Source organism: Methylobacterium segetis (assembly GCF_004348265.1).
Taxonomy (GTDB): Bacteria; Pseudomonadota; Alphaproteobacteria; order Rhizobiales; family Beijerinckiaceae; genus Methylobacterium; species Methylobacterium segetis.
The window spans coordinates 1-98,918 of record NZ_SMNT01000004.1 but is presented as its reverse complement, the minus strand read 5'-3'; the positions used below and the strand labels follow the sequence as shown (position 1 = coordinate 98,918).

The window sequence follows — 98,918 nt, the reverse complement described above, 5'->3', positions numbered from 1 at the left end:
CGGAAGGTCCGCAGGGCGCGCGGGGCGAGGTGGGGCCGGCCGGCCCCGCAGGCGCCACCGGTCCGGCGGGTCCCGCCGGGCCCGCGGGTCCGCCCGGTCCCCAGGGCGAGGCAGGCCCCGCCGGACCGCCCGGACCGGCAGGGCCCCCCGGCACCGACGGCCGTGCCGGCGCCACCGTCGCGGCCTTGCGGGTGCAGACGACGAACTGCGCCGACGGCGGACGCTGCGTCGCCAGCTGCGGCGGGGACGAGTTCGCGGTGAACGGCACCTGCAGTGCGGGCGATCGGCCCGGCATGGACGAGAGCAGCATCTACTGCCTCTCGATGGGCACGATGCCCGGCCCGATCACGGCCCGCGCCATCTGCGCCAAGAAGCAGATCCTCAGCGAGGCCGAGGCGCAGCCGACGCCCTTCGCGCAGACGGCGCGGGATAAGACCCGCCGGCCCTGACCGCTCCCTTAACCGGAGCCCATCGTCGGGTCGATCGAGGCTGGGCTTTTCCTGTCGGACGGGTTCCGGGGCGCCCGACACCTTGCAGTAACACAGCGCAAGGACGGACCGTCGGCTTGCAACTAGGTGATGATGGATCGCCACGCGGGGCGTTATGCCGCCGCGTCCTGGCGGTGCGCTCCCATCACCTCGCAAGCCGGCGGGCAGGATTCATGGCCTCAGCTTCCAACGCCGAGTTGGCTCCGCTCATCCGCAAGCTGGAGAGCATCGCCACGCTCTCGGACGAGGCGCGGCAGGCCGTCCATGCGCTGCCGATGGCCGTCCGCGTGGTGGAGCCGCGCCAGGACCTCGCCCGCGACAAGGACAAGCCCGCCCATTGCTGCGTCCTCCTGACGGGCTGGGCCTATCGCTACAAGCTCCTCGACGAGGGGCGGCGGCAGATCCTGTCCTTCCATGTTCCGGGCGACATCCCGGATCTGCAGAGCCTGCACCTGCACGTGATGGATCACAGTCTCGCCACCGTGACCCAGTGCCGGGTCGGCCTCATCCCGCACGAGGGCCTGCGCGCGCTGTGCCTCCGCTTTCCGGACGCGGCTTTCGCGCTCTGGCGCGACACGCTGATCGATGCCGCCATCTTCCGCGAGTGGATGATCGGGATCGGCCGCCGCAACGCCCACAGCCGGATCGCGCACATCTTCTGCGAAATGTACGTCAAGCTCCAGGCCGTGGGCCTCGCCGAGAACCATCGCTGCGCGTGGCCAGTCACGCAGACCGATCTCGGGGACGCGCTCGGCCTGTCGAACGTCCACGTGAACCGCGTGCTGCAGGATCTGCGCGCCCAGGGCCTGATCGGCCCGCAGGACAGGGACCTCGTCATTCTGGATTGGGACGCGCTCAGCGCCCTGGGCGAGTTCGACGAGACCTACCTCCACCTGGAGCGAAGGGCCGCTGCGTGAGCCTGCACCTCGAACCGATCCGCGTCGCGACGGGCAGCGGAGACGAGGAGGGCCGGCTCGTCCTGATGCAGGATCGTCTCGTCGCGGTGCTGGTGCGCCTCTCGGAGCAGCACGGTCCGGATGCGGGCCGATGGTTCCTGGAAGCGGGTCTCGGGCCGCTGGCAGGCCCGGACCAGCCGAGCTTCGCCGGCCTGGACGAGGCGCAAGACTGGATCCTGCGCCGCCTCGACGGGCTCCACCCCTGACCCGCCGCGGCGTCACTCCCGCATCACGTAGGTGTGGAAGCGGATGCGCCCGTCCGGGTCGACCTCACGGTAGACGCCCTGGATCTCGGCCTCGAAGCCCGGGAACAGGTTCGCCGCGCGCTCGAACATCTTGAAATAGTCGAGCATGGGCTTGGCCCGCGCGTCGAGCCGCTCGCCGGGCAGCACGGTGCCGATGCCGGGCGGGTAGACGAGCAGCAATGTCGTGGCGATCCGCCCCTCGGCCTCGCCGATCGGCACGTAGTCGACCTGGTTGCGGGTCAGCATCTGGGCGGCGGCCTTCGGGGGCAGCACCATCTCGGGTAGGTGCTCGGGCGCGAATTGCTTGCGCTGGAGGGCCGAGGTGCCCGCATCCCGGTGGAAGGCGTGGAACTCCGCGCAGAGGTCGCGCAGGCGCACGCCGCGGTAGCGCTGCGGCCGGCGGCGCACGAATTCGGGCATGGCCTCCTCGAGCGCCACGTTGTCGTCGTGCAGGCGCTTGAAGGCGACGAGCCCCGAGATCAGCGTGCCCGCCTTCGAGGATTCGACGCCGGGCGTCAGCAGGAAGAGGAGCGAGTTGAGGTCGTTCTTCTCCGGCACGATCCGGTTCTCGCGCAGGTATTGCGCGACGATCGGGGCCGGCACGCCGTGCTCGGCATAGGCGCCGGTCCGGCGGTCGAAGCCGGGGGTCAGCACCGTGAGCTTGTTCGGGTCCGTCATCGCGTAGCCGGGGCTCACGTGGCCGAAGCCGTGCCAGGCGGCGCCGGGGGCGAGTTCCCAGTGGCGCGGGTCGGCCGCTAGCTCGTCCGTCGAGAGGCTCTCCCAGGCGACCTCGCCCCCGTCCTGCCCCCGCACCACGTCCGGCACGAAGGGGTCGAAGAACCAGCGCTCGCGCGGGTCGCCGTCCCGCTTCTCCTCGAATTCGCGGCGGATGGCGCGCACCTTCTTGCGCCACTCGATGCCGAGGCGGATCGTGTCGTCCCAGAGCACCACACCCGAGCGGCCCTTCATCATCTGGGCGCCGACGTCGAGGGAGGCGAAGAGAGGGTAGAAGGGCGAGGTCGAGGCGTGGACGAGGAAGCTCTCGTTCATCCGCCGGTGCTCGACGCGGCGGGTCTGGCCGCGGATGTGGCTGTCCCGGGTGTGGATCTGCGAGGCTTGGCTGAAGCTCGCCAGCTGCTTGTGGGTCGATTGCGTGGCGATGATGCCGGGGGAATCCGGCCCGAGACCCTTGAGCCCCATCGCGAAGCGGCCCGCGAAGAGCGGGTGGAACTTCATGAAGCCCGCCCAGGCCTCGTCGAACAGGATGTAGTCGCAGAGGTGGCCGATCCGCTCCAGGATCGCCTGCGCATCGTAGATCGTGCCGTCATAGGTGCATTGCTCGATCACGGCGACGCGGAAGGGTCGCTCGCGCCGCCACGCCTCGCGGTCGGTGACAAGCGGGTTCGTGCGGATCTTCTCCCGGATCGCCCGCTCGTCGAGGGCTTCCGCGTAGATCGGGCCGATCAGCCCGTAGGCGTTGCGGTCGGTCTCGAGGAAGATCGGGATGCCGCCGCCGAGGAAGAGCGCACCGTGATGCGCCGCCTTGTGGTTGTTGCGGTCGAACAGGACGAGGTCGCCCTCGGCGACGAGGGCCGAGAGCACGATCTTGTTCGAGGCGGAGGTGCCGTTGAGGACGAAGTAGGTCTTCTCCGCCCCGAAGATCTGCGCCGCCTCCTTCTGCGCCTTGAGGGCCGGCCCCTCGTGGGTCAGGAGGTCGCCGAGGTCGAGGACGGAATTGTCGAGATCGTCCCGGAAGATCGCCTCGCCGAGATGCTCGACGAAGATCCGCCCGATCGGCGAGCGGTTGTAGAAGATGCCGCCGTTGTGGCCGGGGCAGGTCCAGAGCTGGTTGCCCTTCTCGGCATAGTCGACGAGCGCGCCGAAGAAGGGCGTCTTCAGGGTCTCCGCATATTGCTTCACCCGGGAGACGAGGCCGCGGGCGATGAATTCGGGGGTCTCTTCCGCGAGGAAGATGTAGCCGTCGATGAAGTCGAGGAGCTCGACGGGGATGTCCTCGAGCCGCTTGCGGCGGACCATGATGACGATCGGCATCTCCAGGCCGCGCTTGCGCATCATGTTGATGAGCGCGGCGGCCTTGCCGTCGAGGCCGCGCTTGCCCCAGTCGACCACCATGCAGCCGATGGCGGCATCCGTCTGCACGGCGATGGCCGCGTCCTCGACCCGGCGGGCGCGCACCACCTCGAAGCCGCGGCCCTCCACCGCCGCCACGATCTGCTGCACGCGCACGCCCTCGAGATCGTCCGGATCGAAGGCCGGCGCGCACATGAGCACGGTGAAGCGGCGGTGGAAGTCCATGCGGAGGCGGGTCCCTCAAACGAGGCGCGCAGCCTCAGTGGCGTCCATGACGGGCGGATGACGCCGCGGGCCGGGGCTCAGACCTTCTCGGCCTCCTGCGCGAGCCGCATCGCCCGCAGCCGCTGCGTCCGCTCCTCGATCGCGCGCTGCTCGGCCTCATGGTCCTGCCACGCGGCGGCGCCCGCGATCTCGCGCTCCCGCTGCTTGGCAGCACGGGTCTCGGCGCGGTCCCGGGAGCCACTGTCGTTCGCCATCACGATTCCTTTCGGTTCGGTTGCGGGAGAGGAGAGATAGGGCGGAAACCCGGAAAGGCTCGGCCGAAGCGTCACGGTTCATGGCCGCGCACCCTGTCGGAACCCTTGTCCGGCGTGACGCCTTCACTCAATCGATGGTTGCAACGGAGACAGTCATGCAGAGGCAGGACGACGGCAGGCCGGCCCCGGATCCGCGCGTGGAGCGCGCGAAGGCGCAGGTCGCGCGGGACGGCGAGGCCGGGCCGCATTCTCCGCCGCCGGCAGGCGGGAGCGGCCGCGAGAGCCGCCCGAGCGGCGGCTACGAGAGTGGCCAGCGCGACGACGCACCGGCCAACCGGAAGGGCGGCTACGGGGCAGGCTGAGCCCGACGACGCGGGGGCCGCGCGGGTCCCCGCTCCCGCATCGGGAGAGGGGGCGCGTCGCACTGCCCGCGCGACGACCCTACCGCGCCGACGCATCCTCCCAGGCGCTGCCGTTCCACAGGCGCACCGTGACGGTCGCGAGGCCGTTCTCGATCGCGATGCGGTTGTAGGCGTTCGGCTCGTTGCCGCGCAGGCGCGTCGAGGTGGCGGAGCCGGCCTGCACGGCGAGAAGCCGGCCGTTCCCGCCCCGCATCCGGGTCCGGTCGACTTCCTCGTGGCCGCCCTCGCTGCCGTCGGCCACAGCGAAGCGGGCGTAGTGCCGGTGCAGGTGGCCGGCGAGCGTCAGCCCGACGCCGCAGCGCCGGAAGGCATCGAGCGCCTTGTCGGCGCGCCCGACGAGTCGGGCCTCCTCGTCCCAGGGCGGCGGCATGAAGGGGTGGTGGCCGACGACGATCTTGAACAGGTGCGCGGGCATGCGCCGCAGCCGCGCCTCGGCGGCGAGGATCTGCCAGCGGCGGATCTTGCCCTGCGACCAGTCGCGCTCGGGCGCCCAGGTCCGCACCGTGTTGAGGCAGACGATGCCGATCTCGTCGTCCTGAAAGACCGGCTCCGTCTCCGGCGCGATGAAGCGCTTGTAGCGCGAGAAGGGCCGGACGAAGCGTTGCACGAGGTGGTAGGGCGAGATGTCGTGGTTGCCGGGCACCGCGACCCAGGGCTCGGGCAGCCGGGCGAGGAAGGCCTGTGCCTCGGCGTATTCCCGGCGGCGCCCCGCCATCGTGAAGTCGCCGGAGATGATGGTGAGGTCGGGCCGGTCCGCGTTCAGCTCGGCGACGAGACCCTCGACCACGGCCGGGTCGGTGCGGCCGAAATGAAGGTCCGAGATCTGGCTGATGCGTCTCATGGATGCTCCCGCTCGCCGGCCTCCGCGCGATCCGGCGGGACCATAACGAGGGAGCGCGCCGGAGGATGCGAGCGCGAGGCGCCCCCGCCTCGAGGCGCCTCGCCGCCATTCGTCCCGCGCAGGGTCGCCCGGGCGTCGAGGGCGGCTCACCCGGTCGGGAAGCGGCGCCGGAACCAGTCCCGCAGCAAGTCCCGCTCGTAAGCGAGCGGGCCGCCGGAGAAACGGGCATTGCCGGTCAGCAGGAAGTTGATGTCGGTGAGGGTCTCCTCGCCCTGCGCCAGGGGGCGGCCGCCGCGCCGCAGGGTGTAGGCGAGGCGGATGCGGGGCGGCGAGGAATCGCGCACCACCCGCAGGGCCTGCGCGGTGCCGAAGCCCGGCTGCTCGATGCCGGCGAGGTCGATGTCGAGGATCGCGAGGTCGAGGGTCTCGCCCGGCCGGAGATGGCGCCGCCCGAGATCCTGCAGGATGCGGGTCATCTCCGCGAGGGTGAGCCGCAGCGGCAGGCCGGAGCCGATCCGGTTCTCCGCGTCGGTGAAGCGCTCGGGCGCCACGTAGCGGACGCTCACCTGCGCGGCGGCCGGCCCGGTCAGTCCCGCAAGAAGGGCGAGGACGAGGGCGGCACGCCTCACTGCTTGCTGCGGTTGATCACGGCGAGCAGCGCGTGGGCGACGGGCTCGGTGACGTTGCGGCGGTACTTGCGATGGACGAGCTGCCCGTTGTGGTAGACGTCGTGCTCCACGTAGAGCCGCTCACCGTCCCAGCGGACGATGTTGTCCGTCTCTGTCGTCTCCTGCACGCCGAGATCGTCGCGCAGGATCGTGCTGCCGGTCGGGGTGAACATGCGGGTGTCCTCGGCCTGTCGACGGGTGTGATCACGCCCGCCGCACCATAGGCATCCGCGACATCCCGCGCCAGAGCGCAGGCGGGCAGAACTACTGGACCGTCACCTGATCCTTGATCCGGTCGTAGGTCGCACGGCTCAGCACCCGCTTCGAGAGGAGCTGGTCGACCGAGGCGTAGGGCCGCTTCTGGATGATGGCCCGGCCGATCGCGCCGCCGCCGCGCAGGTGGTTCAGCTCCGCCAGCGAGCCGGTGTTGAGGTCGACGAGGTTCACGGCGCGCGGGGCAGCCTCCTCCGGAGCCGGGTCGGTGGCCTGCGGCTCTTCCACGGGGGCCGGGACCGGGAGTGCGGGGGGCGCCTCGGGCGCGAGGGGGCTTCCTGGAGCGGGTGGGCTCGCCGGTGCGGGCAATTGCGGCGCCGGGTCGAGGCCGGCCATCGGGCGGGGTGCGGGCGCCGGTGCCGGGGGCGCCTCGGGCTGCGCCGCCGGAGGGGCAGCTTGGGAGGGCGCGGCCTGTTGGGGCGCCGCTTGGCTCGGCGCAGGCGCGGGACGCGTCTCGACGCGCCGCGCCGGCTTCGCGGGTGCGGTGACGGAGGCCTGCGGCGCCTCGGCCGGCTCCGTCCCGCGATAGGGCCAGACGTGCTGCACGAAGGCCGCGAGGGCGCCGGCGACGATGAGAAGCAACGAGACCCGCAGGACTGCCGATCCGCTGAGCATCGCTCCTCCTTGGGCCGTGCGGAATTCTCTTTTTATTAACATAGACCTATTCCCAGCCTGGGCAAATTGCGCAGGGCGTTGGCTCGTCCGCTGTCCGTGGACCCGGGATCGACGGGCGGCAGGGGCGGCCCCATATGGTCGGCGCCGATGGACCTCCCCCTCCGCTCCTGGCTCGACCGGCGCCTCGGCGCCCTGCGCTACCTCCCGGCCCTGTTCCGCCAGGTGCGCGCCACGAGCCCGCGCCTGTTCGCCCTCGGCCTCGGCGTGCGCCTCGTCCGTGCCTGCCTGCCCGTCTGCCTCCTCTACGTCGCCAAGCTCATCCTCGACGCGATCGTGGCCGAGCACGCCCGGCCCCGGCCGGTCCCGCTCGCCCTCGATGCGTGGCTCGCCGACCCGCACCTCGCGCGGCTCGCCGGGCTCGTCGCGCTGGAACTCGCCCTCGCGGTCGCGTCCGACCTGCTCGGCCGCACGGCCACGCTGCTCGACGGGCTGATCGCAGACCTTTACGGCAACGCTGCGACCGTCCGCCTGATGCGCCACGCGGCCGAACTCGACCTCGCGCAATTCGAGGACAGCGCGCAGCAGGACCAACTGGAGCGCGCCCGGCGGCAGGTGACGGGCCGGGCGAGCCTGATCGGGCAGGTGCTCGGCCAGGGGCAGGATCTCATCACCCTGGCCGCCTTCGCCGCGGGGCTCGCGGCCTTCACGCCCTGGCTGATCCTGCTCCTGGCCGCCGCCCTCGTGCCCGCCTTCCTCAACGAGATGCACTTCAACCGGCAGGGCTACCGGCTCGCCTGGACGCGCACGCCCGAGCGGCGGCAGCTCGACTACCTGCGCTACCTCGGGGCGAGCGTCGAGACCGCCAAGGAGGTGAAGCTGTTCGGCCTGAGCGGCTACCTCGTGGAGCGCCTCGAAGCGGTCTCGCGTCGCCTGATCGCCGACAATCGCGCCCTTCTGGTCCGCCGGACGCTCTGGGGCGGCGCCTTCGCGGCCATGAGCGCGATCATCTATTACGGGGTCTATTTCGTGATCGTTTGGCGCACCGTCGCGGGCACGTTCTCGATCGGCGACCTCGCCTTCCTGGCGGGCTCCTTCCAGCGCCTGCGCGGCCTGATCGAGGGCCTGCTCCTCGGCTTCTCGCAGATCGCCGCGCAGGCCCAGTACCTCGAGGACCTGTTCTCCTTCTTCGAGATCCGCCCGGCGATCCGCTCGCCCGAGCACCCTCGGCCGGTGCCCGTGCCCATCAGCCAGGGCCTCGTCTTCGAGGAGGTGGGCTTCCGCTATCCGGGCAGCCCGACCTGGGCGGTGCGCCACCTCAGCTTCCGCCTCGGCGCCGGCGAGGTGATCGCCCTCGTCGGCGAGAACGGTGCCGGAAAGACCACGATCGTCAAGCTGATGACCCGCCTGTACGATCCGAGCGAGGGCCGCATCCTGCTCGACGGACAGCCGCTCTCGGCCTACGCCCTCGACGACCTGCGCGCCCGGATCGGCGTCATCTTCCAGGATTTCGTCCGCTTCGATTTCACCGCCGGGGAGAACGTGGCGGTCGGGCGGGTCGTCGACCGAGCTGACGAGGCCCGGATCCGTCGCGCCGCCGGGCGGAGCCTCGCCGATACCGTCATCGCCCGGCTGCCGCTCGGCTACGCGCAGCCCCTCGGCAAGCGCATTGCGGAGGGCGTCGACCTGTCCGGCGGCGAGTGGCAGAAGATCGCGATCGCCCGGGCCTACATGCGGGAGGCCGAGATCCTGATCCTCGACGAGCCGACGGCCGCCCTCGACGCCCGGGCCGAGTTCGCCGTGTTCGAGCGTTTCCGGGAACTGACGCAGGGGCGAACCGCGGTGCTGATCTCGCACCGTTTCTCGACCGTGCGGATGGCCGACCGCATCCTCGTGCTCGAGGCGGGGCAGGTCCTCGAATCCGGCACCCACGCCGCGCTCCTGAGGCTCGGGGGCCGGTACGCCGAATTGTTCGAGCTGCAGGCGGCCGGCTACCGCTGAGGGGCGCGGCCGGCCCGAAGTTTGCCCCGATCGGGGAACAACCTATCTGAGACGCGCACCCGATTCCGGCCCGCGCCAGTTCAGGAGTTCGCATGACGCCGCGCCTCGCCTCCGCCTGCCTCGTCCTTCTCTCGACCGGCACTACCTGGGCCGCCCCGGCCGCGCCCGCCGCTCAGGAGCCGCCGGCCAAGGCCGCGCCCGTCACGCTCGCGAGCCACCGCGCCGTCTACGACCTCACGCTCGCCTCCAGCGGCGGCACCCGCGCCGTCGAGAGCGCCCGCGGCCGCATCGTGATCGACTTCAAGGGCGACGCCTGTCGCGGCTACACGATGCAGACAAGGCAGGTGACGATGCTGGAGAGCGGCGAATCCGGCAGCCGGACCTCGGACCTGCGCAACACCACCTTCGAGAGCGGCGACGGCCACGATTTCCGCTTCAAGACGACGACCGTCCTGAACGGAGCCCCCGGAGCCTCCGTCGACGGCACGGCCGACGTGAAGGACGGGCTCAAGGTGCGGCTGAAGGAGCCCAAGCGCGACCAATTCCAGGATCGCGACACGGTGCTGTTCCCGAGCCTGCACATGCGCCGGCTGATCGAGGCGGCGCGCGCCGGCCAGACCACGCTGTCCACCAAGGTGTTCGACGGCTCGGACGACGGCCGCAAGGTCTACGACACGCTGGCCGTGATCGGGCGGCAGGTGACCGCGCCGACGAACGCATCGGGCACCGAGCGCGACAAGCCTCTGCGGGAGGGCCCGATCTCCGCGGTGGCCCACTGGCCCGTGACGTTGAGCTACTTCACGCAAGGGGAGGGCGAGCGCAGGCCGATCTACACGCTCACCTTCGATCTCTACGAGAACGGCGTCAGCGGCGCGCTCAAGCTCGATTACGGCGATTTCGCCATCAACGGCGACCTGACCCGCCTCGACATCGACAAGGTGCAGCCCGCCCCCTGCACCCCCTGATCGCGGCCCGGCGGGAGCCGGTGCGGGATCAGCCCTAGCCGGCGCGGTCGCCGTGCCCGCCCGGGGGCTCCCCGGTGCGACCAGCGGAGGCGGACGCGACCCGCTCGGGTCGCGGCGCTGCGGTGAAGGCGAGGCCGCGCTGAATGGCAGCCGCCCCGAATTTCTCGCGCACCCGGTCGAGAGCCGCCTCGCGGCGTGCGGTCTCGCGGACCGTCGCGTCGACGAGATCCCCCCGGTCGGCGTGGGCCGCGTTGCAGAGGTCGCCCGCGCCGATGCCGATGAGGCGGAAGGGCGTACCGTCGCAGGATTCCCGCAGCATCGCCTCGCCCGCAGCGAAGAGCCGCGCGGCGAGCTGGGTCGGCGCGAGGCCGCCCCGGGTTCGGGTGCGCAGGGCGAAGCTCCGGTCCTTCAGCTTCAGGGTCACGCTCGCTCCGGCGAGGCCCGAGCGCTTCAGGCGCCCCGACACCTTCTCGCAGAGACGCCACAGGATCGGGCGCAGCTCCGCGAAGGCGGCGATGTCGGCCGAGAAGGTCGTCTCCGCCGAGACGCTCTTCGCCTCCCGCTGACTGCGCACGGGCCGCGCATCCTCGCCGCAGGCAAGCGCCAGGAGGCGCTCCGCGTCCCGGCCGATCGCGCCGTAGAGGCGGCGCGGATCTGTTCGAGCGAGGTCCCCGACGCGCGTGACGCCGAGATCGGCGAGGCGCGCGGCGGCCGAGCGGCCGATGCCGGGCAGGATCGTCACCGGCTTCTCGGCGAGGAACGCCTTCGCCTCGGTCCGGCCCAGGACCGAGAAGCCCCGCGGCTTGTCGAGGTCGGAGGCGATCTTGGCGAGGAACTTGGCGTCGGACAGGCCGATCGAGACCGTGATCCCGATCTCGCGCTCGACGCGTGCGGCGAACCGGGCGAGCGTCACGGCGGGGCTCGCCCCGTGCAGGCGCTCGGTGCCCGCGAGGTCGAGGAAGGCCTCGTCGATCGAGACCGGCTCCACGGCGGGCGTCAGCGCCAGCATCATCGCCCGCACCTCGCGGCCGACCCGGGCGTATTTCTCCATGTTCGGCCGCAGCACCACCGCGTCGGGACAGGCCTTCAGGGCCTGGAACATGGGCATGGCCGAGCGCACCCCGGAGATGCGCGCGATGTAGCAGGCCGTCGACACCACGCCGCGCCGGCCGCCGCCGATGATGAGCGGCCGGTCGCGCAGGCTCGGGTCGTCCCGCTTTTCCACAGCGGCGTAGAAGGCGTCGCAATCGACGTGAGCGATGGTGAGCCGGTCCCGCTCCGGGTGCACCAGGAGCCGCGGCGAGCCGCAGGATCCGCAGCGGCGGGTTCCCGCCTCCTGCGTAGCCAGGCAGTCGCGGCAGATCGGCCGCATCAGAACGCGTCGGGGGCCTGCGGCGACAGGCGCTGCCAGGCGGCCGCGATCGTCTCGGGCTTCCGGTCGAGGTCGCGCGCGCAGGCGAGAAGGAGAGCCTCGTCGCCCATCACATGATCGAGAACGCCCGCGAGGAATCCCGGGTCGCGGGCGCTTGCCCGGAGGTTGTCCGCGCTCAGTCCGCTCGCGTTCAGGAAGGGATAGAGGCGCTCCTCGTCACCGGCGAGCCAGCCGAGAACCGCAACGGCCACCGCCTCGGCGGAATCATCCTCTTGAACGGATTTGCGTTTCATCAACATGTGTCACTTACAAAGCCATGAGACGGACGAAGAGTCCGTAAACTAATGAGCCGCCAGCGCACCGGGAACAATGGGCCATGACGAAGACGGTGCTCATCGTTGAGGACAACGAGCTCAACATGAAGCTCTTCAACGATCTCCTGGAGGCGCATGGCTACGCGACGCTCAAGACCGCCAACGGGATCGAGGCGATCGAGCTCGCGCGCAAGCACCATCCCGACCTGATCCTGATGGACATCCAGCTCCCCGAGGTCTCGGGCCTGGAGGTGACCAAGTGGCTCAAGGAGGACGACGACCTCAAGGATATCCCCGTCATCGCCATCACGGCCTTCGCCATGAAAGGAGACGAGGAGCGCATTCGCGAGGGCGGATGCGAGGCTTATCTGTCGAAGCCCATCTCCGTCGCGAAGTTTTTGGCAACGGTTCGGACGTATCTTGGTGAGGGCCGCTGAGTCTCGGCGGAACATCTGTACTCGCTAAGCGTGTCAGAAATCCAGTTGCACAACTTCAGCGAGAGGGTCGATGTCGGCTCGGGTCCTGATCGTCGATGACCTGTTCCCGAACGTGAAGCTTCTCGAAACGAAGCTCGCGCTGGAATATTTCGACGTGCTGGCCGCGATGAACGGTCCGGACGCGATCGCGATCTGCGAGCAGGGGCTGTGCGACATCGTCCTCCTCGACGTGATGATGCCGGGAATGGACGGCTTCGAGGTCTGCCGGCACCTGAAGAACAATCCGGTCACCGCCCACCTGCCGGTCGTCATGGTCACGGCTCTCGACCAGCCCTCCGACCGTCTGCGCGGCCTCGATGCGGGGGCCGACGATTTCCTGACGAAGCCGATCGACGACACCGCCCTGTTCACCCGTGTCCGCAGCCTCGTGCGCCTGAAGGCCGTGACGGACGAGTTGCGCAGCCGCGCCATGGCCTCGCGCGATTTCGGCATGGGCGATCCGCTCGCGCTCGCGACTGCCGAGACCGGACTGAACGCGAATGTCCTCCTCGTGGAGGATCGTCCGGGCGCGGCCGAACGCATGGCCTCGGCGATCGGCCAGCACCACGCCGTGATGGTCGAGGCGGACCCGCACCGCGCCCTGCTGCTGGCCACCGAGGGCGCCTACGATGCGATCCTCGTCAGCCTCGATCTCGACGGCTCGGACGGGCTGCGCCTGTGCAGCCAGTTGCGCTCCCTCGACCGCACCCGCAACGTGCCGCTGATCATGCTGGCCGAGCCGCACGAGCGGGCGCGCATCGTGCGCGGGCTCGATTTCGGCGTGCACGATTACCTGCTGCGGCCGATCGACCGGAACGAGCTGCTCGCGCGGGTGCGCACGCAGGTCCGCCGCAAGCGCTTCTCCGAGGTCCTGCGGGGCGCGGTCCACGCCTCGATGGAGCTCGCGATCACCGATGGGCTGACGGGCCTGCACAATCGCCGGTACCTCGACAGCCATCTGGGCGCCCTGTTCGGCGACGCGGCGTTCCGCCAGCGGCCGATGGCGGCCCTGATCCTCGACATCGACCGCTTCAAGGCGATCAACGACACCTACGGCCACGAAGCGGGCGACGAGGTCCTGCGCACCTTCGCGGAGCGCCTGCGGACGCACACGCGCAACATCGATATCGTCGCCCGCTACGGCGGCGAGGAAGTGGTGATCGTGCTGCCGGATGCGGGTCTCGCCGAGGCGCAGGCCATTGCGGAGCGCATCCGGGAGCGGGTGGAGGCGCTGCCTTTCGCGATCCAGCGCGCCACCCGCAGCGTCTCCGTGACGGTCTCGATCGGCGTCGCCGTGCGCGAGCCCGCGGACGCGACGCCGGGCGACATGCTGAAGCGGGCCGATCTCGCCCTCTACCGCGCCAAGGCGGCCGGGCGGAACCGCGTCGAGGCGCAGGCGGCCTGAGGCCGCCAGCGCCCCGTCCTCGGCGGGATGGCGGCCTCAGGTATATTCGTAGGCCCGCTCGCCGTGGCTCGCGATGTCGAGCCCTTCGTATTCCGCCTCCGCGTCGACTCGCAGCGGCGTCACCGCGCCGAGCAGCCGGGTCAGTCCGAAGGTGACGACGAGGGACCACAGGGCCGTCACCCCGATCGCCAGAGCCTGCACCCCGAGCTGGCGCAGGACCGTGCCGCCCTCGCCGAGGCCGGCCCCGCCCAGTTCCGGCAGGGCGAAGACCGCGAGCAGCAGCGAGCCCAGCATGCCGCCGACCCCGTGCACGGCGAAGACGTCGAGGGAATCGTCGATGGCGAGCCGCTGCTTCACGAACAGCGTCGCGTAGAAGCAGACGAGGCCACCCGCGGTCCCGATGACCATCGCCGCACCGGGCGAGACGAAGCCCGCCGCCGGCGTGATCGTGGCGAGGCCCGCGATGCAGCCGGTGACGATGCCGATCGAGGTCGGCTTGCGGATCTTCACCCACTCCGCCGCCGTCCAGGCCAGAGCCCCGGCTGCCGCCGAGAGGTGCGTGGCCAGGATCGCGTTCGCCGCGCTGCCGTCCGCGGAGAGGGCGCTGCCGCCGTTGAAGCCGAACCAGCCGACCCAGAGCATGCCCGCTCCCGTCATGGTCATGCCGGGGCTGTGCGGCGGCAGCAGCGTCGCGGGGAAGCCCCGGCGTTTGCCCACCATCACCGCGAGCAGAAGTGCCGAGACGCCCGCCGTCGTGTGGACGACGATGCCGCCGGCGAAATCCAGGGTGCCGAGGCCCGCGAGCCAGCCGCCGCCCCAGATCCAGTGGGCGACGGGCACGTAGACGAGCATCAGCCAGAGCGCCGAGAACAGCGCCACGAACGGAAAGGCGACCCGCTCGGGGAAAGCGCCGATGATGAGCGCGGGCGTGATCACCGCGAAGGTCATCTGGTAGAGCGCGAACACGCTCTCCGGCAGGAGGGTAGGCGCCCGCACCGCGTCGAGATGGGCGAGGAAGGCCTTGTTGAGGGTGCCGATCAGCGGTCCCCCGCCGTCGAAGGCGAGGCTGTAGCCGCAGATCGCCCACAGCAGCGAGGCGATGCAGCAGATCGCGAAGCACTGCATCAGCACGGAGAGGACGTTCCGTGCTTGGACGAGGCCTCCGTAGAACAGGGCGAGGCCGGGCAGGGTCATGAACAGGACGAGGGCGGAGGCGGTGAGGATCCAGGCGACCTGACCGCTGTCGATCGAGCCTGCGGCGGCGAAGCTCGGGCTCGTGAATAAAAGGGGCAGCGCGAGGCCGGGAAGCCCGCGTCGGACGAGGAAGTGCATGAAGGGCCTCTCGGTCGGCAACCCTGCCGCTCGATGCGGCGTGGTGCCTTTCTGGTGTGCAATCAGTGCCGGTTGGACAGGCAGGATTCGTTGGTGTTCAGGCGATGTAGCGATCGGAGGGAGGGCCGGGTGTCACAGAGCCGTCTGACCGAGTCTGTGAGCGCGACGGCATCTGCACAGGAAGCAATCATCTTGCCGAATCCTGTGGCAGTATTGCATCGCAGGATGCCAATCTGCCCGGATCGCCGGCATCTACCTGCCCGGCCATGAGTTCTCGCCAGCACCTTCGCGGGCCGGGGAAGGCGTGTGTGGCAGATTGTCGATCCGCATCGAACCCTGGTCCGGCGGCGCTACCTCGTGCTCGTTCTTCTTGCGAGCACCAGCCCCTTGCCGAAGCCCATCAGCGACTACGCCATCGTCGGCGACACCCACGCGAACGCTCTGATCGCGCGCGACGGCTCCGTCGACTGGCTATGCTGGCCACGCCACGACTCACCGGCCTTGTTCCTGCGCCTGCTCGACGACGTGAAGGGGGGTGCCTGCACCCTGGACCTCGACGGCCGCTCCGAAATCGGGCGCCGCTACCTGCCGGGCACCAACGTCCTGGAGACGAGCTTCGCGACAGTGACCGGTAGCGCCCGCCTGACCGATCTGATGCCGGTGAACCCGCCTGCGGCCGAGCCCGACGAGGGTCCCGACGGCGAGGGACAGAGTCGGCTGATCCGCCTCCTGACCTGTGACGAGGGCAGGGTCAGTGGCCGCTTCACCGTGCGCCCGACCTTCGACTACGCTCGCCGCTCCTGCACGCCGCGGCCGGAGGCCGGCACCGTCCTGTTCGAGGCCGGTGACCAGCGCCTGCGGGCGAGCGCGTCGCACCCGCTCGCCGTGCGCGGCGAGGCGGCGGATTGCACCTTCGCGCTCTCGGCGGGCGAGACGCTCTACCTCATCCTCACGCACGGCGAGGACGGGCAGGCAGCCGCGATCGAGGATCTCGAGGGCGCGCGCGGCTGCCTCGACCGGACGGTCGATTACTGGACCCGGTGGAGCGACCGCTGCACCTACCGCGGCCCCTATCGGGAGGCGGTGCTGCGCTCGGCGCTGTGCCTCAAGCTCCTCACCTACGCGCCGAGCGGGGCCATCGTCGCCGCCGCGACCGCAGGCCTGCCGGAAGCGGTGCCGGGCAACCGCAATTACGATTACCGCTTCACCTGGATGCGGGACGCGAGCTTCACCGTCACCGCCTTCGTGATGCTCGGCTACGTGCGCGAGGCCGCCGAGTTCCTGCGCTTCCTGCGCGAGGCCGACGGGAGCTTCGGGCGCCACACCCGCCTCCTCTACGGCATCGCCGGCAAGCCGCCGCCGGAGGAGCCGTTGCACCATCTCTCGGGCTGGCGGAACGTCGGTCCGGTGCTGATCGGCAACGCCGCGATCCTTCAGCAACAGCACGACATCTACGGCGAGCTGATGCGTGCCCTGTGCGGATTCCTGGAGGCCGTGAACTACGATCCGCCCGAGAAGGTGAACGACCGCCTGCCCGAGGTGCTCGACAACCTCACGGCCCGGGCGCTCGCCTGTCGCGACGAACCGGACCACGGCATCTGGGAGTTGCGGACGGAGCAGCGCCACCAGACACACACCAAGGCGATGATCTGGGTGGCGCTCGACAACGCGGCACGGATCGGGCGCAACATCGAGGGCGTCCCGGCGGAGAAGATCGCCGCCTGGGAGGCGGCTGCCGCGGAGATCCGGGCGGATTACCTCGACCGTGCCTGGAACGAGGAGAAGCAGGCCTTCGTCGGTACCTACGAGACGGGCGACCTCGACGCAGCCGTGATGCGGGTCGTCCTGTTCGGAGCGATCGACGCCGACGATCCGCGCATGCTCTCGACGCTCGCCGCGATCGAGCGCGAACTCGGAGAGGGGGACCTGATCTACCGCTACCGGATGCCCGATGGGTTGGAGGGGCGCGAGGCGACCTTCACGCCCTGCGCCTTCTGGCGCGTCAGCTGCCTCGCGCTCGCGGGCCGCACCGACAGGGCGAAGGCGATCTTCGAGCGCCTGATCGCGCGCGGCAACGATGTCGGGCTGTTCGCGGAGGAGATTGACGCGGCGAGCGGCGAGCAGCGCGGGAACACGCCTCAGGGCTTCACGCACATGGCGCTGATCAACGCCGCGATCCGCCTCGAGACCTGCATCGCGCGCTTCGGCCTGCGCGAGACGCCTGACGGCGTGTAGCCTCGCCGTCAGGCCAGCCCTGCGCCCGCCGGGCGGTCGCGCATCAGCCCGACGATGTCGTCCCAGCGGGACAGGAAGGCGTCGACGCAGGCCGGATCGAAATGGCTGCCCCGATGCTCCACGAGGTAGGCCCGCGCCTTCTCCAACGGCCAGGCCGCCTTGTAGACCCGCTCGGAGATGAGCGCATCGAACACGTCCGCTACGGCGATGATGCGTCCGCAAAGCGGGATATCGGCGCTGCACAGCCCTCTCGGATAGCCGGTGCCGTCCCAGCGCTCGTGGTGGGTCAGGGCGATCTCCGAAGCGAGCTGGAGAAGTCGCGAGGGGGAATCGTGCAGCATGCGGTATCCGCGCTCGGCATGCCGCTTCATCTCCTCCCGCTCCCCGTCGGTCAGCGGTCCTGCCTTGAGCAGGATGCTGTCGGGAATGCCGATCTTGCCGATGTCGTGCATCGTGGAGGCGAGGGCGATGTCGTTCGCGGCCGCCTCCGACAGACCGAGGCCTTCCGCGATGGCGATGGCGCAGCCTGCGACGCGCGTCAGGTGATCGCCCGCCTGATCGTCGCGGAACTCGGCCGCGAGCATCAACCGCTGGATGATCTCCCTCTCGCGAGACTCGGATTCGGCGCGGATTCCCGCGACGTGCCGGTCCATCAGGCTGGCCGTCTTGTCCGCCGCGAGGCGCGCGCGGGTGAGATCGATCAGCGTCCGGGCCCGGATCTGGAGATCGAGGGGATCGACGGGCCGCACCAAGACGTCGGTCGCGCCGGCCTCGACGGCGACGCGGCGAAGCGCGCGCGCCTCGCCCGAGGCGACGAGCAGGACCGGGATGTGCCCATGGGCCGGATGGGCGCGGATCGCGCGCAGAAGTGCGGCCCCGTCGAGGCCGTCACCATCCACGATCAGGAGATCGGCCGCGCGGGCCGGCAGGTCGGGCCATTGCGCGGCCGGGAGGACCGGCGTGTCGCAGCCGAGGGGGCGCAGGGCCAGCACGAGCTGCAGCGGCATCCCCGAGGCCAGAATCGGGACGAAGGGCGGTCCCGCCTCTGGGACGCCGCGACCGGCCGCCTCCGCGCTGCCTGGCGCATGCCGGAATCTGTGAAACTCAGCGCCCATGCCGTCATCCGCTCGATCGGCAGGATGATGCCAGTCTGCACGTTAAGCGAGCTTGAAGACGGGATCGTCTCAACCAGTACGGGCAACACCGTCAGCAGGCAAAAACTGCCATCGATACCGTGCCCCGCACGCAGCCTTGATCGGGAGCCCGTCAGAGCTGAGGCTGCGAAACGCGCTACAGGTTCGGTGTCGCGCCGCGACGGCCGACCGCGATGATCTCGGCGACAGGCTTGCCAGCCTCGTCCGGCGCCACGAACGCCGTCACCGCCGCGCCGCCGGTGAGGAGAGCCTTCTCGCCCCGCGTGATCTGCGTGGCCGTCGCGTCGGGGGGGAGCGCCAGGGTCGTCGTGCCGCCCTCGTAGCTCAGCACGACCCGGCGCGGATCCGCGTCCGAGAGATCCGCGATCCAGCCGCCGGTCAGCACCGCGCTCGCCACCGTGTCCCAGGGGCGGCTGCCGGCGAACCAGCCGCGCAGGTCCGGCGCGTAGATGGTCACGGTCTCGGCCCTGCGTGCGGAGCCGCATTCAGGGGTCGAGATCGCGCTCAGGTAGCTCTCCGGCTTGATGTCGCGGATGTTGGCCGGCGTCGCGGTGAGGAGGCGCGTCGTATCGTTCATGCGGAGGGTCAGGGACTCCCCCGAGTGCAGCCGCAGGGTGAGGAGGTCGCCGTCCCGCTTCTCGACGGTGCCGCGATAGCGCGTGCCGACATTCTCGGTCGCATCGGCCAGAGCGGCGGCGGTGAGGCCGAGGAGGAATACGGCGGAGAGAATCGTGCGCATCGGGTTCGGGCCAAGCTTGCGGCGCGGCCAGGTTAGCTTGGCCAGGGTCACCGGCAACGGGGGCGGCGGGCCTCGGTTCCGCACCGTACGTTCACGGATTCGCGCACAGACCGCTCAATGGGCCAGTAGCACCGGCAGGTCGGCATGGGCGAGGACGTGACTCGTCGGGCCGCCGAAGATCATCTGCCTCAAGCGGCTCTGCGTGTAGGCGCCTTTGATGAGGAGGTCCGCGCCGAACTCCTTCGCTTCGGTGAGGACGGTTTCGCCCGGCGTCCGGCGCCCGGCCGGCAGAGCGCGATGGCTGGCGGCGATGCCTTCGCAGGCCAGCGACTGTGCGAGGTCTTCCGCGCTCGGCCCCGGCACGGTGCCGCCCTCGACGCTGAGGACGAGGATGCGTTTGGCTTGGAGAAGGAACGGCATCGCGAAGGCGACCGCTCGGGCCGTCTCGGTCGACCCGTTCCACGCGATCAGCACGGCCTCGCCGAGGCTTGCGGGTGCCAAAGGCGGGGCCAGCAGGATCGGCCGCCCGCCCTCGAACAAGGCGGTCTCGAAGGTCGCCATGCGGGGCGAGGAATCCTCCGATCCCGGGCGTCCGACGACGGTGGCAGAGAACAGCCGGGCATACTGGCCGAGGAAGGCGTCGCCTGCCGGCACGTCCTGCCGCCAGCGGTAGCGCGGGCCGCAGCCTGCGACGTTCTCGGGGACGCAGAGGCCATCGCGCGGGTGGCGCGGGATCGCGGCCGCCTCCATCGCCGCGATGAAGTGCTCACCCGCCTCTTCGGCCTCGGCGCGGTCGGCCTCCTCGTCGCGCAGCCACGTCATGCCGCCGACCATGTCGACGGGCACGTACTCTGCCAGCGCGGGGCGCAGGGACACCCCCTCGATCAGGCTGCCGAAACGGCGCGCGACAAGCGTCGCGGTGGCGAACACGGAGGGTAGGGTGTCGTGCAGGGCGACGGGTACGAGAAGCGTCTTCATCACCGTGAACTCCATACCGGCGCGGGCGGCGGGGCGCAGCCGCCCGGGAGTTCGGCCGCATCGTGCGCTCGCGCGCCGATGCTAGAGCGCTTCCTCCCGTCGTGGAACTCGTGGACCAAGGGCACGCACACGGATTTTCACAAGGGTGAGGGCGCTCCATGAGCAAGTGCTCAGGCAATCGCCAAGCTCAGCACCGAGGCGGGATGACAACGGCCAAGTCTTGCCCACGATTCTGTGAAAATCGACCCACCGTGTCCAGGAACAAAGCTGAGAAGTCCTCGTTGACGGCGTGAAGTGCAGGCGACAGCCTCGATTGGTCACCGACCATCGTGGCTGAACGCTCACGTCGAATATCTGAGATCGAGGTCGCTTATGTTGAAGAAGTACGTTGCCATGTCCGCCCTGATGACAGCTCTCGCCACTCCGGCGATGGCCCAGGGTGTCGGCGACTTCCGCCTCCAGGCCATGCAGGCCAATGCCTTCGAGATCCAGTCGAGCCAGATCGCGCTGTCCAAGTCGCGCAACCCGGCTGTCCGCACCTTCGCGCAGCACGCGATCAGCGATCACCGCGCCGCCAACGTTGCGCTGGCGGGCGGCGAGCGGAACTACGTCGCGGGCGGCGGCCCGGTCGGCGGTCTGATCGAGGCGCCCCTGGCGGTGGCCGGCGGTGCGGTCGGTGCGGCCACGGGCGCTGCAGCCGGCGCGGTCGGCGGCACCCTTGCGGGTGGTCCGGTCGGCGGTGTCGAGGGCATCGGCGCCGGTGCGGCACGCGGCGCGGCGGTCGGCAGCCGCGTGGCGACGGGCGACGTCGACGCCACGGCCGGCACCACGATCGTGCCGCCGAACCCGGAGCAGCAGGCGATGCTCGCCGAACTCTCCTCGACCCCGCCCGGCCCGCGCTTCGACCGCCTCTACGGCCGTCAGCAGGTGATGGCTCACCAGCAGACGATCGCCGTGACTCAGGCTTACGCAGCCTCAGGTCCGAACCCGGCGCTCCGCAACTATGCCCAGCAGGCCCTGCCGGTGCTCGAGCAACACTACGCGATGGCGCAGCGCCTTCCCGGCGCCCGCTGATCCGCGAATGATCGATAGGCCGGTGGCGGGTCTCCGCTGCTCAATCGGGGAGAACGGCGGGCGAGAGCCCGCCGTTCTCGTATGTGGCGCCTGCCTCAGGTGCAGTTGATCAGGGCTGACGGGCGCAGGCTCTGGCCGTCCCGGTCGGTGATCGGCGCGAAATCGCCCGTGCCCGGGTCGCGCACGAGGAGCTCGCCGGTCGCAACGCCGAAATGTGCACCGTGCAACTGCAAGGTCCCGGCCTCGACGCGCTCGCGCACGAAGGGGAAGGTCATGAGGTTCTCGATGCTCTGGCTCACCATCGCGTGCTCCATGCGGGTGAGGTAGTCGGGCGCGGATGAATCGCCCGCCTTCTTCTCGGCCGGCTCGACCAGGGAGACCCACTTGCCGATGAAGTTGCCGGGCGAGAGGGGCTTGGCCTTGTTGGCGAATGCCTTGATGCCGCCGCAGGTGGCGTGGCCGAGCACGACGATGTGCTTCACCTCCAGCGCCTGCACGGCGAACTCGATCGCCGCCGAGGTGCCGTGATACTCGCCGCCCGTCTCGCAGGGCGGCACGATGTTGGCGACGTTGCGGATCACGAACAGCTCGCCCGGACCCACATCGAAGATCACCTCCGGCGACACGCGGCTGTCGCAGCAGCCGATGACCAGCACGTCGGGCTCCTGCGTCTTGGCGAGCTGGGCATAGCGCCGGCTCTCGTTCGGGAAGCGGTTCTCGAGGAAGGAGCGATAGCCCGTGGTCAAGGATTCGGGGAACATCATGCGTCTCTCCGGCCGTTGCGACGTGTCAGAATGGCGGCGATGTAACTGCCATGTCTCGACGGCGTTGCCGACTCAAGCATCCCGCCACGACAACGTGACCGGAACGGCAGGGATATCCCCGGCGAGAATGCGCCGGACGAGGGCCGCCAGTCCCGCCGGCTCGATGCGTTCCTCGGTCGCCTCCAGGTCGGAGAGGCTCCACCAGCGGGTGCCGAGGACCGGATTGTCCTCCGTTTCCGCGAGCCGGACCGTGTCGATGCGGTCCGAGGGCAGGCGCACGAGGAAGTAGCGCTCGCGCGCATCGCGTGGCTTCCGGAACAGGTGGAAGGGCCCGTCGCAGGTGGCGACCAGCGGGCCGATCGGCGCGTCGGCGACGCCGATCTCCTCCTCGAGCTCCCGCCGGCAGGCCTGCTCGTGCGTCTCGCCGGTTTCGAGGCCTCCGCCCGGCATGAACCAGAAGGACCGATCCTCCGGCCTCGTCGGATCGATCAGCCGCACCGACTCGTAGGCGATGAGGAGCAGGCGGTCGGCCGGGTCGAAGACCAGGGCGCGGGCAATATGGCGCAGCGGCGGCGCGTCGTCGGTCGGTTCGCTCATGCCTCCCGCATAGCAGCTTCGCGCGCGGCCTGTCGCGGCGACAAGCCCCGCGGCGCCCAGATCACGACCGGCAGCCCGTAGGCGTCGCGCCCCGGCGGGTCGGGCAGCGGGACAGCGCGGCCCTCGAGGATGTCGCGGGCGACGACGAGGCCCGCCATCGCGTCGAGGTGGTCGTCGGCGCCGACCCCGCGTGGCCGCGGCGAGTGGACCAGGGCCGCAGGCAGGCCCGCCGCCAGCAGGAGCTCGCGCCGCTCTTCGAGCCCCCTTTGCCGCGCCGGCCCCTTCTTGGCGCCGGCGAGAGGCTGCCCTGCGTTGAGACAGCGGAAGGCCACTTCAGGGTGGACCTCGCGCAGGCGGGCGGCGACGCCCGGCCGCGACCGCAGCAGCCCGTCCGCCTCCCGCACGTAGCGGAGGATGTTCCAGCACTGGATCGAGGGTGCGAAGGGCGGCTCGCTCGCGGCGCGCGAGAGCGCCTTCGCCTCCTCGTAGGTCTCCGCATAGACGGCCGCACGCGGCGGCACCGGAAAGACGCTGGACCGTCCGCCGGGACCGAGCAGGGCTCGCGCCGCGCGGTCGGCGACGCGCCCGCCCCCTTCGACCCGGTCCGGAAGGCCGATCGGCACGTCGATGCCGACGATGCGGGGCGCCTCCGCCCCGTCGAGGAGCGCGGCGATGCTCGGAAAGAGCGCGACGCGCCAAGCCCCCGGATCGTCGAGGTCGAGGAGCGCGCCCGCCCAGGCGCCGCGGCAGCCGTCGAGACCCGCGATCCAGCGCGCCATGCTCTCCCCCGCAACCCCGGCCGATCCTTGAATCGGGTTGCGCGGGACGGTATCGGCGAAGCGGCCGGCGGGCTACCCGGCGAGGAGGAGGCGCCCCCCATGACCGAGATCCGCCCCCGTCGCAGCGTCCTGTCCCTGCCGGGGTCGAGCGCGCGCATGCTGGAGAAGGCTGCAGGGCTTCCCGCCGACGTCGTGATGCTCGACCTCGAGGACGCCGTGGCGCCCGAGGCGAAGGATCAGGCGCGCGGTCTCGTGGCCGAGGCCGTCGCCGGCCGCCGCTTCGGGCGGCGCGAGGTGGTGGTACGGGTGAACGCCCTCGAGACGCCCTGGGGCGAGGCGGATCTCGCCGCGGTCGCACCTGCCGCTCCGGACGCGATCGTGGTGCCGAAGGTCAATCGTCCTGACGACCTCGTCGCGGTGGGCTCCCGCCTGCGCCGGCTCGGGGCCCCCGGCCCCCTGCGGGTCTGGGCGATGATCGAGAGTCCGCTCGCCATCCTGGAGATCGGCGCAATCGCCAGCGCCGCCCGCGATGTCGATACGCGGCTCGCGTGCCTCGTTCTCGGGCCCAACGACCTCGCCCAGGCGAGCCGGGTCCGCCTCGGGGTGCCGGGACGGCCGGCGCTGATGCCCTGGCTGATGAGCGCTGTCGCGGCGGCGCGCGCCTACGAGATCGACATCATCGACGGCATCTACAACGCCTTCCGGGACGAGGCCGGTCTCCGCGCCGAGTGCGAGCAGGGCCGGGATTGCGGCTTCGACGGCAAGATGCTGATTCATCCGAGCCAGATCGAGACGGCGAACACCGTGTTCGGGCCGGACGAGGCCGCCATCGGCGAAGCCCGCGCGATCCTCGGCGCGTTCGCCGAGCCGGAGAACCAGGGGCGCGGCGCGATCCCCTTCCAGGGCCGGATGATCGAGCGCCTGCACGCCGACGAGGCGCGCCGCACCCTTGCGATGGCCGAGGCCATCGACGCGCGCCGGGCATGAGCAGCCCGGCTCTGGAGGTCGCGATCCGCCTCCTCGACCCGCGGCTCGCGGGATGGGGTTTCCCGCGCTGGGGCTCGCCCGCGGCCGCAGGCCTCGATCTCCACGCGTGCCTCGAGGCGCCCATGATCCTCGAGCCGCAGGCCGCGCCCGCCCTGATCCCGGCGGGAATCGTCGTCGCGATCCGCGATCCCGATTGGTGCGGGCTGGTGCTGCCCCGCTCCGGATTCGGCCACCGCGAGGGTCTGGTCCTGGGCAACGGCACCGGCGTCATCGACGCGGATTACGAAGGCCCGCTCCTCGTTTCCGCCTGGAACCGCAACCCGGCTCCCGGCCCCGGCATCCGGATCGAGCCGGGCGACCGCATCGCCCAGCTCGTGTTCACCCGGGTGACGCGCCCACGCCTCTTCGTTTCGGAGAGTGGCGGCGAGCCGCCCCAGGGTTCCGCCCGTGGCAGCGGCGGCTTCGGATCGAGCGGACGGCGTTGAGGGCCGAGGGCGCATTCTCCGGCGGAGGAGGGGACACCTGAGCACCATGCGCTCCGATCCGCCCCCCGCGCCGGCCGGCCAAACAGCCGTTCGGCTCCGTCTCGCCACGGCGGCCGTGATCGACATCGCCCTCCACGCGCGGCCGCAGCCCGTCAACGCCCGGGTTCTGGCCGCCCGTCATGGCTTGCCGCCGCGCCACCTCGAGACTGTGCTCCAGGCCCTCGTCCGGCACGGCCTCCTGAAGGGCGTGCGCGGCCCGCGCGGCGGCTACGAACTCGCCAGGGAGCGGCGGCGGATCAGCGTCGGCGACATCGCGCGCGCCGCGGGTTGCGTCGAGGAGGACGAAGCGCCGTCCGCTCCCATGGCTGCCCTCATCGAGCCGACGATCCGGGCGGCGCAAATGGCCTTCCTGTCGGCTCTCGACGCCGTGACGGTCGAAGATCTCTGCCGGCAGGCCGAAGCGCTCGACGCAGGCCGCCGCGAGCGGCCGATCCCGCATTTCGACATTTGATCTCGCGGCTGCGCGGGGTGGCGCTTGGGCTCGCACCTTCGGGCCCGCTGCCCTAGATGCCGGCGCGATGAACGCCGAATTCGATCTCGATCCGCGCCTCGCCGCCGACACCGTCGCGGTCGGGGACCTCGCCCTGTCGACCGTCCTGCTGATGGACGATGCGCGCTTCCCCTGGTTCATCCTCGTGCCGCGCCGTACGGGCGCCAGCGAGATCACCGATCTCGGGGAGGCCGACTCGGCGCTTCTCTGGGACGAGATCCGTCTCGCGACGGGGGTGATGCAGGCGTTGTCGCGGCCCGACAAGGTCAACGTCGCCGCCCTGGGCAACGTGGTGGCGCAGCTCCACGTCCACGTCGTCGGCCGCTTCCGCTCCGATCCGGCCTGGCCCGGCCCGGTCTGGGGCCAGGGTGAGCGCAAGCCCTATCCGCCGCATGCGCGTGCTCAGCTCGTCGAGCGCGCCGGCGCGCTCTTCGCCGCGGCGTGAGCCCCATGCTAGAAGGCTCGCTCGCCCGGCTCGGCTATGCGCAGAGCCGACTCAGCCGCCACTCGGCCGAGGCCGGGGAGGGCGCCGTGCCGCCCCTCGACACGCCGGACGCTGCGTGGGTGCTCTTCGCCGGCGACCGAGTGGTCCTGCGGCGCGAGCCCGCCACGGCCCTGCTGACGCCGGAGATGGTGGCGCGCGCGCCTGCCCTCGCCGCGCCCCTCGTCCTCGGCCGCTTCGACGGGCGGCCGGTCTTCGCTGCGGCGATCGAGCCGGCGGCCGACGAACTTGCGGACGGGGAAAGCCACCGCAGCCTCGACCTGCGCAGCCTTGCCGCCGAGGGCGCCGTGGAGGCGGATGAGCTGGGCCTCCTCGCCACCGCCAAATCCCTGCTCGTCTGGCACGCCCGCAACGGGTTCTGCGCGAATTGCGGCACGCCGAGCCACCCCGCGGCGGGCGGCTTCCGGCGCGATTGCCAAGCTTGCGGCACGCATCATTTCCCGCGCACCGACCCGGTGGTCATCATGCTGGTGCGGCGGGGCGAGACCTGCCTGCTCGGCCGCGCGCCCCGTTTCAAGGAGGGGATGTACTCGTGCCTCGCCGGCTTCCTGGAGCCCGGCGAGACGGTCGAGGACGCGGTGCGGCGGGAAACGCGGGAGGAGGCCGGCATTCGGGTCGGCGGCGTGCGCTACCTCGCTTCCCAGCCCTGGCCCTTCCCGGCCTCACTGATGCTCGGCTGCGTCGCCGAAGGGCTCGACGAGACGATCACGATCGATCCGGCCGAACTGGCCGACGCCCGCTGGTTCCACCGAGCGGAGGTCGCCCGGATGATCGCGGGCACGCATCCGGAGGGCCTGAGCGTGCCCCCGCCGATGGCGATCGCGCACCTCCTGATGCGCGCCTTCGTCGACGGAGCGGCGTGATCGCGATCAGATCTCGAGCGTGCGCCGCCCGATGCCGACGCCGGCCGGATCGAGGGCCACGCTCTTCACGATGGCGTAGACGGCGAGGCCCGGCACGAGGCCGAGATCCTGCGCCGATGCGCGCGTGAGGCGCGCGGCGATCGCGGTGGTGCCGCACGCGATCTCGACCATCACGGCGTCTCCCATCGGCGTCAGCGCGGCGATGCGCCCGGCCAGCATGTTGCGGGCGCTCAGCCCCACCGGCCTCTGCGTCGCCACGAGCACGTCTCGGGCGGGCAGGCGGACGCGTACAGGGGTTCCGACCGGCCGCCCGAAATGCGGCACGGCGAGTTGGCCGGCCGCGCCCGAGAGGCGCGTGACGCCACCCGCCAGATCGTGCGCCTCCACCACCATGTCGAGGAGGGCGCCAGCCTCCGCCTCGTGGGCGGGCAGGAGCTCGGCCCGGCGCAGGATCGTGTCGGCCGGCCCGGTGGCGGCGACGCGCCCGCCCTCCAGAACGACCACGGTGTTGGCGAGCCGCGCCACCTCGGCCACCGCGTGGCTCACGTAAACGATGGGGATGCCGGCCTCGTCCCGCAGCCGCTCGATATAGGGTAGGATCTCGGCCTTGCGGGCCTCGTCGAGGGCCGCGAGCGGCTCGTCCATCAGGAGGAGGCGGGGCTTCGCCAGGAGCGCACGGCCGATCGCGACCCGCTGCGTCTCGCCGCCCGACAGGCCTGCCGGGCGCCGGTCGAGCAGATGGCCGATGCCGAGCATCTCGACGACCGAGGCGAGATCCGCGCCCAAGCCCGCCCGCCGGCTCGCGAAGAAGCGCCCGTAGCCGAGATTGCCGCGCACGCTCAGGTGCGGCAGCAGCCGCGCCTCCTGGAACACGCACGCGATCCGGCGGCGGTGCACCGGCACGCTGAGCCGCCTGTCCGTGTCGAGGAGGGGCTCCCCGCCGACCACGATCCGCCCCCGGTCCGGACGGGCGAGCCCCGCGATCAGGTGGATCAGGGTGCTCTTGCCCGACCCCGAGCGGCCGAACAGGGCGGTGAGCCCCGGCCCGCTCGTGAAGGCGGCCTCGAGCGAGAAGGTGCCGCGCCGGAGCGCCACGTCGACCGCGAGGGTCATGGGCTCAGGCCGCTCCGAGCCGGCGGCTGACGCGCCGGGCCAGCATGTCGGAGGCGAGGAGCGCGCCCATCGAGACGAGGATCGAGACGAGGGTCAGCCGCAGCGCGCCGCCCTCGCCGCCGGGGACCTGGGTCAGGGTGTAGATCGCGGAGGGAAGGGTCTGGGTCTCGCCGGGAATGTTCGAGACGAAGGTGATGGTGGCGCCGAACTCGCCCATCGCCTTGGCGAAGGCGAGCACCGCCCCGGCCAGGATGCCGGGCAGGCTGAGCGGCAGCGTCACCGTGAGGAAGACGGCGAGGGGGTTGGCGCCGAGCGTCGAGGCCGCCTGTTCCAGGCGCCGGTCGACCGCTTCCAGGGACAGGCGCATCGCCCGTACCATCAAGGGGAACCCCATCACCGCGCAGGCCAGCGCCGCCCCCGTCCAGCGGAAGGCGAAGACGAGGCCGAACTCGGCGAGGAAGGCGCCCGCCGGACCCTTCCGCCCGAAGGCCAGGAGCAGCAGGTAGCCCGTCACCACAGGCGGCAGGATCAGGGGCAGGTGGACGAGCCCGTCGAGGAGGGTGCGTCCGTAGAAGTCGCGGCGGGCGAGGAGCCAGGCGACCGCGAGCCCAGGGACGAGGCTCGCCAGCGTCGCCACGCTCGCCACCTTGAGGCTGAGGGAGAGCGCGACCCATTCCTCGGGCGTCAGGCCGAGCATGGCGGGTTCCCGGCCGGGTCAGTAGCGCTCGCCCGCCTGCCCCAGCACCGTGAAGCCCTGGCGCTCGAAGAAGGGGTGGGCGGCAGGGCTCTTGAGGTAGGCGAGGAAGGAGGCCGCATCCGGATTGGCGGACTCCTTCACGATGGCGAGGGGGTAGACGACCGGCGGGTGGCTGTCCGCCGGGAAGGTCGCCACGACGCGCACGGACGGGTCGGAGGCTGCGTCGGTGGCGTAGACGATCCCGAGCGGCGCCTCGCCGCGGGAGACGAGAAGGAGGGCCGCGCGCACGTTCTCGGCCTGGGCAAGCCGGTCCTTCACCCCGTCCCAGGCGCCGAGCGCCTTCAGGGCCGCCCGGCCGTACTTGCCGGCCGGCACCGACTCGACGTTGCCCACAGCGAGTCTGTCGTCACCGAGAACCTTAGCCAGGTCGAGGCCGGGCTTCAGGTCGAGGGCGATGGGCGAGTCCTTCGGCGCCACCAGCACGATGCTGTTGCGCAGGAAGTTCGCGCGGGTGCCGGGCCGGATGGAGCCCGCCTTCTCGGCGTAGTCCATCCAGGCGAGGTCGGCGGAGATGAAGAGGTCGGCCGGCGCCCCGGCCTCGATCTGCTTGGCCAGCGCGTTCGAGGCGGCGTAGGACGCCTTCGCGGACTTGCCGCTCTCCGTCCGCCAGGCCGAGATCGCGTCGTCGACGGCGTTCTTCAGGCTCGCCGCGGCAAAGACGAGGACCGGCTGCTCCGCCCGCGCGGGGACGGTGCCCAGGGCGAGGGCAAGCGCGCCCGCGAGCCAGATCCGCCGCGTCGATGTCATGGGTGCCCCTTCATCCCTGCGTTTCCGCGACCGGACGGCGGCGGATCGGCGAGGATGATAGGGGCGGGGACGGAGCGCACAAGCGCCATCGCGCTCGCCCACGCCATGTCCGCGGCGAGGATCAGCCCAGCGCTTCGTCGTCCCCCTGCATGCGGGCCGATTCCGAGCGGTGGAGCCGGCTCAGCAGGACGAGCAACTGGCCCGGCATCGGCGCGTCGAGACCGTCGCTCCCGGGCGGGCCGCTGCGGCGTCGCCCACGACGGGGCGGGGGTTCCGTGGTGAGGATAACCGGCTCACGGTGGCCGGACCGTTTCTTCTTCATACGCGAACGCAGCCTCAGAAGCCTCCGCGGCTCGGCGGAAAGCCAGCGAGAACGCCCGTCCGCGCTCTCCGTTCCGGCCGAGCTTACGCCCACAGGATGAACAAACTGCCGCATCCTTGGGCGGTTCCCGGCCGGCCGCGAGGCGAACCACCGAGGTTCGCGACTCACCCCTCGGGGATGTGGCGGACCGCCCCCTTCGCCGCGCTCGTCGCCAGCATCGCGTAGGCGCGAAGCGCCGTGCTGACCTTGCGCTTGCGGGGAGCGGCCGGGCGCCAGCCCGCCGCGTCGCGCTCGGCTCGGCGGCGGCCGAGTTCGGGCTCGTCCACGGCGAGGTGGATGCGCCGGTTCGGGATGTCGATCTCGATCCGGTCGCCCTGCTCCACGAGGCCGATCAGCCCGCCCTCGGCCGCCTCCGGCGAGACGTGGCCGATGGAGAGGCCCGAGGAGCCGCCCGAGAAGCGCCCGTCCGTCACGAGGGCGCAGGCTTTGCCGAGGCCCTTCGATTTCAGGTAGCTCGTCGGGTAGAGCATCTCCTGCATGCCGGGGCCGCCGCGCGGACCCTCGTAGCGGATCAGCACCACCTCGCCGGCCTTGACCCGGCCGTTGAGGATGCCGTCCACCGCCGCGTCCTGGCTCTCGAAGACGTGAGCGGTGCCCGCGAAGGTGAGGATCGAGGCATCGACGCCGGCCGTCTTCACGATGCAGCCGTCCGCGGCGAGGTTGCCGTAGAGAACTGCGAGGCCACCGTCCTGCGAGTAGGCGTGATCCGCGTCCCGGATGACGCCCGCCTCCCGGTCGAGGTCGAGTTCGTCGAAGCGGGATTCCTGGCTGAAGGCGACCTGGGTCGGCACCCCGCCCGGCGCCGCCCGGTAGAAGGTCTGGACCGAGGCGCTGCCCGAGCGGCGCACGTCCCAGCGGTCGAGGGCGGCGCTCAAGGTCCCGGCGCTGACGTTGCCGACGCTCGTGTCGAGGAGGCCCGCGCGGTCGAGTTCGCCGAGGATGCCCATGATGCCGCCGGCCCGGTGCACGTCCTCCATGTGGATGTCGGCGACCGCAGGGGCGACCTTGCAGAGCACCGGCACGCGCCGGGACAGTCGGTCGATGTCGGCCATGGTGAAGGGCACCTGGCCCTCATGCGCGGCGGCGAGGAGATGCAGCACCGTGTTCGTCGAGCCGCCCATGGCGATGTCGAGCGTCATCGCGTTCTCGAAGGCCGAGAAGCTCGCGACCGCGCGCGGCAGCACGCTGGCGTCGTCCTGCTCGTAGTGGCGGCGGGCGAGGTCGACGATCAGGTGGCCGGCCTCCACGAACAGGCGGCGCCGGTCGGCGTGGGTGGCGAGCACGGAGCCGTTGCCGGGCAGCGCCAGCCCCAGCGCCTCGGTGAGGCAGTTCATCGAGTTGGCCGTGAACATGCCCGAGCACGAGCCGCAGGTCGGGCAGGCCGAGCGCTCGATCACCGCGACGTCCTCGTCCGAGACCCGATCGTCGGCCGCCGCGACCATCGCGTCGACGAGGTCGAATTTGCGGGTCACGCCCTTCATCACGACCTTGCCGGCCTCCATCGGCCCACCGGAGACGAACACGACCGGGATGTTGAGGCGCAGCGCCGCCATCAGCATGCCGGGTGTGATCTTGTCGCAATTGGAGATGCAGACCATGGCGTCGGCGCAATGCGCGTTGACCATGTACTCGACGGAATCGGCGATGAGCTCCCGCGATGGCAGGGAGTAAAGCATCCCGTCGTGGCCCATCGCGATCCCGTCATCGACCGCGATCGTGTTGAACTCCTTGGCGACGCCGCCGGCCTGCTCGATCTCGCGGGCGACGAGCTGGCCGAGGTCCTTCAGATGGACGTGGCCGGGCACGAATTGCGTGAAGGAGTTCACCACCGCGATGATCGGCTTTCCGAAATCGGAATCCTTCATGCCGGTGGCGCGCCAGAGGCCGCGGGCGCCGGCCATGTTGCGTCCGTGGGTGGTGGTGCGGGAGCGATAGGCGGGCATGTTGGTGCGCGGGATCCGGTGCCGTTCGAGCCTTGCGGCCGTCTTCCGCACCCTCTCTCACGAATGGGTCCGAAAATTCAACGCAGGCGCGTCCGGCCCCGCTTCCGGCCAGCCCTGCTCCTTCGGCGTGAGCGCATCGGCGAGCCGGATCAGGTGCGCGGCGAGCCATATCTCGGTGCGAAATCCATGTGACAGGCGAGCCTTTGGCGCTTAGAGCCGGGCCCATGCTCGAAGGCCTGCCGCCCCACCGCCCGACCCATGTCCTGCGCCTCCTCACGGACGAAAGGTCGGCCCGCGCCATGACCGACATCCTCGGCGAGATGTTCGACCCGACGGAGACGGCGGTGGCCGCCTTCGAGGCGGAGGACGGAGTGACGTGGCGGCTCGAAGCCTACTTCGCCGAGGCGCCGGACGAGGAGATGGTGCGCGAGCTGATCCGCCCCATCGTCGGCGATCAGGCGGACGTCGCGGATTTCCAGACCATCGACCAGCAGGATTGGGTCCGCGCCTCGCTGGAGGGCCTGAAGCCGGTGCGCGCCGGCCGCATCCTCGTGCACGGCGCGCACGACCGGGCGCATGTTCGCGCCAACGATCTGCCGATCGAGATCGAAGCGGCACTCGCCTTCGGCACGGGGCATCACGGGACCACGCTCGGCTGCCTGCTCGCCCTCGTCGCCGCGATGAAGCGCGGCCGCCCGGCCCGCGTGCTCGATGTCGGCACCGGCACCGGCATCCTCGCCTTCGCGGCAGCGCGGGTGCTGCGATCCACCGTGGTGGCGGGTGACCTCGACCCGGAAGCGGTTCTCACGGCGCGCGCCAACGCGCGGCTCAACGGGCTGACGCCCTGGCTCCGCCTCTACCAGGGCCCCGGCGTGCAGCACGCGCTGGCGAATCGCCCGCGCCGGTTTGACGTCGTGTTCGCCAACATCCTGGCCCGGCCGCTGAAGCGCCTCGCCCCTTCCCTGACCTCCGTCGTGGCGGATGGCGGCGTGCTGATCCTGTCGGGGCTGATCGAGCGCGATGTGCCGGGGGTGCTCTCGACCTACGGGCACCAGGGCTTCCACCTCGCGCAGAAGGGCGTGATCGAGGGCTGGGCGACGCTCGTCCTCCGCCGCGGCGGGGCGGCCGCGCGCCCGCTCTGAACCCGGTTGCCGGGCGCAGGCCGCCGACGTAACCCTTCGCGCATGAATCCTTCGCGCATGACCACCGCCCAGCCGCGACACCGCTTCCAGACCTTCGATGACCCGAGCCATCGCAAGGGGCCGGAACGGATCGCTGCCCTGCGGGCGGCGATGCGCGAGGCGCGGGTCGACGGGTTCGTGGTGCCGCGCGCCGACGAGCACCAGTCCGAGTACGTGCCGGCCCATGCCGAGCGCCTTGCCTGGCTCACCGGTTTCACGGGCTCGGCCGGCACCGCCGTGGTCCTTGCCGATGCGGCGGCGCTCTTCGTCGACGGGCGCTACACGCTGCAGGCGCCGGAGCAGGTCGATACGGGCGTGATCACCCCGGTGCCGCTCGCCGAGAAGACGGCCGAGGCGTGGCTCGCCGAGGCCCTGAAGCAGGGGGCGATCCTCGGCTACGATCCCTGGCTGCACACGCCGGACGGTGTCGCCCGGCTGGAGCGGGCCGTGGCCAAGGCCGGCGCCTCCTTGCGCCCGGTCGCGGAAAACCTCGTCGACGCCGTCTGGGCGGGCCGCCCGCGCCCGCCCGCCGGCGCGGTCGTTCTCCAGCCCGAGGCGCTGGCGGGGGAGGGGGCGTCGGACAAGCTCGCGCGGATCCGGGAGGGACTTTCCGGTTCGGGCTGCGACGCCCTCGTGATCTCCGATCCGCACAACCTCGCCTGGGCCTTCAACCTGCGCGGCAGCGACGTGACGCATACGCCGCTGGCCCTGGGCTACGCGCTGGTGCCGCGCCAGGGGCGGGCACGCCTCTTCCTCGTCTCCTCCGAGATCGCGCCCGAGGTGAGGAGCGCCCTCGAAGGGCTCGCCGACATCGCACCCCGTGGCGCCTTCGCCGACGCGCTCGCGGGACTCGGGAACGGGCGCATCCGCCTCGACGCGGCGACGGGGGCGGCCGCCCTCAAAAATCTGGTGGAGGCAGCCGGCGGCGTCGCCGATGTCGGGCCGGATCCGATCACCGCCCTGAAGGCGGTGAAGAACGAGGCCGAGATCGCGGGCGCGCGCGCCGCCCATATCCGTGACGGGCTCGCGGTGACCCGCTTCCTCGCCTGGCTCGATGCCCGCGCGGCCGCGGGCGCGCTCGGTGAGATTGAGGCCGTCGAGGCATTGGAGGATTTTCGCGCGGCCGGCGGCGAGTTGCGCGATGTCTCCTTCCCGACGATCTCGGGCTCGGGCCCGAACGGGGCCATCGTCCACTACCGGGTGACTCGCGCCACCGACCGGCGCGTCCAGCCCGGCGAACTCTTCCTCGTCGATTCCGGCGCGCAATACCGGGACGGCACCACCGACGTCACCCGCACCGTAGCCGTGGGCGAGCCGAGCGCCGAGATGCGGGACCGCTTCACCCGCGTCCTCAAGGGCCATGTCGCGATCTCGCGCGCGGTTTTCCCGAAGGGAACGACGGGGGCGCAGATCGACGCGCTCGCCCGCCTGAGCCTCTGGGAGGCGGGCCTCGACTTCGACCACGGCACCGGCCACGGCGTCGGCAGCTTCCTCTCGGTGCACGAGGGGCCGCAGCGCATCGCCAAGACCGGGACCGTGGTGCTCCAGCCCGGCATGATCCTCTCGAACGAGCCGGGCTATTACCGGGCCGGCGCCTACGGCATCCGCACGGAGAACCTCGTCCTCGTGCGGGACATCGAGATCGCGGGGGCCGAGCGCCCGATGCTCGGCTTCGAGACCCTGACGCTCGCACCCTACGACTGGCGCCTGATCGAGATCGCGCTCCTGTCGCCGGCCGAGATCGCCTGGATCGACGCCTATCACGGCCGGGTCCGCGAGACCCTGTCGGCCGATCTCGCCTCGGAGACCGCCCTCTGGCTGGAGCGGGCGACGGCGCCTCTCGTCCCAGGCGTCTGAACCGCCTGCGACGGCGTCCCGCGCGCGCCCTCGGTTCCGGCCGGGCCGGAAAGGCCCTATGCTCGGCCGGTCAGACACCGTGCCCGCGGCGGCACGCAAGGGCGCGATGATCCGGCTTCTCTCTCTCTTCGTCCTGCTCGTCGGCCTGAACGCCGCCGCGGCGCAGGGCCTCAAGGCGCCCGTCGACCTCGTTCGGGCGAGCCTCGTCGCGGAGACGGCTTCCGTGCGCGCGGGCGAGCCGTTCACCGTCGCCCTGCGCCTGGTGATGAAGCCCGGCTGGCACGTCTACTGGCGCAACCCGGGTGATTCCGGTCTGCCGCCGGAGATGGTGTGGACGCTGCCCGCAGGTGTTTCGGCTGGCCCGATCCAGTGGCCGGCGCCCGAGCGCATCCCCGTCGCGCACCTGATGAATTACGGCTACGAGGGGGATATCGCTCTCCTCGTCACGATCACGCCCCCGGCGAGCCTCGATCCGGCGAGCCCGGTGAAGGTCGCGGGCAAGCTCAGCTACCTCGTCTGCGAGGTCGAGTGCGTGCCGGGCTCCGCGAACCTGAGCTTGACGCTGCCAGTGGCTTCCGCGCCACCCGCGATCGATCCCGGAAGCGCGGCTCTCTTCCGCCGCGCCCGCGCCGCGCTGCCCGAGCCGGCCCCGGCGCCTGCACACCTTTCCGTCGAGGGAGAGCGCCTCGTCCTTGCCCTGGGGGGCCTCGGCCTCGACCCGACCAGCCTGCGATCGGCCGCCTTCTTCCCCTATTCCGAGACGGCGATCGACAACGCCGCCGCGCAGGAGTTCAAGGCCGACGCGGCGGGGATCCGGCTCACCCTGGCGCGCGCCACGCCTTCCGAGCCGCCGCCTGCGACGTTGCCGGGCGTGCTCGTCGTCGAGACGGCGGCCGGCGATCCCGGGCGCCGGGCCTTCGCGATCGGCGAGGAGCCGGGCAGCGCCCCTGCGGCGGGGCAGATCCCGGACGTCGCCGTTCCTGCGCCGAAGGCGGCTTCCGGCCCGGCGCCCGACGAGGCGCTCACTCTTCTCGGGGCGGCCGGCCTCGCCTTCCTCGGTGGCCTCATCCTCAACCTGATGCCGTGCGTTTTCCCGGTGCTCTCGATCAAGGTGCTGAGCCTCGTGCGCCATTCTGGCGAGTCTCAGTCCCGGGTGCGGCTGCACGGCCTCGCCTACACCCTGGGCGTGCTCGCGTCCTTCCTCGCGCTTGCCGGTCTGCTGATCGCGTTGAAGAGCGGGGGCGCGACGATCGGCTGGGGCTTCCAGCTGCAATCGCCGCTCGTCGTGGCAGGTCTCGCCTATCTCCTCTTCGCCATGGGCTTGAGCCTGTCCGGCGTGATGCATCTCGGCGGCGCGCTCGCCGGTCTCGGCGACGGGCTGTCACGGCGCGGCGGGCTGGAGGGCTCCTTCCTCACCGGCATCCTCGCCACCGTCGTGGCGACGCCCTGCACGGCCCCCTTCATGGGCGCCGCGATCGGCTTTGCGCTCACCCAGTCGGCGCTCACCGGCCTCGCGGTCTTCGCGAGCCTCGGCCTCGGCCTCGCGCTGCCGTTCCTGCTGCTGACGGCGTGGCCCGGCGCGCTGGCGCGGCTTCCGCGGCCCGGCGCCTGGATGGAGACGCTGAAGGGAGCCCTCGCCTTTCCCGTCTACGCGACCGCCGCTTGGCTCGTCTGGGTCCTGGCGCAGCAGGTCGGGCCGGAGGGGCTTCTCGCGGCGCTGGTCGGCCTCGTACTCGTCGCCTTCTCGGCATGGACCTGGGAGCGGGCCCGCACCGCCAGCAGTTTGCCCGCGCGCCTCGCCCGCGTGCTCTCCCTCGCGGCCCTCCTCGGGGCGGGCGCTCTCGCCCTCGGACTCGAGCGCGGCGGGGGCGCCGTGAGTCTCGCCGGGGAGGGGGCGGAGCCTTTCACCCAGGCGCGGCTCGACGGGCTTCTGCGGGAGGGGCGCCCCGTTCTCGTCAACATGACCGCCGCGTGGTGCATCACCTGTCAGGTCAACGAGCGCACCGCTCTCTCGACCGAGGCCGTACGGACCGTTCTCCGGGAGCGCGGCATTGCTTATCTCAAGGGAGATTGGACGAACCAGAACCCGGAGATCACGAAACTGCTGGAGCTGCACGGGCGCAGCGGCGTGCCGCTCTACCTGCTCTACGCGGGGCCGGGCGAGCCGATGGTCCTGCCGCAGATCCTCACGAAGGGAACGGTGCTCGCGGCTCTGGAGAGCGTGAAGCCGGTCGGTGGCGGTCAGAGCGCGGCGTTGGGCGGCACCCGCCCCTGAACGCACGATCGTCCCCACACTTCGGCCCGCGCGTCGCATTTCGTATTCCGATCCGGCTCCCCTTCCGCGAGAATTGGTCTAAACAGCCCTCGACCGCAGGCATCCGCACGGCGGACCAGCATCGAGAACAGGCGATGACCGGCTTCGACACCCTGCCCCTGACACGGCCCACCTCGCAGCTCGTGACCATTTTCGGCGGGTCCGGCTTTCTCGGCCGGCACGTGGTGCGCGCGCTGGCCAAGCGCGGCTACCGGATCCGCGTCGCGGTGCGCCGGCCCGACCTCGCCCTGTTCCTGCAACCTCTCGGCAAGGTCGGGCAGATCGTGGCCGTGCAGGCGAACCTGCGCTACCCGGACTCGGTCGCCCGCGCCGTCGAGGGTTCGAACGTGGTGATCAACCTCGTCGGCATCCTGCAGGAGGCCGGTCCTCAGAGCTTCTCCCGCCTTCAGGCGGAGGGTGCGGGTGAGATCGCGCGGCAGGCTGCCAAGGTTGGCGCGGCGATGATCCAGGTCTCGGCGATCGGCGCCGATCCGAACTCCGCCTCCGCCTATGCCCGCACCAAGGCCGAGGGCGAGGCGCGGGTCTTTGCCGCCTGCCCGGACGCGATCGTGTTCCGCCCGTCCCTGGTGTTCGGTCCCGGCGACAGCTTCTTCAATCGCTTCGCGAGCCTCGCCCGGGCGCTCCCGGTGCTGCCGCTCGCGGGAGCGGATACGCGCTTTCAGCCCGTCTTCGTCGGCGACGTCGCCGAGGCGATCGCCCGGGCGGTCGAGGGACGAGCGCCGGCGGGCAAGGTCTACGAGCTCGGCGGCCCCGAGGTCGCGACGCTGGAACATCTCGTCCGCTACATGCTGGAGACGACTCAGCGCCGCCGCCCGATCGTCGCCCTGCCGCTGCCGGTCGCACGGATCCAGGCCCGCGCCCTGGAGATCGCCAACACGCTGACCCTCGGCCTGCTGCCGGACGAGCTGAAGCTCACCCGCGACCAAGTGATCCTGCTGCAGACGGACAACGTCGTCTCCGATGCCGCGAAGGCGGAAGGGCGGACGCTGGAGGCGTTGGGCATCATCCCGACCGCAGCCGAGGCCGTCGTGCCGGGCTATCTCTGGCGCTTCCGCAAGGCGGGGCAATTCGCCACCGGCCGCGGCTCGGAATCCGAGGCCGAAGTCCCGGACACGCTGAGCCCGGAGCCGATGGACGAGGGCTCGCAGCACCGCCCCAAGCGGGCGAGCGGCCCAGCGATCGGTCCGAACGCCGCCAATCCCAGCCGCATGGGAACCCGCTGGGGCTCGCGCCGGTAGGAAGGCGGCCTCAGCGGAGCCGCTCGGCCTGGGCGGGCGCCGTGAGGGCTGGTCCGCGCCGGCTCAGCGCCTTGTGCACATGGACCATGAGCGCGATGCCGAAGAGGGGCGTCAGCAGGTTCACCACCGGCACCACCATCATCCCCGCCAGGAGGCAGCCCGCCGCCAGGGTCGTTCCGCCGTAGTGCCGGCGCATGGCCGCCGCCTCGTCCAGGGGCCGGAACCGGGCAGCGGCGGTCTCGAAGTACTCACGGCTGAGAAGGTAGGCATTCGCGGCGAAGAAGGCCACGAGCCCGACCACGGGCACGAAGAACAGGATGAGGGCCGCGAGATTCACGAGGAGCGCGAGTCCGGCGAAGCGCAGGGCGTAGAGCAGCGCGCTGCCGGCCGGCAGCGCTTGGCCCGGTGGTTCGCCTGGAAAATCCGTTCGCTCGACGATCTCGGCCGCGTCGTCGAGGAAGAATCCCGCCACGAGGATCGACACGGCCGGCATGATGTAGGCGAGGGCCACGAAGAGCCCGGCGCCGGCGAGGAAGTAGGCGAGCGTGTCGAGAAAGGGATAGTCGGCGGAGATGTGATGGCTCGCCTGGAACCACTGGATCAGCCGCGTCAGCCCGAACCAGATCAGGAGCAGGAGCCCGACGGTCATCGCCAGCGATTTCCAGAGGATCGCGCGCAGCGGCGGCGAGAAGACCTGCCGCAGGGCGGCGAAGGCGGCTTGGACGAGCATGCCGGGGATCCTCTCCAATGTCGGCCGAGCGCTTAAAGAGGAGCCGGGGCCCGGAGCGCAAGCCCGCACTTTTGCGATCCTGCCGCGTTCACGTGCCGTCCGCTCCTCACCGAAGGATCGCCCCATGCGCCTGTCGGCTCCGCTCGCCCTTCTCATCGCCCTCGCCGTGCCCTCATCCGCCCACGAAGTCGGTGCCTGGGCCGGCGGCCATGCGGCACCCGCCGAACGCTCGGAGGTCGCCGTCGCCGCGATCGACGGCAAGGCCTACGTCATCGGCGACTACAACGGGGCCACGGAACTCCTGATCTTCGACCTTGCCGGCGGCACATGGAGCAAGGGCGCGCCCTTCCCCTATCCCGTTCACCACACGATGGCGGCCGGCTTCGAGGGCAAGATCTACGTCTTCGGCGGCTACACGAACGGCTGGAACGCGGTCGGCAACAGCTTCGCCTACGACCCGAAGACCGATACATGGTCCCCCCGGGCCAGTCTGCCGACGCCGCGTGCCGCGGGCGGTGCCACCCTCGTTGGCGGGAGGATCCACGTCGTCGGCGGTAGCGTCACGGGCCGGGGCAACACGCCGGCCCATGAGGTCTATGATCCGGCGACCGACAGCTGGACGGCGGCCCCGCCCTTGCCGACGCCCCGCGACCATCTCGCGGTGCAGGCGATCGAGGGCAAGATCGTCGCGGCCGGCGGGCGCGTCGATGGCGATCCGGGCCGGAACCTCGACGCCACGCAGGTCTACGACCCGACCACCGGCGCCTGGAGCGAGGCCGCACCTCTCCCCACGGCCCGCAGCGGCTCGGCCTCCGCCGTGCTGGGGCGCGAGGTCTACGTGATCGGCGGCGAATCACGCGAGAAGACCTTCGGCGCGGTCGAGGCCTTCGACCTGCCGCGCAACCTGTGGCGAGCCCTCGCCGCGCTGCCCACGCCACGACACGGCTTCGGCGCCGTGAGCTACAACGGCCGCATCTACACCCTGGTCGGCAGCCCGCGCCCCGGCGGCGACAAGTCCGGCACGGTCGAGGTGTTCAAGCCGTGAGCGCGCGTCGGGTGCCCTGACCCGCTCCGACAGGATCGAAGGATCACAGGATGAGAGGACGAGAGGTCGCACACGCGCACTTCCGGCCGAGCGTTGCGCCTCGGCTCGCGAGGCTTCCCCAGGCGCCGGACGTCATCGTGATCGGCTCGGGGGCGGCGGGGATCGCGGCAGCGCGGCGCCTGTCGGAGCGGAGCCTCTCCGTGGCCGTCCTGGAGGCCCGCGACCGTGTCGGCGGGCGGGCCATCACCACGATGCTGCGCGGCCACGCGATCGATCTCGGCGCGCACTGGCTGCATGCGGGTCCGATCAACCCGTTGGTCAGGCTGGGGCACGCGCGGGGCGAACCGCTGCGGCGAGCTCCGCAGGAGAGCCACCTCTGGGTCGGGCGCCGTCCCGGTCGGCCCGGGGAGGCGGCGGCCTCCGCCCGGGCCTTCGCCCTCGCCGACCGCGCCATGACGGCAGGATCCTCCGAGAGCAACCCCGACCGACCCGCGTCCACGGCCCTGCCGCCCGGTCTCGGCCCCTGGGGTGAGCGGGTGGCGCGCGTCCACGGCCTCGTCTCGGGCCGTCCGCTGTCCGAGGTCTCGCTCCACGACTTCCCGAGCCTGGAATACGGCGACAATTATTTCCTCGCCGGCGGCTATGGCGCCTACCTTGCGCGGCTCGCGCAGGGGTTGCCGATCGCGCTTCGGAGCCCCGTCACCCGCATCGAGTGGGGCGGACCCGGCATCCGGGTCGCGACGGCGGACGGGCGCAGCCTCTCGGCGCGGGCCGTCGTCATCACGGTGCCCGTGATGGTGCTGCGCGACAGCATCACCTTCGTGCCGGCACTGCCGGCGGCCCCGCGCGGAGCGATCGACGGCTTTCTGTCCGGTCTCTACGAGCATGCGGTGCTGCACTGGCCATCGAGTCCCTTCCGCGGGGCGGACCGGCTCGCGAGCATCGTCGGCGGTCGCCACAAGCCGCCCGGCCTGCTCGCGCGCATCGACGGCACGCCCTTCCACTACTTCGAACTCGATGCCCCCGCGGCGGAGGCGATCGACGCGCGGCGCGGGGGGGCGGACGGCGTGCGGCATCTCGTGCGCGCGGTGCTGGCAGAGCATTTCGGGCATGCCCGCCTGCGCGATCTCACGATCCCGGCGGTCAGCGCGTGGCGGCACGATCCGTGGTCGCGCGGTTCCTGGGCCGTGGTGCCGCCGGGCCATGCCGGAGCGCGGGCGCTCCTCCGCGAGTCGGTCGGCGGCCGTCTCTGGTTCGCGGGCGAGGCCCTGTCTCGCCTGCAATGGGGAACGGTGGGCGGCGCCTACGAGGAAGGGTTGCGAGCAGCCGATGCCATCGCGGACGGAATCCGGGCTGAGGCGGCGTGAGGCGCGCGAATTCGGCGGCGCGCGCATTGCCATGCGCGGCCGGGACGGAGACAAACCCAACTCCGTCGCCGCGAGGGAGAGCGCCGCATGAACTGGGTCGACGCGATCGGCTATCTCGGCACGATCCTCACGATCGCGGCGTCGGCGATGAGCACGATGATCCCGCTGCGCATCGTGGCGCTGCTGGCGAGCTGCGCCGTCATCACCTACGGGTTTCTGATCGGCAGCATGCCCGTGGTGCTGACCGAGTTGATCCAGATTCCGTTCAACGCTTTCCGCCTCTACCAGATGGTCCGCCTCGTCCGCGACGTGGAGCGTGCTGCCGAGGGCGATCTCTCCTTCGACTGGCTGAAGCCGTTCGGCCAGGCGCGGCGGTTCCCCGCGGGCGCGGTCGTGTTCCGCAAGGGCGAGCCGGCGACCGAGATGCTCTACGTGGAGAGCGGCCTTTTCCGGATCCCGGAACAGGCGATCGACGTCCGGCCCGGCGCCATCGTCGGCGAGCTTGGCATGCTTTCGCCGGGCAACCGGCGCACCGGCTCCCTCGTCTGCGTCGAAGCGGGTCAAGCCCGCTGCATCGCCTATTCCGAGGTGAAGCAGCTCTACTACCAGAACCCGGAATTCGGCTTCTATCTCCTGAAGCTCACGAGCGAGCGGCTGTTCCAGGCAACGCGCGACGCGGATCGGCGCGAATCGGTGCCGGCCGGATCCGAGGTGATGTGACGAGGGTCAATCCGTCTGCCGCATGAAGGTGTCCGGCGTGCCCGTCCCCGCCGTCACGAAGCGGATGTCGCGCGGCTCGCGGCGGGGGGTGTCGACGGAGAGGAAGACCATGGGTTCCTCCAGGATCTCCGGCACCGAATGCACGACGCCGCGCTTGAACACGACGAGCTTGCCCGGACCGACTTCGACGGGCGCCTCGTCGCCGAACTTCATCCGGCAGCGGCCGGTGAGCACGTAGAGGTACTCGTCGCAACTCGCGTGGGTGTGCGGTGGGGTCGGCTTGTAGACGCGGAAGACCCGAACGCTCGCCGCCGCGTCCTCGGTGAAGCGATGATCCGCGACCATGGTGGCGGAGGTCTCGGGCAGGGCCGCCGCGGCGGCGGCCACGTCGAAGACCGCGTGCGAGAGCCTGTCGCCTGGGGAGGGTTCTGTCGCGCTCACGGGTCTGCTCTCCTCTGCCGAAGCCGCGCCGACGCGTCTCAGAGCATGCTCGGCAGGATGCGGTCCGGCGGCCGGTGCCCGTCCATGAAGGTCTTGATGTTGATGATGACCTTCTCGCCCATGTCGACGCGGCTCTCGAAGGTCGCCGAGCCCATGTGCGGCAGCAGCACCACCTTGCCGGCCCGCGCGAGCTTGACGAGGCGAGGGCTCACGGCGGGCTCCTGCTCGAACACGTCGAGACCGGCCCCAGAAATCTCGCCGGCCTCGATCAGGCGCGCCAGCGCGTTCTCGTCGATCACCTCGCCGCGGGCGGTGTTCACGACGATCGCCTCGGGCTTCAGGAGCTTCAGGCGCCGGGCCGACAGCAGGTGGTAGGTGGCCGGGGTGTGCGGGCAGTTGATCGAGACGATGTCGACGCGCGCTAGCATCTGATCGAGGGATTCCCAGTAGGTCGCGTCGAGGTTCGTCTCGATCGGCGAGGGCACCCTGCGGCGGTTGTGATAGTGGATCTGCAGGCCGAAGGCGCGGGCGCGACGGGCCAGCGCCTGGCCGATTCGGCCCATGCCGACGATGCCGAGCCGCTTGCCGGTGATGCGGCGGCCCAGCATCCAGGTCGGCGACCAGCCCGCGTCCCAGGAATCGTCCGGGATGATGCGCGCGCCCTCGGTGACGCGGCGCGCCACGGCGAGGATCAGGCCCATCGTCATGTCCGCCGTGTCCTCGGTCAGCACGCCCGGCGTGTTCGTGACCGTGATGCCGCGCTCCAGCGCCACGCCGACGTCGATGTGGTCGACGCCGTTGCCGAAATTCGCGATGAGCCGCAGGTTCGGTCCCGCCTGGGCGAGGAGGCCGGAATCGATCTCGTCGGTGACGGTCGGAACGAGCACGTCCGCCTCACGCATCGCCGCGGCCAGCGCCTCCTGCGAGAGCGGCTTGTCCTCGTGGTTGAGGCGGGTGTCGAACAACTCGCGCATGCGCGTCTCGACCACGTCCGGCAGGCGCCGCGTCACCACGACGAGCGGCTTGCGCTTCAACGACGACATGTCTCCTCCCCAGCCGATGGGCGTCCCGGCTCCCGCATCGACGCGTCTCGGGCTTGGCCGGTTCCGCCGACCGTCCCGGCGGGCGGCGATGCGGCTTCAAGCTCCGTTAACCAGTTTCCCGCCAGACAGGACCCGACGGCGCCCGGGGCCGCCCTGGACCGACCCTCCGGCCTCTCTACCAGAGAGGGTGCGGAACACAATGCGGGACGGTGGCCCGGCGCGGCCCGGGCACGGATTTCGGAAGTCTTCCGAGCGCCGAACGGCCCGGAACAGGAGACGGACGATGCGCTCCCTTGCCCTTCTCGCCGCCGGCCTCGCGCTGCTCGCATGCCCGGCCCTGGCGGCGCCTTCGGGCGCCCCCGAGCCCGGCATCGGCCCCGTGACGAAGCTGCCGCTTCCGCGCTACGCCAGCCTCAAGACGGACCGGGTCAACCTGCGCGAAGGGCCATCGAAGGACCACCGCACCCTCTGGGTGTTCCAGCGCGCGGGTCTGCCCGTCGAGATCGTGGCGGAGTTCGAGACGTGGCGCCGGATCCGCGATTCGGAAGGCACTGAGGGCTGGGTCCTGCACTCCCTCCTGTCGGGGCGCCGCACCGCCATCGTCACCGCGCCGAAGGGCGGCGACCGCAGCGCGCCGGTACCGCTGCGCGCCCGGGCCGACGAGGGGGCCGCGGACGAGGCCCGGCTCCAGGCCGGCGTGATCGGGAGCGTGAAGACCTGCACGGGCACGTGGTGCCGCCTGATCGTGGCGCTCCCCGAGAAGCGCGGCGATGTCGACGGCTACATCCGGCAGGACAGGCTCTGGGGCGTCTACCCCAACGAGAAGGTGGAATGAGAAAGGCCCGGTCGCTTGGCGACCGGGCCTTCTCGAAGAACCGTAACGGTTGAGACCGGCGTCTCAGCCCTGGCGGCTGCCGGTGCGGCGGCGCAGCCGCACGATCACCTCGACGCCGGCGATCTCCATGCCTTCCGGCGCGTCGGGCAGCGAATCGACGGTGATGCCGCAATCGGGCATGTCCAGCACCTGTCCCTCGTCCTCGAGGTAGAAGTGATGGTGCTCGCTCGGGTTCGTGTCGAAATAGGCCTTCGACCCGTCCAGCGCGAGTTGCCGCAGCAGGCCCGCTTCCGTGAACTGATGCAGGGTGTTGTAGACCGTGGCGAGCGAGACCGGCACCTTGGCGCGCATGGCCTCGTCGTACAGCATCTCCGCCGTGAGGTGACGGTCGCCGCGGCCGAAGAGCAGCCAGCCGAGGGAGAGACGCTGCCGGGTCGGGCGCAGACCCGCGCGGCGCAGCCGGTCCCGCAGGTCCGAGAGTGGGCAACCACGACGGCCCGCACCGGCGGCCTCGCCCGGGACGGAGGAGGTCCGGGCGTTGAGCACGGCCTGAAGGGGCACCAGATCGGACATCGGCGGGACTGATCGCTCGCGAACGGATGGAATTTTGCCGCAGAGTATACGGGAGGGGCCTCGCCCCCGCAACCCGAGCGGTTCGCGGGGAGGGCCCGCGCCGAGCGGAATACGGCGCGGTCCCCCATCCAGTGAGACCCGCACCGGTTCGACCGAAGCGGTGCCGTCAGCCCCGGCCGACCACCGGGATGAGGATGGCGATCACCAGGATCGGCAGAGCGAGGCAGGCGAAGGAGAGATGCGCGACGCCGAAGGCGCCCGCGATCGCCCCGATCGCGAAGGCGAGGATCGCGGGCAGCATCCGGCCGATCCGCCCGCGCGCCGCGCCAGCCCCCGTCGTGCCGAGCCGCAGGAGATCGACCGCGTCGATCACGGCCTGGGTCACGTTCACCGTCATCACCGTGGTGGCGGCAAGATGCGCCAGCGCCAGCCGCGCGATGGCGTTCTGGACGCCCATGGCGGCGACGCCCAGCATGCCGACGAGGATGGCGTCGAGACCGTCGGCCGCGCGCAACGGGGAGAGGGCGAGGCCTGCCGCGCCGAACAGGGCGAGCATCACGGCTTCCAGAAGGAGGAGCCAGCGCAGGGTCGCCGCGCCTCGCCGCTCCAGCGCCAGCGTGAGGAGCCGCGTTCCCGCGACGGCGAGGACGAAGGCGGGGAGCGCGAGGAGCTTGGCGATGACGCCGCTCGAGGTGGCGACGAGTTCGGCTCCGATCAGCACGAAATTTCCTGTGACGTGCGAGGTGAACAGGCCGAACAGGGCGACGAAGCCCGCCGCATCGACGAAGCCCGCGACGAAGCCGAGGCCCGCCCCCGTCAGGAGGTCCCTTCGCGCGCGCCGGTCGGGTGCGGCTGCGGTGGGGGCGGCGAGAGCTGGCTGAGCGGAGGCCTGTGAACTCAAGGCTCGATGTCTCCGGGGCGTGCCGGGAACGGGGCACCCGACCGGATGTCTAGCGCAAGCGCGTGCTCTGGAACAATGAATGCCACAAGACGGTAGCTCACGAAGGCCGCTTTGATGGCGCTTATCCCCTGTGCTAACGAGGCCGCGATTTCCGCCGCGCCGGGACCGGGCCCCGCGTGGACGACCGAGAGAACACCCGCGAGCCGAGGACCGTACCGCCTTCATGTCTTCCGACCAGACCGCCCCGTCCGCCCCCGCACGGGCGTCGAGCTACAGCTACGAGGATCTGCTCGCCTGCGGCCGCGGCGAGCTGTTCGGCTCCGGCAACGCGCAGCTTCCGCTGCCGCCGATGCTGATGTTCGACCGCATCACCTCGATCGGGACGGAGGGCGGCGCCTACGGCAAGGGCCATGTCCGGGCCGAGTTCGACATCCGGCCGGATCTCTGGTTCTTCGGCTGTCACTTCCAGGGCGATCCCGTCATGCCGGGATGCCTCGGCCTCGACGCCCTCTGGCAACTCGTCGGCTTCCATCTCGGCTGGCTCGGTTCCCCAGGCCGCGGCCGCGCCCTCGGTGTCGGCGAGGTCAAGTTCACCGATCAGGTGCTGCCCAGCGTCTCCCGCGTGGTCTACAATGTCGACCTGAAGCGCGTCCGGCAGGGCAAGCTCGTCCTCGGCATCGCCGACGGCAACGTCGAGGCCGATGGCAAGCGGATCTATGAGGCCCAGGATCTGCGGGTGGCCCTGTTCCAGTCCTGAGGCGGCACGCGCGCCGCACTCGGTGCGCGACGCACCGGTTGAGATCGGGGCGTCGTCGTCCTAGGTGACCCGAATGAGCGCGGCGCGCAGGCAAGCGCCGTTGCGGAGAAGAACGACTTTCATGCGCCGTGTCGTGATCACCGGGATGGGCATCGTCTCATCCATCGGCAACAACACTCAGGAAGTGCTGGCGTCGCTGCGCGAGGCGCGGTCCGGCATCGTCCGCGCCGAGGCTTACGCGGAGCACGGGTTCCGCAGCCAGGTGGAGGGGGCGCCGAACCTCGACCCCGAGGGCGTGGTGGACCGGCGCGCCATGCGCTTCCACGGCGGCGGCACCGCCTGGAACCACGTCGCGATGGATCAGGCGATCCGGGACGCGGGCCTTGAGGAAGGCGACGTCTCGAACGATCGCACCGGCATCATCATGGGCTCGGGCGGCCCCTCGACGCGGACCATCGTGGAATCGGCCGCGATCGCGCGCGACAAGGGTCCGAAGCGCGTCGGCCCCTTCGCCGTTCCGAAGGCGATGTCCTCGACGGCCTCGGCGACCCTGGCCACGTGGTTCAAGATCAAGGGCGTGAACTACTCGATCTCCTCGGCCTGCGCGACGTCGAACCACTGCATCGGCAACGCCGCCGAGATCATCCAGGGCGGCCGCCAGGACATCATCTTCGCAGGCGGCTGCGAGGATCTCGATTGGACGCTCTCCGTGCTGTTCGACGCGATGGGCGCGATGTCCTCGAAGTACAACGACACGCCGGCCCGGGCCTCCCGCGCCTACGACGCGAACCGCGACGGCTTCGTCATCGCGGGCGGTGCGGGCGTGCTGGTGCTTGAGGAGTACGAGCACGCCAAGGCCCGCGGCGCGCGCATCTACGGCGAGGTCGCCGGCTACGGCGCGACCTCAGACGGGCACGACATGGTGGCCCCGTCGGGCGAGGGCGCCGTGCGCTGCATGCGGCAGGCGCTCTCCGGCCTCAAGGGCGCGCGCATCGATTACATCAACCCGCACGCCACCTCGACCCCGGTCGGCGACGAGAAGGAGATCGAGGCGATCCGTGAGGTGTTCGGCACGGGTGACGCCTGCCCTCCGATCTCGGCGACGAAGTCGCTGACCGGCCACTCCCTCGGTGCGACGGGCGTGCAGGAAGCCATCTACTCGCTTCTGATGATGAACAACGGCTTCATCTGCGAGAGCGCTCATATCGACGATCTCGACCCGGCCTTCGCCGACATGCCGATCCTGCGCGAGCGCCGTGACGGTGCCAAACTCTCGCACGTCCTGTCGAACTCGTTCGGCTTCGGGGGGACCAACGCGACCCTGGTGCTGAAGCACGTCGACGCCTGAAGCGCCGGGCGGTTAACGGAACGGAAATCGGGCGACTGCGTTTTTCCTGCAACACGCAAGGACATTCGCAGATGCTCTGGATCGCCCTCGTGGCTATCGTCGGCGCCACTCTCGTCGGCGCCATATACGCCAAGCAGACGTTGATCGACGACGCCCGGGCCCAGACGCGCGGCTATTTCTGACGCCCGCATCCTCGCTCTCCGACCCGAGCCCTGCCGCGAGGCAGGGCTTTTTGCTGCGCAGGGTCTTCCCCACCGCACCGATGCGCCGGCGGGATTGGACAGGCGCGCGAGCCGCGCGCTAAGCCTCATCCCGGCCAGCCCCGCGGCGGGCGGCGGGCGTAGCAGCGAGGCGGACAGGCGCATGACGGGATTGATGGCGGGCAAGCGCGGCCTGATCTTGGGCGTGGCAAACGATCATTCGATCGCGTGGGGCATCGCCAAGACCCTGCACGAACACGGCGCGCAGCTCGCCTTCACCTATCAGGGCGAGGCTCTCGGTCGTCGCGTCGGGCCGCTCGCAGCCAGGCTCGGCTCCGACATCGTGCTCCCCTGCGACGTCGAGGACCTCGCCTCCGTCGACGCCGTCTTCGCCGGGCTCGACGAGCGCTTCGGGGGCGAGCTCGATTTCGTGGTCCACGCGGTCGGCTTCTCCGACAAGGCGCAGCTGAAGGGCCGCTACGTCGATGTCACGACGCGCGAGAACTTCTCCCGCACCCTGACGATCTCGTGCTTCTCCTTCACCGAGATCGCGCAGCGTGCGGCCAAGCGCATGCGCCAGGGCGGCTCGCTCCTCACTCTGACCTACGGCGGCTCGACCCGGGTCATGCCGAACTACAACGTGATGGGGGTCGCCAAGGCGGCGCTCGAGGCCTCCGTGCGCTACCTCGCCGCGGATCTCGGCCCGAACGGCATCCGGGTCAACGCCCTCTCGGCCGGCCCGATGCGGACGCTCGCGGGTGCCGGCATCGCGGATGCCCGGCTGATGTTCAACCACCAGAAGGCGCACGCTCCCCTTCGTCGCACCGTGACGCTGGAGGATGTCGGCGGCTCGGCCCTCTACCTGCTCTCGGATCTCTCCGGCGGCGTGACCGGCGAGGTCCATTTCGTCGATTCCGGCTACAACATTATCTCGATGCCGCGGCCCGACGTGCTGCAGGCGCAGGACGCGGCGGGCGTCGTCGGCGACGAGTGACCGACGACGCCTCCGGCCGGCGTGCCTGCAGACCAAGGCCCCGCGCTGCGGCGACCCGCCGGCATCTGTGCCGCTGACAGCGGTCAGGCCGGGCTCTCGCCTCGGCCGCCTCGACGGACCGCACGGCCGGCTTCAGGGACTGCCCGGACCCTTGGCGAGGCCCGCCAGGGTGAAAAGGTCGACCGAGAGCTTCGCTCCGACCATGAACGCGTCCGGGATGTTGCGGGTGCGGAACGGGAAGCGGGTCTGGTCCGGGTTGACGATGTACTGCAGATTCGGCGTCAGCCGGATCGCGGGCGTGATCTGGATGCCGTAGTTCAGCTCCATCATGATCTGCTGCGTCGGGATCGACCGCGTGATCCCGAGCGCGTTCTGGGCGAGGTTGATGTTGGCGAGCCCCAGCGGGCTGAACTTCTGCGTGTTGATGACGAAGCCCACCGTGTCGAAAGGCCGGCCCGGGAACGTGCCGGTCTGCAGCGCGCCGATCTCCAGGAAGTAATCCTCGATCAGCCGCCCCGAGGTGCCCGCCATCGCCACGCCGAACAGGGTCAGGCCCTGCGGCGCGGTCGGGTCGGGCCGCCAGACCATCTGGTCGAACCGGGCGTAGACGCCGGAGCGCCCGAAGCGGGTGGCCGAGGGCAGGCCGGTCAGGATGGACGCGCCGCCCCGCACGTCGCGGACGGGATCGGGATAGTCCGATGCGTCGTACCAGCCGCCGATGCCGTAATTGCGGGGCAGGACGTCGTTGGCGAAGGTCGTCGAGTAGCCGAGCTCGAACGGCACGATCGCGCCGATGGCGCCCTTCGTCGAGAAGTCGAGGCCGTTGTCGCCGGGCTGCTGATGCAGCGGATTCACCTCATAGGCGCCGGCATGGAAGAACACCGTGTCGGTGAGCCATGCCTTGGCATGCGCACCCCAACTCGCCACCGGCCAGAACGTGAAATTCGAGGTCTTGAAGGCGAAGGTCGGATTGCCGCAGGCCGAATTCGTTTGGAAGTTGCAGTAGATCGGCGAGTTGAGGAAGGCGATGTTCGCGACCAGACGGCCCACTTCGATGTCGAGCCGGTTGTCGAGCAGCTTCTGCTGGTAGCTGAAGAGGGTCAGGCGGGTGGTCTGGCCGCCGCCGAAGATCTCCTGCACGCTGGTGTTGTTGCCGATGAAGTCGTTCGCGAGGCTCCGCCCGTGCCGGTTCGTGACCGCGATGTGGAGCGAGCCGCCGTCGATGCCAGCGAGCCGGTTCAGGTCGGCGTCGAGGCCGAAAAAGAGCTGTCCTGCCCAGGCCGAGCCCTGGCGGATGCCGCCGACGGGGTTGATGGCCCCCTGGCCCGTATAGTTCAGCAGGAGGCTGAGGCCGTTCCCGAGGTCGTAGGTCCCGGGCGCCAGGGTCGGCGGTGTCGCCGTCTGTCCGAGCGTGTCGGCCGCCCCCGCAGCCGTGTCCGCCCCGCCGAAGCCCTGGCCGTCCGGCCGGGGTGGCGGTGCCGCGCGAAGGCGGTTCGCCGGGCGTTGCACGGTCGCGGGGACCGCGATGCCGGTTGTGCCGTCCTGCGGCCCCGTCTGCGCCTGAGCCTCGATCCCACCGGCCGCGCAGAGGCCCAGCGCGGCAAGCCAAGTCCGATGTCCTTTCATGATCGTTCCCCCAGGTGACCCTTGACGGGTTTTGGCCCCGATCTTCGTCGGGCTGACGCATATATTGTATTATGATCTATTTATGCTCACGTGCGGCGAGGCGGATCTGTGTTGGTCAAGACTATATCAGTCTCGCGCGGTGGATTCGTGTCCTGCCGGCCTCATGCCGAACGCTTCTTGAGAAGTCCCACCATGAGCGCGGTCACGACCGTGCCGGCGATGATCGCGATCACGGCACCCGTCAGGTTGGTGACCGCGTTGGGGATCGGCAGGACGAAGAGGCCGCCATGGGGAACCTTCAGTTCGACGCCAAGGCTCAGCGCGAGGGCGCCGGCGACGGCGGAGCCCGCCACCATCGAGGGAATCACCCGCAAGGGGTCGGCTGCAGCGAAGGGGATGGCGCCCTCGGTGATGAAGGCCGCGCCGAGCACGGCTGCCGCACCCCCGGCCTCGCGCTCCGGCGCCGTGAAGCGGCCAGGGAAGAGGCGTGTGGCGAGCGCGATGCCGAGTGGCGGGGTCATGCCGCCGATCATCACCGCCGCCATCGGGGCGTAGATCCCTGACGAGATGAGCGCGGCCGAGGAGGCATACGCCGCCTTGTTGATCGGGCCGCCCATGTCGACGGCCATCATGCCGCCGAGCACGAGGCCGAGGACGAGGGCTCCGGTGCCCTGCATCCCCTTGAGCCAGCCCGTCAGCGCCGCGAGGATCGCGGCCACGGGTACACCGACGACGTAGACCATCAGAAGGCCGGTCACGAGGGTCGCCAGCAGCGGCAGGATCAGAACCGGCTTCAGACCCTCGAGATTCTTGTGCAGGCGGATGTGCCGGTTGAGGAAGCGGGCCGTGTAGCCGGCGATGAATCCCGCCGCGATGCCGCCCAGGAAGCCCGCCTGGAGATTCGCAGCGAGCATCCCGCCGATCATGCCCGGAGCGATGCCGGGCCGGTCGGCGATCGAGTAGGCGATATAGCCGGCGAGGGCTGGGACGATCAGGGCGAAGGCGCCCTTGGCGCCGATCTCGCCGAGCGCGTATCCGAGGGTCCCGGCACGGCCCGGGCTCATCGCATCGATGCCGCCAAAAGCGAAGGCGAGGGCGATCAGGAGGCCGCCCGCCACGACGAAGGGCAGCATGAAGGACACGCCGGTCATCAGGTGCTTGTAGGCGCCGGCCTTCTCTTCGGCGGCTGCCGGCCGGGCCGGACCCTCCGCCTTCGCTCCGGTCTCGCCCGACGCCTGGATTTGCGCCTCCGACAGCGCGGTCGCGATCAGCCCCTTGCCGTCGCGGATCGCTGCCTTGGTGTTCGTCGCATAGACCCGTTTGCCGGCAAACCGCGCCCGGTCGACGCCCGTGTCGGCGGCGATCAGCACGATGTCGGCGGCCGCGATCTCGGCCGCCGTCAGCGCGTCGCGCGCGCCGACGGAGCCCTGCGTCTCGACGCGAACCTCGTGGCCGAGGGTCCTGCCGGCGCTCTGGATGCCCTCGGCCGCCATGAAGGTGTGGGCGATGCCCGTGGGGCACGAGGTGATGGCGACGATCCGCTTCGGGCCGGCATCCGCCGCGGCTCTCGAATCGGTGCCTGCAGGCGCGTCGCCTGCTCCGCCCAGAACACGGTCGATCACGGCGTTGACGTCGGTCAGCACGTCCTCGATCGCGACCTTGGCCCGGCGCAGCGCCCCGAAACGACCCTCGCCGAGATCGCCGGAGCCGACGAGGAGCACGGCCTCGGCCCGGGCGATGGCAGCTTCCGGCAGCGGGTTTCCGCTCGTGCCGGGCCCGCGCAGTTCGAGCGCGATCGGCTGGTTGCGGCGGCCCGCGGCCTTGCGCAGGGCCTCGACGGCGAGGACGGCGTGGGTCGAGAGGTCGCCGCCTCCCACGACCGCCAAGAGCTGTGCCATGGTTTCCTCCGGGTGGTCTGCTCTGGTTCGAAGAGGGTGACGTTCCCTCAGCCTGTCACCGGCTGGACGGAGATGGTCCGCGCGATCGCCTCGATTTCGGCGCGAGCCGGCAGGTTGGCACCGGGCTTGGTGAGCTTGCCGGCGGCGAATGCCAGGGCGAGCCGGGCGGTGCCCGCGAGGTCGAAGCCGATGTGAAGGGCAGCCACGAGCCCGGCCACCAGCGCGTCCCCGGCCCCGACCGTGCTCGCGACCCGCATCGCGGGCGGGCGCGCATGCACGGTCTCGTCCTGCGTCGCGAGCAGGGCGCCGTCGGCACCCAGAGACACCACCACGAGGGGGATGCCGCGGGCGACGAGGCTGCGCGCCGCCTCCGCAATCTCGGCGTGCGAGGCGAGGGGCCGGCCGGCCCATTCCTCCAACTCGTGCCGGTTCGGCTTCACGAGGTGCGGCAGAGCCGCCGGATCGGCCGCGAGCGCCGCTGTGAGCGCCGCGCCCGACGCGTCGAGGACGACCCGGGCGCCGCGCGCCTTCAGGTCCCGGGTCAGGCGGGCGTAGGTCTCGGGCGGCAGGGTGCCCGGCAGGCTGCCGGCGAGCACCACGAGCGTATCCCGCGCCACCATGTCGACGAGCACGGCGCGCACCGCGTCGAGGGTGCCCGGCGTTACCGCCAGTCCCGGCAGATTTACGTCCGTGGTCTCGCCCGTGGCGAGGTCCAGGAGCTTCAGGTTCGTCCGGGTCTCCCCCGGGATCCAGCAGAAGCGGTCGTCGATGCCCTTCTCCGCGAGGCACTGCTCGAAGGGCGCGGCGTTGTCCTGGCCGAGGATGCCGGTGGCGGCGACCGGGATGCCCCAATCGGCGAGGCAGCGGGCAACGTTGACGCCCTTGCCGCCCGCATCCGTGCGCACCGCCTTCGCCCGATGCACGGCGCCCGGCACGAGACGCTCCAGAGTGACGCTCTCGTCGATCGCCGGGTTGAGGGTGAGGGTGACGACGGCACTCACGCGGCACCCCCGATCTCGGGCTTGTCGAGGGCGCGGACCGCGGCGGCGTCCTCCTGCTCGCAGGCCCGGGCGGCGAGCGCCCGCAATTCGCCCATCTCGACGGAGCGCAGCCGCGCCTTCACGCCGGGCAGGTCGCGGGGCGTCATCGAGAGCTCGTGGACGCCGAGGCCGGCCAGCAGGCAGGCCCCGAACGGATCACCCGCGATTCCCCCGCAGACGCCGACGAAGCGCTTGTGCCGGGCGGCGCCCTCGCAGGTCATGTGGATGAGGCGCAGCACCGCCGGGTGCAGCGAGTCGGCCTCAGGTGCGAGGTCGGTGTTCTGCCGGTCGATCGCGAGCGCGTATTGCGTCAGGTCGTTGGTGCCGATCGAGAAGAAGTCGCAATGCCGGGCGAGTGCGTCCGCCTGGATCGCGGCGGCCGGCACCTCGATCATGATGCCGAGGGGCACCTCCGGCGCGCCGATCTCGCTGCGGATGCGCTCGCAGATCGCGCGCAGGCGCAGCACCTCGGGCACCGAGGTGATCATCGGCATCATGATGGAGAGCGGTGCGTCCTTGCCCGTGGGGGCGCTCGGCGCCACACACTCCCTGGCCGCCCGGTAGAGGGCGCGCAATTGCGGCTCCATCAGGTCCGGCCGGCGCAGCAGCAGGCGGGCGCCGCGCACGCCGAGAAAGGGATTCTCCTCCCGCGGCAGGTGGAGATGGGCGACCTGCTTGTCGCCGCCGATGTCCAGGGTGCGCACGATGAGCGGGCGCCCGTCGAGCGCCTTCAGCATGGCGCGGTAGGTCTCGAACTGGTCGTCCTCGCCGGGCGTGTCTCCGCGCTCCAGGAACAGGAACTCGGTGCGCATCAGGCCGACGCCCTCGGCGCCCTGGTCGAGGGCGAAGGGGACCTGTTCCGGATTGTTGACGTTGGCGCCGATGGCGACGGCATGCCCGTCGCGGGTGCGGGCGGGCAGCGCCCGCTCGCGGGCCTCTTCCTCCGCCTTCTCGCGCTGGCGCTCGCGCCATGCGGCGGCCGAGGCGACGTCGCCCGCGCTGGGGCTGAGATAGAGGCGGCCGGTGGTGCCGTCGAGGATGGCCTCGGTGCCGTTCGCGAGCCCGAGGAGAGCGGCGCCCCCCGCCACCATGGCGGGGATGCCGAGGGTGCGCGCCAGGATCGCGGTGTGGGAGGTCGGACCGCCCTGCGCGGTGGCGAGCCCGATGACGCGGGCGGGGTCGAGGCCGGCCGTATCGGACGGCGCGAGGTCGGGCGCGATCAGGATGCAGGGCTCGTCCGGCAGGTCGTGCCCGCTTTTCAACGCCGGATCGATCTGGGCGAGCACCCGGCGGCCGACATCGCGGAGATCCGCGGCGCGGCCCGCGAGGACCGGGTTGCCGAGCGCCGAGAGCTGGCCGGCGAGCCGGTCGACCGCCCGGTCCCAGGCATAGGCGACGCCGTGACCCTCGACCATGAGCTGGCAGGCGAGCGTGATGAGGTCGGTGTCGGCGATGAGGTCGGCCTGCGCCTTGAAGATGCCCGCATCCGCCTTGCCGAGGCGGCGCTCGGTGTCGTCGGCGAGCGCCTTGAGCTGATCGGTGGTCGCGGCCAGCGCGGCGTGGAGGCGGTCGCCCCCGCTCGTCAGGGGCTCCGGCTCGTCCGGCACGGCGATCTCGGTCGCAGCGAGAACGTGGACCGGGCCGATCGCGATGCCGGGGCTCGCGCCGATGCCGGGCTGGATGCGGGGCTTGTCCGCCGGGTTCCAGCCGGCGACCGGGCCGGCAGCCTTGGCGGCGGCCTCGGCCGCCCGCTGGGCTGCCGCCTTCTCGCCGGCGCTGAGGCCCGTGACGGCGGCGCACATCTTCGCGAGTGCACCGGCCTCGTCGTCACCCTCGGCGGAGATCACGACCTCGTCGCCGCAGTGCAGGCCCAATTGCAGAAGCGCGATCAGGTTCTTGGCATCGGCCACTTGCGCCGCGTGGCGGACCTGGATCCGCGCGGCACAGGCGCGCGCCGTCTCGACCCAGTGCGAGGCGGGGCGCGCGTGCAGGCCGGTCGGATAGTCGACCGTCCAATCGAAGCGCTGGCTCAGGTCGGTGGCGGGACGGGAAGCGGACGGCGCCGCCGAATCCTCGGTGAGCGCCTCGGCTATGTCCTCCTGGCACGTCGTTGCGCGCAGGTGCTCCAGCCGGGCTTCGTCCTGGATCAGGCGTGTCAGGCGGCGCAGGATCGTGATGTGGGTGTCGGACTGGGCCGCGATGGCGACAATCAGATGGGCCGTCTGCCCATCGTGCCATTCAAGGCCGCCGGGGACCTGCAGCACGGCGAGCCCACTCTGCCGCACGAGGTGCCGGTCATCGACCATGCCGTGCGGGATGACGACACCGTGACCGAGGTAGGTGTTGGCGACCTCTTCCCGCCGCAGCATGCTCTCGCCGTAGACCGGATCGATGCAGCCGGCCGCGCTGAGAAGCTGAGCCGCCTCGCGAATGGCGGCCTCCTTGTCCTTCGGCGCGGTGCCCATGCGGATGAGCAGACGGGGCGCCAAACTGGGCGTCGGTGCGAGCATGGCGTGCTCCTCCCGGATCGTTGTCCGAATTCGGTGTTGAGCTGACTGAAAACGTTTTCAGTGATCATGTCAACACTCACGCACGTTCACGCATTCGCGAGGTCTTGCCGCTGATCACCGCTCATGGCAGAAGCGGTTGCATGGCGCTGCAAACGTTTCCTGTTCCATGAGTGTCGGCATCCGGGATGTGGCCCGCGCGGCGGGCGTGTCGACGGCGACGGTGTCGCGTGCGCTCGGGCGCGGGCCGGTCAGCGACGCGCTGCGCGAGCAGGTCGAGGCAGCGGTGCGCGCCACCGGTTACAGGCCCAATCTCTCGGCACGGCGGCTGCGCTCGCAGGCGACGCAGACGATCGGCCTGATCGTCGCCGACATCCGCAACCCGTTCTTCACTGCGGTGAGCCGGGCAGTGGAGGACGCGGCCTATCAGGCGGGCATGCGCGTCATCCTCTGCAACACCGACGAGGATGCCGAGCGCGAGGCCCTGTACCTGCGCCTGATGCAGGAGGAGCGGGTCACCGGCGTGATCTTCGCGCCGACGCGGGCCACGGCTCAGGCGATGCGGGCGGGCAGTCTCGACTTTCCCGTCGTTCTCATCGACCGCTCGGGGCCGCCTGGCGCCCATGACAGCGTCGTCCTCGACAATGCGGCAGCCTCCGCCGCCCTCGTCGACCATCTCGTCGCGCAGGGCTACGCGCGGATCGGCGGCGTGTTCGGCTCCACGAGCTCGACCGCGCAGGAGAGGCGTGCCGGCTACGAGGCGGCCATGGGCCGCCACGGCCTCGAGCCCGCGGCCCGCGCCTGCGCGCCGAACGCCCTCGCCGCGGAGGCGGAAGCCGGCCGCTGGCTCGCGGAGGACGGTCGGCCGGAGGCGCTGATCCTCTCGAACGGGCTGATGCTGATGGGCGCGGTGCGGGCAGCCCGCACGCTCGCCCTGCCGATCCCCGGCGCGCTGGCGCTGGCGGGCTTCGACAACGAGCCCTGGACGGAACTCCTCGACCCCGGCCTCACCGTGATCGAGCAGCCGGTGGCCGAGATCGGCGCGCAGGCGATGAGCCTGCTCTTCGACCGGCTGAAGAGCCCGGACCAGCCCGTGCGCAAGGTGGTGCTGAGCGGACGGACGGTGCTGCGCGGCTCGACGCGGAAGCCCTGATCAGCGCAGCTGCGGGCTGCGGCTCCCCAGACGCAGAAGAATCGCGACCGGGATCAGCCCGACCAGCACGATGAGGAGGGCGGCGACCGCCCCGTCCTCGTAGGTGCCGCGGGCGGCCTCGCCGTAGAGGTGGGTCGCGAGCGTCTCGACGTTGAGCGGACGCAGGAGGAGGGTTGCCGGCAACTCCTTCACGCAATCCACGAAGACGAGGAGGGCGCCACTCACGAGCGCCGGCCAGGTGAGCGGCAATTGCACCCGGGCGAGCGTCGCGACAGGCCCGCGCCCCAGCATGCGCGCCGCATCGGGCAGGGACCCGGGCACCCGCGACAGGCCCGCCTCGCAGGTGCCGATCGCCACGGCCAGAAAGCGCACGAGGTAGGCGGTGACGAGCGCCCCGCCGGTGCCGAGGCCGATCAGCGCGGGGGCCGCGCCGAAGACCGCGGTCGAGGCGGCGGCGAGTGCCGAATCGGCCGTGGCGAGAGGGCCGAGCAGGCCGATGGCGAGGATCGTGCCCGGCAGGGCGTAGCCGAGGCTCGCGACCCGGATCAGGGCCGTCCCCGCCCGCCGGGCGATCAGCCGCGGGCTCGCCGCCACGACGAAGCCGACCGCGCCCGCGATCAGCGTCGCCGCACCGGCGTAGAGCACGGTGCTGAAGATCTCGGCCGGCAGCGTCTCGGGCAGGCCGGCGCGCGCGATCCGTCCCGCGGCGGAAGCGGCGAGATATCCCGCCGGGATCAAGAAGCCGAGGGCGACGGGAGCGAGGCCGAGGAGGAAGGCCGCGGCGGCTTGAGGCCCCCTCAAGCGTGTGCGCGTGAGGCTCCGAGGGCGTTGGGCCGTACCGGCGAAGCCGCGCCCGCGCCGGGCCCAGCGCTCGGCGACGACGAGGCCGATCACGACGAGGAGCATCACGAGGGCGATCTGCGCGGCGCCCGGCAGGTCCGAGCGGTTGATCCAGGTGGCGTAGACCTGGACCGTGAGGGTGCGCACGCCCAGGAACTCGGCCGCGCCGATGTCGTTCAGCGCCTCCATCAAGGCGAGGCTCGTGCCGAGCGCCACCGCCGGCCGGGCCATCGGCAGCGCGACGCGGGCGAAGACGGCGCGCGGGCTGTGGCCGAGGGTGCGTGCGGCCTCCAGGAGATTGGCCGCCTGCATCAGGAAGAGCGCCCGCGTCGGCAGATAGACGTAGGGGTAGAGCACGAAGCCGAGGAGCAGGATGCAGCCGGGCAGCGACCGCAGCTCGGGCAATCGCAAATCGCGCGGACTGGCGATTCCGAAGAGGTCGCGCAGGCCGGACTGGACCGGCCCGAGCGGGTGCAGAAGGTCGAGATAGGCAAAGGCGACGATGTAGGTCGGGACCGCGAGCGGCAGCAGCAATCCGATCTCCAAGAGGCGCCGCCCGGGAAAGTCGTAGGCCGCGACGAGCCACGCCGCCCCGGTGCCGATCAGCGTGACCGCGAGCCCGACGCCGGCGAGAAGCCCCGCCGTCTGCAGGACCGCCTGCGGCAGCACGTATTCGAGGAGGTGCGGCCAGAGTTCCCCCGAGCCCTGCAGCGCGGCGTGCCCCAGCGAGACGAGCGGGCTCAGCACGAGCCCCGTCAATGCCAGGGCGCCGAGCGCCCAGGCGAGGGGAGGGGACCGGAGGGGCTGGGTGAGCGGCAGGCTCATGGAACGGGCCGGATGTCCGGATTCATCTTCGCGTCACCGGCCGAGGACAGGGACACCGGATGGGCGCTTCCTGCCCATGCGAGGTGGAGAAGCCCGTCAATTGTCGAAGCCGACCTTGTCGACGAGGAGGCTCGCGGCCTTGCGGTTGCGGGCGATCTCGGCGATCGGCGTATCGTCGATCTTGAGCGTGCCGAGCTCGACGAGGAGCGGGTCGACCGGCGCGCCCGGCTTCACCGGATACTCGTAATCGGTCTTGGCGTAGATGCCCTGCGCCTCGTCGGACACGAGATACTCGAGGAGCTTCACCGCCTCGTCGCGGTTCGGCGCATTCTTCGCCACCGCGGCGCCGGAGACGTTCACGTGCGTGCCGCCGTTCTCGAAGGTCGGCAGCACGACGCGGATCGCCTCGCCCCACTTCTTCTGCTCGGGTCCGCCGCGGCCAGAACGCATCAGCCCGACGTAGTAGGAATTGCCGAGGCCGATCTCGCAGGTCTCGGCCAGGATGTCGCGCGCCACGTCCCGGTCGCCGCCGGCCGGCTTCTTGGCGAGGTTCGCCTTGATGCCGCGCAGCCAAGCCTCCGTCTTCTCCGGGCCGTGCTTGACGAGATAGTGCGCGATCAGCGCCGTGTTGTAGGGGTGCTGGCCCGACCGCAGGCAGATCTTGCCCTTCCATTTCGGGTCGGCGAGGTCCTCGTAGGCAAGCGCCTTGAGGTCGGCGAAGTCCTTGGCGTCGGTGTAGGCGACGCGGGCGCGCGTGGAGAGCGCGAACCAGCGCCCCTCGGAATCGCGCAGCGAGCCCGGCACGGCCGCTTCCAGGGTCGAGGACTTCACCGGCTGTGCGAGGCCGCGATCCACGATCTCGATCAGGTTGCCGATATCGACCGTCATCAGGATGTCGGCGTTGGCGCGCTCGCCCTCCGCCGCCACGCGCTCGGCAAGGCCCTTCTCGACGAAGACGGTGTTCACCTTCACGCCCGATTTCGTCGTGTAGGCGTCGAGCAAGGGGCGGATCAGGCCGGGCTCGCGGGTGGTGTAGAGGTTGACCTCCGCCGCCTGCACCATCCCGGCAGACAGCAGACCCCCGCATGCCACGGCAATTCTCGCGACCGAGCCCAACATGATGCGTTCCCCAGCTTCGTTGCAGGAGCAAGGGAGGCATCGCGCAAGAAAAAGCAAGCACGAAGTCTTTGAATTAAAACGATTAAAAACTATTCCGCCGAGATGAGCACAGACTTCATGCGCCTCGATCGAGCGGGCGGTTTAATCCCGCGCGAGATCGAAAATCAGCGGCGACCCGCGCAGCACGAGACCGACCGGATCTCCCGGGCGCATCGGGTCGTCGGGGTGTGCTGCGAGGCTGAAGGGAGCCGCGATGCCATCGACCGCGATCTCGAGCGCCACGGTCGCGCCGAGGAAGCTGCGCCTGACGACGCGGCCCGGCGTTCCGTGGCCCGGCTCGGCAAGCCTGATCGTCTCCGGGCGCAGGCAGGCGAGGCGATTCGCGCCTTCGGGGGCACCTCCCGCGTCGAGGAGGCCGAAGGGGGTCTCGAGGTTTCCCCTGCGGCAGCGGGCGGGCATCTCGACGAGATCGCCGAAGAAGCGCGCCGCGAAGCGGGAGTTCGGCCGCTCGTAGAGATCCTCGCCCGTGCCGACCTGCACGATGCGACCGGACCGCATCAACGCGATCCGGTCACAGAAGGCGAGCGCCTCCTCGGGGTCGTGCGTGACGAGGAGCGTCGTCGTGCCGGTCTCGCGAAGCAGCCCGAACGTGTCGGCCCGAACCCGGTCGCGGGTGCGTCGATCGAGGTTGGAGAAGGGCTCGTCGAGGAGGAGGATGCGCGGACCCGGCGCCAGTGCCCGGGCGAGCGCCACGCGCTGGCCCTCGCCGCCCGACAGGGTTGCCGGGTAGCTCTCGGTCCGCTTCGCGAGCCCGACCTGCTCCAGCCGGCCCGCGGCGATCGCCCGGGCCTCGGTCCGCGATCGGCCACTGAGGCCGAAACGCACGTTCTCGCCGACCGTGAGGTGCGGGAACAGGGCGTAGTCCTGGAACATCAGGCCGATGCCGCGGGCTTCCGGCGGCACGCTCGCATCGACCGGCCGGCCGTCGAGGCGCACGGCGCCCGCGTCCGCGAATTCGAGGCCCGCCACCACGCGCAGCAACGTGCTCTTGCCGCAGCCGGAATCGCCGAGAAGCGCCACGATCTCGCCCGCGCGCACCACGAGCGAGACGCCTTCCAGGGCCTGGACGGTACCGAAGCGGCGGCCGACGCCGACAAGTTCCAGTCGAGGCGGCTCGGGCCCGGCATCGGCGGCTTGAAAATTCATCGGCGGGTCCGGCGGATCGATCCCGGCTCCTTAAACCATGAGCGGGCGCAAGCAACGCGCGCGAAGCGCGCCTGCATGCTAGCGTGGCTCGGGGAGCGTCGAATGGGGCAGGGGGGCGATCGGTCGGGAACGGGCGTAGGCGGCGCGCTCCCGCGCTTTCTGCTCCTCTACGGGCTCCTCTACGCGGCCTATGGCTGCCTCTCGCCGATCCTGCCGAACTTCCTCGCGGCGCGCGGCCTCTCGGCCCGTGACATCTCGCTGGTGCTCGCGGGCGCGCTTCTCGTGCGCCTCGCCGCCGGCCCGCTGGCGGGGCGCTTCGCCGACCGGCGCGGCACGGGGCGCGGCATCCTGGCGGCTGCGGCGGCGCTCGCGGGATTGGCCGCCCTCGGGCATCTGCCCGGGCAGGGCTTCCTCGTCCTTCTCACGGTCGGGCTCGTCTACGCGCTTGCGACCGCGCCGCTGGCGCCGCTCGCCGACGCCCTCGCCCTCGGTGCCGCCGAGGGCGGGCGCGCCTTCCAGTACGGCTGGGTCCGGGGCGCGGGAGCCGCCGCCTTCATCGGCGCGGCGAGCCTCGGCGGATGGCTCATCGCCGGCCACGGCCTCGCGGCCGCGGTCGCCGCGGGCGGCATCCTGTTCTGCGCCACGGCGCTCGCCGCCCGGCTCGTGCCCGCGGGCACACCCGCCGCGACGGAGCCGGGCGCCACGGTGGGGCTCTGGCAGGGTTTCTTCACGCTGCTCCGCAGCGGCGCCTACCGGCGCATCCTCCTCGTCGCGGCCCTCGTCGTCGGTGCGCACGCCATGCACGACACCTTCACGATGATCCTCTGGCGCGAGGCGGGGATCGGCGCGGGGCTCGCGGGCCTGCTCTGGTCGGAGGCGGTCGCGGCGGAAGTTCTGGTGTTCCTGCTCGCCGGACCGTGGCTGATCGGACGGCTCGGGCCGGGCCTCTGCCTCGCGCTTGCCGCCGGGGCCGGTGCCCTGCGCTGGGCCGTGACCGCCGAGACCGTCGCGCTGCCTGCGGTTGCCGCGATCCAAGTGCTGCACGGTCTCACATTCGCGCTCCTGCACCTCGCCTGCCTCAACCTGATCGCGGCCAACATCGCGCCCTGTCTTCGCGCGACGGCGCTGACCCTCTACGGGAGTCTCGGCGTCGGCCTCGCGACGGCGCTGCTGACGCTCGCTGCCGGCAGCCTCTACGCGACGTTCGGGGCTCGCGCCTTCTGGGCGATGGCGGCCCTCAGCCTCGCTGCAGTGCCGGTCGGGCTGAGCTTGCGCGCAACGAAGAGCCCGCCGTTCTCTGGAACGGGAACTGTACATATATAGAACAAACGGCAGACACGTCCCGGACCCGATGCCCCAGACCGCCGAGATCCTGATCCCGCTCGCCCTCGACACGGCCTACAGCTACGCCGTGCCCGCGGGCTTGAGCCTCGCCGAGGGCGACGTGGTGCAAGTGCCGCTCGGGCCCCGCGAGACGATCGGCGTGGTTTGGGGCGTCGCTGATAGCGCCTCCGGCTCGAACCTGCGGCCCGTGACGGGGCGGCTCGACGTGCCACCGCTGTCCGAGCCCCTGCGCCGCCTCGTCGACTGGCTCGCCCGCTACACACTCGCGCCGAAGGGCTCGGCGCTGGCGATGGCCTTGCGCCTGCCCGACGAGGCCGCGGCCCGCGAGAGCCTGCGCGTCGGCGTGCGGGCCTCCGGGCGGCCACCCGCCCGCGCCACGGCCGCCCGTACCAAGGTGATGGCGGTGGCCGCCGACAACGCGTTGCGGGGCAAGACCGCGCTGGCGAAGGAGGCCGGCGTCTCGATGAGCGTCGTCGACGGGCTGATCGATGACGGCGCCCTGGAGACGGTCGCACTGGAGCCCGAGCCCGTCGCGCGTCCGCCGGATCTCGACCACCCGCGGGTGCCTCTCTCGGAGGCGCAGGCGGCCGCCGCCCTGGACTTGCTGCCGCCCGAGGGCGATCCCGGCGCGACGCTCCTCGAAGGCGTGACGGGCTCGGGCAAGACCGAGGTCTATTTCGAGGGCGTCGCCTCGTGCGTGCGCGCCGGGCGGCAGGCGCTGATCCTGATGCCCGAGATCGCGCTCACGGCCCAATTCCTCGACCGGTTCGCGGCCCGGTTCGGGGTGCGCCCGGCGGCTTGGCATTCCGGCATCGGCGGCAAGCGGCGCGAGCGCATCCGCGCCGGCGTCGCCGCGGGCGAGATCGCAGTCGTGGTCGGAGCCCGCTCGGCTCTGTTCCTGCCGTTTTCCAGGCTCGGCCTCATCGTCGTCGATGAGGAGCACGAATCCGCCTACAAGCAGGAGGACGGCGTCCATTACCACGCCCGCGACATGGCGGTGGTGCGGGGCAAGCTTGAGGGCTGCCCCGTCGTGCTCGCCTCCGCGACGCCCTCCATCGAGACGCGGGTCAACGCGGAGAAGGGCCGCTACCGCCATGTCGTCCTGCCGGAGCGCTTCGGCGGCCGGCGCCTGCCCGATATCCGGGCGGTCGACATGCGCCTCGACAAACCCGAGCGCGGCCGCTTCCTGGCACCTCCCATGATCGATGCGGTGAGGCACAACCTCGCGGCCGGCGAGCAGACCCTCCTGTTCCTCAACCGCCGAGGGTATGCGCCGCTCACCCTCTGCCGCGCCTGCGGCCATCGCTACCAGTGCCGCAACTGCTCGACCTGGCTCGTGGAGCATCGGTTCCGCCGGGCGCTCGTCTGCCACCAGTGCGGCTACGCCGAGCGCAAGCCCGAGGCTTGCGTGGAATGCGGCGCCTTCGATCATCTGACCCCCTGCGGGCCGGGCGTCGAGCGCATCGCCGAGGAGGTGGCGGAGCTGTTCCCGCAGCAGCGGATCGTCGTCCTGTCGAGCGACTTCCCCGGCGGCGCCGAGCGCCTGCGCGCCGAATTGCAGACCGTCGCGGAGGGAGGCTGCGACATCGTCATCGGCACGCAGCTCGTGGCCAAGGGCCACAATTTCCCGCACCTGACCCTCGTCGGCGTGCTCGACGCCGATATCGGCCTGACCAGCGGCGACCCCCGGGCGGCCGAGCGCACCTTCCAATTGCTGCAGCAGGTCACGGGGCGCGCGGGACGCGGCGAGAAGCCCGGCCGGGCCCTCGTCCAGACCTACCAGCCGGACCATCCGGTGATCGCGGCCCTCCTCTCGGGCGATGCCGCGCGCTTCTACGCCGAGGAGATCGCCGCCCGCGAGGCGGCGGGCCTTCCGCCCTTCGGGCGTCTCGCGGCGCTGATCGTCTCGGCGAACGAGCGGGAGGCGGCGGAGGCCCACGGGCAGGCGCTCGCCCGCGTCGCCGATCCGCCCGCCGGGATCACGGTGCTCGGGCCGGCCGAGGCTCCGCTCGCGCTCATCCGAGGCCGCTGGCGCTTCCGGCTGCTCGTCAAGACGGAGCGCGCCATCGACCTTCAGGCCTATCTGCGGGACTGGCTCGCGCGGGGGCCGAAGGTGCGCGGCAACGTCAAGGTCGCGATCGACGTCGACCCGCAGAGCTTTTTGTAGGAACCTAAAGGCCCTGTTCGTCGTCGTTCGACGGTCCAGAAGGAGCGTGCACGTGCTGAGCTACGAGAAGAAGGCGGATTCGAACGTCGCCGAGATCGTCGTCGACGGGAAGATCAGCGACGAGGAGATGAACGCCGTGATGACGGCGATGAAGGCCGATCTCGACGGGGGCGGCAAGATCAAGCTCCTGGAGGATATCCGCAGCTTCCAGGGCATGGAGCCGGCGGCCTTCTTCAAGGATCCGCGCTTCGGCCTGTCGATGATGAAAGGGGTGAGCCACGTCGCCCTGGTCACGGACGCGACATGGCTGAAGGCGCTCGCCGAGACCTTCAGCTTCGTGTCTCCGGCGCAGATCAAGGTGTTCGAGCGCGCCCGTCTCGACGAGGCGCGCAGCTGGCTCGCCGGAGCGGCCTGAGGCGCTCGCGCCTCACTCGGCCTGGGCGACCTGCGAGCTGTTGCGGCGGGCCGTCCAGCGACCCGAGCAGAGAGCCGAGACCTTCCAAGTGCCGCCGCCCGAGCGGGCCTGGAGGCGGCCCGAGACGTTGCCGCTCGCGGTGCCGTTCGAGACGCTGAGGCCGACCGTGCCGTCCGGGCCGACATGCCCGCTCATCCGCGCGCCGCCGCCGGAGACGAGGCGCACCTGCCCCTCCTGCACCGCGACCGCGTAGCTGTAGCGGCTGTCGCAGAGACCGCTCTCGGTCACCAGTTCCACCGACCAGGTTCCGTTGAAGTTGCCACCGTCCGCAGCCTGGGATGTGGACAGAGCCGGCGCGAGAAGGCCGGCGCTGAGCGCGAGAATGGTGGCAAGCTTCGTCATGGAACCCCCTCGGACGACGATCGAGACACGGCCGAGCCCGCCGGGGCGGTCAGCCTTATCGGTTTTGGGCCTGTTGCCCGACGCGATGTGAATGAAACCCGAATATTGGTGGGAAGCGGCGAGAATATGACGCGCCGTGCGGCCCGGCACACGAAGATCTGATCGAGCTTCAGCGTGGCTGTTCGCCCTCCGTGCAGCCCTCGATCGTGGCCTGACGGGGGTGTGACCACGGCCGCCGGCGCGCGAGCCTTGGAACTGCTACGCTCGTCGCATCGTTGCTTTGACCGAGACGAGCCCCAGCGTCGACCTCACGGCGCTCAGCGTCGGCCGGACGGTCGGGCGTCGGGGCTGCCCTTCATGCCATCAGGAGAATGCCATGCGCCCGTTCCTCGCCGTCATGACGCTCGCAGCCTGCCTCCCGGCCGGTGCCGCTGCGGCCCAGACCACCATCATCGAGCGGGAGGCGCCCCCGCGCGCCGTGGTGATCGAGCGCGATCCCGTGGTGGTCGAACGCCGTGTCGTGCCCGTCGAGCGGGAGCCCGGCTGCGAGACGCGAACGGTCACGCGGACCGAGGAGGACGGTTCCACCACGACGGTCCGTCGCGAGCGCTGCGACTGAGCCGTATCGAGGTCCCTCAGACCAGGGCCTCGATACGGCAGACGACGCCGTCCGGCTCGAAGGCGAGGTCGACGGTGCCGTGCAGCTCCGCAGCGAGGCCGCGCTGAAGAAGGCGCGATCCGAAGCCGCGGCGGAGCGGCGCGGTGACCGGCGGGCCGTCGCGCTCCGTCCAGGACAGGCGCAGGCCTCGCTCGACGGTCGCGGCGTCAATGGGCGGATCGATCGCCCAGGATATCTCGACCCGCCCCGCCTCCACCGAGAGGGCCCCGTACTTGATGGCGTTGGTGGCGAGTTCGTGCAGCGCCAGGGCCAGCGAAAGGGCGGCGTTCGGGCTGAGACGGAGGGAGGGGCCCGAGGTCACCACCTGCCGGCCCTGCACGCCGAGCCCGCCCTCGAGCGTCGCGCGCACCACCTCGGCGAGGTCGGCCCCTTCCCAACTCTCGCTGGTGAGGAGGTCGTGGGCGCGCGCCAGCGCCACGAGGCGCGCGGTCAGGTCGCTTCTCGCCTGGTCGAGGTCGCGGGCGGCCCGCAGGGTCTGGCTGGCGATGCCCTGGACGACGGCGAGGGAATTCTTCACGCGGTGATTCAGCTCGTTCACCATCAGCTGCCGCCGCTCCTCGTTGCGGTGGCGCTCGGTGATGTCGCGGAAGAACACGGACAGGCCGGTCGGGCCCGGATAGATGCTGCTCTCGACCCAGCCGCCGAGCGCCTCCGAGAAGTATTCGAGGCGCTGCGCGCTGCCGAGCACCGAAGCGCGCAGGTGCGCCCGCCGGATCTCGCTGTCGGGCGCCCGGTCGAACACGTCCCAGATGACCTGCCCGATCAGCCCGTCCCGCGGGCGGCCCCACAATTCCTCGGCCTTGCGGTTGACGTAGGTGAAGCGGTCCTGCGGGTCGATCGCGTAGAAGGCCTCCGAGATCGTCTCGAGGATCTCGCGCATCTGGCTGTGGGACGCGGCGAGCGCCTCCTCCGCCCGCAGCCGCTCGGTGACGTCGTGCCCCTGCACGAAGATGCCCGTCACCGTGCCCGAGGCGTCGATGATGGGCTGGTAGATGAAGTCGAGGTGGAACAGCGTCCGCTCGGCCGCGCTACCGCGGTGGAGTGTGATGGGCTGCGCCCGCCCGATGAAGGGTCGTCCGGTCCGGTAGACCTCGTCGAGGAGGAGGAAGAACGCCTGATCCTCCAGTTCCGGCAGCGCCTCGCGGACGCTCAGGCCGATCAGGTCGCGCGCGCCGACGATGTCGAGATAGGCCGCGTTGGCGAGTTCGAAGACGTGGCTCGGTCCCGTGAGCACGGCCATGAAGCCGGGGGCCTGATCGAACAGGCTGCGCAGGCGCAGGCGCTCGGCATCGAGCAGCCGGTTGGTGTGGGAGACGGCCTCTGCCCGGTGAAACACGTCCGTCTCGATCCGCGCGACGACGCCCGGCGCGTTCTCGGGCCCGCGGCTGCGCAACCGGTGCAGTTCGGTCACGTCCACCGTGTGCTGCAGGATGAGGGCGACGGCGCCCGAGGCATCGAGAAGCGGCGTGTGCGTGGCGCTCCAGTAGCGCTCCTCGAAACCGCCCTCCGGGCGCGCGATGTCGTAGCGGATCAGGGGCAGGTGATCGACTTGTCCCGTCTCGAGGACGCGCTCGAGCGAGGCGCGCAGGACGTCAGCGCCGCCGTCGCTCGGGAAGGCCTCGAACATGCTCCTGCCGACGAGTTCGGCGCGCTCGCGCATCGTCACCCGCAGGTAGGCGTCGTTCATGTCGACGAGGGCGAAGCGGGTGTCGAGCAGGACGTAAGGATTCGGCGAATGCGAGAAAATCAGCGAGAAATCGATCGGCGGCACCTTCAACGCGCTCGAAAGCATTTCCATACCGCGCACAGACGAGGGTGCGATAATTAATCTGCATCAATTCAGGGCCGCAGCCGGCCTGTGCCGCCACCCTCGTCACGGTTAGCGGAAGACCTCGGTGTTTAGCATGCGGGAACACCTGGGCAAGCGGGCTCGCTCGACGTGGTGAAGGCGCGCCGAGCCCCCGCGCGCCATCCTCAAGCCGGGATGCGAACGGTCGCGCGCAATCCGCCGAGCGGGCTCTCCTGAAGGGTCACGTCGCCGCCATGGGCGCGGGCGATATCGCGGGCGATGGCGAGGCCGAGGCCGGATCCGCCCGCGTCCTGGCGGGCGTCGTCGAGGCGCACGAAGGGCTTGAACACCTCCTCGCGGCTCTCTGGGGGGATGCCAGGCCCGTCGTCGTCGATCGAGACCAGGAAGGCGCGGTCCTCCTCGCGGGCGGAGATCGCCACCGTCTCTCCGTAGCGTGCGGCGTTGGCAGCGAGGTTGAACAGGCAGCGCCGCAGGGAATCCGGCCGCACGGTGACGAGGGGCGACCCGGACAGCTCGACCGCGGCGACGTGTGCGCCCAGGCGCTCGACGTCCGTGCGCAGATCCTCCAGGAGCGCCCGCATGTCGGTGGGGGCGGCGGGCTCGGCGGAGTCGCCCCGGGCGAAGGCGAGGTAGCCCTCCAGCATCCGGCTCATCTCGTCGACGTCGCGGGAAAGGTCCTCGACCTCCGGCGTCTGATCAACGAGGGCGAGCGAGAGCTTGAAGCGGGTGATGATGGTGCGCAGGTCGTGGCTGACCCCGTTCAGCATCGTCGTGCGCTGCTCCATCGCCCGCTCGATGCGCCGCTTCATCTCGATGAAGGCGTGACCCGCGGCCCGCACCTCGCGGGCGCCCCGGGGCCGGAACTCGATGTCGCGGCCCTTGCCGAATCCCTCGGCCACCGCGGCGAGCCGCAGGATCGGCTTGATCTGGTTGCGCAGGAACAGGATCGCGACGCCGAGGAGCACCATCGACGAGCCGATCATCCAGACGAGGAAGATGTGGGAGTTCGAGGCGTAGGCCTGGCTCCGCCGCGCCGTGATCCGCATCACTCCGTCGGGGATCGCGACGCGGATCTCGATGAGGTTCGAGCGTCCCACCGTATCGATCCAGAAGGGGCGCCCGATCTGGCGCTTGATCTCGTCGGAGAGCGCCTCGTCGAGGATCGAGAAGAAGGGCCTCGGCCCCGGCACCGGGAGCTTGGCGCCCTTCAGGATGTCGAGATCGAGGCTGAGGCGCTCGCTCGCGATCCGGGTCAGGGTCTCGGCGTCCCTGGTCTGCGGGTAGCTCTCGTAGATGTCGATCAGGGCGGCGATGTCGGCCGTCACCGCCGATGACAGACGCTTCGTCACGAGCTGCCAGTGCCGCTCCATGAAGGTGTAGGCGATCACCGACTGGAGCAGGACGACGGGCGCGATGATGATGATCAGCGAGCGGGCGTAGAGGCCCTTCGGCAGGGCGTCGCCGATGGCCCGGGAGAAGCGCTTCCACAGGGTCCTCGGTCGCCGCACGCCCGGCGGCCGGGCCTCGCGCCCGGCATCCTGCTGCCGGGCGAGATCCGCCTGTCGCGCGAGGTCGGGATCCTGCGCGTTCATCGCGCCCGTCAGTCGACGGCCAGGCGGTAGCCGACGCCGCGGACCGTCTGCAGGAAGGTGGGGTTGGCCGGGTCGACCTCCGTCTTGCGGCGGAGCCGGTTGATCTGGACGTCGATGGTGCGCTCGGCCGCGGCACCCCCATTGCCCGCGAGCGCCTCGCGCTCGACATTGGCGCCCCCCGCCGCCGCGAGGATCGTCAGGATCTCGCGCTCGCGCTCGGTGATGCGGATCATCTCGTCCTCCCGGCGCAACTCGCCCCGGTCGAGCCTGTAGGAGAAGGGCCCGAAGGTCACGGTCTCGCCCCCTGCGTCCCGGCGCGGGCCGGCGTTGCGGTTGATGATGTTGTTCAGCCGCAGGATCAACTCGCGGGGCTCGAAGGGCTTCGGCAGGTAATCGTCGGCGCCGATCTCCAGGCCCGTCACCCGATCGTTGGTGTTGGAGCGGGCCGTCAGCATCAGGATCGGAACCCGCGAGGTCTCGCGGACCTTGCGGGCGTAGTCGAAGCCGCTCTCGCCCGGCATCATCACGTCGAGGACCATCGCGTCGAAGACGAGGCTCTGGGCCTTGGCCCGGGCCTCGGCGGCGTTCGCCGCGGCGGTGACGCGGAAGCCCTGCTCGAACAGGTAGCGGGAGAGGAGTTCGCGCACGCGACGGTCGTCGTCGACCACGAGGACGTGGGGTGCTTGGTCCGAGAGCTCGCAGCGCGATCCGGAAGCCGTGGCGCTCATCAGGCGGCCCCTTTCGTGCGCCGGGCCATCAGGCGGCGCACCGCGGCGCGCTCGTCGGGCTCGATCATGGAGAGGAGGAAGCTGTGGGCCGAGGTCGAGGCACCCGACGGCAGCGTCTCGCCCGCCTCGACCGGGTCGGCGAGGGCGCGGGCCAAGCGCCGGGCCTGGACGCGGGTGAGGTCGGCCGCGAGGTCGGCGCCGGCGCGGCTGCAGAACAGGAGCCGCTGGCGCCGGTCGCTCGTGCCGGTCTTCTGCTCGATGTAGCCCTGCTCGATCAGATCCTTGAGCACCCGGTTGAGGCTCTGCTTGGTGATCCGCAGGATATCGAGGAGTTCGGCGATCGTGAGACCGGGATAGCGGTCGACGAAATGCAGCACCCGGTGATGCGCCCGTCCGAAGCCGTACTCGGCGAGGATCCGGTCCGGATCGCCGACGAAATCCCGGTAGGCGAAGAACAGCAGCTCGATCAGGTCGTCGCTGGCGGTCCCGGCCCGGTCCGCCTGCGCGCCCATCGGAGCCTCGGCAGCTCCCGCCAGATCCGCCTCTTGCCTCGTCATGGGTCGTGTCACGTCGGCATCGATCCCGATATAAGTCAGTGTTGTTGACATATCTCAGCCCGGTTGATACCCGTCAAGCCTTCCGGCAAGACAGGCTCGCCCCCGGGCGCCCGCCTGCCGGCCATCAAGCCTGATCCGATCGATCCCGCGGCACGAAGCGGATTCGGCCGCGCGAGAAGGAAGTACCCGCCATGTCCGTGATCCCGTTCGACGAGCGCGAGGGCACCATCTGGTTCGATGGCGCCATGGTGCCGTGGCGGGAGGCCAAGATCCACGTACTCACCCACGGTCTCCACTACGGATCGGCCGTGTTTGAGGGGGAGCGGGCCTATGGCGGGCGCATCTTCAAGAGCCTGGAGCATTCGGAGCGCCTGCGCCGCTCGGCCCAGCTCCTCGATTTCGAGATCCCCTACAGCGTCGCCGAGATCGAGGCGGCGAAGGAGCTCGTGCTCAAGACGAGCGGCCTGAGCGACGCCTACCTGCGGCCGGTCGCCTGGCGCGGCTCCGAGATGATGGGCGTGGCCGCCCAGCAGAACACGATCCACCTCGCCATCGCGGCCTGGGAATGGCCGAGCTACTTCGACCCGGCCACCAAGATGAAGGGCATCCGCCTCGACATCGCGGATTACCGCCGGCCGGACCCGCGCACGGCGCCGTCGACCTCGAAGGCGGCGGGTTTGTACATGATCTGCACGATCTCGAAGCACCGGGCCGAGAACAAGGGCTATGCCGACGCCCTGATGCTCGACTGGGAGGACAACGTCGCCGAGTGCACCGGTGCGAACGTCTTCTTCATCCGTGACGGGGTGATCCACACGCCGAAGGCGGACCGCTTCCTGAACGGGCTCACCCGCCAGACCGTGATCGATCTCGCGCGCCGCCGCGGCTTCGAGGTGGTGGAGCGTCGCATCCGGCCCGAGGAGATGGAGGGCTTCTCCGAGTGCTTCATCACGGGCTCGGCCGCCGAGGTCACGCCCGTCGCGGAGGTCGGCCCCTACCGGTTCACGCCGGGTGCGATGACGAAGACTCTGATGGACGACTACCTCGCCGAGGTGCAGCCGAAGGCGCACGCGGCCTGAGGCCGCACGGGTTCCGGCGAGGGATGCTCGCCGGAACCTGCTCGGCATCCTCGCGTTGAGCAGAACATTTCAAGAACGAAAGGTTCTGTCATGACCAAGGCGCAGGCGAAGGCCGGTCCGACCAACCCGAAGACCGACCCGAAGGACGTTTCCAATCAGATCAAGGATCCGGACCAGTGGACCACCGGCGGCGAGCCGATGACCGGCGCGCAGGCCTCTTACCTCAAGACCCTCTCCGAGGAGGCGAAGGAGCCGGAGGCATTCGATCCGGATCTCGACAAGGCCGAGGCCTCGAAGCGGATCGACGCGCTCCGGAAGGACGCCGGGCGGGACGGGTGACGCAGCGCCGGCCGGGAGGGGCCTTGCCCCCCTCACGGCCGCGGATCGCCGCTGTCTCCGGAAGCGCGGCTTGTCCGTCGGTCGGCGGGGCTGGACTTTCCTTCGGGCGGGAGAGGATTGTCGTTTCCTCGACGCGCACAGTTTTCTCTCGACGATCCGCTTAAAGTATCTGCAAGAGACGGCCGCTACACTCCCTTGCGCCGCGGGTTGCGGCCGGGGGCAGGGTCGATGGCGAAGCCGGTCGTACAGGAGGAGGCCACGGCCTCCGGCCGCGCGCGTCGCCTCACCGCTCTCCTCCTCGCACTCGGGTGCGATCGACGCGGGGCCACGGCTATCGAGTACGCGATGATCGGCGCCTTGATCTTCGCCGTCGCGGCGGGGGCGATCAGGCTGTACGGATCGAAGTTGAACGGCGTCTACGACCGGATCGGAACGACGATCGGGTCGAACCTGAACTGAGGGTCCTCGGCCTCAGCGCGGCGTCGGCTTGCCGGGTTTGCGGGCCGTCTTCGTCGCCTCCTTGGCCGCGGCCGGCCGGCTCGGCGATGTTCTGCCCGCAGAGCCGCCCGAGCCGGATCTCGGCGCCCGGGACGGCGGCTTCGCCGCCGGTATGGGAGGCTGCCCCGCCTCCTCCTTCGCGCCGCCCTTCGGATCGGACCAGAAGGCGTCGAAGATGTCCTGCATCGCCTTGACGTTCTGCTCCTGCACCTCGGCGCCGGTCTGGAGCATCTTGTTGAACATGTCCAAGGGCTGAGCCTCCGGCGAAGCCTTCTCCACCGGCGGCGGGCTCGGGGGCTGGGGCGCGACCGGCGCGGCCTGCGGGTTCTGCGGCGGGGCAAAGGCCCGCAGCATGTCCCCCCAGAAGCTATTGGCCATGAGGTAGGGATTGCTGCCCTCCGCCTCGGGCTTGGCGGCCGGCTGCAGGGCCGGCGGAGTTTGATTGAGCATCATGTGCACGATGCTCGCCACCACCATGCCCGCCATCAGCGGCAGCATCTGGCGTACCACCTGCGAGCCCACGCCGCTCGCGGCGGACGCCTGCTGCACCACCGCCTGGGCGAGCATCGGAGAGCCGAAGAGCTGCCCGAGCATCAGCTCGGGCGCCTGCGCGGCCGGCGGCTTCGCCCCCTGCAGGGGGAATCCGAAGAGCTGCCCGAAGCCCGTCGGGTCGCTCGAGGCATTGCGTTGAAGGCCGATGGTAAAGGCCGGAAGCAGGGCCTCCATGGCGCGGCGGGTCTGGTCCGTCGTCAGGCCGAATTGCTGGGCGAGGCCCTGCATCCCGGCGCTCTGGCCCTGGAGCATGTCGATCGGGTTGAACATGGCCTGTGGCCTCATGAACGGGCGTCGCGGCCGAGCCCGGCCAGCATACGCGTACCAGCGTGGAAGTGTGTCCCATCCGCTGCCGGCTGACCAGCGTCCGCGGCCTTTTGCCGGTCCGGCCCCGGATTCCGCCGTGGATGGGCCAGCTTGCTCAGACCGGCGCGCTCCCGTGCGCAGGGCCCGCGGCGAGCGTGGCCTCGGCCGTGAGCAGGGCCTCGGCCGGCGGCGGGATCGCGGAGCGGAGCGACCGGGCGCGGCGCTCCAGCCGCGTGACGGTGCGGAAAGCGAGCACGATGCCGAGGCCGCCGAACAGGAGCGAGCCGAGCCCCACCCCTGCGATGACGCCCGGCGGTCCGTAGAGCGCCGCGCCCGCGAGAGCGGGCGGCATCGTACCAAGCGTCGCCCGACCCCAGTTGAGGCCCGTCGAGAGGAAGGGGAAGCCGAGATTGTTGAAGGAGGCGTTCGACAGGAACAGGAGGCCGTTGAAGAACCAGACGGCGCCGCTCACGCGGCAGAAGAAGGCGAAGAGGTCGCCCGCGCCGCCGTGCAGCTCGAATAGCGCGGAGAGCGGCCCGCAGGCGGCCACGAGCGCCGCCCAGACCACGAGGACGTAGACGGCCGTGACGCAGGCGCCGGTGCGCAGCACGCCGCGCATGCGGTCGAACCGGCCGGCGCCCCAGTTCTGGCCGAGGATCGGGCCGATCGAGCCCGACATCGCGAAGAGGCCGCCGAAGGCGACGGGCGTGAGCCGGTCGATCACCGCGTTGCCGGCGATCGCCTCCGGCCCGAAGCCGGCGAGCGCGTGGGCGACGAAGGCGCTGGCGACGGAGGGCGCGAGGTTGGTCAGCACGGCGGGGATCGCGATCTTCAGCATGAGGGTCGCGTCGGAGATCACATCGGAGAGGCGCGGCCGGGTCAGCAGACGGTGATCCCGCACGCCCCACCAGCCGATCAGCGCGAAGGTGGCGCGCGCCGCGCAGGTCGCGAGCGCCGCCCCGTCGACGCCGAGCCCGGCCCCGAAGATGAGGAGCGGGTCGAGCCCCGCCGTGACGAGGCCGCCGCCGAGGGTGACGTACATGGCCTGGCGCGCGGCGCCGACCGCGCGCAGGAGCCCGGAGAACATCAGGCCGGGTGCCATCAGCACGTTCGAGGGCAGGGCGATCCAGAGGAAGCGCTCGGCGATCGGGAGGGTGTCGGCGTCGGCTCCGATGACGCGCAGCAGCGGCCCCAGCAAGGGCAGCATCACCAGAACGAGGGCGATCGACACGACGAGCCCGTGCAGGGTCGCCGAGGTGGCCAGCCGTCGGGCGAGCCGGTCGTCGCCCGCCCCGATCGCCCGCGAGACGAGGGCGCCGGCCGCGATCATCAGGCCGATATTGATCGAGACCGCGAAGAACTGGACGATGGTGGCGAAGCCCACCGCCGCGGTGAGCCGCGGGTCGCCGAGCTTCGAGACGTAGAGGAGCGAGAGCAGGTCGACGACGAAGATCGCCATCAGGCCGATCGAGCCGGTGCCGCTCATCACGATCACGTGGCGCAGGATCGAGCCCTCGACGAAGCGCGCGCCCTCGCGCGGCGCCGTCTCCTCGCCGCGCCGGACCGGTTCCTCACGCATCCGGGCGGCCGTCCTGGGTCTCGAGCGCCCGGTTGGCCGCCTCGCGGCGTTCGTGGCCGATGATGTCGCGGGTCTCGGCATTGAGCGCGCGGGCGGGCCGCTGCGGTGCGGTGAGCGGCTCGGGCTTCAACTCGCCCGTGAGGCTGCGCATCCAGCCGGACCCGTCCGGCAGGGCGCCCGCCTGCTGCAGGACGAGGCGGGCGACGTCGCGCTTGCGGACGTCGTCCGTGCGCCGCCCCGCCGCCTCCGCCGAGAGGCCGAGCGCTTCAAGCGTCGCGCGGCCGAAGGCGAGGGCGGATTCCGAGGTCTCGCGCAGCTGGAAGTCGACGTCGCGGTTCATCAGTTCGACGGCGTGCGTCCGGTCGTAGGCCCGCACGTAGGTGCGCACGCTCTCGAACTCCTCGTGCACGATGTCGACGATCTTCAGCGCGGCGTCCTGATCGTCGATGCAGATGCAGACGATCTCGGCCCGTCCGATGCCGGCCGCCCGCAGCACGTCGAGGCGCGTGCCGTCGCCGTAGTAGATCCGGAAGCCGAAGCGCGAGGCGGAGCGGATCTGCTCCACGTCCTTGTCGATGACGGTGACGCCGACCCCCTCCGCCAGGAGCACCTGGGTCAGGATCTGCCCGAAGCGGCCGAAGCCGATGAGGAGCACGCGCGCCTCCGTGCTCTCGACGACGTCGAGGGCCTGCTCCTCGGCAACCTTCGGTCGCCGGGCGAGTGCCGCGTCGAGGCCCTTGGCCGCCACGGGCCCGATCAGCATGGTGAGCGCGGCGAGCGCCACGGCGAAGCGGGTGGCGTTGGCGTCGATCAGGCCGAGCCCCCCCGCCACGGGCAGCAGCACGAAGGCGAACTCGCCGGCCGGCGCCAGGATGGCGGCCCCCCGGACCGCGTCGAGCCAGGGCGAGCCGAACAGGCGGAAGAGGCCGGCCACCAGCGCGACCTTGAGCAGGATCGCGCCCGCGGTCGCCCCGAACAGGATCGGCCAGAGGCTCTTCACGAGGCCGCCGTCGATCGACATGCCGACGCTCATGAAGAACAGGCCGAGCAGCATGCCGCGGAAGGGCTCGATGTCGGCCTCGAGCTGGTGGCGGAAGTTCGATTCGGCGAGCAGGATGCCGGCGAGGAACGCGCCCATCGCCATCGAGAGCCCGACCTCCTGCATCAGGAGCGCGGTGCCGAGCACCACGAGCAGGGCTGCCGCCGTCATCACCTCGCGGGCGCCGCTTGCCGCGAGCAGGCGGAAGAACGGGTTGAGGCCGTAGCGCCCGACCAGGACCACGGCGAGGATCGCGGCGAGCGCCTTGCCCGTCGACTGGACCGCTTCGCCGAACCAGACGCCCTCGCCCCCGCCTCCGCCCGCCGAGGCGAGGAGCGGCATCAGGGCGAGGATCGCCACCACCGAGAGATCCTGGAACAGGAGCACCGCGAAGGCCCGCCCGCCATAGGGCGTACCGAGGTCTCCGCGCTCCTCGAGGAGCTGCAGCGCGACGGCCGTCGCCGAGAGCGCCAGTGCGATCCCGACCACGGTCGCGGCCGCCGGCGTCAGTCCGAACAGGAGGGCGGCTCCCCCGAGCGCCGTCGCGCAGACGAGGAGCTGCGCCGTGCCGAGGCCGAAGATGTCCCGCCGCATCGAGACGAGTTGGGACAGGTGCAATTCCAGCCCCACGATGAACAGGAGCAGCACCACCCCGATCTCGGCGACGCTCGCCGCCGTCTCGGGCTCGGCGATCAGCGAGAAGCCGAACGGTCCGATCAGGACGCCCGCCACGAGGTAGCCGAGCACCGCGCTCTGGCCGATGAGGCGGAAGATCGGCACGCCGATCACCGCGGCCGACAGAAAGGTCAGGACCGGCGGCAGGAAGCTCGCATGTTCCGTCGGGCTCGCCATGGGGCCGGTCGGTCGTCCTTCGTGGGAGGCGTCAGCGGAACCCGTTCTTAGACCGGGCCGCCCGCCGGGGCGAGCTTGCGCGCGTGAGTTTCCTCACGCCGCGCGGCCCTCGACGTCGCTCCGGGCGGGACATAGATGTGCGCACCATGACGATCCGCCTTCCTCTCCTCGCCCTCCTCACCGCCCTCTGCCCGCTCGCGGCACCGCCCGCGGCCGCACAGACCGCCCTGACCCTCACGGGTACCTGCGAGCGCCTCGTGATCGGCGGGCAGGACCTCAGCGCCTCCTGCCGCGGCACGCTGATGAACACCGTGGCGCGCAGCCGGACGAGCTTCGGCTTCGCGTCGAGCGAGGGCCAGAGCCTGACCTTCAGTGGCACGGGCGCCCAGCAGGAGCGCACGGAGGAGAGCGATCCGCTCCAGCCGATCAACCTCGTCAGCCCCGGCAGATCCGGGCCGGAGGGCGTCGTCCAGACGCCCACGCCGGCGGTCGGGTCCTGCCGCTTCTCCACGCCGGGCGCGGGAAAGACCGCGATCACCTGCGAGGCGAGCGCGGGCGGCAAGGACTATGCCGGCACCTTCGTCACGGATGCCAAGCCCGCCGAGAGCGCTCAGAAGCCTTGAGGGGGGCCGAGCGCGGCTGTTTCTTTGGGTCGCCCGGGGTGGTCGCGGACCCCGGCCGACCCCATGTAAAGCCTCGCGTTTTCTCCTACAGAGTGTTGGAAGCGGGATGCCCGCGATCCGCGTGACGACAGAGCGATCTCACGACGCAGAGTCGCCTCGGGCGCGATCGAGCCGGGATCGCGCGGTCAGCCCGCCTCCACCATCGGCCGTTGCCGCGAGGACAAGATGTTGAACGACGCTCCCGTGACCGGCGCCCCCGCGGGTGCCGGAACCGCCGACCTGATCCGGGACACGACCACCGCGAGCTTCCGCCAGGACGTCATCGCCGAGTCGATGAACCGGCCGGTTCTCGTCGATTTCTGGGCGCCCTGGTGCGGCCCCTGCAAGCAGCTGACGCCCGTGCTGGAGAAGGCCGTGACGGCCGCGGGCGGCAAGGTCGTGCTCGCCAAGATGAACATCGACGAGCACCCCTCGATCGCGGGTCAGCTCGGCATCCAGTCGATCCCGGCCGTCATCGCCTTCCAGCGCGGCCAGCCCGTGGACGGCTTCATGGGCGCGGTGCCGGAGAGCCAGATCAAGACCTTCATCGAGCGCCTCGCCGGCCCGTCCGGCCCGACGCAGATCGAGGAGCTGATGACGGAGGCCGAGGCGGCGATCGCGGAGGGCGATCTCGCGGGGGCTTCCGAACTCTACGCGGCCGTGCTCGGCCAGGAACCCGACAACGTCGCGGCGCTGGCGGGCCTCGCCAAGATTCAGCTCGACGCGGGTGAACTGGAGAACGCCAAGCAGGTCCTCGCCATGGTTCCGGAAGCCAAGGCGAACGATCCCGCGCTCGCCGGCATCCGGGCCGCGATCGAGCTCGCCGAGCAGGCCGCCTCCCTCGGCGATCTCGCCGGCCTGCAGCGGCAGGTCGAGGCGAACCCGGACGACCATCAGGCCCGCTTCGACCTCGCCCTCGGCCTCAACGCCCGGGGTGAGCGGGCGCAGGCGGTCGACCACCTGATCGAGATCCACCGGCGGGATCGGGAATGGAGCGAGGGCGGTGCGCGCAAGCAACTCCTCCAGTTCTTCGAGGCGTGGGGGTTGATGGACCCGGACACGATCCGCGGACGTCGCAAGCTCTCGACGCTGCTGTTCGCCTGATGCCCGGCGGGGCGGGGGAGGTGCCATGAGCACGCATGCGGGCTTCAAGGGGCCGGCGGATTGTCCCGCCGTGATCCCGGTCTTTCCCCTCCCCGGCGCCCTGCTGCTGCCGCGGGGGCAGATGCCCCTCAACATCTTCGAGCCGCGCTATCTCGCCATGGTGGACGACGCGCTGCGCACCGACCGGATCATCGGCATGATCCAGCCGGATGCGGAAGGCGGCGGCTCGCCGATGGCGCCCCGGCTCTACCGGGTCGGCTGCGCGGGCCGGGTGACGCAGTTCGCCGAGACCGGGGACGGCCGCTACCTGATCTCGCTCACGGGAATCAGCCGCTTCCGGGTCGAGAGCGAACTCGCCACCACGACGGCCTACCGGCGCTGCCACGTGTCCTACGACGACTTCGGCCTGGATTTCGAGGCGCGCGCCGGCGAGGACGCCGTGGACCGCGAAGGCGTGCTCAAGGCTTTGCGCGATTTCGTGGATTCGAACGACCTGAAGGTCGATTGGGCCGGCATCGACGAGGCGCCGAACGAGGCCCTCGTCAACGCGCTCTGCATGATGAGCCCCTTCGGGGTGCGCGAGAAGCAGGCGATGCTGGAGGCTCCCGACCTGAAGACGCGGGCCGAGGTCTTGATCGCGGTGACCGAAATGGAGTTGGTGCGCGGCTCGGGCTCCGAGCCGACCCTGCAGTGAGCTTTTGGCGAGGCACGCATTCATGGCCGACGATTTCTCACCCCCCGTCGAGGCAACCCGGGTCGACCCGAAGCTCCTCGAGATCCTGGTCTGCCCGCTGACCAAGGGCACCCTCGAATACGACAGCGCCCGCCAGGAGCTGATCAGCCGCTCGGCCAAGCTCGCCTACCCGATCCGCGACGGCATCCCGATCATGCTGCCGGAGGAAGCGCGGCCCCTTACCGAGTGAGCCCTCGGGGGCGGCGACCGGATTCTTCGCCGGGGGTGTCCATCCGCGGCTTGGCGGTGCTATGCACGGTCGCCTTTTCCTCGTAAGGACGCCGCGGCTCCTTAAGACGTGAGTGACCGATGAACAGCCCCCTGACGCCGCTCTTCATTCTCGTGCTGCTGCCGATCGCGGCCATCGGCCTCGTGCTCTACACCGACACGGGCATCGAGCCGGCGCTGATCTACGCCTCGATCAAGACCTTCGTGATCCTCGGCATCATCGGCGCGGCGCTCTCGTTCGCGGCGAGCCGGCTCGCCGACCGCTCCAACAGCTGACGAGCGCGCACGAATCTTGAATGGCCCGGACGGCGATCGTCGTCCGGCCTGAGACGACATCGACGGGAGGCGCCTCCATGGTCACGATCGTTCCGTCTTTCGGACGCATCGGTGAGGAGAACGCCTTCGCGGTCCTCGCCCGTGCGGGCCAGCTCGCCGCCGAGGGGCGCGACATCGTCAATCTCGGCATCGGCCAGCCCGACATGCCGACACCGGCCCACATCGTGGAGGCCGGCATCAAGGCTCTGCGCGACGGGCATCACGGCTACACGCCGGCCGTCGGCATCCTGCCTCTGCGGGAGGCCGTCTCCCGTGATCTGCATCGGCGCCACGGCGTCGAGGTCTCGCCCGACAGCGTGATGATCGTGCCCGGCGGCAAGGTCACCATGTTCATGGCGATCCTGATGTTCGGCGAGCCCGGCGCCGAGATTCTCTACCCGGACCCCGGATTCCCGATCTATCGCTCGATGATCGAGTTCACCGGCGCGACGCCCGTGCCCGTGCCGATCCGCGAGGCGAACGGCTTCGCCTTCTCGGCGGAGGAGACGCTCTCCCTCGTCACGGAGCGCACCCGTCTTCTGATCCTCAACTCGCCCGCCAACCCGACCGGCGGCGTCACGCCGAAGGCGGAGATCGACGCGCTTGTGGCGGGGCTTGCCGCCCATCCGGACCTGGCGATCCTCTCGGACGAGATCTACGGCACCATGACGTATGACGGGGAGGCGCATCACTCGCTGCTGCGCTACCCCGAGATCCGCGAGCGCCTGATCTATCTCGATGGCGCCTCGAAGACCTACGCGATGACGGGCTGGCGGCTCGGCTGGTCGGTCTGGCCGAAGCCCCTCTACGATGCGGCCCGCAAGCTTGCCGTGAACGCCCATTCCTGCGTGAACGCGGCGACGCAATGGGCGGGCGTCGCGGCCCTCGACGGTTCGCAGGATTGCGTGGCCGAGATGGTCGCGGAGTTCGACCGGCGCCGGGCCCTGGTGGTCGAGGGGCTGAACGCCCTGCCCAACGTCTCCTGCATCACGCCGAAGGGAGCCTTCTACGCCTTCCCGAATGTCGGGAAGACGGGCTGGAAGGCGAAGAAGCTCGCCTCGGCGCTTCTCGAGGAGGCGGGGGTCGCCACGATCGGCGGTCCTGATTTCGGCGTCCACGGGGAGGGCTACATCCGGCTCTCCTACGCGAACTCGTCCGAGAACATCCTGCGCGCGCTGGACCGGATGGGGACGTTCCTGTCCGAGCGTGCCGGCGGCTGAAGGATGCGGCGTTTCCCGAGCGGGCGCCCGTCACCTCATCCGGCAAGCTCCCGGTCGACCCGGCCCGCGGCCTCCTCCTCCACGTCGAGGGCCTCGGCCAGCATCTTCAGGAACTGGCGCTCCTGCAGCGTGTCCGCCGCGATGGCGAGGCGTGCGGCGGTGTAGATGCGGGCCGCCGCGTCGGGATCGTTCACCCCGTCGGCGATCTCGTCGATATCGGCCGGGTCGGCGAGTTCCTTGTCGAGCCAGGCGCGGCCATCCGGAGCGACGCCCGCCGCCTCGACCGCCGCGTTGAGCCGGCGGCGCTCGTCCGCATCGACCATGCCGTCGGCGACGGTGGCCGCCACCATCGCCCGCAGCATCAGGCGAGCCTCGTCTTCGTTCACGTCGGCGAAGGGCGCCGCCGTTTCCGCCGGCGCGGCCTCGCCGCGGACGGCCCGGTAGGCGAGGCCGGCGACGAAGGCGAGGCCGCCGAGCGCCGCCCCCGCCGCGAGCCCACCTCGGCGCGAGCGCACGATCGCATCCACCAGACTCTTCGCGTCAGCCATGACTTGCCCTCTCCGAACACAACCAAAGGATCGGTCCGGCAACGACGGGAGGGCGGTCCCGGTTCAGTCCGGCCGCTACTCGGCGGCGACCCGCGGCGGATAAAGGCGGGGATCGTTGGCGGCAAAGCCCGGTGCCTCGTAGGCGGCTGCATCCTCCGGGTCGTCCCGCTCGCCGACGAAGCGCCCGAAGAGGCGCGCGAACAGCCGCGAGAGGTCGTCCATCAGCACGAAGAAGGCGGGCACGAAGATCAGCGAGAGCCCCGTCGAGACGATCAGGCCGCCGATCACCGCGATCGCCATCGGCGCCCGGAACTCGCCGCCGATGCCGAAGGCCATCGCGGACGGCACCATGCCGGCGGCCATGGCGATCGTCGTCATCACGATCGGCCGCGCGCGCTTGCGGCCCGCATCGACGATGGCTGTGGCCCGGTCGACGCCGCGGGCCATCTCCTCGACGGCGAAATCGACGAGCATGATCGCGTTCTTCGTCACGACCCCCATCAGCATGAGGATGCCGATCACCACCGGCATCGAGATCGGCTTGTGGCAGACGAGGAGCGCCAGGATCGCGCCGCCGATCGAGAGCGGCAGCGAGAACAGAATGGTCACGGGCTGGAAGAAGCTGCCGAAGAGCAGGATCAGCACGCCGAACACCATCATGATGCCCGCACCCATCGCCATGGCGAAGCCGCCGAACACCTCGGCCATGATCTCGGCATCGCCCGTCTGGCTGATAGTGACGCCGGGCGGCAGGTCCCGGGCGGCCGGCAGGTTCATCACGTTCTCGATGAGCGAACCCAGGGCATCGGAGCCACGCATGTCGGCCTCCAGAGCCACGCGCACCGCCCGGTCGTAGCGGTCGATCGCGGTCGGGCCCTGTCCGAGGCTGAGGTCGGCCACCGTCGAGAGCGGCACGGCGGCCCCGCCCTTCACGGGGACCTTCAGGGTCGCGAGCTCGGCGAGATCGCCGCGCAGGCGCTCGGGGAGCTGCACGCGGATCGGCACCTGCCGGTCCTTGGCGTTAAACTTGGCGAGGTTCGCGCCGATGTCGCCGATCGTGCCGACGCGCACCGTCTCGGCGATCAGGTCCGTCGAGACGCCGAGATCGGCCGCCACGCCCGGCTTCGGGCGGATGCGGATCTCGGTGCGGTCGAGCGGGGCGGTGGAGACCACGTTGACGAGGTGGGGCACGCCGGCCGCCTCGCGCTGGAGGCGCGCGGCGACGTCGGCCACCGCCGCCTTGTCGGAGCCCGCGATGATGAGGGCGAGGTCGCGCTGGCCGCCTTCCCGCAGAGCCCAGAAGCGGATGTCGGGCTCCTGGCGGAGGATGTCGCCGATGACGACGTCGACCTGCTTCTGCGTGAGGTGGCGCTCGTTCTTCGGTGTCAGGTTGATGGTCAGGCTCGCGAGCCGAACCTCCTTCTTGCCCGGCAGCTGGCGGCCGCCGTCGACGAACACGCTGCGGACCTCGGGCAGCGCCCGGATCCGCTCGACGAGCTTGTCGGTGACCCGGCTGGTGTCGGAAAGCCGCGCGCCCGGAGGCAATTCCACGACGAAGAGGGTCCGGGCGGCGTCCTCGGCCGGGATGAAGCCGGCGGGGAGCAGACCCGTGGACATGATGGAGGCGGCAAAGCACCCGAGGCCCGCCACCAGCGTGATGTACTTGTGGCGCACCGACCACGCGACGGCGCGGGTATAGGCGCGCATCACGAGCCCGTCCCGCTCCTCGGGATGGCCGTGATCGCGCAGGAAGTAGGCGGCGAGCAGCGGCGTGATCAGGCGCGCGACGAGGAGCGACATGAACACGGCGGCCGCGATGGTGAGGCCGAACTGCTTGAAGTACTGGCCGGCGATGCCGCCCATGAAGGAGACGGGTGCGAAGATCGCGATGATCGTCGCGGTGATCGCGATCACCGCCAGGCCGATCTCGTCGGCGGCCTCCAGCGCCGCCCGGTAGGGCGATTTGCCCATGCGGATGTGGCGGACGATGTTCTCGATCTCGACGATGGCGTCGTCGACGAGGATGCCGGTGACCAGCGTGATCGCCAGAAGGCTCACGGCGTTGAGCGAGAAGCCAAGTGCGCTCATCACCCAGAAGGTCGGAAGCACCGAGAGCGGCAGGGCGATCGAGGCGATCACCGTGGCGCGCCAGTCGCGCAGGAACAGGAAGACGACGACGACCGCGAGCGCCGCGCCCTCGATCAGCCCCATCATGGCCGAGTGGTAATTGCCGATCGTGTTGGTGACAGAGGTGTCGATCAGGTCGAAGCGCACGCCGGGATGGGCCTTGTGCAGGTCGCCGATCCTGCGCGCGACCGCCTCCGAGACGTCCGCGTCGCTCGCCCCGTTCGCCCGCGAGATCGCGAAACCGACCACGGGCTCGCCGTTGAAGCGGGCGAAGGTGCGCGGCTCTTCCGCCCCGTCGATCAGGGTGGCGAGCTCATCCAGCCGGACCTTGCGGTTGCCCGGCACGATGATCGTCGTGGCGGCCAGCGTGTCGAGGCTCGCCGAGGCGGCGAGCGTGCGGATCGACTGCTCCTGGCCGCCGACCTCGCCGCGCCCGCCCGCCATGTCGGCGGAGGTCAGGCGCAATTGCCGGTTCACGTCCGCGGCCGTGATGCCGAGCGCGAGCAGGCGGTCGGGCTTCAGGGTGACCCGCACCTCGCGGGCGACGCCGCCGAGCCGCTCGACGCCGCCGACGCCCTTCACGCCCTGGATCTGGCGGGCCACGACGTCATCGACGAACCACGACAAATCCTCGGGCGTCATGGCGGGAGCCGAGGCGCCGTAGATCATGATCGGGAGCCCGGCGATCTCGACCCGGTTGATGATCGGCTCGTCGATGGTGCGCGGCAGGTTCACGCGGATCTTGGAGATCGCGTCCTTCACGTCGTTGACGGCGCGGTCGGTGTTCACCTCAAGCCGGAACTCGACCGTCGTGACCGAGGAGCCCTCGGTGATGGTGGAGAGGATGTGCTTGACGCCCTTCACCCCCGCGATCGAATCCTCGACCCACTTCGTGACCTGGGTCTGAAGCTCGGAGGGCGCGGCGCCCGCCTGCGTCACCGTCACCGAGACGATCGGGATGTCGATGTTCGGGAACCGCGTGATCGGCAGGCTGCGGAAGCTCACGAGCCCGAGCACGCCGAGCACGATGAACAGCACGATCGAGGGCAGCGGCTTGCGGATCGCCCAGGCTGAGATGTTGAGGCGCATGGCGCGTCCGATCGTTCAGCGGGGCGCGGCGTCGGCCGCCGCGAGGGGTTTCATCCCCTCCGGAGCGACCGCGCGCACCCGGTCGCCGTCGCGCAGGAAGCTGCCCGCGCGGGCCACCACCGTCTCGCCCGCCGCGATCGCGCCGCGCACCTCGGTGAAGCCCTCGGCCGAGAGGCCGGTCGTGACCGGCCGCGCCTCGACGCGCCCGTCCCGCACGACGAGAACGCTGGCGCCCCCGTCGGTCGCGAAGAGCAGGCTGGAGACCGGCACGGAGACGCCGCGCCGCCGCGCCACATCGACGGTGCCGCGGGCGAAGGCGCCGATGCGCAGGGCCGGGTCGTCCTTGAGCGAGATCCGGACCTTGCCGAGGCGGGTCATCCGGTCGACTTCCGGGTAGACCCGGCGGACGCGGCCCGCAAGCTTCCGGCCCTCGTCGAGGTCGAGGGCGGCGGCGTCGCCGACATGCAGGCGCGGCATCACGGTCTCGGGCACCTCGCCTTCGAGCTCGATCTCGCCGCGGGCGATCAGGCGGAACAGGGGCTCGCCGACCGCCGTCGCGGTGGCGCCGATGCGGGCGGTGCGGCGGTTCACGATCCCGGCCTCCGGCGCCCGGATCTCGGTGCGGGCGCGCCGGAGCGCGATCTCGGCGGCCTGCGCCCTGGCAGTGGCGAGGTCGGCCTCCGCCGCCTGCAGGCCGCCGCGGGCCGCCGCGAGCTTGCCCTCGGCGCCCTGGGCGGTGGAGACGCGCTGCTCCACGGTGACGGCGGTGGCGTTGCCGGTCCGGATCAGCGTCTGCGCCCGCTCCAGGGCCTGGCGCGCCTCGGTCTGAGCGGCCTCGGCCTGCACGATCTGGCTGCGGGCCTGCACGATCGCGGCCTCGGCCCGGGCGATGGCGGCGAGGTTGGCGGCCTCCTGCGTCTCGATCATCTCGCGGGAGAGGCGGGCCAGCACCTGACCCTTCGCAACCCTGTCACCCTCCTCGACGAGGAGTTCGGTGATGCGGTGCCCCTCGATCTCGGGCGAGACCAGGATCTCGTCGCGCGGCACCAGGGTCCCGGTGACGATCGCCCGCTCGACGATCTCGCGGTTCTCGGCGGGCACGACGGTGACGGCGGGCGCCAGCGCCTCGGCGGTCGGCACGGCGGCCGTGTCCGCGGCTCGCGCCGGTGCGGCGGCGAGCGGCGGGAGGGTCGAAGCCAGCAGGGCAAGGACCCGGAAAAGGCGCGGCGCGGGCATCGAACCACCCAGTGCAGGTACGGCGGAATCAATCGTTCGGCACCGCATGCGGGGCCGCGGCCGGTCTGTCGCCGCTCAGGCCGGCGTTTTGATGGCGCGTATCATACACGACCATCCGGCGAGGATTCGAGCCGGTGTGGCGTCACGTGCGCGCGGCACGGATCGCCGTCCGAAGCAACCAGAGACGCCGAAACTCGTTACCACTTCGTCAACATCCAGGCCGTGCCGGCCGGGACGCACGAGGCGCTCGATGAGCATCTTCCAGATCCGACAGAAGACCAGCGGCGCGATCCTGTGGACGGGATCGGCCGACGACGAGCAGACCGCCCTCGACGCGATGGCCCGCGAGGCCGGCTATCGCGACTATTCGGCACTGCCCGACTCGATTCGCTCCGGCGGGGTCGAGACGGCCAGGCTCGACATGATCTCCTGACCCGCTCGCGGCGGCCGTTCGGCCGTCTCGCGAGGTCCTGAACCCCTTGTGAGGCCAGGGCGCGCCCGCGCGGCGGGGCGCCCGTCCGCATGTCTCGAACCCGTCCTTTGCCGGTGAGAAAAAGACTTCTGCCGAGCTTCAGAAGGTCTTGTCAGCTTCCGCACGCCCGGCCTACCATCGACCTTGCGCGACGGGTCCGCTCCTCCCAGGAATTGCCGGGAACCGCCGCTCACTCGCAGATGTAAGGAGGTTGCCCATGCAAGCTCACGCCTCTGGCTCCCGCACGGCGCGCACCGCTGACGGTGAGCAGGACACTCCGCCGGACCATCTGCGACAGGGATAGTGGCTCTCGGGAGGGAAGACGGCGCCCGCCGCGACCGGAACGTGTCGCGGGGCCGGCGCCGGGATCCGTCAGGAACCCCTTGAACCCGTGAGCGTGGACCCTGCCAGGGCCCGCCGGCATCGCCGTCGGGCCTTTTCTCTGCCCGCTTCCAGCCTCCGACGCAGCCGACTAATGGACAGGACCGGTTCCCCCCGCCGGCAGATTGAGCGCCTCCGAGAACGGAAATTCGAAGACAATCTCGTCGGCCTCGTCGGTCACGACCATGATGGCCGAGAGGAGGCGCGGATCCGCGCTCGCCGTCATCAGGTCGACGATCATCGCACGCGCAGCCTCCCAGGCGGCATCCGCATCGTCGAGGCTGCGGATATACGGCTCCGCCGGCGCGTCGGTATCGATGATGACGGTGAAAGCATAGCGCGGCATCGGAGCCTCATCGGTCGGTTGGGCGAAGGGATGCAAGGGAGCGTCCCGGCCTCTAGGCCCGGGCGCCCGCACCGTACGCGACGCTACCGCGTGGCACCCGCGGCGTCATCGGCCGGTTTCCGATCGGAGCGGGGCCGGGGCGGCGCGCGCCGGGGAACGAGACAGGGGGCTGGATGACAGCGATGAGCACGCCGACGGAGAGTCACCTTCGACAGATCGCGCAGCACCTCGGCGTTCCGGTCTCAGACTTCTTCGACGAGTCGGGCATGAACCTGCCCCCCTGCGTCGCGGCCGAAGCGGACGCGAATACGGGGGAACTGCTCGGCCTCTGGGCCCGCATCCGGGACCCGCGGGACCGCGAGCGCTGCCTCAACATGCTGCGCTCCTGCGCGGCACGGACCGATTCGCCGATGAGGCTGCTGCCGCCGCAATTCTGAAAGGCGCCCCGATTTCCGGCCGCGCCGCGCGCGCTGCCGGCTTGCGCTGGCGGGGCGCGGCGAGTACAGCACGCCACCCGCCACGAACGGCCCGCCCGCGCCCCGCGCAGGGTCTGTCCGCGCCGGGTCCGGAGGGGTGGCCGAGTGGTTGAAGGCGCACGCCTGGAAAGTGTGTATACCGGAAACGGTATCGCGGGTTCGAATCCCGCTCCCTCCGCCAGTCATCCACGCCGACGCCACGGCGCTCTCCCGTGCCTCACGGGTCAACAAAGCCGCCAAATGTGATATGGGACGCCCCTGCCTCGGCGGTTTCGACCGGCCGCACGGTTGACAGGGCAGCCCCCACCTCGCCACATCCGCTGGATCATGAGCGCCGACAACACGAATCTCTCCGCCTCGGACGCGGCCGCCGCCACGGGGGCCAAGCCGCCCCTCGAGATCCTCCTCGCAGCCCCCCGCGGCTTCTGCGCCGGCGTGGTGCGCGCGATCGACGTGGTCGAGCGGGCGCTCGCCATCTACGGGCCGCCGGTCTACGTCCGGCACGAGATCGTCCACAACAAGTACGTGGTCGAGAGCCTGAAGCGGAAGGGCGCGGTCTTCGTCCGCGAACTCGACGAGGTTCCGGACGGGAACGCCCCGGTGATCTTCTCCGCGCACGGCGTCGCCAAGACGGTGCCGGCCAACGCCGATGCCCGCGGCCTGACCACCATCGACGCGACCTGCCCGCTGGTGACGAAGGTCCACCGCGAGGCCGAGATCCACCACAAGCGCGGGCGCCACGTGCTGCTTGTCGGCCATTCGGGTCATCCGGAGGTCGTGGGCACGATGGGCCAGCTGCCGAAGGGGTCGATCACCCTCGTCGAGGACCTCGAACAGATCGCCGCCCTGACCCCGGACAATCCGAACAACCTCGCCTGGGTGACGCAAACGACGCTCTCGGTGGACGATACCCGCCACATCGTCGAGGCCCTGAAGGCGAAGTTTCCGAACATCACCGGGCCGCACAAGGACGACATCTGCTACGCGACGACGAACCGCCAGGAATCGGTGAAGCAGATCGCGCCGCTCGTCGACGCGCTGATCGTTGTCGGCTCCTCGAACTCCTCGAATTCGCAGCGCCTGCGCGAGGTCGCCGAGCGGGTCGGCTGCCCCATCACCCGTCTCGTCCTGCGCGCCGAGGAGATCGACTGGCCGGCCTTCACGAACGTGCGCAAGCTCGGCCTCACCGCGGGTGCCTCGGCACCGGAGGTGCTGGTGGAGGAGATCATCGACGCCTTCGCCGCCCGCTACGAGGTGACGGTCGACACGGTCTCGACGGTGGTCGAGGACATGTCCTTCCCGCTGCCGCGCGAGTTGCGCAGCGAGGCCGCGGAGTAGGGAAGCAGCCCGCTCCGACCGATCCGAGGATTTCGGCAGGGGCGCCCGCGGGGCGCCCCTTTGCCGTGTTCCCGGCCCGCGTCTGAAAACCAGAGACATCCCGAGCGCGACACGTGGCCGTCTACACCGAGGTCTCCGACGAGGCGCTGACCGCCTTCCTCTCCGCCTACGACATCGGCGGCCTGCTCTCCTACAAGGGCATCGCCGAGGGGGTGGAGAACACCAATTTCTTCCTGCACACGACGCAGGGCTCCTACATCCTCACCCTCTACGAGAAGCGGGTCCGCGAGGCGGACCTGCCCTTCTTCCTCAACCTGATGGAGCATCTGGCCGCGCGCGGCCTCGCCTGCCCGCAGCCGGTCCGCAACCGTGCCGGCACGGCCCTCGGGCGCCTGTGCGGGCGGCCCGCCGTCATCGTCAGCTTCCTCGAAGGCGTCTCGGTCAAGCATCCGGGCGCGGATCATTGCCGGGCCCTCGGCGGCGCGCTGGCGCGCCTCCACGCGGCGGGCGCCGATTTCGGCATGCAGCGGGAGAACAGCCTCTCGGTCGGCGCGTGGCGCCCACTCTTCGCACAGGCCGAGGCCCAGGCCGACACGGTCTCGCCGGGCTTGGCCGAGCGCACGCGGGAGGATCTCGCGGTGCTGGAGGCCGGCTGGCCCCGCGGCCTGCCGGGCGGCGTCGTCCACGCCGATCTCTTCACCGACAACGTGTTCTTCATCGGCGACGACCTGTCCGGCCTGATCGACTTCTACTTCGCCTGCACGGACGCCTTCGCCTACGACCTCGCCATCTGCCTGAATGCGTGGTGCTTCGAGGCCGACGGCACCTTCCACCGGGACATGGCCGCCGCGCTCATCGCCGGTTACGAGGCGGTGCGGCGGCTGGAGCCGGCCGAGGTCGAGGCGCTGCCGATCCTCGCCCGGGGGGCGGCCCTGCGTTTCATGCTCACCCGTCTCGTCGACTGGCTCAACGTGCCCGCGGGCGCGCTGGTCCAGCCGAAGGACCCGCGCGAGTACGATCGGCGCCTGACCTTCCACCGCAGCGCGAGCCATGCCCGCGACTACGGTTGGGCACCGTGAGCGCATCCCCCGGCAGGCGGGTCACGATCTATACGGATGGGGCCTGCTCCGGAAATCCGGGGCCCGGCGGTTGGGGCGCGATCCTGATCTACGGCGACACGGAGCGCGAGCTCTCGGGCGGCGAGGCCCACACCACCAACAACCGCATGGAGATCCTCGCCGCGATCGAGGCGCTGGAGGTGCTCAAGCGCCCCTGCCGCGTCGACCTGTTCACGGATTCCCAGTACCTGCGCCAGGGCATCACCGAGTGGATCCACGGCTGGAAGGCGCGGGGCTGGCGCACCGCCGACAGGAAGCCCGTGAAGAACGAGGATCTGTGGCGCCGCATCGACGCTGCCCGCGAGCGCCACGATGTCCAGTGGCACTGGGTCAAGGGTCACGCCGCCGACCCGCTGAACAACCGGGTCGACGCCCTCGCGGTGGCGGCGATGGCGCCGTTCAAGGTGGGGGCATGAGCCCGGGAGCGCGGCTCCCGAGCCGGAAGAGGGCCTTGACGGTTTGTCGTCCGGACGCTCGCCGTCAGATCACCTTCAGCAGCGCCTCGGCGCCGGACGCCTCGGCCTTCGAGGGCGATTCCTCGATGTTGAGGACGCGCACGACGCCGTCCTCGATCAGGGCCGCGTAGCGCTTCGAGCGGGTGCCGAGGCCGAAACCGGTCCCGTCCATGTCGAGGCCGGTGGCCTTGGCGAAATCGGCGTTGCCGTCCGCCAGGAACTCGATGCCCTCGGCGCCGGAGGCCTTCGCCCAGGCGTCGAGCACGAACACGTCGTTGACGGCGGTGACGGCGACGGCGTCGATGCCGCGGGCCTTGATCTCGGAGAGGTTCTGCACGAAGCCCGGCAGGTGGTTGCGGTGGCAGCTCGGCGTGAAGGCGCCCGGCACGCCGACGAGCACCACGCGGCGGCCCTTGAACACGTCGTCCGTGGTCTTGGCCTGCGGACCGTCCGGGCCGTTCACGCGGAAGGTCGCCTGGGGCAGGTGATCGCCAACCTGAATCGTCATCCGCTGTTCTCCTCGATCGGGTCGTCGGGGCCGCGCATCCGCCGGCTCGGCCGGGTTCGGGGTGCCGCCCGTCTAGCGTGGCGGTCTCCCCCTGTCGAGGCGATCCGCACCGGACCGCACGATGGCATCAGCTCGGGCGCTTTGTCCGCTGGACAACGGGGTGAGGGGGCGTAGCATAGGGCCATGCACACTCCCCGGCACGGTGGCAGCGCGTATCTCGACGGTCAGTTCCTGGTTGCCATGCCGGGACTGGCGGACAGCCGCTTCGCCCGCTCCGTCATCTACGTCTGCGCCCATTCCGCGGACGGCGCGATGGGCATCATCGTCAACAAGCCGGTGAGCGACCTGAGCATGCCGGACCTGCTGGTGCAGCTCGACGTGGCACCCGCCGCCGACGCGATCCGCCTGCGCGAGCGGGTCGGGCACATGCCGGTGCTGATGGGCGGCCCCGTCGAGGGCAAGCGCGGCTTCGTCCTCCACACGGACGATTTCCATATCGACCAGTCGACGCTGATGATCGACGACGGCATCTGCCTCACCGCCACGGTCGAGATCCTGCGCGCCATCGCAAACGGCGACGGCCCGGCGAGCGCGGTGCTGGCGCTCGGCTATGCCGGCTGGCAGGCCGGCCAGCTCGAGAGCGAGATCATGGCGAATGGCTGGCTCAACTGCCCGGCCGATCCAGAGCTGATCTTCCACCCCACTCTCGAGACCAAGTACGAGCGGGCTTTGCGCAGCAACGGCATCGATCCCGCGATGCTCTCCCTGAGCGCCGGCCGGGCCTGAGACGGCGCCCGTGATCCGGCCGATGCGCGATGCCGACGCCGAGGCGGTCATCGGCCTCTGGCATGCGGCCGGCGTGTCCCGGCCCTGGAACGATCCGCGCAAGGATCTCGCCTTGGCCCGCCGCGGCGCCCATGCGGCCGTGCTCGTCGCCGAGGCCGAGGGCCGGATCCTGGCGACCTGCATGGTCGGCGAGGACGGCCACCGGGGCTGGGTTTACTACGTCGCCGTCGATCCAGGCTGCCGGGGCCAGGGCTACGGCCGCGCCATCATGGCCGCGGCGGAACGCTGGCTCGTGGCCCGCGGCGTCTGGAAGATGCAGCTGCTCGTGCGGGCCGACAATGCCGCGGTGCAGGACTTCTACGCCCATCTCGGCTTCGGCGAGTCCCGCACCGTCTGCCTGCAGAAATGGATCGGCGAGGAGGAGCCCAGTTCCGACTGAGCCCTATTCCGCCACCGATTGCGGCGCGCCGCCGGCATCCGGGTTCATGCCGTCGACGACGGGCTTGCGCCGCGGGCGCGGCGCCACGGCGGCGGTCGGGGCGGCGCTGTTCGCGCCGAGGCGGGCGGCGAGGGCCAGCGCGCGGGCTTCCGAGACGCGCAGGTGGCAGAAGCCGTGCGAGCCTTCGCGGGCGTAGGTCCGGCAGACCTGCTCGCGGTCCGAGGAGAAGGCCGCCTGCTCGGTCACGATCGGGCGCACGTCCTCGCGGCGGGCGCGCTGCGTCATCACCTTGTAGTTCTCGCGCACGGCCTTGTCGGCCACGCCGCGGCCGGTGTCGAACTCGGCCGAACGGGGGATCAGGCCCGCCGCGCCCGGCCCCCACAGGCCGGCCGGCGTCGTCGCGCAATCGGCCGCGGAGAAGGTGCAGACCGGATTCCCGCCGAGCGGGGTGACGAGCACGCTGCCCTCCAGCACCTCGAAGCGCAGGGGGCACTCGGCCGCCGCGGCTTCGAACCGGGCCACGCCCTCGGGCTTGCCCGCCGAGGTCAGGGTGACCGGCTGGCCGCCCGAGAGCGGGACCGAGCAGGATTCCGTCGGCTGCGAGACCTTGGTGCCCGGCAGCGTGAGGCGCGCCGTCATGTTGGCGCCCGCCCGCTCCATCTTGAGGGTCCCGTTCAGGCCGTTCAGCAGGAGGTCCTGTCCGGCCACGTTGTCGTCGGCGGGCGCCTTCAGCACGACCGGGCGCATCGGCGCGGGCGCGGCAGGCTTCTGCGCCTCGGCATTCGGATCGACCGGGGCTCCCGGCACGCCCGGCGCCCCGGGCGGCACCGCGCCGGGCTGGGCCGGTGGGGCGTTCGGCACCCCGCGCGGCGGCACCGGCGGGCGCGCGGCGCGTCCGATCCCGAACAGCTCCTCGAAGAAGTTCTGCGCAGCCGCCTCCTCGGCGAGGGCAGAGAGGCTCGCGAGCGCGAGGAGGGGAGCGAGGAGAACGCGGGTCGGACGCATCGGGTCTTTCGGGCCTGGGACTTGCAATGAACACCGCCCCGCCGGCATCGGGCGGCAGGTCCGTCTCGTCAAGATCAAGTCTAGCACGCGATCGATGGCGCGGGCGTGGCAGCGGCGCAACAAAATCTGGGCCCCACGGGTGGCGACGGTACCGCACGTCCCGCAGCTTAACCCAACATCGGCAAGGACATAGCTGAGATCGCAGCGATCGTCGGACTTTGCCTTGCGAGCCCGCTTTGACCTTCTTATATCCGGCGAGGCGCGGGATTAAGCGCCGGATCCGGCCGTCTCCGGCCGGTCGTCCGGCCCTCGTCCCCACCTCACAATTCCATTCCACACCGCCATGGGCCGAGCTGCTTCGGGGCTCGGCGGTCTGCTTGATCAGAACAACAGAGGGATCCCACCATGGGTAAAGTCATCGGCATCGACTTGGGCACCACCAATTCCTGCGTGGCCGTCATGGAAGGCACGCAACCCAAGGTCATCGAGAATGCGGAAGGCGCCCGCACCACCCCTTCCATCGTCGCCTTCACCGACGATGGGGAGCGCCTCGTCGGCCAGCCCGCCAAGCGGCAGGCCGTGACCAATCCGGAGCGCACCTTCTTCGCCATCAAGCGCCTCATCGGCCGTACCTACGACGATCCGATGACGCAGAAGGACAAGGGCCTCGTGCCCTACAAGATCGTCAAGGGCGACAACGGCGACGCCTGGGTCGAGGCCGACGGCAAGAAGTACTCGCCCTCGCAGATCTCCGCCTTCACCCTGCAGAAGATGAAGGAGACGGCCGAGTCGTACCTGGGCCAGCCCGTCACGCAGGCGGTCATCACGGTCCCGGCCTACTTCAACGACGCTCAGCGCCAGGCCACCAAGGACGCCGGCAAGATCGCCGGCCTCGAGGTGCTGCGCATCATCAACGAGCCGACCGCCGCGGCGCTCGCCTACGGCCTCGACAAGAAGAAGACCGGCACGATCGCGGTCTACGACCTCGGCGGCGGCACCTTCGACGTCTCGATCCTCGAGATCGGCGACGGCGTGTTCGAGGTGAAGTCGACGAATGGCGACACCTTCCTCGGCGGCGAGGATTTCGATAACCGCGTGGTCGAGTACCTGACGAGCGAGTTCAAGCGCGAGCAGGGCATCGACCTGACGAAGGACAAGCTCGCCCTCCAGCGCCTCAAGGAGGCCGCCGAGAAGGCCAAGATCGAGCTCTCCTCCGCGACGCAGACCGAGATCAACCTGCCCTACATCACGGCCGACGCCACCGGGCCGAAGCACCTCGCGCTGAAGCTCTCGCGCGCCAAGTTCGAGAGCCTCGTGGACGACCTCGTGCAGCGCACGATCGAGCCGTGCCGCAAGGCGCTCAAGGATGCCGGCGTCTCGGCCAACGAGATCGACGAGGTCGTGCTCGTCGGCGGCCAGACTCGCATGCCGAAGGTGCAGGAGGTGGTGAAGGCCTTCTTCGGGAAGGAGCCCCACACGGGCGTCAACCCGGACGAGGTCGTGGCGATCGGCGCGGCCGTCCAGGCCGGCGTGCTCCAGGGCGACGTCAAGGACGTGCTGCTCCTCGACGTCACCCCGCTCTCGCTCGGCATCGAGACGCTGGGCGGCGTGTTCACGCGGCTCATCGACCGCAACACCACGATCCCGACGAAGAAGTCCCAGGTCTTCTCGACGGCCGAGGACAACCAGAACGCGGTCACCATCCGGGTCTTCCAGGGTGAGCGCGAGATGGCGGCCGACAACAAGCTGCTCGGCCAGTTCGATCTCGTCGGCATCCCGCCGGCTCCCCGCGGCATGCCGCAGATCGAGGTGACCTTCGACATCGACGCCAACGGCATCGTCAACGTGACGGCCAAGGACAAGGCGACGAACAAGGAGCACCAGATCCGCATCCAGGCCTCGGGCGGCCTCTCCGACGCGGATATCGACCGGATGGTCAAGGACGCCGAGGCGAATGCCGAGGCCGACAAGAAGCGTCGCGAGCTCGTCGAGGTGAGGAACCAGGGCGAGAGCCTGATCCACTCCACCGAGAAGTCGGTGAAGGATTTTGGCGACAAGGTCTCGGAGGCCGATCGGGGCGCCATCGACACCGCGATCACGGCGCTTCGCACCGCGCTCGAGGGTGAGGATGTCGAGACGATCAAGGCCCGCACCACCGACCTGATGCAGGCCTCGATGAAGCTCGGCGAGGCGATGTACGCCGCGAGCCAGGCCGGCGGTCCCGAGGCGGGGCCGGAGGCCGGCGCCGAGAAGAAGGACGACGTCATCGACGCCGACTTCCAGGAAGTCGACGACAAGGACCAGAAGAAGCGCGCCTGATGCGCGCGTGCACGGGACCGGAGCGATCCGGTCCCGTAATCTTCGTCAACATTTGATTCGGTGACGGCGAGGTCCCCGGGCGGAAGGCTCGGGGATCGGCTTATGAAGGACCTTGGGGCCTCACGTATGTCGAAGCGGGATTACTACGAGATTCTGGGCGTCTCGAAGACCGCCAGCGACGGCGAGATGAAGGTGGCTTTCCGCAAGCTCGCCATGACCTTTCACCCGGACCGAAACCCGGGCGACAAGGAAGCCGAGATCAAGTTCAAGGAGATCAACGAGGCCTATCAGTGCCTGTCCGACGGCCAGAAGCGCGCGGCCTACGATCGGTTCGGCCACGCCGCCTTCAGCCAGGGCGGGGGCGGCCCCGGGTTCGGCAACGAGTTCGGCGACTTCATGTCGGACATCTTCGAGAACTTCTTCGGGGATGGCCGGGGCGGCGCGCGCGGGCGCAGCGGCCAGCCCGGGCGCGAGCGCGGCGCGGACCTGCGCTACAACCTCGAGATCTCGCTGGAGGAAGCCTTCACCGGCAAGACCGAGACCATCAAGATCCCGACCACCGTGACCTGCGATGTCTGCGCGGGCTCCGGCGCCAAGGCCGGCTCGAAGCCGCGCCCCTGCCCGACCTGCGCGGGCTACGGCCGGGTCCGGGCGGCGCAGGGGTTCTTCGCCATCGAGCGGACCTGCCCGAACTGCCATGGGCGCGGCGAGGTGATCGATGATCCCTGCCCGAACTGCTCGGGCGCGGGCCGTGTCAGCCGCGAGCGCACCCTCTCGATCAACGTGCCGGCGGGCGTCGACGACGGCCTGCGGATCCGGCTCGCCGGCGAGGGCGAGAGCGGCATGCGCGGCGGCCCGGCCGGCGACCTCTACGTCTTCCTGTCGATCAGGCCGCACGAGTTCTTCCAGCGCGACGGGGCGGACCTGTTCTGCCGCGTCCCGATCTCGATGGTGACCGCGGCCCTGTCCGGCGAGATCACGGTTCCCGTGATCGACGGTTCGCAGACGCAAGTGCGCATCCCGGCGGGCACGCAGACCGCCAAGCAGTTCCGCATCAAGGCCAAGGGCATGCCGGTCCTGCGCTCGCGGGACGTCGGCGATCTCTATATCCAGGTCTTCGTCGAGACCCCGCAGAACCTGACCAAGCGCCAGCGCGAACTCCTGCAGGAATTCGACCAGACCGCCTCCGACGAGAACCACCCCGAGAGCGCCGGATTCTTCTCGAAGGTTCGGGACTTCCTGGGCGGCCTCAGCGGCGCGGCCCGGCAGTGAGAGCAGCCGGGATCCAATCCAGCCACGGCCCGGTTATGGACTTTGCAGCGGGGTGCGTCCGGCACTCCGCCGGGCGGCCGCCTGTGCGCCATGCGCACGGCGCGGCTTGACTGCGGTCGGGCTTTCGTCGTCTAGCCTGTTCACACGCCTGCCAATTCGAGGGACTTCGGTCTTGCCGCCGTTACGTCGTTCCAGGGCGAAAGCCATGGTTGCAACCGGTGTGGTGCGCGAGCGGCGCGATCCGCTGGAGGACGAGGCGCGATTCCTGCGCTCGTGGTTCGAGCGGCCCCTCGTGACGGGCGCCGTGACGCCCTCCGGGAAGATGCTGGCCCGCACCATGGCCTCCTACGTCGATCCGCGGATCGACGGACCGGTCGTGGAACTCGGTCCGGGGACCGGGCCGGTCACCGAGGCCCTGATCCGGCGGGGCATCGCGCCGGAGCGCCTCGTCCTCGTTGAATTCAACCCCGGCTTCTGTGAACTGCTCCGGCGCCGCTTCCCCGGCGTCAGCGTGATCCAGGGTGACGCCTACAACATCCGTCAAACGGTGGGCGGCATCCTGCAGAGACCCGCTGCCGCCACGATCTCGAGCCTGCCGCTCTTCACGAAGCCCCTGGAGCAGCGCCTCGACCTCCTGAACTGCGCCCACGATCTGATGCAGCCCGGAGCGCCGTTCGTGCAATTCACCTACGCCGTCGTGCCGCCGATCCCGGCCCGCTGCGAGGCGGGAAGCTACACGGCGAGCCGCTCGAACCGGGTCTGGCTCAACCTGCCGCCCGCCCGCGTGTGGGTCTATCGCCGGCCCTAAGGGGCGCGACGTCACGAATTGCAACGAAGTGTTGCGATCTCCGTCAGTGGGCATTCAGGCCGAAGTGCCTAGTTCTGCACCAACCGGCATCAACGCCGGCCCACCGGAAGCAGGAGATCGTTCATGTCCCTGAGCTCGCGCTGGTCAGGCCGCGGCCTCGCCGCCGCCCTCGCCCTCGCCGGCGGCCTCGTCCTCGGTGCCCCCCTCGCGCAGGCCGCGCCGCTCGCCCCCGCGCCGGCCGTCGCCGGCGAGGCCGACGGCGCGCTGATCCAAGTCCGCGGTGGCCATCACCACGGCTGGGGCCATCACCACCACGGCTGGGGCCATCGCCATCACGGCTGGGGTCACCGCCACCATGGCTGGCGCCACCATCATCACCGCCACCACCGGCACCATCACCGGCATTATCGCTGGTAAGGCCTCGGGCCGGACTGCATGTCCCCTCCCCCTCGCGGGGAGGGGCCGTGCGCCGGCGGACGCCGGTCCGCCCCTCCATTCCCAGCGCACCCTCTGCATCGTCAGGCCGGCTCCATAGGGGTCCTATCCCACCCGCTCCAGCACGGCCGGCCCCGCTGACGGCGCTGCTCCCAGCCTGTAGGCCGCGCGCAGAGCCGCCTCCGCCGCATC

96 protein-coding genes and 1 tRNA gene are annotated in these 98,918 nt (G+C 70.7%); 51 read left to right on the top strand and 46 right to left on the bottom strand.

Features of this window, described 5'->3' with window-relative positions; all coding sequences use genetic code 11:
• The 3 genes from E1J50_RS02120 to E1J50_RS02110 all read left to right on the top strand — a co-directional run.
• The coding region (locus E1J50_RS02120) for a hypothetical protein (RefSeq protein WP_207919130.1) at positions 1-449 on the top strand (449 nt) is incomplete at its 5' end.
• A gap of 212 nt (positions 450-661) precedes the next feature.
• Positions 662-1,405 (top strand): Crp/Fnr family transcriptional regulator, encoded by a 744-nt coding sequence (locus E1J50_RS02115; protein WP_132249922.1) that lies wholly within the window; start codon positions 662-664, stop codon positions 1,403-1,405.
• The gene (locus E1J50_RS02110; RefSeq protein WP_132249920.1) at positions 1,402-1,650 is read left to right on the top strand and encodes a hypothetical protein; all 249 of its coding nucleotides are present in this window, start codon (positions 1,402-1,404) and stop codon (positions 1,648-1,650) included. The genes E1J50_RS02115 and E1J50_RS02110 overlap by 4 nt, the downstream gene beginning before the upstream one ends.
• 12 nt (positions 1,651-1,662) lie before the next feature.
• Here the strand turns inward: E1J50_RS02110 and E1J50_RS02105 are convergent, their stop codons facing one another.
• Complete coding sequence (locus E1J50_RS02105) at positions 1,663-4,005, bottom strand: Orn/Lys/Arg family decarboxylase (protein ID WP_132249918.1); 2,343 nt, start codon at positions 4,003-4,005, stop codon at positions 1,663-1,665.
• 77 nt (positions 4,006-4,082) lie between these two features.
• Positions 4,083-4,259, bottom strand: a complete 177-nt coding sequence (locus E1J50_RS02100; protein WP_245516390.1) for a hypothetical protein — start codon at positions 4,257-4,259, stop codon at positions 4,083-4,085.
• Positions 4,260-4,414: 155 nt separating this feature from the next.
• On the opposite strand from E1J50_RS02100, the gene E1J50_RS02095 reads away from it, so the two are divergent.
• Positions 4,415-4,621 carry a hypothetical protein gene (locus E1J50_RS02095; protein ID WP_132249914.1) on the top strand — a complete coding sequence of 69 codons (207 nt, stop codon included), beginning with the start codon at positions 4,415-4,417 and terminating at the stop codon, positions 4,619-4,621.
• Between the two features lie 79 nt (positions 4,622-4,700).
• Here E1J50_RS02095 and E1J50_RS02090 read toward each other — a convergent pair whose 3' ends face one another.
• From E1J50_RS02090 to E1J50_RS02075, 4 genes are all read right to left on the bottom strand, one after another.
• Complete coding sequence (locus tag E1J50_RS02090; protein WP_132249912.1) at positions 4,701-5,522, bottom strand: metallophosphoesterase family protein; 822 nt, start codon at positions 5,520-5,522, stop codon at positions 4,701-4,703.
• A gap of 146 nt (positions 5,523-5,668) precedes the next feature.
• Positions 5,669-6,151: a DUF3016 domain-containing protein gene (locus E1J50_RS02085; RefSeq protein ID WP_132249910.1), complete on the bottom strand. Its 483-nt coding sequence runs from the start codon at positions 6,149-6,151 to the stop codon at positions 5,669-5,671.
• Entirely contained in the window at positions 6,148-6,363 is a 216-nt protein-coding gene (locus tag E1J50_RS02080; protein ID WP_132249908.1) for a hypothetical protein, read from the bottom strand. The genes E1J50_RS02085 and E1J50_RS02080 overlap by 4 nt, the downstream gene beginning before the upstream one ends.
• Before the next feature lie 91 nt (positions 6,364-6,454).
• Positions 6,455-7,078 (bottom strand): ComEA family DNA-binding protein, encoded by a 624-nt coding sequence (locus E1J50_RS02075; RefSeq protein ID WP_132249906.1) that lies wholly within the window; start codon positions 7,076-7,078, stop codon positions 6,455-6,457.
• Between the two features lie 147 nt (positions 7,079-7,225).
• On the opposite strand from E1J50_RS02075, the gene E1J50_RS02070 reads away from it, so the two are divergent.
• Both E1J50_RS02070 and E1J50_RS02065 read left to right on the top strand, forming a co-directional pair.
• Positions 7,226-9,076 carry an ABC transporter ATP-binding protein gene (locus E1J50_RS02070; RefSeq protein ID WP_132249904.1) on the top strand — a complete coding sequence of 617 codons (1,851 nt, stop codon included), beginning with the start codon at positions 7,226-7,228 and terminating at the stop codon, positions 9,074-9,076.
• Between the two features lie 92 nt (positions 9,077-9,168).
• Entirely contained in the window at positions 9,169-10,041 is an 873-nt protein-coding gene (locus tag E1J50_RS02065; RefSeq protein ID WP_132249902.1) for a cell envelope integrity EipB family protein, read from the top strand.
• Between the two features lie 34 nt (positions 10,042-10,075).
• Here the strand turns inward: E1J50_RS02065 and E1J50_RS02060 are convergent, their stop codons facing one another.
• Positions 10,076-11,413: a DNA polymerase IV gene (locus tag E1J50_RS02060; RefSeq protein WP_132249900.1), complete on the bottom strand. Its 1,338-nt coding sequence runs from the start codon at positions 11,411-11,413 to the stop codon at positions 10,076-10,078.
• Positions 11,413-11,706, bottom strand: coding sequence for a DUF3572 domain-containing protein (locus E1J50_RS02055; RefSeq protein WP_132249898.1), 294 nt, complete (start codon positions 11,704-11,706; stop codon positions 11,413-11,415). Before E1J50_RS02055 ends, E1J50_RS02060 begins: the two co-directional genes overlap by 1 nt.
• Positions 11,707-11,789: 83 nt before the next feature.
• On the opposite strand from E1J50_RS02055, the gene E1J50_RS02050 reads away from it, so the two are divergent.
• Together E1J50_RS02050 and E1J50_RS02045 are read left to right on the top strand one after the other, a co-directional pair.
• Positions 11,790-12,164 (top strand): response regulator, encoded by a 375-nt coding sequence (locus E1J50_RS02050; RefSeq protein WP_132249896.1) that lies wholly within the window; start codon positions 11,790-11,792, stop codon positions 12,162-12,164.
• A gap of 70 nt (positions 12,165-12,234) precedes the next feature.
• Positions 12,235-13,608, top strand: a complete 1,374-nt coding sequence (locus tag E1J50_RS02045; protein ID WP_132249894.1) for a PleD family two-component system response regulator — start codon at positions 12,235-12,237, stop codon at positions 13,606-13,608.
• Positions 13,609-13,644: 36 nt separating this feature from the next.
• Here E1J50_RS02045 and E1J50_RS02040 read toward each other — a convergent pair whose 3' ends face one another.
• The gene (locus tag E1J50_RS02040; RefSeq protein WP_132249892.1) at positions 13,645-14,940 is read right to left on the bottom strand and encodes an ammonium transporter; all 1,296 of its coding nucleotides are present in this window, start codon (positions 14,938-14,940) and stop codon (positions 13,645-13,647) included.
• A gap of 387 nt (positions 14,941-15,327) precedes the next feature.
• On the opposite strand from E1J50_RS02040, the gene E1J50_RS02035 reads away from it, so the two are divergent.
• Positions 15,328-17,175: a glycoside hydrolase family 15 protein gene (locus tag E1J50_RS02035; protein WP_132249890.1), complete on the top strand. Its 1,848-nt coding sequence runs from the start codon at positions 15,328-15,330 to the stop codon at positions 17,173-17,175.
• 8 nt (positions 17,176-17,183) lie between these two features.
• Here E1J50_RS02035 and E1J50_RS02030 read toward each other — a convergent pair whose 3' ends face one another.
• The 3 genes from E1J50_RS02030 to E1J50_RS02020 all read right to left on the bottom strand — a co-directional run bounded on the left by E1J50_RS02030 (position 17,184) and on the right by E1J50_RS02020 (position 20,046).
• A complete protein-coding gene (locus E1J50_RS02030) occupies positions 17,184-18,182 on the bottom strand; it encodes an HD-GYP domain-containing protein (RefSeq protein WP_132249888.1) in 999 nt (332 codons plus the stop codon).
• A 283-nt stretch (positions 18,183-18,465) separates the two neighbouring features.
• A complete protein-coding gene (locus tag E1J50_RS02025) occupies positions 18,466-19,068 on the bottom strand; it encodes a hypothetical protein (protein WP_132249886.1) in 603 nt (200 codons plus the stop codon).
• A gap of 114 nt (positions 19,069-19,182) precedes the next feature.
• The gene (locus E1J50_RS02020) at positions 19,183-20,046 is read right to left on the bottom strand and encodes a universal stress protein (protein ID WP_132249884.1); all 864 of its coding nucleotides are present in this window, start codon (positions 20,044-20,046) and stop codon (positions 19,183-19,185) included.
• Between the two features lie 372 nt (positions 20,047-20,418).
• Here E1J50_RS02020 and E1J50_RS02015 point away from each other — a divergent pair, with 372 nt between their 5' ends.
• Positions 20,419-21,120 (top strand): DUF4142 domain-containing protein, encoded by a 702-nt coding sequence (locus E1J50_RS02015; RefSeq protein WP_132249882.1) that lies wholly within the window; start codon positions 20,419-20,421, stop codon positions 21,118-21,120.
• Between the two features lie 95 nt (positions 21,121-21,215).
• Here E1J50_RS02015 and E1J50_RS02010 read toward each other — a convergent pair whose 3' ends face one another.
• The 3 genes from E1J50_RS02010 to E1J50_RS02000 all read right to left on the bottom strand — a co-directional run bounded on the left by E1J50_RS02010 (position 21,216) and on the right by E1J50_RS02000 (position 23,260).
• A complete protein-coding gene (locus E1J50_RS02010; RefSeq protein WP_132249932.1) occupies positions 21,216-21,881 on the bottom strand; it encodes a carbonic anhydrase in 666 nt (221 codons plus the stop codon).
• Between the two features lie 75 nt (positions 21,882-21,956).
• Positions 21,957-22,481: an NUDIX hydrolase gene (locus tag E1J50_RS02005; RefSeq protein ID WP_132249880.1), complete on the bottom strand. Its 525-nt coding sequence runs from the start codon at positions 22,479-22,481 to the stop codon at positions 21,957-21,959.
• Complete coding sequence (locus E1J50_RS02000) at positions 22,478-23,260, bottom strand: DUF429 domain-containing protein (protein ID WP_132249878.1); 783 nt, start codon at positions 23,258-23,260, stop codon at positions 22,478-22,480. The genes E1J50_RS02005 and E1J50_RS02000 overlap by 4 nt, the downstream gene beginning before the upstream one ends.
• Before the next feature lie 99 nt (positions 23,261-23,359).
• Here E1J50_RS02000 and E1J50_RS01995 point away from each other — a divergent pair, with 99 nt between their 5' ends.
• From E1J50_RS01995 to nudC, 5 genes are all read left to right on the top strand, one after another.
• Complete coding sequence (locus E1J50_RS01995) at positions 23,360-24,247, top strand: HpcH/HpaI aldolase/citrate lyase family protein (protein WP_132249876.1); 888 nt, start codon at positions 23,360-23,362, stop codon at positions 24,245-24,247.
• Positions 24,244-24,732 carry a dUTP diphosphatase gene (dut, locus tag E1J50_RS01990; protein WP_132249874.1) on the top strand — a complete coding sequence of 163 codons (489 nt, stop codon included), beginning with the start codon at positions 24,244-24,246 and terminating at the stop codon, positions 24,730-24,732. Before E1J50_RS01995 ends, dut begins: the two co-directional genes overlap by 4 nt.
• A gap of 46 nt (positions 24,733-24,778) precedes the next feature.
• Positions 24,779-25,243, top strand: a complete 465-nt coding sequence (locus E1J50_RS01985) for an RrF2 family transcriptional regulator (protein WP_132249872.1) — start codon at positions 24,779-24,781, stop codon at positions 25,241-25,243.
• Positions 25,244-25,310: 67 nt separating this feature from the next.
• Complete coding sequence (locus tag E1J50_RS01980; protein ID WP_132249870.1) at positions 25,311-25,727, top strand: HIT domain-containing protein; 417 nt, start codon at positions 25,311-25,313, stop codon at positions 25,725-25,727.
• Positions 25,728-25,732: 5 nt separating this feature from the next.
• Entirely contained in the window at positions 25,733-26,647 is a 915-nt protein-coding gene (gene nudC, locus E1J50_RS01975) for an NAD(+) diphosphatase (protein WP_132249868.1), read from the top strand.
• Between the two features lie 6 nt (positions 26,648-26,653).
• Here nudC and modC read toward each other — a convergent pair whose 3' ends face one another.
• The 4 genes from modC to ilvD all read right to left on the bottom strand — a co-directional run bounded on the left by modC (position 26,654) and on the right by ilvD (position 31,589).
• Entirely contained in the window at positions 26,654-27,760 is a 1,107-nt protein-coding gene (modC, locus tag E1J50_RS01970; protein ID WP_132249866.1) for a molybdenum ABC transporter ATP-binding protein, read from the bottom strand.
• 4 nt (positions 27,761-27,764) lie between these two features.
• Entirely contained in the window at positions 27,765-28,457 is a 693-nt protein-coding gene (gene modB / locus E1J50_RS01965) for a molybdate ABC transporter permease subunit (protein ID WP_132249864.1), read from the bottom strand.
• An 18-nt stretch (positions 28,458-28,475) separates the two neighbouring features.
• Positions 28,476-29,264 (bottom strand): molybdate ABC transporter substrate-binding protein, encoded by a 789-nt coding sequence (modA, locus tag E1J50_RS01960; protein ID WP_132249862.1) that lies wholly within the window; start codon positions 29,262-29,264, stop codon positions 28,476-28,478.
• Between the two features lie 486 nt (positions 29,265-29,750).
• Positions 29,751-31,589 (bottom strand): dihydroxy-acid dehydratase, encoded by a 1,839-nt coding sequence (gene ilvD, locus E1J50_RS01955; protein ID WP_132249930.1) that lies wholly within the window; start codon positions 31,587-31,589, stop codon positions 29,751-29,753.
• 224 nt (positions 31,590-31,813) lie between these two features.
• Here ilvD and E1J50_RS01950 point away from each other — a divergent pair, with 224 nt between their 5' ends.
• The 4 genes from E1J50_RS01950 (at position 31,814) to E1J50_RS01935 (ending at position 38,200) form a co-directional block, all read left to right on the top strand.
• Complete coding sequence (locus E1J50_RS01950; protein WP_132249860.1) at positions 31,814-32,731, top strand: 50S ribosomal protein L11 methyltransferase; 918 nt, start codon at positions 31,814-31,816, stop codon at positions 32,729-32,731.
• 57 nt (positions 32,732-32,788) lie between these two features.
• On the top strand, positions 32,789-34,627 hold the full coding sequence (locus tag E1J50_RS01945) for an aminopeptidase P family protein (protein WP_132249858.1): 1,839 nt from the start codon (positions 32,789-32,791) through the stop codon (positions 34,625-34,627).
• 106 nt (positions 34,628-34,733) lie between these two features.
• Positions 34,734-36,902 (top strand): protein-disulfide reductase DsbD family protein, encoded by a 2,169-nt coding sequence (locus E1J50_RS01940; RefSeq protein ID WP_132249928.1) that lies wholly within the window; start codon positions 34,734-34,736, stop codon positions 36,900-36,902.
• A 134-nt stretch (positions 36,903-37,036) separates the two neighbouring features.
• Entirely contained in the window at positions 37,037-38,200 is a 1,164-nt protein-coding gene (locus E1J50_RS01935) for a complex I NDUFA9 subunit family protein (RefSeq protein WP_132249856.1), read from the top strand.
• Between the two features lie 10 nt (positions 38,201-38,210).
• Here E1J50_RS01935 and E1J50_RS01930 read toward each other — a convergent pair whose 3' ends face one another.
• Positions 38,211-38,930 carry a sulfate transporter family protein gene (locus tag E1J50_RS01930; RefSeq protein WP_132249854.1) on the bottom strand — a complete coding sequence of 240 codons (720 nt, stop codon included), beginning with the start codon at positions 38,928-38,930 and terminating at the stop codon, positions 38,211-38,213.
• A gap of 124 nt (positions 38,931-39,054) precedes the next feature.
• On the opposite strand from E1J50_RS01930, the gene E1J50_RS01925 reads away from it, so the two are divergent.
• The 3 genes from E1J50_RS01925 (at position 39,055) to E1J50_RS01915 (ending at position 42,062) form a co-directional block, all read left to right on the top strand.
• Positions 39,055-39,975 carry a Kelch repeat-containing protein gene (locus E1J50_RS01925; RefSeq protein WP_132249852.1) on the top strand — a complete coding sequence of 307 codons (921 nt, stop codon included), beginning with the start codon at positions 39,055-39,057 and terminating at the stop codon, positions 39,973-39,975.
• 50 nt (positions 39,976-40,025) lie between these two features.
• A complete protein-coding gene (locus E1J50_RS01920; RefSeq protein ID WP_132249850.1) occupies positions 40,026-41,342 on the top strand; it encodes a flavin monoamine oxidase family protein in 1,317 nt (438 codons plus the stop codon).
• 87 nt (positions 41,343-41,429) lie between these two features.
• Positions 41,430-42,062, top strand: a complete 633-nt coding sequence (locus tag E1J50_RS01915) for a cyclic nucleotide-binding domain-containing protein (protein WP_132249848.1) — start codon at positions 41,430-41,432, stop codon at positions 42,060-42,062.
• Positions 42,063-42,068: 6 nt separating this feature from the next.
• Here the strand turns inward: E1J50_RS01915 and E1J50_RS01910 are convergent, their stop codons facing one another.
• Both E1J50_RS01910 and E1J50_RS01905 read right to left on the bottom strand, forming a co-directional pair.
• Positions 42,069-42,503: a cupin domain-containing protein gene (locus E1J50_RS01910; RefSeq protein WP_132249846.1), complete on the bottom strand. Its 435-nt coding sequence runs from the start codon at positions 42,501-42,503 to the stop codon at positions 42,069-42,071.
• 38 nt (positions 42,504-42,541) lie between these two features.
• Positions 42,542-43,546: a 2-hydroxyacid dehydrogenase gene (locus E1J50_RS01905; protein ID WP_132249844.1), complete on the bottom strand. Its 1,005-nt coding sequence runs from the start codon at positions 43,544-43,546 to the stop codon at positions 42,542-42,544.
• A gap of 283 nt (positions 43,547-43,829) precedes the next feature.
• Between E1J50_RS01905 and E1J50_RS01900 the strand changes: the two genes are divergently transcribed.
• Positions 43,830-44,381 carry an SH3 domain-containing protein gene (locus E1J50_RS01900; RefSeq protein ID WP_132249842.1) on the top strand — a complete coding sequence of 184 codons (552 nt, stop codon included), beginning with the start codon at positions 43,830-43,832 and terminating at the stop codon, positions 44,379-44,381.
• Positions 44,382-44,444: 63 nt separating this feature from the next.
• On the opposite strand, the gene irr is transcribed toward E1J50_RS01900, so the two are convergent.
• Together irr and E1J50_RS01890 are read right to left on the bottom strand one after the other, a co-directional pair.
• Complete coding sequence (irr, locus tag E1J50_RS01895; RefSeq protein WP_132249840.1) at positions 44,445-44,954, bottom strand: Fur family transcriptional regulator Irr; 510 nt, start codon at positions 44,952-44,954, stop codon at positions 44,445-44,447.
• 166 nt (positions 44,955-45,120) lie between these two features.
• Positions 45,121-45,855, bottom strand: coding sequence for a YoaK family protein (locus E1J50_RS01890; RefSeq protein WP_245516389.1), 735 nt, complete (start codon positions 45,853-45,855; stop codon positions 45,121-45,123).
• Positions 45,856-46,078: 223 nt separating this feature from the next.
• On the opposite strand from E1J50_RS01890, the gene fabA reads away from it, so the two are divergent.
• The 3 genes from fabA to fabI all read left to right on the top strand — a co-directional run bounded on the left by fabA (position 46,079) and on the right by fabI (position 49,154).
• Positions 46,079-46,612 carry a 3-hydroxyacyl-[acyl-carrier-protein] dehydratase FabA gene (gene fabA / locus E1J50_RS01885; RefSeq protein ID WP_132249836.1) on the top strand — a complete coding sequence of 178 codons (534 nt, stop codon included), beginning with the start codon at positions 46,079-46,081 and terminating at the stop codon, positions 46,610-46,612.
• 121 nt (positions 46,613-46,733) lie between these two features.
• A complete protein-coding gene (fabB, locus tag E1J50_RS01880) occupies positions 46,734-47,960 on the top strand; it encodes a beta-ketoacyl-ACP synthase I (protein WP_132249834.1) in 1,227 nt (408 codons plus the stop codon).
• 363 nt (positions 47,961-48,323) lie between these two features.
• Positions 48,324-49,154, top strand: coding sequence for an enoyl-ACP reductase FabI (gene fabI, locus E1J50_RS01875; RefSeq protein ID WP_132249832.1), 831 nt, complete (start codon positions 48,324-48,326; stop codon positions 49,152-49,154).
• Positions 49,155-49,286: 132 nt separating this feature from the next.
• Here fabI and E1J50_RS01870 read toward each other — a convergent pair whose 3' ends face one another.
• The 4 genes from E1J50_RS01870 to ptsP all read right to left on the bottom strand — a co-directional run bounded on the left by E1J50_RS01870 (position 49,287) and on the right by ptsP (position 56,228).
• Positions 49,287-50,780: a carbohydrate porin gene (locus E1J50_RS01870; RefSeq protein WP_132249830.1), complete on the bottom strand. Its 1,494-nt coding sequence runs from the start codon at positions 50,778-50,780 to the stop codon at positions 49,287-49,289.
• Positions 50,781-50,941: 161 nt separating this feature from the next.
• Entirely contained in the window at positions 50,942-52,678 is a 1,737-nt protein-coding gene (locus E1J50_RS01865; RefSeq protein ID WP_132249828.1) for a fructose-specific PTS transporter subunit EIIC, read from the bottom strand.
• Between the two features lie 47 nt (positions 52,679-52,725).
• On the bottom strand, positions 52,726-53,679 hold the full coding sequence (gene pfkB, locus E1J50_RS01860; RefSeq protein ID WP_132249826.1) for a 1-phosphofructokinase: 954 nt from the start codon (positions 53,677-53,679) through the stop codon (positions 52,726-52,728).
• Entirely contained in the window at positions 53,676-56,228 is a 2,553-nt protein-coding gene (gene ptsP / locus E1J50_RS01855; protein ID WP_132249824.1) for a phosphoenolpyruvate--protein phosphotransferase, read from the bottom strand. The genes pfkB and ptsP overlap by 4 nt, the downstream gene beginning before the upstream one ends.
• Positions 56,229-56,394: 166 nt before the next feature.
• Between ptsP and E1J50_RS01850 the strand changes: the two genes are divergently transcribed.
• Complete coding sequence (locus tag E1J50_RS01850; protein WP_132249822.1) at positions 56,395-57,378, top strand: LacI family DNA-binding transcriptional regulator; 984 nt, start codon at positions 56,395-56,397, stop codon at positions 57,376-57,378.
• On the opposite strand, the gene E1J50_RS01845 is transcribed toward E1J50_RS01850, so the two are convergent.
• The 3 genes from E1J50_RS01845 to E1J50_RS01835 form a co-directional block, all read right to left on the bottom strand.
• A complete protein-coding gene (locus E1J50_RS01845) occupies positions 57,379-59,043 on the bottom strand; it encodes an ABC transporter permease (RefSeq protein ID WP_132249820.1) in 1,665 nt (554 codons plus the stop codon).
• Between the two features lie 96 nt (positions 59,044-59,139).
• Complete coding sequence (locus tag E1J50_RS01840; protein WP_245516392.1) at positions 59,140-60,105, bottom strand: extracellular solute-binding protein; 966 nt, start codon at positions 60,103-60,105, stop codon at positions 59,140-59,142.
• A 198-nt stretch (positions 60,106-60,303) separates the two neighbouring features.
• Complete coding sequence (locus E1J50_RS01835) at positions 60,304-61,368, bottom strand: ABC transporter ATP-binding protein (protein WP_132249816.1); 1,065 nt, start codon at positions 61,366-61,368, stop codon at positions 60,304-60,306.
• A 102-nt stretch (positions 61,369-61,470) separates the two neighbouring features.
• Between E1J50_RS01835 and E1J50_RS01830 the strand changes: the two genes are divergently transcribed.
• From E1J50_RS01830 to E1J50_RS01820, 3 genes are read left to right on the top strand one after another with little or no spacing between them, the layout of a single operon-like run.
• A complete protein-coding gene (locus E1J50_RS01830; protein ID WP_132249814.1) occupies positions 61,471-62,691 on the top strand; it encodes an MFS transporter in 1,221 nt (406 codons plus the stop codon).
• Between the two features lie 28 nt (positions 62,692-62,719).
• Positions 62,720-64,879, top strand: coding sequence for a primosomal protein N' (locus E1J50_RS01825; RefSeq protein WP_132249812.1), 2,160 nt, complete (start codon positions 62,720-62,722; stop codon positions 64,877-64,879).
• A 52-nt stretch (positions 64,880-64,931) separates the two neighbouring features.
• The gene (locus E1J50_RS01820; RefSeq protein ID WP_132249810.1) at positions 64,932-65,294 is read left to right on the top strand and encodes a SpoIIAA family protein; all 363 of its coding nucleotides are present in this window, start codon (positions 64,932-64,934) and stop codon (positions 65,292-65,294) included.
• A gap of 12 nt (positions 65,295-65,306) precedes the next feature.
• Here the strand turns inward: E1J50_RS01820 and E1J50_RS01815 are convergent, their stop codons facing one another.
• Positions 65,307-65,696: a hypothetical protein gene (locus E1J50_RS01815; protein WP_132249808.1), complete on the bottom strand. Its 390-nt coding sequence runs from the start codon at positions 65,694-65,696 to the stop codon at positions 65,307-65,309.
• Positions 65,697-66,072: 376 nt separating this feature from the next.
• On the opposite strand from E1J50_RS01815, the gene E1J50_RS01810 reads away from it, so the two are divergent.
• Positions 66,073-66,315 (top strand): hypothetical protein, encoded by a 243-nt coding sequence (locus E1J50_RS01810; protein ID WP_132249806.1) that lies wholly within the window; start codon positions 66,073-66,075, stop codon positions 66,313-66,315.
• Between the two features lie 16 nt (positions 66,316-66,331).
• On the opposite strand, the gene E1J50_RS01805 is transcribed toward E1J50_RS01810, so the two are convergent.
• The 4 genes from E1J50_RS01805 to E1J50_RS01790 all read right to left on the bottom strand — a co-directional run bounded on the left by E1J50_RS01805 (position 66,332) and on the right by E1J50_RS01790 (position 71,062).
• Positions 66,332-68,146: a PAS domain-containing protein gene (locus E1J50_RS01805; RefSeq protein WP_165937748.1), complete on the bottom strand. Its 1,815-nt coding sequence runs from the start codon at positions 68,144-68,146 to the stop codon at positions 66,332-66,334.
• Positions 68,147-68,349: 203 nt separating this feature from the next.
• A complete protein-coding gene (locus E1J50_RS01800) occupies positions 68,350-69,777 on the bottom strand; it encodes an ATP-binding protein (RefSeq protein WP_245516388.1) in 1,428 nt (475 codons plus the stop codon).
• Positions 69,778-69,785: 8 nt separating this feature from the next.
• The gene (locus tag E1J50_RS01795) at positions 69,786-70,505 is read right to left on the bottom strand and encodes a response regulator (RefSeq protein ID WP_132249802.1); all 720 of its coding nucleotides are present in this window, start codon (positions 70,503-70,505) and stop codon (positions 69,786-69,788) included.
• Complete coding sequence (locus E1J50_RS01790) at positions 70,505-71,062, bottom strand: MarR family winged helix-turn-helix transcriptional regulator (protein ID WP_132249800.1); 558 nt, start codon at positions 71,060-71,062, stop codon at positions 70,505-70,507. The genes E1J50_RS01795 and E1J50_RS01790 overlap by 1 nt, the downstream gene beginning before the upstream one ends.
• A 191-nt stretch (positions 71,063-71,253) precedes the next feature.
• Here E1J50_RS01790 and E1J50_RS01785 point away from each other — a divergent pair, with 191 nt between their 5' ends.
• The 3 genes from E1J50_RS01785 to E1J50_RS01775 all read left to right on the top strand — a co-directional run bounded on the left by E1J50_RS01785 (position 71,254) and on the right by E1J50_RS01775 (position 72,939).
• Positions 71,254-72,141: a branched-chain amino acid aminotransferase gene (locus E1J50_RS01785; RefSeq protein WP_132249798.1), complete on the top strand. Its 888-nt coding sequence runs from the start codon at positions 71,254-71,256 to the stop codon at positions 72,139-72,141.
• 90 nt (positions 72,142-72,231) lie between these two features.
• Positions 72,232-72,480, top strand: coding sequence for a DUF3072 domain-containing protein (locus tag E1J50_RS01780; protein ID WP_132249796.1), 249 nt, complete (start codon positions 72,232-72,234; stop codon positions 72,478-72,480).
• Positions 72,481-72,708: 228 nt separating this feature from the next.
• The gene (locus tag E1J50_RS01775; protein WP_132249794.1) at positions 72,709-72,939 is read left to right on the top strand and encodes a Flp family type IVb pilin; all 231 of its coding nucleotides are present in this window, start codon (positions 72,709-72,711) and stop codon (positions 72,937-72,939) included.
• Positions 72,940-72,951: 12 nt separating this feature from the next.
• Here E1J50_RS01775 and E1J50_RS01770 read toward each other — a convergent pair whose 3' ends face one another.
• From E1J50_RS01770 to E1J50_RS01760, 3 genes are all read right to left on the bottom strand, one after another.
• A complete protein-coding gene (locus tag E1J50_RS01770; protein WP_132249792.1) occupies positions 72,952-73,800 on the bottom strand; it encodes a DUF937 domain-containing protein in 849 nt (282 codons plus the stop codon).
• A gap of 151 nt (positions 73,801-73,951) precedes the next feature.
• Positions 73,952-75,415 carry an MATE family efflux transporter gene (locus tag E1J50_RS01765; protein WP_132249790.1) on the bottom strand — a complete coding sequence of 488 codons (1,464 nt, stop codon included), beginning with the start codon at positions 75,413-75,415 and terminating at the stop codon, positions 73,952-73,954.
• Positions 75,408-77,306, bottom strand: a complete 1,899-nt coding sequence (locus E1J50_RS01760; protein ID WP_132249788.1) for a monovalent cation:proton antiporter-2 (CPA2) family protein — start codon at positions 77,304-77,306, stop codon at positions 75,408-75,410. Before E1J50_RS01760 ends, E1J50_RS01765 begins: the two co-directional genes overlap by 8 nt.
• 146 nt (positions 77,307-77,452) lie before the next feature.
• On the opposite strand from E1J50_RS01760, the gene E1J50_RS01755 reads away from it, so the two are divergent.
• From E1J50_RS01755 to E1J50_RS01730, 6 genes are all read left to right on the top strand, one after another.
• On the top strand, positions 77,453-77,929 hold the full coding sequence (locus tag E1J50_RS01755) for a hypothetical protein (protein ID WP_132249786.1): 477 nt from the start codon (positions 77,453-77,455) through the stop codon (positions 77,927-77,929).
• A 225-nt stretch (positions 77,930-78,154) separates the two neighbouring features.
• Positions 78,155-79,072, top strand: a complete 918-nt coding sequence (gene trxA / locus E1J50_RS01750) for a thioredoxin (protein WP_132249784.1) — start codon at positions 78,155-78,157, stop codon at positions 79,070-79,072.
• A gap of 25 nt (positions 79,073-79,097) precedes the next feature.
• Entirely contained in the window at positions 79,098-79,766 is a 669-nt protein-coding gene (locus E1J50_RS01745) for an LON peptidase substrate-binding domain-containing protein (protein ID WP_132249782.1), read from the top strand.
• Positions 79,767-79,788: 22 nt separating this feature from the next.
• On the top strand, positions 79,789-79,995 hold the full coding sequence (locus E1J50_RS01740; protein WP_132249780.1) for a Trm112 family protein: 207 nt from the start codon (positions 79,789-79,791) through the stop codon (positions 79,993-79,995).
• A gap of 119 nt (positions 79,996-80,114) precedes the next feature.
• On the top strand, positions 80,115-80,309 hold the full coding sequence (locus E1J50_RS01735; protein WP_132249778.1) for a hypothetical protein: 195 nt from the start codon (positions 80,115-80,117) through the stop codon (positions 80,307-80,309).
• A 77-nt stretch (positions 80,310-80,386) separates the two neighbouring features.
• Positions 80,387-81,568, top strand: a complete 1,182-nt coding sequence (locus E1J50_RS01730; RefSeq protein ID WP_132249776.1) for a pyridoxal phosphate-dependent aminotransferase — start codon at positions 80,387-80,389, stop codon at positions 81,566-81,568.
• 35 nt (positions 81,569-81,603) lie between these two features.
• Here the strand turns inward: E1J50_RS01730 and E1J50_RS01725 are convergent, their stop codons facing one another.
• The 3 genes from E1J50_RS01725 to E1J50_RS01715 form a co-directional block, all read right to left on the bottom strand.
• Positions 81,604-82,116 carry a DUF533 domain-containing protein gene (locus tag E1J50_RS01725; protein ID WP_132249774.1) on the bottom strand — a complete coding sequence of 171 codons (513 nt, stop codon included), beginning with the start codon at positions 82,114-82,116 and terminating at the stop codon, positions 81,604-81,606.
• Positions 82,117-82,191: 75 nt separating this feature from the next.
• The gene (locus E1J50_RS01720) at positions 82,192-85,332 is read right to left on the bottom strand and encodes an efflux RND transporter permease subunit (protein WP_132249772.1); all 3,141 of its coding nucleotides are present in this window, start codon (positions 85,330-85,332) and stop codon (positions 82,192-82,194) included.
• A gap of 15 nt (positions 85,333-85,347) precedes the next feature.
• Complete coding sequence (locus E1J50_RS01715; protein ID WP_132249770.1) at positions 85,348-86,568, bottom strand: efflux RND transporter periplasmic adaptor subunit; 1,221 nt, start codon at positions 86,566-86,568, stop codon at positions 85,348-85,350.
• A gap of 250 nt (positions 86,569-86,818) precedes the next feature.
• Here E1J50_RS01715 and E1J50_RS01710 point away from each other — a divergent pair, with 250 nt between their 5' ends.
• On the top strand, positions 86,819-87,001 hold the full coding sequence (locus E1J50_RS01710) for a hypothetical protein (RefSeq protein WP_132249768.1): 183 nt from the start codon (positions 86,819-86,821) through the stop codon (positions 86,999-87,001).
• Positions 87,002-87,512: 511 nt separating this feature from the next.
• On the opposite strand, the gene E1J50_RS01705 is transcribed toward E1J50_RS01710, so the two are convergent.
• The gene (locus tag E1J50_RS01705) at positions 87,513-87,803 is read right to left on the bottom strand and encodes a DUF6894 family protein (protein ID WP_245516387.1); all 291 of its coding nucleotides are present in this window, start codon (positions 87,801-87,803) and stop codon (positions 87,513-87,515) included.
• A 146-nt stretch (positions 87,804-87,949) separates the two neighbouring features.
• On the opposite strand from E1J50_RS01705, the gene E1J50_RS01700 reads away from it, so the two are divergent.
• The 5 genes from E1J50_RS01700 to rnhA all read left to right on the top strand — a co-directional run bounded on the left by E1J50_RS01700 (position 87,950) and on the right by rnhA (position 91,115).
• Positions 87,950-88,204: a hypothetical protein gene (locus E1J50_RS01700; RefSeq protein WP_132249766.1), complete on the top strand. Its 255-nt coding sequence runs from the start codon at positions 87,950-87,952 to the stop codon at positions 88,202-88,204.
• A 130-nt stretch (positions 88,205-88,334) separates the two neighbouring features.
• A tRNA-Ser gene (locus E1J50_RS01695) sits at positions 88,335-88,424 on the top strand.
• Between the two features lie 146 nt (positions 88,425-88,570).
• Positions 88,571-89,581 (top strand): 4-hydroxy-3-methylbut-2-enyl diphosphate reductase, encoded by a 1,011-nt coding sequence (gene ispH, locus E1J50_RS01690; protein WP_132249764.1) that lies wholly within the window; start codon positions 88,571-88,573, stop codon positions 89,579-89,581.
• A 113-nt stretch (positions 89,582-89,694) separates the two neighbouring features.
• A complete protein-coding gene (thrB, locus tag E1J50_RS01685) occupies positions 89,695-90,660 on the top strand; it encodes a homoserine kinase (RefSeq protein WP_132249762.1) in 966 nt (321 codons plus the stop codon).
• Positions 90,657-91,115, top strand: coding sequence for a ribonuclease HI (gene rnhA / locus E1J50_RS01680; protein WP_132249760.1), 459 nt, complete (start codon positions 90,657-90,659; stop codon positions 91,113-91,115). The genes thrB and rnhA overlap by 4 nt, the downstream gene beginning before the upstream one ends.
• 64 nt (positions 91,116-91,179) lie before the next feature.
• Here the strand turns inward: rnhA and E1J50_RS01675 are convergent, their stop codons facing one another.
• Entirely contained in the window at positions 91,180-91,662 is a 483-nt protein-coding gene (locus E1J50_RS01675) for a peroxiredoxin (RefSeq protein WP_132249758.1), read from the bottom strand.
• 183 nt (positions 91,663-91,845) lie between these two features.
• Here E1J50_RS01675 and E1J50_RS01670 point away from each other — a divergent pair, with 183 nt between their 5' ends.
• Positions 91,846-92,448 carry a YqgE/AlgH family protein gene (locus E1J50_RS01670; RefSeq protein WP_132249756.1) on the top strand — a complete coding sequence of 201 codons (603 nt, stop codon included), beginning with the start codon at positions 91,846-91,848 and terminating at the stop codon, positions 92,446-92,448.
• A gap of 22 nt (positions 92,449-92,470) precedes the next feature.
• Positions 92,471-92,887 carry a GNAT family acetyltransferase gene (locus E1J50_RS01665; RefSeq protein WP_132249754.1) on the top strand — a complete coding sequence of 139 codons (417 nt, stop codon included), beginning with the start codon at positions 92,471-92,473 and terminating at the stop codon, positions 92,885-92,887.
• Positions 92,888-92,890: 3 nt separating this feature from the next.
• Here the strand turns inward: E1J50_RS01665 and E1J50_RS01660 are convergent, their stop codons facing one another.
• Positions 92,891-93,892, bottom strand: coding sequence for a cupin domain-containing protein (locus E1J50_RS01660; protein WP_132249752.1), 1,002 nt, complete (start codon positions 93,890-93,892; stop codon positions 92,891-92,893).
• A 405-nt stretch (positions 93,893-94,297) separates the two neighbouring features.
• On the opposite strand from E1J50_RS01660, the gene dnaK reads away from it, so the two are divergent.
• The 3 genes from dnaK (at position 94,298) to E1J50_RS01645 (ending at position 98,291) form a co-directional block, all read left to right on the top strand.
• Positions 94,298-96,211, top strand: a complete 1,914-nt coding sequence (gene dnaK, locus E1J50_RS01655; protein ID WP_132249750.1) for a molecular chaperone DnaK — start codon at positions 94,298-94,300, stop codon at positions 96,209-96,211.
• Positions 96,212-96,337: 126 nt separating this feature from the next.
• On the top strand, positions 96,338-97,483 hold the full coding sequence (gene dnaJ / locus E1J50_RS01650) for a molecular chaperone DnaJ (protein WP_132249748.1): 1,146 nt from the start codon (positions 96,338-96,340) through the stop codon (positions 97,481-97,483).
• A gap of 172 nt (positions 97,484-97,655) precedes the next feature.
• Positions 97,656-98,291, top strand: a complete 636-nt coding sequence (locus tag E1J50_RS01645) for a class I SAM-dependent methyltransferase (protein ID WP_132249746.1) — start codon at positions 97,656-97,658, stop codon at positions 98,289-98,291.
• Between the two features lie 144 nt (positions 98,292-98,435).
• Here E1J50_RS01645 and E1J50_RS27745 read toward each other — a convergent pair whose 3' ends face one another.
• A complete protein-coding gene (locus tag E1J50_RS27745; RefSeq protein ID WP_207919128.1) occupies positions 98,436-98,690 on the bottom strand; it encodes a hypothetical protein in 255 nt (84 codons plus the stop codon).
• Between the last annotated feature and the right edge of the window lie 228 nt (positions 98,691-98,918).

Bases quoted from the DNA above. Each gene is read 5' to 3' on its own strand.
- E1J50_RS02115 (WP_132249922.1), top strand. From the start codon at position 662: ATGGCCTCAGCTTCCAACGCCGAGTTGGCTCCGCTCATCCGCAAGCTG.
- E1J50_RS02105 (WP_132249918.1), bottom strand. From the start codon at position 4,005: ATGGACTTCCACCGCCGCTTCACCGTGCTCATGTGCGCGCCGGCCTTC.
- E1J50_RS02100 (WP_245516390.1), bottom strand. From the start codon at position 4,259: ATGGCGAACGACAGTGGCTCCCGGGACCGCGCCGAGACCCGTGCTGCC.
- E1J50_RS02095 (WP_132249914.1), top strand. From the start codon at position 4,415: ATGCAGAGGCAGGACGACGGCAGGCCGGCCCCGGATCCGCGCGTGGAG.
- E1J50_RS02090 (WP_132249912.1), bottom strand. From the start codon at position 5,522: ATGAGACGCATCAGCCAGATCTCGGACCTTCATTTCGGCCGCACCGAC.
- E1J50_RS02080 (WP_132249908.1), bottom strand. From the start codon at position 6,363: ATGTTCACCCCGACCGGCAGCACGATCCTGCGCGACGATCTCGGCGTG.
- E1J50_RS02075 (WP_132249906.1), bottom strand. From the start codon at position 7,078: ATGCTCAGCGGATCGGCAGTCCTGCGGGTCTCGTTGCTTCTCATCGTC.
- E1J50_RS02070 (WP_132249904.1), top strand. From the start codon at position 7,226: ATGGACCTCCCCCTCCGCTCCTGGCTCGACCGGCGCCTCGGCGCCCTG.
- E1J50_RS02065 (WP_132249902.1), top strand. From the start codon at position 9,169: ATGACGCCGCGCCTCGCCTCCGCCTGCCTCGTCCTTCTCTCGACCGGC.
- E1J50_RS02060 (WP_132249900.1), bottom strand. From the start codon at position 11,413: ATGCGGCCGATCTGCCGCGACTGCCTGGCTACGCAGGAGGCGGGAACC.
- E1J50_RS02055 (WP_132249898.1), bottom strand. From the start codon at position 11,706: ATGAAACGCAAATCCGTTCAAGAGGATGATTCCGCCGAGGCGGTGGCC.
- E1J50_RS02050 (WP_132249896.1), top strand. From the start codon at position 11,790: ATGACGAAGACGGTGCTCATCGTTGAGGACAACGAGCTCAACATGAAG.
- E1J50_RS02045 (WP_132249894.1), top strand. From the start codon at position 12,235: ATGTCGGCTCGGGTCCTGATCGTCGATGACCTGTTCCCGAACGTGAAG.
- E1J50_RS02040 (WP_132249892.1), bottom strand. From the start codon at position 14,940: ATGCACTTCCTCGTCCGACGCGGGCTTCCCGGCCTCGCGCTGCCCCTT.
- E1J50_RS02030 (WP_132249888.1), bottom strand. From the start codon at position 18,182: ATGCCGCTGCAGCTCGTGCTGGCCCTGCGCCCCCTCGGCTGCGACACG.
- E1J50_RS02025 (WP_132249886.1), bottom strand. From the start codon at position 19,068: ATGCGCACGATTCTCTCCGCCGTATTCCTCCTCGGCCTCACCGCCGCC.
- E1J50_RS02020 (WP_132249884.1), bottom strand. From the start codon at position 20,046: ATGAAGACGCTTCTCGTACCCGTCGCCCTGCACGACACCCTACCCTCC.
- E1J50_RS02015 (WP_132249882.1), top strand. From the start codon at position 20,419: ATGTTGAAGAAGTACGTTGCCATGTCCGCCCTGATGACAGCTCTCGCC.
- E1J50_RS02010 (WP_132249932.1), bottom strand. From the start codon at position 21,881: ATGTTCCCCGAATCCTTGACCACGGGCTATCGCTCCTTCCTCGAGAAC.
- E1J50_RS02005 (WP_132249880.1), bottom strand. From the start codon at position 22,481: ATGAGCGAACCGACCGACGACGCGCCGCCGCTGCGCCATATTGCCCGC.
- E1J50_RS02000 (WP_132249878.1), bottom strand. From the start codon at position 23,260: ATGGCGCGCTGGATCGCGGGTCTCGACGGCTGCCGCGGCGCCTGGGCG.
- E1J50_RS01995 (WP_132249876.1), top strand. From the start codon at position 23,360: ATGACCGAGATCCGCCCCCGTCGCAGCGTCCTGTCCCTGCCGGGGTCG.
- dut (WP_132249874.1), top strand. From the start codon at position 24,244: ATGAGCAGCCCGGCTCTGGAGGTCGCGATCCGCCTCCTCGACCCGCGG.
- E1J50_RS01985 (WP_132249872.1), top strand. From the start codon at position 24,779: ATGCGCTCCGATCCGCCCCCCGCGCCGGCCGGCCAAACAGCCGTTCGG.
- E1J50_RS01980 (WP_132249870.1), top strand. From the start codon at position 25,311: ATGAACGCCGAATTCGATCTCGATCCGCGCCTCGCCGCCGACACCGTC.
- nudC (WP_132249868.1), top strand. From the start codon at position 25,733: ATGCTAGAAGGCTCGCTCGCCCGGCTCGGCTATGCGCAGAGCCGACTC.
- modC (WP_132249866.1), bottom strand. From the start codon at position 27,760: ATGACCCTCGCGGTCGACGTGGCGCTCCGGCGCGGCACCTTCTCGCTC.
- modB (WP_132249864.1), bottom strand. From the start codon at position 28,457: ATGCTCGGCCTGACGCCCGAGGAATGGGTCGCGCTCTCCCTCAGCCTC.
- modA (WP_132249862.1), bottom strand. From the start codon at position 29,264: ATGACATCGACGCGGCGGATCTGGCTCGCGGGCGCGCTTGCCCTCGCC.
- ilvD (WP_132249930.1), bottom strand. From the start codon at position 31,589: ATGCCCGCCTATCGCTCCCGCACCACCACCCACGGACGCAACATGGCC.
- E1J50_RS01950 (WP_132249860.1), top strand. From the start codon at position 31,814: ATGCTCGAAGGCCTGCCGCCCCACCGCCCGACCCATGTCCTGCGCCTC.
- E1J50_RS01945 (WP_132249858.1), top strand. From the start codon at position 32,789: ATGACCACCGCCCAGCCGCGACACCGCTTCCAGACCTTCGATGACCCG.
- E1J50_RS01940 (WP_132249928.1), top strand. From the start codon at position 34,734: ATGATCCGGCTTCTCTCTCTCTTCGTCCTGCTCGTCGGCCTGAACGCC.
- E1J50_RS01935 (WP_132249856.1), top strand. From the start codon at position 37,037: ATGACCGGCTTCGACACCCTGCCCCTGACACGGCCCACCTCGCAGCTC.
- E1J50_RS01930 (WP_132249854.1), bottom strand. From the start codon at position 38,930: ATGCTCGTCCAAGCCGCCTTCGCCGCCCTGCGGCAGGTCTTCTCGCCG.
- E1J50_RS01925 (WP_132249852.1), top strand. From the start codon at position 39,055: ATGCGCCTGTCGGCTCCGCTCGCCCTTCTCATCGCCCTCGCCGTGCCC.
- E1J50_RS01920 (WP_132249850.1), top strand. From the start codon at position 40,026: ATGAGAGGACGAGAGGTCGCACACGCGCACTTCCGGCCGAGCGTTGCG.
- E1J50_RS01915 (WP_132249848.1), top strand. From the start codon at position 41,430: ATGAACTGGGTCGACGCGATCGGCTATCTCGGCACGATCCTCACGATC.
- E1J50_RS01905 (WP_132249844.1), bottom strand. From the start codon at position 43,546: ATGTCGTCGTTGAAGCGCAAGCCGCTCGTCGTGGTGACGCGGCGCCTG.
- E1J50_RS01900 (WP_132249842.1), top strand. From the start codon at position 43,830: ATGCGCTCCCTTGCCCTTCTCGCCGCCGGCCTCGCGCTGCTCGCATGC.
- irr (WP_132249840.1), bottom strand. From the start codon at position 44,954: ATGTCCGATCTGGTGCCCCTTCAGGCCGTGCTCAACGCCCGGACCTCC.
- fabA (WP_132249836.1), top strand. From the start codon at position 46,079: ATGTCTTCCGACCAGACCGCCCCGTCCGCCCCCGCACGGGCGTCGAGC.
- fabB (WP_132249834.1), top strand. From the start codon at position 46,734: ATGCGCCGTGTCGTGATCACCGGGATGGGCATCGTCTCATCCATCGGC.
- fabI (WP_132249832.1), top strand. From the start codon at position 48,324: ATGACGGGATTGATGGCGGGCAAGCGCGGCCTGATCTTGGGCGTGGCA.
- E1J50_RS01870 (WP_132249830.1), bottom strand. From the start codon at position 50,780: ATGAAAGGACATCGGACTTGGCTTGCCGCGCTGGGCCTCTGCGCGGCC.
- E1J50_RS01865 (WP_132249828.1), bottom strand. From the start codon at position 52,678: ATGGCACAGCTCTTGGCGGTCGTGGGAGGCGGCGACCTCTCGACCCAC.
- ptsP (WP_132249824.1), bottom strand. From the start codon at position 56,228: ATGCTCGCACCGACGCCCAGTTTGGCGCCCCGTCTGCTCATCCGCATG.
- E1J50_RS01850 (WP_132249822.1), top strand. From the start codon at position 56,395: ATGAGTGTCGGCATCCGGGATGTGGCCCGCGCGGCGGGCGTGTCGACG.
- E1J50_RS01845 (WP_132249820.1), bottom strand. From the start codon at position 59,043: ATGAGCCTGCCGCTCACCCAGCCCCTCCGGTCCCCTCCCCTCGCCTGG.
- E1J50_RS01840 (WP_245516392.1), bottom strand. From the start codon at position 60,105: ATGGTGCAGGCGGCGGAGGTCAACCTCTACACCACCCGCGAGCCCGGC.
- E1J50_RS01835 (WP_132249816.1), bottom strand. From the start codon at position 61,368: ATGAATTTTCAAGCCGCCGATGCCGGGCCCGAGCCGCCTCGACTGGAA.
- E1J50_RS01830 (WP_132249814.1), top strand. From the start codon at position 61,471: ATGGGGCAGGGGGGCGATCGGTCGGGAACGGGCGTAGGCGGCGCGCTC.
- E1J50_RS01825 (WP_132249812.1), top strand. From the start codon at position 62,720: ATGCCCCAGACCGCCGAGATCCTGATCCCGCTCGCCCTCGACACGGCC.
- E1J50_RS01815 (WP_132249808.1), bottom strand. From the start codon at position 65,696: ATGACGAAGCTTGCCACCATTCTCGCGCTCAGCGCCGGCCTTCTCGCG.
- E1J50_RS01810 (WP_132249806.1), top strand. From the start codon at position 66,073: ATGCGCCCGTTCCTCGCCGTCATGACGCTCGCAGCCTGCCTCCCGGCC.
- E1J50_RS01800 (WP_245516388.1), bottom strand. From the start codon at position 69,777: ATGAACGCGCAGGATCCCGACCTCGCGCGACAGGCGGATCTCGCCCGG.
- E1J50_RS01795 (WP_132249802.1), bottom strand. From the start codon at position 70,505: ATGAGCGCCACGGCTTCCGGATCGCGCTGCGAGCTCTCGGACCAAGCA.
- E1J50_RS01790 (WP_132249800.1), bottom strand. From the start codon at position 71,062: ATGACGAGGCAAGAGGCGGATCTGGCGGGAGCTGCCGAGGCTCCGATG.
- E1J50_RS01785 (WP_132249798.1), top strand. From the start codon at position 71,254: ATGTCCGTGATCCCGTTCGACGAGCGCGAGGGCACCATCTGGTTCGAT.
- E1J50_RS01780 (WP_132249796.1), top strand. From the start codon at position 72,232: ATGACCAAGGCGCAGGCGAAGGCCGGTCCGACCAACCCGAAGACCGAC.
- E1J50_RS01775 (WP_132249794.1), top strand. From the start codon at position 72,709: ATGGCGAAGCCGGTCGTACAGGAGGAGGCCACGGCCTCCGGCCGCGCG.
- E1J50_RS01770 (WP_132249792.1), bottom strand. From the start codon at position 73,800: ATGTTCAACCCGATCGACATGCTCCAGGGCCAGAGCGCCGGGATGCAG.
- E1J50_RS01765 (WP_132249790.1), bottom strand. From the start codon at position 75,415: ATGCGTGAGGAACCGGTCCGGCGCGGCGAGGAGACGGCGCCGCGCGAG.
- E1J50_RS01760 (WP_132249788.1), bottom strand. From the start codon at position 77,306: ATGGCGAGCCCGACGGAACATGCGAGCTTCCTGCCGCCGGTCCTGACC.
- E1J50_RS01755 (WP_132249786.1), top strand. From the start codon at position 77,453: ATGACGATCCGCCTTCCTCTCCTCGCCCTCCTCACCGCCCTCTGCCCG.
- trxA (WP_132249784.1), top strand. From the start codon at position 78,155: ATGTTGAACGACGCTCCCGTGACCGGCGCCCCCGCGGGTGCCGGAACC.
- E1J50_RS01745 (WP_132249782.1), top strand. From the start codon at position 79,098: ATGAGCACGCATGCGGGCTTCAAGGGGCCGGCGGATTGTCCCGCCGTG.
- E1J50_RS01740 (WP_132249780.1), top strand. From the start codon at position 79,789: ATGGCCGACGATTTCTCACCCCCCGTCGAGGCAACCCGGGTCGACCCG.
- E1J50_RS01735 (WP_132249778.1), top strand. From the start codon at position 80,115: ATGAACAGCCCCCTGACGCCGCTCTTCATTCTCGTGCTGCTGCCGATC.
- E1J50_RS01730 (WP_132249776.1), top strand. From the start codon at position 80,387: ATGGTCACGATCGTTCCGTCTTTCGGACGCATCGGTGAGGAGAACGCC.
- E1J50_RS01725 (WP_132249774.1), bottom strand. From the start codon at position 82,116: ATGGCTGACGCGAAGAGTCTGGTGGATGCGATCGTGCGCTCGCGCCGA.
- E1J50_RS01720 (WP_132249772.1), bottom strand. From the start codon at position 85,332: ATGCGCCTCAACATCTCAGCCTGGGCGATCCGCAAGCCGCTGCCCTCG.
- E1J50_RS01715 (WP_132249770.1), bottom strand. From the start codon at position 86,568: ATGCCCGCGCCGCGCCTTTTCCGGGTCCTTGCCCTGCTGGCTTCGACC.
- E1J50_RS01710 (WP_132249768.1), top strand. From the start codon at position 86,819: ATGAGCATCTTCCAGATCCGACAGAAGACCAGCGGCGCGATCCTGTGG.
- E1J50_RS01700 (WP_132249766.1), top strand. From the start codon at position 87,950: ATGAGCACGCCGACGGAGAGTCACCTTCGACAGATCGCGCAGCACCTC.
- ispH (WP_132249764.1), top strand. From the start codon at position 88,571: ATGAGCGCCGACAACACGAATCTCTCCGCCTCGGACGCGGCCGCCGCC.
- E1J50_RS01675 (WP_132249758.1), bottom strand. From the start codon at position 91,662: ATGACGATTCAGGTTGGCGATCACCTGCCCCAGGCGACCTTCCGCGTG.
- E1J50_RS01670 (WP_132249756.1), top strand. From the start codon at position 91,846: ATGCACACTCCCCGGCACGGTGGCAGCGCGTATCTCGACGGTCAGTTC.
- E1J50_RS01665 (WP_132249754.1), top strand. From the start codon at position 92,471: ATGCGCGATGCCGACGCCGAGGCGGTCATCGGCCTCTGGCATGCGGCC.
- E1J50_RS01660 (WP_132249752.1), bottom strand. From the start codon at position 93,892: ATGCGTCCGACCCGCGTTCTCCTCGCTCCCCTCCTCGCGCTCGCGAGC.
- dnaK (WP_132249750.1), top strand. From the start codon at position 94,298: ATGGGTAAAGTCATCGGCATCGACTTGGGCACCACCAATTCCTGCGTG.
- dnaJ (WP_132249748.1), top strand. From the start codon at position 96,338: ATGTCGAAGCGGGATTACTACGAGATTCTGGGCGTCTCGAAGACCGCC.